Raw genomic sequence first — 114126 nt, forward strand, 5'->3', positions numbered from 1 at the left:
ATGTATTGAGTAACCCTCACGCAGTGAGCGCTCCGGCCACGCTCCGGTTGCCGCCGTTGCGTTCTTGCCATAGGCGGTAGACGTCCACGGCATCAGCGCGGGATTCATGACGCATGGGTAGCCGCCGCTGATCCCAGGGCTTGGCGAACTCAGAGTAGAAGGTGTTGAGCTCGAAGTACTTTCGATCGTCAACATAGTGCGGTTCATAGGCGTCCCGGGTGGTCAGGAAGATGACCTCGTCGGGCGAACAGTAGTAGAGCGCCCCCAGGCACATGGGGCACGGCAGGGCCAGGATGTAGATGGTGGCCCCGGTCAGGTGTTCGGTGCCCAGCGTGGTGCATGCGTCCCGGATGGCCAGGATCTCGGCATGTGCGGTCGGATCGTTGGTCTGGGCGACCTTGTTCGGACTCTCGGCCAGGACGGCACCGTCTCTCACGATGACGGTGGCGAAGGGCCGGCCACCCTCCTCGACATTACGGAGTGCGAGGTCGATGGTTCGTTGCGCGAAGTCCATGAGGATCCTTAGGCGTGCTTGGCGATGGGGGATTCGGTCAGAACGGAACGGTGGGCAGATACTTGCCGTCCAGGGTGATCACCGCGCGGTGTCCGCCCTCGGGGTCGGGAACCTTCTGCACGTTGAGTCTGAAGTTGATGGCGCTGATGATGCCGTCCCCGAACTGTTCGTGGACCAGCGCCTTCAGTGTGGTGCCATACACCTGGAGCATCTCGTAAAAGCGATAGATCGTCGGATCGGTCGGAATTCCACCGGGGATGGAGCCGCGGGTGGGGATGGTCTGTAACAGTGCGGCCGCCCCGTCGTCGAGGCCGAGGAGGTCGGCGACCGCATCGGCGGCCTGTTTCGGTAGTGGATGCTGACCCAGCACGGCGGCGGTGACGAAGGCCGGCGAGTATCCGGCGGTGTCGGCGATCTGCTGCCAGGTGAGATCCTTGGCAGTCTTGGCCTCGACTGCGGCGATGGCCAGTTCTTCGCGACTGGTGGGATCGAATTGTGCGTGCGCCATGTGCGTCATTCCTCTCCGTTGGTAACTCCAGCCTGCGTCACCTGGCGCTATAGAGTCCAATACTTGTATTCAATGGCAACTATCGACAATGCGAATAGTTGTTGGGGGTCAGTGCTGTTGGGCTGCCGCGTGGACGCACTCAGTGAACGCGCGCGCCGCGGCGGAGTGATAGGCGGTGTTGCGTCGCAACAGCTCGACGGTTCGGGTGGGCAACGGCGGGTCCAGTGACACCAGATGCAGGTCCGAGTGTTCGCGCGCGATCGCATCGGGAAGCACGGTGGCCAGCGACCCACGCCTGACGAATTCCAGTAGCGCGCTAATCGAATTGGCCTCGACCGCGACGTGGGGCGCGACCCCGAGGCCCGCGAAATAGGTGTCGATGTCCTGGCGTGTCGCGAAATCCGCGCTGAGGAGCCCCAGTGCTTCGTGAGCGAGCCGGCCCACCGGCAGCGATTCAGGTTTTGCCGCTAGTCGGTGATCCGAGCCGACCACCAGTCGCAGCGTCTCGGTGAACAGCGCGACGTGATCGATCCCCGCGGGATGGGGCCCCGCGAAGGCGATCCCGAGGTCGAGCCGATCGGCCAGCAGGTCGGCCTCGATACGTTCCTGGGTGGTCTCTCGCACAGTAAGTGTGATGCCGGGGTGTGCGGTGCGGAACCTGTGTACCAGCGGACCGATGAAGTACGTGGTGAAGGTCGGTGTCATGGCGATCCGCAGGTGTCCGCGCGACAGGTCCTGCACGTCGTGGACCGCGCGTTCGCCCGCGTCGAGATCTCGCAGCGCGAGCCGCGCGTGCTGCGCGTACGCCTCACCCGCGTCCGTCAGCCGAACCGTGCGGCCCGACCGATCGAGCAGCACCACCCCGAGTGTGCGCTCGAGTTGCTTGATCTGCTGCGACAGAGTCGGCTGGGAGATGTGCAGCGCCTCGGCCGCACGGGTGAAATTCGCATGATCGGCAACAGCGAGCAGGTACCGGATATGACGCAGCTCCATCGAAGTCACTATAAGTCGCCATTCGAAGCGTCGCGGACGCTCACCGAGCGGCGTTGATGGCCTTGAGAATTCGTTGCTCGCTGACCGCACGTGCGGTGCCGAGCTGCTGGGCCCAGAGGCTCACGCGCAGCTCTTCGATGAACCACGCGATGTCCCTGACGTCGGGATCGTCCGCGCGCCCGGCTGGCAGATCGCGCAGTAGGTCGTCGTAGGTGTCTTCGACGGCATGTACGCGTTGCATGCGCTCCCGGTCGGCTTCCACGCCCTGCGGTAGGCGCTCTAGTCGATTCCCGATCGCGGTGACGTAGCGTGCCAGGTCTGTCAGGCGCGCCGCGCCGGTGGCCGCGACGAACCCGCCCTCGAGCAGCCTGGCAAGTTGGTCGCGCATGTCGGCGATCGCATCGGCTTGCACCGCAGGCGCGTTGGTGGGCAGCGCCACCTGTACCTCGCTCCAGGCCGCGACCACCTTCTCGGCACGGCGCACGATATCGAGCGTGGTCGCCGCCAGATTCTGGGCGGCGCGGTCTCGAAGTGCGCTGAACTCCGCCCGGGTCCATACCGGTGCGGGGGCCAGCAGATCGACTGCTGCGTCGGCGCAATCATCGAGCAGCGCCGCCAGCGAGCCATCCGGATTTGAGGAGAGCATCAGCTTGGATCGCGGGTCTAGGCCTCTTTCAACGGTTTTCATAGGTGACGGAATGGAGAGCCGCAGCAGGCGTCGGGTGCCCACGGCCATGGCTGCCCGCTGCTCGGAGGCGGTGGCGAACACGTGGATGTCCACAGCGGTTCCCGTATCCACCAGGGCCGGGTATCCGCGCACGGTGTGTGCGCCGCTGACTTGTTCCACCGTGCGGGGTAATTCGGCCAGATCCTCGGGCCAGCCGCGTAGGCCGCGGCGTTCGCATTCGCCCGCCACTACGGCCGCCACGGCCTGGCGGGTGGAACCCGCGAGCTGCTGTTGCAATGCTTCGAGATTCTTGTCGCGTGCTACCTCGGAGCCGTCGGCGGACTCGACGATGAACGTCACCCGGAGGTGCGGGGGCACTTTGTCCAGGTCGAACGCATCGGTGGGTACGCGAATGCCGGTAAGCCGATGCAGCTCGCGCCCCAATGCGTATACCAGCGGTTCGGCACCGGGTTCGAGGCTTTCGAGCACCGCGCGGGCGGTGTCGGGTGCGGGGACGAAGTTGCGGCGCAGGTCCTTGGGCAGCGAGCGGATAAGGGCGGTGATCAGCTCTTCGCGCAAAGCCGGTACATGCCAGGCAAATTCATCACCGCCAAGGCGGGCAAGAACTTCCACCGGGATGTGCACGGACACACCGTCGTCGGCCGCACCCGGTTCGAATCGATAGCTGACCGGCAGCGCCACGTCGCCCGCTCGCCAGGTGTCGGGCATGTCGGTGGCCGCGTCCTCGCCGCGCAGCAGATCGTTGCGGGTGAAGGTCAGCAGATCCGGCGTCTTGTGTCGTTGCTTGCGCCACCAGGCGTCAAAGTGCCTGGCGGACACCGCATCCGTGGGAATACGGGCAGCGTAGAGCGCGAAGATCTCGTCATCGCCCACCAGCAGGTCGCGGCGCCGGGCCTTGTCTTCGAGCTCGGATAGCTCTTCCAGCAAGCGCGCGTTGTCTCGTAGGAAATGGTGCTTGCTCTGCCAGTCGCCCTCCACGAGGGCGTGCCTGATGAACAATTCGCGGGCCAGCTCCGGATCGACCTGTGCGTAACCCACGCGGCGGCGGGGCACCAGGGGCAGCCCGTACAACGTGACCCGCTCGAAGGCCATCACCGAGCCGCGCTCGGCGTCCCAGTGCGGCTCGCTGTACGCGCGTTGCACCAGATCGCCGGCGATTCGCTCGACCGATTGCGGCTCGATGCGTGCCGCGACGCGGCCGAACAATCGGCTGGTCTCGACCAGGTCGGCGACGACCACCCACCGTGGAGGCTTCTTGGTGAGCACCGAACCAGGAGCCAACACGAACTTGGTGTTACGTGCGCCGGAGTAGTCGCGGGTGTCGCCCTCGCGTAAACCGATGTGCGACAACAGGCCGGCGATCAGCGCAGCGTGGACAAGAGCCGGGTCGGCTTGCTCCCCCGACTCGCGAATGCCGAGGTCGCGCGCGATGCTGCGCAACTGGCCCACCAAATCCTGCCATTCCCGGATCCGCAGGTAATGTAGAAACTCATCTCGGCACATACGCCGAAACGCGCTGCCGGAGAGCTGGCTTCGTTGATCCTGAATGTACCGCCAGAGGTTCAGGTAGGCGCTGAAGTCGGAATGATCGTCGGAGAACCGCGCATGTTTTTGCCGTGCGGTGTCCTCGCGGTCGGCCGGACGTTCACGCGGATCGGGAATCGACAGGGCCGCCGCGAGCACCAGGATCTCCTCGACGCAGCCTTCGGCATCGGCTTGCAGAATCATCCGCCCGATACGGGGATCGAGGGGTAGGCGCGCGAGCCGGCGGCCCAGCTCGGTGATGGTGTCCTCGGTGTCGAAGGCGCCCAGTTCTTGCAGCAGTTGCACACCGTCGCGGATGCTGCGTTTGTCGGGCGGATCCAGGAAGGGGAAGTTCTCGATGTCGCCGAGCTGTAGGGCTGCCATCTGCAGAATGACGGCGGCAAGGTTGGTCCGCAAGATCTCCGGATCGGTGTAGCGGGGCCGAGCCTCAAAATCCTGCTCGGAGTACAGCCGGATGCACACGCCGGGCGCGGTCCGTCCGGACCGGCCGGACCGTTGCGCGGCCGACGCCTGCGAGATGGGTTCGATGGGTAGGCGCTGCACCTTGGTGCGCCGGCTGTAGCGGGAGATGCGTGCGGTGCCGGGGTCGATGACATACCGGATGCCGGGAACGGTCAGCGAGGTTTCGGCGACATTGGTGGCCAGTACCACGCGCCGACCGGTGTGAGGCTGAAAGACCTTGTGTTGCTCGGCTGTTGGCAGCCGCGCGTACAGCGGAAGTACCTCAGTGTTGCGAAAGGCGCCGCGCAGGGTCTCGGCGGTGTCGCGGATCTCACGCTCGCCGGACAGGAACACCAGCACGTCCCCGGGAGGCTCGCTCTCCAGCTCACGGACGGCGTCGGCGATGGCCTCGGTCTGGTCGCGTATCTCGGTGCGGACGATCTCGTGGTCGGGGTCATCGGGTTCGTCGTCAGCCTTGGCACGGGAGTCGCCGGGTACGGGGACTTCCAGTGGCCGGTACCGAATCTCGACAGGGTAGGTCCGTCCGGAGACTTCGAAGATGGGTGCGTCTCCAAAATGTGCCGAAAAGCGCTGGGGCTCAATGGTTGCCGAGGTGACGATGACCTTCAGGTCAGGCCGACTTGGCACCAGTTCGCGCAGATAGCCGAGCAGGAAATCAATGTTGAGGCTGCGCTCGTGTGCCTCATCGAGGATGAGTGTGTCGTAACGGAGCAGTCGCCGGTCGCGCTGGATCTCTGCGAGCAGGATGCCGTCGGTCATCAGCTTGACGAGGGTGCGATCGCTGGCGTGATCGGTGAATCTGACGGTGTAGCCCACAGTCTCACCGAGCGGGGTCCCCAGCTCCTCGGCGATGCGCTCGGCGACGGTGCGCGTCGCCAGCCGGCGCGGCTGGGTGTGGCCGATGGTGCCGCGGATTCCTCGGCCCAGCTCCAGGCAGATCTTGGGAAGCTGCGTGGTCTTCCCCGACCCGGTCGCGCCGGCGACGACGACAACCTGATGCGTGGAGATCGCGCGGGCGAGTTCTTCTCGATGCGCACTTACGGGCAGGTCCGGGTACGTGATGACGGGGATCGCGGCGGTCCGGGTGGCGACCAGGGCCTCTGCGGCCACGAACTGTTCGGCGAGTTTCGCCAAGGCGTCCGGGTGGGCGTCACGCTGATTCTTCAGACGGCGCCCGAGGCGAGACGCGTCGCGAATGGTCAGTCCGTCGAGGCGCGCACGCAACGCGGGACGGGACAATTCGGACACTCGGACAAGGATAGGGCGCGTGACGAAGGGTCCCGCTGGTCGCCTCTAGATTCTGTCGGTGAAACTGCCGTGGAATCCGGGAAAGTGGTGGCCCGGCAGGATCGCGATGGCGAGGGCGGGGTCTTCGATGGCGTGAGCGTCGAGAATATGTAGCTCTGTCCGGTGCTCACCGCTGTTGTAGACGACGGCGAGTATCCAGCCTTCGTCTTCACCGGAGGAGTGCGACCGTGGAACGAAGAGAGGCTCGCCCGCGACGAGGCCGGGCGCGAACGTGTGGTGACGTTGGGTGTCGTTCGCGCGATCGAGCTTGACGATCGCGTTCTCGTCGGCCCGCGTCTGCGCGGACAGATAGGTATAGCGGTGCTCGTGTCCGGTGCGCCGTTCATCGTGGGTAGGGAACTCGGCTGGGGCGGTGGGGTAATCGGTGATGTGCACAGTTCCCGCCGGGGTGATGCGCAGTCGTGTCGGCCAGCCCAGTGTGGGCACCTGGGTGCGGAATTGCTTCAGTCCGGCGGTGAGGAAGTCGAAATCCTGGTGGCGCACGATATCCAGCACGACGTCGCCACGGTCCTCGTAGGCATTGTCGACGTGGACGTAGACCAGAGGGTCACATTCGACGGTGCGGGGCGGGCCCCCGTCACGCGGGACCAAAACGATCCTCATGCCTTGTTCGGGCCGGTAGTCCGCGCTGTCACCCAGGGCTGCGAAGCCCAGGCCCGCGAATGCGGCGCGCACGGGGTCGACGGTGATGGGTGCCAGTGCGAACACCAAATATGTTGGGGTGATGGCAAAGTCGTGCTGAATGTAGATGTGGCCGGTGGGAACCTTGGCGATCTGTGTCAGTGTCCCGTTCGCGTCAATCCGGAAACACCGGAGGCATGCGAGGGCGGGGCCCGTCAGCGAGGGCGAGACATCCAGCCCGAAGTTGAACAGCTCGCCGGTGTCCGGATCGATGCGCGGATGCGGTGAGAACCGGGAGAATCGCGGCAGCCGTCCCTCGAATGTGCAGGGCCCGATCGTACTCAGGTCGCCCGGGTCGATCGCCCAGGGCCGGCCGGCGTCGCTGAGCGCCAGCAGTCGGTCGGCGTGGACGACGGCATGAGTGTTCGCGGCATCGGCCGGCTGTCGTCCCACGTTGTCCCACAGGTGTTTTCCTTGCGTGTACACACCGCGGATATGCGCACCCCGGCCGCGCGCCTCCTTGCGCCGTTTCGGTGTATCGACGAAGCGTGAGCGAAAGCGGACCGCACCGTCGGTGATCGTGAACTTCACGATCAGTCCGTCACCGTCGAACGGGTGGTCGGCGCGGAAACCGCCGTGGTCCCAATCGGCCGGGCCATTGCGATAGAGGGTGCCCCGGAGCTCGTGCGGCACCGAGCCGATCAGTGGTAGCGCCATCTCGCCGGGCGTTTCCTGCGCTGGCAGGTACATCGTGAGGGCGTCGGCCACACGGCTGTTGGCAAGGGTCATCGTGAGCTCCTCGGGCGGAGAACGGGGTCATGCATATCTGCTCACAGTTGTTCGCAGATATTGCTGATTGTTGCTACCCGGGGGAGCAGAAGTCAATAGTGATTCAAATCCGGTGGCGCTGAAGGCGGGATCCGATATGTGCCGCCGGGTAACTTCGCACCGGTGACCGGCTTCTTGTCTGAGACGGCGTTCGCCGAACGCACCGTGGTCCTGATCGGTGGGGGAACCGGCATCGGGCGCCGTGTGGCCGGGTTGGTGACTGCGGCGGGCGGCGAGGTCGTCTTGGGCGGGCGCACCGCCGCGACCCTCGCCGCCGCCGCTCGCGAGCTCGGGCCACGAGCGCGCTGGCATCTGGTCGACACGTCGGAGCAGGCGAGCATCGACGAGTTCTTCACGGATATCGACAGAGCGCACGGGTTGTTCACCACCGCCGCGACCTACGTCACCGGTTCGATCTCCGAGCTGTCCATCGAGGCGGCCGCGACACCGTTCGAGTCGAAGTTTTGGGGACAGTACCGGGTGGTGAAGACGGCTGTGCCGAAGCTTGCCGAGGACGCCTCGGTGGTGTTGATGTCGGGGGCGGCCAGTGTTCGTCCCGCCGGAAACGCACCGGCATATGTCGCGGCCAACGCGGCCATCGAGGGCCTGGCCCGGGGGTTGGCCCAGGAGCTGGCCCCGATCCGGGTCAATGCGCTCTCGCCGGGCACCGTGGACGGGCACCTATGGAACCAGCGCGCGCCCGAGGCGCGCCGTCAGGCGTTTGAACATATCGCGGCAACATCCACGCTGGGCCGGGCCGTCACGGAGGACGAAGTCGCCCAGGCCGCCGTCTACCTGCTGCTGAACACCGGCACTACCGGCTCAGCGCTGTATACCGACGGCGGCTATTCGCTGCGTTAGACGCTCCAGGCACTTGCCAGGCCTGCGGAGACCGACGCCGCGGCCGTCAGCAGCCCATGCCAGGTCTCCGGCTGCAGCTGCTGGATGTCCAGCGGGCCCGCGGTCGCGATGTGCGGGTCATACGGAACGGCGACAATGTGGTTCGGCGAGATCCAGCGGTGGAACCGGGCGACCATGGCCGCCACCAGACGCTCGGAGTTCCTGCGATCTTCGCGACTGTCGTAGCCACGGACATGGTTGATCACCACCACCATGCGGGGGATCAGGTACTCGTAGCCCTCGGAGATGAGCCACTCAATCGCCCGGACCGCACCCTCGGCGCCGACCGGCGTGGCCGCCGCCACGAGCACCACACCATTGGCGCACCGCAGCACGCCCGGCATGACCGGATGCCAGAAGTCCACGCCGGTATCGGTGATGAGCAGGCTGTAGAGCCGTTGCAGCCGATCGTGCACCTGGGTGTAGACCTCGGAGTTGAGTTCTCCCCTGGGACGCACCGAATGTCCGTTGGCGGCAAGCACATCCAGCCCGGTCTCGGAGTTCTGACCGACGAAGAAGCGCAGATCGAAGTTGCGCTCGGGCTCGTTTTGTGCCAACACATCGGCGAAGGTGGACGAAGCGGACGGGTCGATCCACGACGCCAGGTTGGCCGACTGGCCCGGATCGGCATCGGTGGCCAGCACCATGTCCTTGCGGCGCAGCTCGGACAGCACAGAACCGAGGGCGGCGGTCATCATCGTCTTGCCGACGCCGCCGTTGCCGCCCAGAACCGCCAGGGAGTGGATGCCTCGCCACGGGGTGCGCACCACGGCGGTGAGCTCGCGAAGTTCGGCCTCCTCGCGGGACTCGCCGGGATTGATGACGCCAAAGCTTCCGCGGTACACCCACTTACGCCAACCCGCCGATGCGGGCCGCCGTGGCGGGGGCAGCATTTCCGAGCGGAGCTGGGCGCCCAATGCGTCGCCGATCGCCGGGGGGAGATCGACGCGCGGATCGTGAGGCGGCACGGCGTCCACGATGGACAGCGGGCCGCGGGGTGGCAGTTGCACGGGCGGCGGCAGAGGCCGTAATTCGGGCTGCTGTGCCGCAGCCTCCGCGCGCTGTCGTTTGGCGTGTGCACCGAGCTTGATGGGGATGATGGGTCCGGTCCGGTCGAGGATCTCCTCCTCGGAGCCGTCCGCCGGGGAATCGTTGGGCGCACTCACGGAATCTCCTCCTCCACCAGAAGCCGTTTGGCCCCAGCGCTCCGACAGTTTCGTTCTGCATCGCGGGCAGCATGAGACCCGTCGCATTCGCAGTCTCTTATGGCGGCTGTGTGGATGGCGAGGGCCGTTACCCACCCGTGTCTGAATCGGCATCAAATGGGACGAGGTTGGTATGCAGTCGGTACCGGCGCTAAATCAGCAGGTCACATCCACGTACATGGTCTTGGTGGTCGTGGTGGTGGTGAAGACGCCCGGACGCTTGTTGCTCGGCAGGCCGTAATCGGACCGAGTGGTGGTCTGTCCGGGGCGCACGCTGCTGGCGGTGCACTGAGTGAGGGCCTTGGAACCGGTCTTGCTGACAATCACGTTGTATCCCTGTGCCTGAAGCTCGCTGACGGTCTGCTGGGCGTTTGAGCTGTCGGTCTGGGCGGACGCGGTGCCCAGGGCGAAGCCGAGGGGCGCGAGCGCGAGAGCGGCGGCGGCGGTTCCGGTGATGATGTACTTCTTCATGATTTCTCCTGTGCCAGTTGGTCTTTGAGTTGGATCACCGGGTTGCTTGGTGATACTTCAACGATGCGGCGTGACGGCCGGAATGTCTGTCGGGCGATCGCCTGATGCGGGGGAGGATCTTGATGTCCACCAATTGGGGGACACGCGTGGATTTGGCGTGCCAAGCTTGCGTTTGTGCAGGTGAGCGCCGGGCTCGTGCGGGTGGTGGTCGGCGATGACCACCCCCTCTTTCGCGAGGGTGTGGTGCGGGCGCTGACCGGTAGTGGCCAGATAGAGGTGGTGGCGGAGGCCGAGGACGGCGCCGGCGCGCTCGCGCTGATCAGGGAGCACCTGCCCGATGTCGCGCTGGTCGACTACCGCATGCCGGAGCTGGACGGAACACAGGTGGCGGCCGCTGTGCGCCGCGATGAACTGCCCACCCGGGTGCTCTTGCTCTCCGCACATGACGATGCGGCGATCGTCTATCACGCGCTGGAGGAAGGCGCCGCGGGCTTTCTGTCGAAGGAGTCCACTCGCGCAGAACTGGTCAGCGCGGTGCTCGACTGTGCGCGGGGCCGCGACGTGGTGACCGCGAGCCTGACGGCCGGCCTGGCCGGTGAGATCCGCAAACGCGCACAGCCGGCGGGTCCGTCGCTGAGCGCCCGTGAACGTGAGGTGTTGCGGATGATCGCCGCCGGACTCACCGTGCCCACCATCGCCAAGCAGTTGTTCTTGGCCCCGTCCACCGTGAAAACCCACGTGCAGCGGTTGTACGAGAAGTTGGGTGTCGGCGACCGTGCTGCCGCGGTGGCCGAGGCCATGCGGCGCGGATTGCTTGAGTAGCCGTGGTGATCGGACTGGACCGGATAGCCGATTACTTCACCGCCGAACCCATGCGGGTTTCGGCCTGGCTGCGGCTGCCGCTGATCGTGCTGATCGTGCTGCTGGGGTCGAACCCGAACATCGAGATGTGGCACGTCGGGGTGTATTACGCGGTGCTCGCGGTGTACACGGTGTCGGCGATCGCCTGGGTGGTGATCGCGGTTCGCGGACACGTCCCGCTGTGGGTGGCTCCGGCGGCCACGGCGATCGACATCGCCGCCGTGGTGGCGCTGTGCGTGGCCTCCGGTTACGGCACGTCGGAATTGCTTCCGGTGTTCTTTCTGTTACCCGTTTCGGTGGCCTTTCAAGAGCGGCCCGCCGTGACGGCCATCCTCGGAACAGTCACCGCTGCAGGGTATTTGGGTGTTCTGGTGTTCTACACCAGGAGCGGCAACATCGACAGCATTCCCGGCGACGAGTACGTCACGGTGGCCACATTGCTGTGGTTGGCCGCTGCTACCGCGGGAATGTGCTTCGTCCTCAAACGGCGCTCCGAACACGTGGGGCAGCTGTTACACACCCGCGAGCAGCTGGTCCTGGAAGCGATGCGTGCCGATGAGCGGCACAACCGCGAGGTCGCCGAACAACTGCACGACGGGCCGTTGCAGAACCTACTGGCGGCACGCCTGGAGATCGAAGAAGTACTTGAACGCCAACCGGATCCGATACTGCGTGCGGTCCACTCCTCCCTGCGGAAGACGGCGGCGGAGCTTCGCGGGGCGGTGTCCTCGCTGCATCCGCAGGTGCTCGCCGAGCTGGGACTGACGGCGGCGATCCAGGAGCTCGGGCGGCAGTACGCGGCGCGGGGCACCGCCGAGGTCAGCACCGAACTGCAGGAAGTGGGCAGTCTTCCGGTGCAGCCGTTGGTGTACCGGGCGGCCAAGGAGCTGTTGACCAACGCCGTGAAACACGGCCGTGCCAAGAACATTCACGTCGAGCTGACTCGGGACGGGAATCTTCTGACGCTTGTGGTCGCGGACGACGGCAGGGGCTTCGATCCGCGCGGACTCGCCTCGTCGGTCGCCAACGGGCATATCGGGCTGGCCTCGCTGACGGTTCCGATCGCGGCTACCGGCGGCAACGTCGAGATCGTGTCGGCGCCGGGTGCGGGCACCAGGGTGTCCGTCACGGTGCCCGCCGATATGGCAGCGTAAGGGGGACGCTCGGCGCCGAGAGCGGGCCCTCAAGAGATGGAGAACAGGTGTACGACCTCGTCATCATCGGTTCCGGCAGTGGAAACTCCTTGCCCGACGACCGTTTCGCGGACCAGGAGATCGCGATCGTCGATCGCGGTGTGTACGGGGGCGCCTACGGCGGCACCTGCCTGAATGTCGGATGCATACCCACCAAGATGTTCGTCTATCCCGCGGACCTGGCCGATGAGGCGCGCGGCGGTGCCCGGCTCGGTGTGGACAGCTCGGTGAGCGGGACCCGCTGGGCCGATATCCGCGAGCGTGTCTTCGGCCGGATAGACCCGATCGCGGCGGGTGGGCTGCGCTACCGCGTCGAGGACTGCCCGAACATCACCGTCTTTCAGCAGGAGGCGCGATTCATCGCCCCGGTGCCCGATGCCGAGGGCGATCTGGTTCACCGGCTCCAACTGGCCGATGGCACGGTCCTGGAGACCCGGCAGGTGGTGATCGCCGCGGGATCGCGTCCGGTTATCCCGGCCGTGATCGCCGGGAGTGGCGTGGACTTCCACACCAACGACGACATCATGCGTCTGCCCGAACTGCCCGATCGGGTGGTGATTGTCGGCAGCGGCTTTATCGCTGCTGAGTTCGCACATGTATTCAGCGGCCTGGGGTCGGCGGTGACGGTGGTCGCGCGCGGTCCGAGGCTGCTGCGGGCCCAGGATGAGACGATTTCGCAGCGTTTCACCGATGTGGTGTCGGGCCGGTGGGATGTGCGGCTGAACACTGAGGTGCTAGCCGCCCGTGAAACCGGCGGTTGCGGTATCGACGTGGACCTCACCGACGGATCGACGGTGGCGGGCGACGTGCTGCTGGTCGCGACCGGGCGTACCCCCAACGGCGACCAGTTGGACGTGGCGGCAGCGGGATTGGCGCTCGACGACAAGGGCCGCGTTCCGGTCGATCAGTACCAGCGCACGCCGGTGCGCGGCATCTACGCCTTGGGGGATGTGAGTTCGCACTATCTGCTCAAGCATGTGGCCAATCACGAGGCCCGGGTAGTGCAGGCGAATCTGCTGTCTGGGTGGGACTCGCCGACCACGGCCAGCGATCACCGGTTCGTGCCAGGTGCGGTGTTCAGCCGCCCCCAGGTGGCGTCGGTGGGGTTGTCGGAGGACGAGGCGCGGCAGCGCGGGATCGATGTGGCGGTGAAGGTTCAGACGTACGGGGACATCGCGTACGGATGGGCGATGGAGGACACCGAGGGCCTATGCAAGCTGGTCGCGGATCGCGCGACGGGCCTGCTGGTCGGCGCGCACATCGTCGGCTATCAAGCATCGGCGCTGATCCAGTCGCTGATCACCGCGATGAGCTTCTCGATTCCGGTGCGCGAGATGGCGCGGGGGCAGTACTGGATACACCCGGCACTACCCGAGCTGATCGAGAACGCGTTGCTTGGCCTGGAGCTGTAGCTCAGCCGGCCATAAACTCGTCGTAGGCGGAGGCCAGGCCCGCCGGTAGCACGGTGACGTTGCATTCGCGCTGGGCGTTGCTGATCGGGGCCAGTATGCCGCGTAGCTCGTGGTACTCCGTGGGATGAGCGATGAAGTACGTGCGGATACTGGCGGCCGCCTCGGGCCGGGACTGGTTGGGAGCGGCATCGAACACCGCGCGTGCGCCCGGGTGGCTGTCGAGGTAGCTGCGCGTCGCCGACGTGGTGGTGCCGACGGTGTCGGACAGTCTCTCTTGGCTGCAGTCCGGCGCCGCGAATGCGGTGGGAGCCGTCACGGCGGCGGCGAGTCCTGCGAAGACGCTGACCGCGCTGGTCAGGGCTATCTGGCGTATACGTACGTGGGGGAGCTTCATGGCATCTCTCTTTGGGATAGTCGTTCAACGATCCCCGACCCTGTTCCCGGCCCTTGTTTACACAGTACGCTTAACCGCCAGGGGGTCAACTGACGAGCGGGATCTCCGCGGCGATGAGATCCAGCAGTGCGGGGTAGCGCTTGGCTTCCTTGTGGTTACCGGGCTTGCCGCTGCTGACCACGCCGACGGACAGGGCGCGTGCGGGATCCGCCCACACGGCGATGTCTACCAACCCGGTGTGCCCGAACGCGGCCGGAGAGTTGCGCCCGAATGGGCCGAATCGTTTGGAGCCCAACATGTACCCGGTACCCCAGCGCATCGGCATGCCGCCGGTCGCCATATCGGGGCGCAGCCGCCGGGCAGGTGCCGCTGCGGCGCGGATGGTCTCGGGGGACAGGATCCGTACCCCATCGAGTTCCCCTCCGCGGCAAAGCATCTCAGCGAAGCGGGACAGCTCGTTCGCGGTGGATACGGTGTTGGACGACGGCACCACGCCGGTGAGGAAGAACGGCTGGTTCGACATCGGGATGATCTCGTGCATGGTGCCACCGACGACCGCCCGGAAGGCCGCGCGCATGGGCGCGGGCAGCGGCTTGCCGGTGGGATGACTCGGAGCCACCAGCGGCACGTCCTCCGGCGCGACACCGTAGTTGGTCCACCGGAACCCAAGGGGGTCAAGGATTTCCGTGGCAAGTATGTCGCGGATGCTCTTGCCGGTGGCGCCCAGAACGATCTCGCGTACCAACGGTCCCCAGGTCAGCGCGTGGTACATGTGCACCAGGCCGGGACGGTAGAGCGGGCGCAGCTGGCCGAGCTGTTCGCGGGTGTACTCGCTGTCATCCATCCGGGTGATGTCCGGCCGCGGTCCGGTGGGCACCGGAATGCCCGCGCTGTGCGTCATCACGTGACGGAGGGTGATGCGATCCTTGCCCCGGCTGGTGAAGGTGGGCAAGTAGTCGCAGACGCGGTCATCGAGCGATAGCGCCCCGCGCTCGACCAGTAGGTGGACCACCGTTGTGGAGATGGCCTTGGCGGCCGAGTACACGCAGAACGGCGTGTCGGTGGTGACGGGGATCTTCTCGGCGTCGGCCGGATCGGTGGGAGCGTTGCCCCAACCGTGTCCGATGGCACGGTTGAGGATCACCTTTCCCTTGTGTCGCAGACACACCTGAATCGCCGGGTGCATACCGGCCTGGTACCAGTACCGGGCCGCCTGCCAGATTCGTTCGACGGCGGCCGGATCGATGCCGGAGTGGTCCTCGGCCTGATCACCGCTGCCGGTGTTCGTCACCGAGTCCAGGTCTGCCGGAACTCGTATGCGTCCGTCGTCAGTCATAGTGCCCTTTCACCGAGTGGGAATCTCACGAGGAAATTCCAGCCAAACGCCTCGTCAGATTCCCATTCGACGTTAGCGGCCCGGGCGGGGTCGGATCAGAAGCCCAGGTCGCGCCCGATGAGCTCCTTCATGATCTCGTTGGAGCCTGCCCAGATCTTGGTGACACGGGCGTCCATCCAGGCCCGCGCGACCCGATACTCCTTCATGTAGCCGTAGCCGCCGTGCAGCTGTACGCAGGCGTCGATGACCTCGTTCTGCACCTGCGAGGACCACCACTTGGCCTTTGCGGCATCTATTGCCGAGAGCTCGCCCTTGCTGTGCGACAGCACACCTTGATCGACGTACACCTGTGCTGCTTCGAGTTTGGTGACGAGCTCGGCGATGAGGAACTTGTTGTACTGCAGGCTGCCGATCTGCTGACCGAACGCCTTGCGCTCCTTGGCGTACTCGATCGTCTCCTCCAGCACGCCGGCCGCGTGGGCGATGTTGGCGACCGCACAGCCCATCCGCTCCTGGGGCAGGCGCTGCATCATCGAGATGAATCCCTGGTTGACCTCACCGATCACGTTTTCGGCGGGCACCCGGACATCGGTGAAGAACAGTTCGGCGGTATCTGCCTCGGGCTGGCCCACCTTGTCCAGCTTGCGTCCGCGCTCAAAGCCGGGCATGCCCTCTTCGACGGCGAACAAGGTGATGCCCTTGGCCTTCAGCTCGGGTGCCGTGCGCGCGGCGACGACGACGAGGTCGGCGCGGGCGCCGTTGGTGATGAACGTCTTGGAGCCGTTGATGACCCAGTCGTCGCCGTCTTTGACCGCGGTGGTCTTGAGGGCAGCCAGATCGGAGCCACCCGACGGTTCGGTCATACCGATGGCGGTGATCATCTCGCCGCTACAGAACTTGGGCAGCCACCGCTGCTTCTGCTCGTCGGTGGTCAGCTCGACCAGGTACGGGGCGACGATGTCGAAATGGATGGACATCGACGAGGCCAGTGCGGCGCTGGAGCGGGACAGCTCCTCTTGCAGCACCGCGTTGTAGCGGTAGTCCCCGGCGCTGCTGCCCCCGAACTCCTCGGGGACGTCGAGCCCCAGGTAGCCCTGCTTGCCCGCCTCTAACCACAGTTCGCGGTCGATGTAGCGCTGCTCGATGAAGCTCTCGGCGCGCGGCTCGACGTAGCGCTGCACGAATGCCTTTACGGACTCCCGGAACGCGTCGTGGTCCTCGGTGTAGATAGTGCGTTGCATGGTGTTATCGAAGCACGCGTCTAAATCCGCGTGCTCGGGTGTGCTGCGGGGTGGGTAGGGATGGAGACCATGAAGCTGCTCGCCGTCGCCGCTCTCACCGTCCTCGTCGCGGGATGTACCGCCGCTCCGGAGCCGCCTGAACAGCACGAACACGGCAACTCGCTGACTGCTCCGGCGGCGGGAGATCCGGTCTGGACGCAGCCGCGCGCACCCATTCGCGTCCACGGTGACACCTATTACGTCGGGACGGAGGGCATCAGTTCGGTGCTGATTCGGACCGACGACGGTCTGATCCTTCTGGATGTGGGTATGCCGCAGTCGGCACCCCAGGTGGAGGACAACATCCGCACGCTGGGGTTCGCCGTGGACGACGTGAAGTACGTGCTGTCTTCTCACACCCACATCGACCACGCGGGCGGTATCGCAGCGGTGGTCCATGACAGCGGCGCCACGGCGGTATCGAGCCCCGTCGGCGCTCAGTCACTGCGCGCCGGGCACGTGTCTCCCGATGATCCGCAAGCCTCCGATACCGCGAACGCCTCTTTCCCCGCGGTGGAACGAGTTCGGGAGATCGCCGACGGGGAGGTGCTGAAGCTCGGAAATGTATCGGTGACAGCTCATTTCACGCCGGGCCACACACCCGGCGGTGTCAGCTGGACGTGGAAATCGTGCGAGGGCGGCCGGTGCCTGGACATGGTCTACGCCGATAGCCTCAATGCCGTCGCCACCGGCAACTACCGCTTTGTGCCCGGTCACGTGTCCCGGTTCCGGCAGAGCATCCAGACGGTGCGCACGCTGCCCTGCGACATCCTGTTCTCCGTGCACCCCGAACAAGCCGATGACATCACGAAGCTGAACAGGCTCGCCGTGCAACGCGACCCCAACCCGATGATTGACCCGACAGCGTGCGGGACGCTTGCCGACAAGTTCGACGCGAAGCTGGACGCGCGGATCGCCCAGGAGCAGGCCGGCCGCTAGGCCGGCCTGCCGGATACAGCCCGCGCCCGCCACAGCGAGCATTCCGCGTCCGGTGACGCCGGCCGCGCACGCGGCTTCAACGTGACGCTGAACACCCCGCGAAGTGCTCTTTTCGGTTTGCGATAGCTACCGGGATCATCTTAGATACATGTTGTGTTATTATTCGAACGGCAGCCATCTCCGCAAGTGAAGAGGCATATCGCTGTGTGAAGGAGCGCATTCTCAGCGGCGATATACCCGGAGGCGAGCTGCTGAGCGAAGGGGAGATCTCGGCGCGGATGGGATGCAGCCGCACCCCGGTGCGCGAGGCTTTCCTGCGGCTCGAGACCGAAGGCTGGTTGCGGCTCTATCCCAAGCGCGGGGCCCTGGTGGTGCCCATCACCCCCGAGGAACGGCGGCATGTCGTCGACGCGCGCCGCGTGGTGGAGAGTGCGGCGGCAGCGCGCATTGCCGAACGGGGCGCCTCGCAGGCCCTCCTGTCTGACCTGTCCGCACTCATCGACGTGCAATTGGGGCGTGCCGCGCAGGGCGATGCCGCGGGTTTCGCCGCGGCCGATGTGGACTTCCACCGCGCGATCGTTGCCAAGCTGGGCAACCCGCTGCTGGAGAACTTCTACGACAGCCTTCGCGAGCGCCAGCGCCGCATGGCGGCCGCCGCCATCGGGGTAGACCCGGTGCGGGTCGCGCGGTCGGTTGCCGGGCACCGCGCGCTGGTGGACGCGCTCGCGGCGGGCGACGCCGCACTCTTCAGCGTCGAGCTGGTCGAGCACATGAAAGTGGTGACCGAGCGTGACTAGCCGGCTGTTGCCGCGGCTGGCTCCTTGGCACCGGGTGGCCCTCGCGATGTTCGGAATTGCTTGGGGTGGTAATGAATTCACCCCGCTGCTGGTGATGTACCGGCAGGCCGGGCAGTCCGCGGCTTCTGTCGACACACTGCTCCTCGCCTATGTGCTGGGCATCATCCCGGCGCTCTTCCTGGGCGGACCGCTCTCAGATCGCTATGGCCGACGCGCGGTGATGCTGCCCGCGCCGTTCATGTCGATGGCGGGGTCTCTGGTGCTCGCGCTGGGCTCACAGCATTTCGCGCTGCTCTTCACGGGGCGTGTGTTGTCCGGCATCGCGCTGGGCCTGGCCATGGCCGCGGGCAGCTCATGGGTCAAGGAACTGTCGGCTCCCCCGTTTGATCGTGCCGGCGCCGGTGCGCGGCGCGGGGCGATGAGTCTGACCGCGGGATTCGCACTGGGTGCGGCCGTGGCCGGAGCATTGGCGCAGTGGGGGCCCTGGCCGCAGCACCTGGCATTTCTGGTCAACATCGCGATCACGATTCCCGGTGCGGTGCTGGCACTCTCGGTGCCGGAATCGGCCTCCCAGCGTGCACCGGGACGGCTGATCGACGACCTCAAAATTCCCGCCGCGCGCCGCCGGCGCTTCCTTTTCGTCGTGATGCCATTGGCGCCGTGGGTGTTCGGATCGGCTGCGGTGGCGTACGCGGTGCTGCCGACCCTGATCGCACCGACGCTTCCTGGCGAGCGCATCGCATTCTCCGCGCTGTGCTGCCTGGTCTGCTTGGGCTGTGGTTTCGCCGCGCAGATGGTGGCGCCCAGACTCGATCGGGCAGGCACCGCGCGGCTCGGCATCATCGGGCTGGCGCTGATCGCTTCGGGAATGACCCTGGCCGCCTTCGCCGCTTACCGGCTCACTGTCCCGCTGGTCCTGACCGCCGCGCTGGTGCTGGGCGCGGGGTACGGAACAGCGCTGGTCAGTGGGCTGCAGGAGGTTAACCGGATTGCCGGGCCGACGGACCTGGCCGGGCTTACCGCCGTCTTCTACGGGCTGACCTATCTGGGCTTCGGGGTGCCGATGATGCTGACGGTGCTCAGCGGCGCGCTGCCGGTGCTGACGCATCCGGTGCTGCTCGGCGGCGGAGCAGTACTGGCGACGGTCTGCGCGGCGGTCGTGGGGATGAACTCGCGTACCGATATCTGCGAGCAGCCGAGCGTCGAGGCGGCGCAGGCTGAGGGAACGCTTGAGTCGGCACTGCGTTAGCGGAAGGACGGATAGGCTCTCGCAGCATGATCATCGCAGGGTTGGTATTGACGGGAATCGCGGCGCTCATCCACGTCTACATCTTCTATCTGGAATCGATCACGTGGACCACTGAGAAGACTCGGAAGGTGTTCGGTGTCCGCACCGCGGAGGAAGCCGAGATCACCAAACCGCTTGCCTTCAACCAGGGTTTCTACAACCTGTTTCTTGCCATCGCCATCGCGGTGGGGACGGTGCTGTGGGCACGTGGCTGCACACCGGTGGGCGCGACGCTGGTCTTCACGGGCGCGGGGTCGATGGTCGCGGCCGGTCTGGTGCTGTTGATCTCGTCACCGGACAAAGCGTCGGCCGCGTTGAAGCAGCTGGTGCCCCCGCTTCTCGGGATCATTGCTCTGGCCGTGGGATTGACGCTCTGATCGTCTAGAACGGATCGGGTCCGGTCGCGACAGGGCGCTGCGGGTCACTCGACCACTCCGACCACGATCCCGGATAGAGGGCGGCGTCGTATCCCGCGATGGTCAGCGCGGCGATCTGATGTGTCGCGGTGACACCCGACCCGCAGTACACGGTGACGGCGGGGCTGTGTTCGACGCCGAGCTCGCCGAAGCGTTCACGCAGTTCGGCGGCCGATCGGAAGGTGCCGTCGGCATTGAGGTTCTCGGCAGTAGGGGCTGAGATGGCGCGGGGGATGTGCCCGGCTCGCGGATCGAGTGGTTCCTCGTCCCCGCGGTAGCGAGCGGCAGCGCGGGCGTCCAGAATTTGGATATCCCCCCACTTCGATTGAATCGCAACCTCGTCGACATCGACGGCGGCCAGACCGTCTAGCGAAGCGATGGTGACCTTGCCGGGCTCGGGGACAACCTCGCCCGTCTCGACGGGCCCGCCGAAGCGCTGCCAGGCCGCCCAGCCGCCATCGAGAATCCGGACGTCGGCAATTCCGGCGGCGCGCAGCAGCCACCAGGCCCGTGAGGCCGCCTGCCCGTTCCAGTCGTCGTAGACGACCACGGCGTCACCGTCGTTGAGGCCCCAGCGGCGTGCACTGGCCTGAAAGGCCTCGGGCGTCGGTAGTGGATGACGGCCGCGACCCGTCGCCGAGTGGTCGGCGAGGTCGGCGTCGAGATCGACGAATACCGCGCCGGGGAGGTGGCCTTCCAGATAGGCCGGGTGCCCGTCGGGAGCCATGACGGTCCAACGGACGTCGAATAACCGGACTTCGGAGAGGCGGCCAGCGAGTTCGGCCGCCGAGATCAGCACGTCCATACCGAAACGGTACCGCCGATGAGGGTTATCGCTGTGTGCTGCCCGCATCCACCGGCAGGCTCACCGAGGTGATGTAGCGCGCCTCATCGGAGGCCAGGAACAGCGACGCGTTGGCGATATCGAGCGGCTCCACCCATGGCACATCGAGCATGTTCATGGTCTTGGCCGCCACCTCGAAGTCAGCCCGGGTGGGCTCGTCAAGATCGGGCCGGAACATCCGTCGCACGTGTTCGTTCTGGATCATCGGGGTATCTACGTTGGTGGGATGGACGGCGTTGACGCGAATCTTGTGCGGCGCCAACTCCGATGCGAGTGAACGCATGAGCCCCACCACTCCGTGCTTGGCCGCGACGTAATGCGAAACCCCAATGAGGCCGCGCAATCCGGCGATCGAGCTCACCAGCACCATCGAGCCGCCGCCACGGGTGATCAGGTGGGGGATCGCGGCGCGGGTGGTGTGCCACACGCCGGTCAGGTTGACGTCGAGCATTGTCTGCCAGGCGCTTTCGGTCATCTCGGCGAGGGTGCTGCGCGATGTGATACCGGCGGTGGCACACACGACGTCCAGTCCGCCGAATGAGGTAACCGCATCGGTCACAAAGGTTTCTAGGGCCCGGAGGTCGCGCACGTCGACCACGCCCGGAATGACCCGTCGGCCGTGGGACTCCACAAGGTCGGCCGTCTGATCGAGGTCCGCGCGCGTCGCGGGCGGCGTGACGGTGGTGTGCACCGGCGCACAGATGTCGAGGGCGATGACATCGGCGCCCTCCTGAGCGAAGCGCACCGCCTGTGCGCGCCCGATACCGCGAGCGGCACCCGTTACGAGGGCAATCTTGCCCGCCAATCGTCCAGTCACGTTATGCCTTCTGCGTCAATCCGGCGTCGACCACCAGCTGTGTACCGGTGATGTAGCGCGCCTCGTCGGAGGCCAAGAAGACCACCGCATTGCTGATATCCACCGCCTCCACCCACGGCACCGGTAACAGGGTGCGGGCCACCAGGGCTGCTGCGGCGTCCTGTTCGGTGGGGTGTTGCAGGTCTGGACGCAAACGGCCGATGACGTCGGGATTGAGGATCATGCCCGTGTTGACCGCCCCCGGGTGCACCGTGTTGACCCGGATGCCGAGCGGTCCAAGCTCATTGGCCGCCGTGCGGGCCAGACCGACGACGGCGTGCTTGCTCGCGGTGTAGTGCGCCGTGTGCGGGGTGCCCTTGAGTCCGTTGGTGGAACTGATGACCACGATAGATCCGCCGGCCGTCAGGTGCCGCACCCCCGCCTGGATGGTGTGCAGGACACCCGTCAGGTTCACGTCGAGTGACCGCTGCCAGGCGTCCTCGGTGAGTTCCCATGACGGGGCCAGGTCTTCGTAGATCCCGGCGTTCGCCACGATGATGTCCAGGCGGCCCAGTACCTCCACCCCGACGTCAACGGCCTGGGTGAGCGACTCCGGGTCACGGACATCGGGGAAGGCGGGTACACAGCGGCGGCCGCGGTACTCGACCTCCTTGACGGTGCCGGCGAGCTCGGTGGACCCGGGCAGGTCGATCGCGATGACCTCCGCGCCTTCCTCGGCGAGGCGCTCACAGTGCTTGCGCCCCATACCCTTTGCGGCGCCGGTGACCACCGCAACCCTCCCCGATAGCCGTGTCATGTGTTGCCCCCGCTGAGGGCGAAGCCCTTGTACCCGCTGGCGGCAACATCGGCACAGATGGCCCCGTACACTCCGAAGCCGCCGATGAACGGCATGAAAACGCGTGGCTTTCCGGGGATGTTCGCGCCGAGGTACCACGAATTGGCTTGTGGGAACATGGTGGAGGCGGCACGTTCGTTGCACTCGGTCACCCAGTCGCTGACCGCCTGCGGCTCCGCCTCCACGGTCGAGAAACCATGTTCTGTCATGTAGTTCAGTAGCTCACCGATCCAGTCGACATGTTGCTCGGCACCCAGCACCATGTTGGCGAGCACCGAAGGGCTGCCCGGCCCGGTCACGATGAACAGGTTGGGGAATCCGTCGACCCCGAGGCCCAGGTAGGTGCGCGGTCCCGCCCGCCAGGCCTCCGCCAGGGGGCGTCCGCCGCGGCCCTGGATGCCGATCCGATTCAGAGAGCCGGTCATGGCGTCGAACCCGGTGGCGAACACGAGCGTATCCAAGCTGTAATGCCCTGCCGTGGTGTTGATTCCGTGGATATCGATGGACTCGATGGGGCTGGTACGGAGATCCACGATGTGCACGTTGTCGCGGTTGTACGTCTGAAAGTAGTTGGTGTCTGTGCAGATTCGCTTTGTGCCGATGGGATGGTCCGTGGGGATAAGGATGTCCGCAACGGCCGGATCGTCGATGACGGCGCGCACCTTCTCCTCGAAGAAGTTCCTGGCCTCGTCGTTGGCTCGCATGTCTGTCGTCTGATCGGGGAAGGTCTTTCCGAATAGGACGCCGCCGAGATTCCAGCGTCTCTCGAAGACGGAGCGACGTTCCTCGGCGCTGATTTCCAGGGTCTTCTTGGGGTGGGCTTGATGCGGAGAGCCGCCGCCACTTTCCCGGGACTGTCTGCGGCGCTCGTCGTAGTGGGCCTTCACCTCGGCACGACGTTCGGGGGTGATGTCGGTATTGCCTGCGGGAACACTGTAATTGGCGGTGCGCTGGAAGACGAAGAGCTCCTGGGCGGTCTGCGCGGCGATCGGCACCAGTTGGATGCCCGATGACCCTGTTCCGATGACTCCGACCCGCTTGCCGGTGAAGTCCACTGCGGCCGCCGGCCAGTGTCCGGTGTGGTACAGCTCGCCGGCAAATGCGTCACGCCCGGGGATATCGGGCATGTTCGCGGTCGACAACGCGCCGGTGGCCATCACGCAGAACCGCGCGGTCACCTGATCTCCCCGGTCGGTGCGTACCGACCACAGCACCTGTTCCTCGTCGAGGATCGCCGAGGTGACGCGGGTGCCGCATTGGATATCGCGGCGCAAGTCGAATCGGTCGGCGACGTGATTGATGTAGCGCAGGATCTCCGCTTGGGTGGCGTACTTCTCGCCCCAATCCCAATCCTGTTGCAGTTCACTGGAAAACGAATAGGAGTAGTCGATGCTCTCCACATCGCAACGCGCACCCGGATACCGATTGAAGAACCAGGTGCCGCCCACGTCCGGGCCTGCCTCGAAGACGATGACCGATAGACCCTGCGATCGCAGACGCTGCAGGGCGTACAGGCCGGCGAATCCGGCGCCGACCACCACCACATCGAAGTTCTTCACGATTGGCCACGCTAGGGCGTGCGGACCGTGCTCCGGCGCGCCGATCCCAGTGACCGGTCAATCGGATTCAACGGACCGCTGATCGGGAAAACACCCGATAGGGAGGTCGTGGCGGGCGCACTATCAAGCGCATGACCGAACGCGTAATCGATCGCATCAACGATCTCGCCGACCAGCTGCGTGAGCAGGCGTGGGAGGCGGAGAAGCTGGGCACGCTACCCGATGAGACCGCGAAGATGCTCAGGGCCGCCGGGCCTATCCGGCTGCTCCAGCCCAAGAAGTACGGCGGGTACGAGGTACACCCCCGTGAGTTCTCCGAGACCGTCATGGCCACGGCGGCATTGGATCCCGCGTCTGGCTGGATCTGCGGTGTCGTCGGCGTGCATCCGTGGCAGGTCGCCTTTGCCGACCCCAGAGTCGCCGAGGAAATGTGGCGTGACGACCAGGACATCTGGATGGCCTCGCCCTACGCGCCGACGGGTGTGGCCACACCGGCGGACGGCGGCTACATCTTCAACGGACGCTGGCAGTTCAGCTCCGGCACCGATCACTGCGACTGGATCATCTTGGGCGCGCTGCTCGGCGACGCGGAGGGCAAGCCCGTCATGCCGCCGAAGATGCTGCACATGATCTTGCCGCGTACGGATTACCGCATCGTCGAGGACTCCTGGAATGTGGTGGGACTGCGTGGCACCGGGTCCAAGGACATCATCGTCAAGGATGCGTTCGTGCCGACCTATCGCGTGATGGATGGCGACGAGGTGATCGACGGCACTGCGCAGCGCAACGCCGGTATGACGGACACCCTGTACCGGATGCCGTGGTCGACGATGTTCCCGCTGGGTATCAGCTCGGCGGTGATCGGCATCGCCGAGGGCGCGCTAGCCGCGCACCTGGACTATCAGCGCGAGCGCGTCGGGGCACAGGGCACGGCGGTCAAGGACGATCCGTACGTGCTTTTCGCGATCGGCGAGGCGGCCGCGGATATCAACGCAGCCCGCCAGGAGATCCTCGCGAATGTCGACAAGATTTGGGACATAGTCGATTCCGGTCAGGAAGTGAGCTTCGAAGACCGGGCCGCCGGCCGTCGCACCCAGGTGCGCGCCGCGTGGCGCGCCGTGATGGCCGTCGATCAGATCTTCTCCCGATCCGGTGGTAACGCGATGCGTCTGGACAAACCGCTGCAGCGGTACTGGCGTGATGCGCATACTGGGCTTGCCCACGCAATTCATGTGCCCAGCACCGTGTTCCACGCGTCGGCGCTCAGCGCGCTGGGCATCGAGCCGCAGGGCCAGCTGAGGGCGATGATCTGATGCTGAGGAGCTTGGGATACATCACGGTCCAAACCCGGGACATGGCCCGCTGGCGGCATTTCGCCCTGGGAGTGCTCGGATTCGCCGAAGGCAGCGGCCCTGATTCCGACGCGCTGTATCTACGCATGGATGAACGCGCCGCGCGCGTCGTGGTAGTGCCGGGTGAGGCCGATCAGGTCGTCACGATCGGCTGGGAGGTGCGCGATGGCGCCGCGTTGCGTGAGGTCGTGCAGGCGGTCGAGGCGTCCGGCACGGCGGTGAAGCAGCTGTCCGTCGAGGAAGCCGACGCCCGCCGGGTTGAGGAAGTGGTGACCTTCACCGACCCCGTCGGCACCACCGTTGAGGTGTTCCACGGCCCGGTGCTGGACCACAGCCCGGCGGTGACGCCGTTCGGGGCACGATTCGTGACCGGCGCCCAGGGGCTCGGACATGTGGTGTTGCCGGTGACGGATCCGGGCGGCGCCTTTACCTTCTACACCGAGGTGCTGGGATTCCGGCCGCGGGGAGCGTTCCGCATTCCCGCCCCGCAGGAGTTCGGCCCGATGCGGGTGCGATTCCTGGGTATCAACGAGCGTCACCACAGCCTGGCGCTCTGCCCGGCACCGCATGGCGGCGCGCCGGGGTTGGTGCACGTGATGGTCGAGGTGGACAGCCTCGATGCCGTGGGTCAGGCCCTGGATCGGGTGCTCAAGGACGACTACTCGCTCTCCTCCACCCTGGGGCGGCACACCAACGACAAGATGGTGTCCTTCTACGTCCGGGCCCCGGGCGGCTGGGATATCGAGTTTGGCACCGAAGGTATGCGGGTCGACGAAACGTATTACACCGCCGAGGAAATCACGGCGGATAGCTATTGGGGCCACGACTGGTCGGGCAGCGAGCCGCTGGCAGCGATGTAGCCCCCACCTTCCCTTCTGGCGAAACAGACGCTCGGTGCACATGCACCGAGCGTCTGTTCGCGTTTTCGGGGCATGCCGGGTTGTGTCGGCCGACACACTCATGATACAAACAGACATATGACTAATAGTCATATGTGACCGAGACCCCAACGCCGTGGGAGGGCACCATGACAACCACTACCGCCGAGCCGGCCACTCCAAGCGCTGTGATCGATCGGGTATCGCTGCTGTTGGACGCCTTCGACGGCCCGGGCCGCCTCACGCTGGCGCAGCTCGTACGGCGTACGGGTCTTCCCCGCTCATCCGTGCATCGGATGCTGGAGCGCCTGGTGCAGCTGCGCTGGCTGCGTCGCGATGGCCGCGACTATGAGCTGGGCACGCGATTGGTTGAGCTCGGATCCCTCGCGGTGCATCAAGATCGGCTGCACGCGGCGGCGCTGCCGATGCTGCACGAGTTGCATCGCGCCACCGGCCTGGTGGTCCACCTGTCGATCCTCGATGGCACGGACGTCGTGTACTTGGAGAAGATCGGTGCGGGGATGGGCGCCGCGGTCGCCACGCGTATCGGTGGTCGCCAGCCGGCGCACTGTACGGCCTCCGGTAAGGCGATCTTGGCGTATGGGGGCGAGACGCTCGAGGGCTGCACCGCCCTGGCCCGCAAGACGCGCTACTCCATCGGCTCAGCGGCGCAATTGCGCCCGGAGTTGGACAAGGTTCGTGGTCACGGCGTGGCCTTCGACCGTGAGGAACTGCAGCAGGGCCTTGGCTGCGTGGCGGCTCCGATCGGGAGCATCGGCGACGCGGTTGCCGCGGTGTCGGTATCCGGCCCTATGCCGCGTATGACATTCGATCAGCGCCTGGTGGCCCCGGTGCGGATGACGGCCATGGGGATCTGGCGCAATGTCGAGAACGGTCCGACCCGGGTGGCCCCGACGCTGCAGCCGATCCGGCCACTGCGGGGTGGCCCGGCCCCCACGTGCTCGCCCGCGCGTACTGAGATGACCGCGCGCGCACTGCAGTACGCGTGACCCTCGATCCACAGATCGCGGCACTGCTTCCGGCACTGAATAGGGGCTTTCCGCGCGTCGAGAAGATGACGGGTGCACAGGCACGCGCCGCGATACGTGCCCGATACGCCCCGCCTGCCGAGCCCGTGCGGATGCGCTCGGTGACCGACGAATGTGCCGCCGGGCCCGGTGGTGAGATACCGATTCGGGTGTATCGCCCCGATGCGACAGGGCCGCTGCCCACCGTCGTCTTTGCGCATGGTGGTGGGTTTGTGTTCTGCGACATGGACTCTCATGACGGACTGTGTCGGCGGCTGGCCAACCACATGCCCGCGGTGGTGGTGTCGATTGACTACCGGCGGGCCCCGGAACACCGGTGGCCGACGGCCGCGCAGGATATGTTCCTGGCCACGTGTTGGGTGGTGCGCAATGCCCGCACGCTGGGCGGTGATCCCGAGTGTGTGCTCGTCTGCGGCGACAGTGCCGGCGGTAACCTCGCCGCGGTCACGACGCTGATGGCGCGCGATTTGGGCGGGCCAGAACTCGCCGGCCAGATTCTTATCTATCCGGTGCTGGACGCGAATTTCGACACCGCTTCGTATCGGCAGTACGCGCACGGCTACTACAACACTCGCGCCGCGATGCAGTGGTACTGGGACCAATACCTACCCGACCCGGCCCTGCGCACACACCCCTACGCGGCACCGCTGCACGCGGACCTGAACCGGCTACCGCCGGCGGTGGTGATAACCGCCCGCTATGACCCGCCGTGTAGTGAGGGCGAGGCCTATGCGCTGGCGCTCAAGGGGGCCCGGGTTCCGGTACGGTACCGGCGCTATGACAATGCCATTCACGGGTTTATGACCATGCCGGGCCTGAATCTGGCCGGTGCCGCGATCGAGCGCCTATGCCGCGATGTCGACGAGTTGCTTGCTTAGACGCCGTACTCCTCGGCGAGAACGGGCAGCCGTCCGTTGCGTGCGGCGTCAAGAATCGAACCGCGTAGTTCCGAGCAGACCAGGAACAGCCCGGTGCAGTCCCGCCGCTGCGGGCACCGTGCTTCGGCCTCGGCATTCCACTGCACGCTGGTCTGCTGCCAGCTGCTCTTGCGCGCCAAAACCTCTGCACCACAGTGCTGACAGCCCACCGCCACCATCGGTGAGTCCACCAGACGGTTGTCGGTGCGGATCACGATGATGCGCTTCCGGCCATCGCCGCGAGGTTCTCCGCTATCTGTGACTTCCAGGCTTCCCCAGGGCGGGTGGTATCCACCTCGTACTCGAAGCGGTCGGTCATTTCAGGAGCCACCTGCTCGGTGTCCACGTAGAACTGCTGATACCAGCGCCGCAGCTGGTACACGGGACCGTCCTCCTCGCAGAGGAGCGGATTGTCGATGCGCGCCTTGTTCTTCCAGATCTGCACGTCCTGTTCAAAGCCGATTTTCACCCAGTCGCCAAGTGCGACAGCGGCGCCGGTGGCGGCTTCGTCGGGTAGCGCAAGGGACTTCTTGACGATGATTCCATACTGCAGCACAAAGGAATCCGCGTCGATCGGATAGTGGCAGTTGATGAGGATCGATTGTTGATCGCCTCCGACGAAGTGGTAGGTGAGATCGTCGATCATGAACGAGGGCCCGTAGTACGACGCGACGGACGTCTGCCCGATCATCTCCACACCCTCGGGGCTCGGCACATCCGGCCGGGATCCACCGTTCATGTACTGCGTGGCGACGGGACCTTCGAAGATGTTCTTGAAGTATGTGGGCAATGCGCCGTGCACGTAGAAGAAGTGCGCCATATCGACGACGTTGTCGACGATCTCGCGACAATTGGTGTTGACAACCGTTGTGTACCAATGCCAATCGGTCCATTCATCACTGCAGGCGCCTTCGATGCGGGGAATCGTGACATCCTCTGGCGGCGGGTTCCCTTGCGGGTCATTCCAGATGAACAACATGCCGTCCTGCTCCAGAGTGATCCAGGTGGCCGTGCGTGCCAGCTTGGGGGTGCGGCGGCTGTACGGCACCTTTTTGCAGCGGCCATCGCCACCCCAGCGCCAATCATGGAACGGGCAGGCAATCTCGTCACCTTTGACCTCGCCCTGGCTGAGGTCTCCGCCCATGTGCCGACAGTAGGCGTCCAGGACGCTGATCTTGCCCCCGGCGCCCCGGAAGACCACGAGTTTCTGACCGAACGCGTTGATGGAGTGGGGCTTTCCGTCTCCGAAGTCCTTGATGAGGCCGAGGCAATGCCAGCCGCGGGCGAACCGGGTGGGCGCCGCGTCCGCCTCGATGCTTCGCACCTTCACAGAATCAAGATCGGTATCTGACTGGACTGTCGTCATGGACCCGTTCTAACAGCGAATTTCTGCCCGCAGCAGGGGGTTGGTCCGCTCACCGGACATCGGTCGTCGCCGCACAGCTGGTGTCCCACTGGGAGGGAATCGGCGGCCACAGCACGGGTACAGCGGCATAGCGTCGCTGCCGTCCATGCGAATTCGACGGAGGTATGCACAGATGGCGTCAGCACCCCATGGGCTGATCCCGGCCGGAACCGTCGCCGATGACACTGAGGTCGATCTGCTGGTCGTCGGAACCGGGACAGGTATGGCCGCCGCGCTGGCGGCCGCCGAACGTGGATTGTCGGTACTGATCGTCGAGAAATCGCACTATGTGGGTGGGTCTACCGCCCGCTCCGGAGGAGCCCTGTGGCTCCCGGCGAGTCCGGTGCTCCGGGCAGCTGGGACGGGTGACACCCCGGAGCGGGCGCGTGTCTACCTGCGATCGGTGGTCGCCGGAAGCGCGCCGGAGGCCCGCAGCGAGGGGTTCCTTGAGTACGAGTCGGCGACTGTCGAGATGCTGACACGACTGACGCCCCTGCGCTTGACCTGGTGTCGGGACTATGCGGACTATCACCCCGAGGAGCCCGGTGGCAGCCCGGCCGGACGTACGTGTGAATGCCGCCCGTTCGATGCGTCGGTGCTGGGCACGTACCGAAATCGACTGCAACCGGGCGTCATGAAACCACCTGCGGTGCCCATGCCTGTCACCAGCGCCGACTATCGGTGGATGAATCTTATGGCACGACTCCCACGTAAAGCCTTGCCGCTCATCGCGAAACGAGTCGCGCAGGGAGTCGGTGGGGTGATCCTGGGCCGACGTTACCTGGCGGGTGGCCAGGCACTGGCGGCGGGGCTGTTCGCCGGTGTGCTGCGTATGGGCATCCCGATCTGGACCGGCACACCACTCCTGCACCTGGTCACTGAGGGCGCACGCGTCATCGGTGCGGTGGTCACCCATGAGGGCCGCGAGATCACGGTGACCGCCCGCCGCGGTGTGGTGCTCGCGGCCGGCGGCTTTGACCACAACATGGAGATGCGGCACAAGTTCCAGTCGGCGGCGCTGGGAGAGAACATGAGCCTGGGCGCCGTCACCAACACCGGCGACGCGCTAAGAATCGGCCAAGACTGCGGTGCAGCAATCGATTCCATGAGTCAGGCATGGTGGTTTCCGGCCGTGTCGCCACTGCCTGGAGGCGACGCGAAGGTGATGCTGGCGGAGCGATCGCTACCGGGGTCGTTCATCGTCGACCACACCGGAAGACGCTTCATCAACGAGGCCACCGATTACATGTCGTTTGGGCAGCGCGTGCTGGAACGAGAAGGCTCTGGTGACCCGGTGGAATCGATGTGGATCATCTTCGACCAGCAGTATCGCAACAGCTATGTTTTTGCGGGCCAGCTCTATCCGCGCATGCCCATACCGTCAACCTGGTTCGAGGCCGGCATTGCGCATCGCGCCGATAGTTTGGCCGCGCTGGCACCGATGATAGAAGTCCCGAAGGACGAATTCCTGTCCACTGTAAGGCGATTCAATGAATCGGCGACGGCCGGTGACGATATGGACTTCCACCGGGGCCGCAGCGTGTACGACCGGTACTACGGCGACCCGACCGTGACCCCGAATCCGAACCTGCGGCCGCTGCGTGCGGGCCCCTTCTATGCGGTACGCATGGTGCTCAGCGACTTGGGTACCTGTGGCGGCTTACGCGCCGACGAGCGTGCCCGTGTGCTGCGCGAGGACGGTAGCGTCATGGAGGGGCTCTATGCGATTGGCAACACGGCCGCCAACGCCTTCGGTGCCACGTATCCGGGTGCTGGGGCAACGATCGCGCAGGGGCTGGTGTATGGCTACATCGCCGCACAGGATGCGGCGGCGCGGTGACTACGCTGGCGAATCTTGTTGCTTAGAAAGCTTTTCGGCGTCCACCTGTTTTTCGACCTCGCGCCAGTAGCCAGGGACAAGACGAGGCGTTCCGCCATCCGGATCGGCGGTGTCGAATTCCTCGGCGGCCTCGGCAAGATCGTCGATCATCATCAGCGCGAGATCGCGCTCGGCCGCGTAGTAGCGCTCAGCCCACTTGAGCGCCACGCGTGAGTACGCCCAGGCAGGCTGGGCCGCGGCGCCGTCCGCATCCAGTGCCGCACGCCGCTGCATGTTTTCGGAGTACTCGACATGCCGTTCGAGAATCTCCTTGAGCCTCGCCGGATCGGTCAAATGTCCCTGCATGACGCGCAGCACCACACTGTGTTTGAGCACCTGTGGCTCGGCGGGAGTTTCATTGGCCCACTGGCTCATGGCCGCCATGCCCGCCGCGGTGATCTTGTACAGCCGACGGCTGCGGGCGCCATTGTCATGATCCAGCCGGGAGGTGGCGTACCCGATCTTCTCCAATTTCCTTAGCTCCGAATAGATCTGGCTGAAGGAAGGGCTCCAGTAGAAGTAGCTGATACTCCAGTCTGCCCACTTCTTGATGTCATAACCGGAGACCTCTTCCTCGTAGGAGAGCATGCCGAGGATGGTCCAGCTGGTGGCGGCAAGACTCGGTTCGTCGGGCGAACTTGTTGCTGCCATCGGTCAAGGGTAGCAACGCGACGTTCCGGCGAGGGTGCCCCGGGGCCGCTCAGCGGGACGATGGTAACTGTGTCAACATCACTGATATGGATCAGCAGGAGTGGCAACCTCTCGGAGCATTGGTATACCGCGTGTCGGCGGCCTTGCGTTCAGAGATTGCCGCGGCGTTGGCACCCCTGAATCTGCCATTCCCGCAGTACGTCTGCATGAGGGTGCTGTCCAAGAATCCCGGCTGGTCCAATGCGGATCTGGCCCGCGCGACGGATGTCACGCCGCAGTCGATGAACACCGTTCTGCAGGCGCTGCAGGACGCCGGTTTAGTGTCCCGGCCGGACACCGTCGACTCCGGCCGCGCCCGCCCGGCACAGCTGAGCCGGTCCGGTGCCGCCTTGCTCAAGCAGGCAGACGTGCTGGCGCAAGAGGCCGAAGAGCGGTTGCTGTCGGGTATCTCGTCACAGCAGCGCAGCGACTTCTTCCAAACCCTGCGCGATATCGCGGGTGAGGATGCGACGAGCTGCTGAACCGAGCGTCCGGCGGGTAGTTTCGGTGCTATGAAGAGGCTCGCGGCAGGTGTGGTGGTTGGAGTATCGGCAGCGCTCGCGGGGTGCTCTACGGCACCACCGTCAGTGGTCCCCTCCGGCGCGTCGAGCGCACCGTCCCCAGAGCGGCGTACCGCAGAGGGCGCCATCATCGTCACTCCGGACAACTTCGTGCGCGCGGAGACGGACCGGTACTTCGGGAACATCGTGAAGGACGGCGGTTTTGGTTCCTTCCATCACATCCGCGAATTGGCTCCACTCGATAGGCAGCTGGTCATCCGGCAGAACCGCGACACGCTCTATTCGTCGGCGGTGTTCGACCTGGATGCGGGGCCGGTCACCATCTCGACGCCCGATCCGGGACAGCGGTTCATGTCGCTGCAGCTCATCACCGAAGACCACTATGTGCCGGCGGTCTTCTACGGCAAGGGCGAGCACACCATCACCAGGGAGCAGACCGGTACCCGCTACGTTGCCGCGGCGGTGCGGACGTTGGTGAATCCGGCCGATCCAGCGGACCTCGCACAGGTCCACGCCCTGCAGGACGCCGTCACGGCACGGCAAGATCGCACGGGAGAGTTCGTTGTGCCCAAGTGGGACAGCGTAAGTCAGCAGAAGGTGCGCGACGGTCTGCTCCAGCTCGCCGCGACGCTTCCTGATACCAAGGCAACCTTTGGCACCAGAGACGACACGGACCCCGTGCGCCATCTCATCGGCACCGCATCGGCCTGGGGCGGGAACCCCGAGAAGGATGCCCTCTATCTCACGGTGAATCCCACCAAGAACGACGGAGCTACGGTGTACCGGCTCACCGTGGGACAGGTGCCGGTTGACGGATTCTGGTCGGTCACCGTCTACAACGAGGACGGGTACTTCACGCCAAATGCGCGGAATGCCTACTCGTTCAACAACGTCACCGCACAGCGGGATACTGGCGGCAACACCACCGTGCAGTTCGGGGGATGCACGGACGCCACGGTGAACTGCCTGCCGATCACGCCGGGGTGGAACTACGCGGTCAGGCTGTATCGCGCGCAGCCGCAGATTCTCGACGGCCGGTGGGTGTTCCCTGAGGCGCGGCCCGTCGGGTAGCCCGCCCTACTCAGGTATTCGCCCGCCGGTGACAGCGTCGCCGCCGACGAGTGCGCCGTCGATGTGAAGCGAAAGTCATAGTCTCCCCCCACACCTCTGTACGCCTTCTGGCGTATAAATACTGGCTCTTGCCTTGTAGACCCCACTATGCCTATCGTTAAGTGAAGAATAATTAATATATGTCTGACAGGGTCTGGCAGGCCGAGGGGGTCAACCGGCGCCGGCGCGGTCGACACTCTGTACGAGAAAGTGAGTTAGTCGTGGCTGTAGATCCATCGGTAGTCGGAACCGATCTTGCGCCAACCACGTTGACCGTTGACGAAGGACGGCTGCGCTTCTTCGCGAAGGCGATCGGCGACACAGTCGACGCCGAGCTGCGGGTGCCGCCGACGTTCCTGTTCTCGATCGAGCTCGAGAATCCGAACCCGTTTGCATGGGCTGATCAGCTCGGCATCGACCTTCGCTACGTGCTGCACGGCGAGCAGGCCTTCACCTATCACTCGCCCGCCTACGCCGGCGATGTGCTGACGGCCACGCCGAAGATCACCGATGTGTACAGCAAGAAGGGCGGCGCGCTGGACTTCATCGTCAAGGACACCGCCGTGACAAAGGTCGACGGCACGCTTGTCGCCGAGCTGAAGTCAGTGATCGTCGTACGGAACCCAGGAGCCGGAAAATGACAACAACCCATGTCTTCGAGGTCGGCGCCGAGTTGCCCGCTGTGCACCTGAATCCCATCTCGCGCACCACACTTGCCCTCTTCGCGGGGGCATCCGGCGACCACAACCCCATGCACATCGATATCGATGTCGCGAAGTCCGCGGGTCTTGACGACGTATTCGCGCACGGCATGTTGTCGATGGCGTACCTGGGCCGGCTGTTGACCGACAACTTCGATCCGGCGAGCATCCGCTCGTACCGCGTCCGGTTCGCCTCCATCACACCGGTACACGGCAGGCCGACCGCCTCCGGCAGGGTCGTCTCGATGGAAAACGGTCTGGCCACAATCGAACTCACCGTCACGTTGGAAGACGGAACCGTCACACTCACCGGCGACGCTGTCGTCGCGATCTAGCTAGAAGGGCAAGGACGTCATGGGAACTCTTGAAGGCAAAGTAGCGATCGTCTCCGGCTCGGGCCGTGGGATCGGCCGCGAGATCGCGCTGAAGCTCGCACGCGAGGGGGCGAAGGTCGTCGTCAACGACCTGGATGCCGAACCGGCGAAGGAAACCGTCGCCGCGATCGAATCCGCCGGAGGGCAAGCCGTCACGTGCGTCGGCAGCGTTATTGACGCCGATTTCGGTGAGCGCTTCGTCGCCGCCGCTGTCGACAACTTCGGCGGGCTCGACATCATCGTCAACAATGCCGGCTACACCTGGGATTCGGTGATCCAGCAGATGACCGACGAGCAGTGGGACGCGATTCTCGACGTACATCTCAAGGCGCCCTTCCGGATTCTGCGCGCGGCCCAGCCCGTTATCGCCGCCCAGGTCAAGAATGCGAAAGAAGCCGGCGAGTCAATTCCGTGCCGCAAGGTCGTCAACATCTCCTCTCTGGCGGGCACCGGCGGGAACGCGGGCCAGGCTAATTACTCCGCAGCGAAAGCCGGTATCACCGGGCTGACGAAGGCCCTCGCCAAGGAGTGGGGCCGCTATAACGTCACCGTCAACACTGTCGCGTTCGGTCTGATCAAAACCCGCCTCACCTCGGCACCTGCCGGAGGCGACGGCACGATCGACGTCGGCGGTAAAGAGATCAAGGTTGGGGTCAACCCGAACCTGCTTGCCGCGATGGAGCAGATGATCCCGCTCGGACGGGGAGGCGAACCTTCCGAAGCAGCGGGAGCCGTCTACTTGTTCTGCATACCCGAATCCGACTACGTCAGCGCGCAGACACTGGTCTGCGGCGGTGGCTTCAACTTCTGAGGACACAGCGACATGACTACCGTGGCCGAACCGAACTACCGGTCGCCCTGGGCCGACGACGACGTCGTTGCGCTCAAGGAAATGGCGACGAAGTTCTTTATTAGCGAGGCACTCCCGCATCGCGAACGATGGATCGAACAGCAACATGTTGACCGTGAATTCTGGCTCGCTGCAGGCAAGGTCGGCCTGTTGTGCGCGGCGATCCCGGAGGAGTACGGGGGCGGTGGAGGCACCTACGCGCATGACCTCGCGATCTTCCAGGCTGCGCTCGAACTCACCGAGATGGGCTTCGGTGGCGGAGCGTCCGTGCACAGCGGGCTCGTCGCGAACTACATCAACGTCTACGGAACCGAAGAGCAGAAGCGTCGGTGGCTCCCGAAGATGGCACGCGGAGAATTCATCGGCGCCATCGCCATGACGGAGCCCGGTGGCGGGTCTGATCTGAAGGCTGTCCGCACGACGGCAGTCCGCAGCGGCGATCACTATGTGGTCAACGGTTCCAAGACCTTCACCTCGAACGGTGCCAGCGCAGACATTGTCATCCTCGTGCTTAAAACCGATCTGGACGCCGGAGTCCGGGGAGTGTCATTGCTCGTCGTGGAGACGCGAGATCTACCCGGATACCGGGTCGGCCGGGTGCTCAACAAGGTCGGTATGAAGGCACAAGACACCGCCGAGTTGTTCTTCGCGGATATGCGGGTTCCGGTGGCCAACCTCCTTGGCGAGGAGGGGAAGGGATACGCGTATGCGATGACGCAGCTTGCCCACGAGCGGCTCCTCATTGCCGACGCGGCGGCGACGATGGCCGGGGCCGCAGTCGCGGAAACTGTCAGGTATACCAAGGAACGTCATGCGTTCGGCGCACCGTTGATCGAGTTGCAGAACACGCGTTTCGAGCTCGCACAGTGCGCGACGCTCGCCCGGGTAACGCGGGTGTATGTCGACGATTGCATCGAACGCCATCTCCGCGGCGAACTCGACGCCACCAGCGCCTCGATGGCCAAACTGTACGCCACTGATGTGCAATGCGAGGTCATCGATCGGTGCGTGCAGCTCTTCGGAGGCTACGGGTACATGCTCGAATACCCGATCGCTCGGATGTATACGGATTCGCGTGCCCAGAAGATCTACGGCGGAACGAACGAAGTGATGAAGGAACTCATCGCGCGCTCGCTCTAAGAGGTTTCGTATCCGCCGCTACGATCGACCAACATGGTCAGCGCATGGACGGAAGGGGCGGTGTGGGAAAAAGTGGGGTGGCTGATGGCCTAGATGGTCATGCCACCGCCCGTCCCGCGCGGGGAACCCGCCCCGCCAATCGGCGTGAACTGATCGTCGCGGCGTCGGCGGACCTGTTCTACCGCAACGGATACGCGAATGTCAGCATGAGCAACATCGCCGACGCTGTGGCGATGGGACCGTCGGCGCTGTACCGGCATTTTCGGAACAAGGAGTCGCTGCTCGCCACGGTCGTAGGTGATGCTGTCGTCGAGCTGGACAGTGCGCTCGGCGCGGCGTGGGCCGATCCTGCCGGCGTTGCGGGCGGCACCCTGGCCACGGTCAGCCTGCGAAATCGCGCCGTTGGCGTGTTGTGGCAGCGCGAAGGCCGCTATCTTTCTGCCGAGATACGCGATGAGTTACGTTCGCAGACAAGAACAATCGGAGCGACGATCGCCTTGCTGGTGCGTAGGCAGTATCCGGCCCTCGATGAGAATCAGGCAGACTTGTTGTCCTGGTGTGTACTCGCGATCACGCAGAGCATTTCGTATCACCGCCTGCACCTGCCCACGGCCGAGTTCGCAGCGACACTCACCGCGCTGGTCGAGAATGCCCTGGCGGTGTCGATGCCACGGCTGGAGCCGCTGCCGGAGTCCGTCGAGTCCCGGCCCCTTCTCCGCGCGTCCACGCGCCGAGAAGCGATCCTGACCGAAGCCACCAGGCTCTTCGGTGAACGGGGCTTCTCGAACGTGAGTATGGAAGATATCGGTCACGCCGTCGGAGCAAGTGGGCCGAGCCTGTACAACCACTTCGGCGGTAAGTCCGAGATCCTGATCGCGATCATGCTGCGCGGAGCCGAGTGGCTGCAGATGGATATGAATCGGTCGTTGTCCCGCGCCACAGATCCGCGCGATGCGTTGCTCCGGCTGCTCCTGGACTACTGGACCTTCGTATGCGACAACCCTTACCTCACCCAGCTGCTCGTTTCCGAATTACTCGAACTGCCGGAGGACCAGAGCGAGCGCGTCCGAGCTGCCCGTCGCGCATATGCGACGGAATGGGCGAATCTACTCACACAACTGCATCCGGAGTGGGACTCGGTGCGTGCCCGAATCCGGATTCATGCGGTGCACACCATGATGAACCAGATCTCGCTGACGCCCCATCTTCGCAAGATCACGTCCGTTGACACGGCACTGACGAGGATCGGGGCCGCACTGCTCGAACTGGGCTAGCGCCGTTTCTATTGTGGGTTAACGAATTTCGCGATCTGTTGAGCAATCTCGGATCGGATGTCGGCGTCGGACATGTCGTCGAGTCCGAAACCGGCTCGCAGGCTGGGGCCCATCAGGCGCCAGCCAAGCTGTAGCGCAATCGAGTGGGCCCCGGCCAGCCGCGCCTCGCGATCGTCGGCGTGGGCAGGACGGATCTGTTCGAGCAGCCGTTCCATACCGGGTTTACGTTCTTGCAGTTCTTCGATGGGGAAGCCGTCGAGAGTGGAGCGGACCATGACGCGCAGCTGTAGATCGTGTGCCGCCTCCAGCTCTTCGCGGGGCGCCCCCGCCTCCCGCAAGGTCGCTGCGGCATCGGCCAGGTGCTGCAAGGTGTCCGCCAACAGCTGACGCTTGCTTCCGAAGTGGCGGTGCACCAGACCGTGGTTCACACCCGCGCGCGTGGCGACCTCCCGGATGGACGTCGCCGTCGGCCCCTTCTCTGCGAAGAGCTCAGAGGCGGCATTCAGGACGGCCTCCACGACCTCCTCCTTGCCGACGGGTTTGGCATCCGTTGCCTCCGATGTAGTCATGTGTGTACAGTAGCGGATGACCAGGTGTAGTCAATTGACTACACTAACGCGTCGAACAGAAGGAAAGGGCCATGAGCAGCGATTTCAACGTGGTGAAGCTAGGCGAGAACATCGGCGCCCGCATCGAGGGCGTACGTCTCGGAGAGGTGGATGCCGAGACCGCGGCCGCCATCAACCAGGCGATGCTGGAGCACAAGGTGATCTTCTTTCGCCGCCAGCATCACCTCGATGACGAGGCGCAATTCGCGTTCGCCCGGTGCATGGGCGCGCCGACGTCTGCGCATCCCACGCTCAAGTTCGACGGTGAACGCGTCATGCGGCTCGACTCGGAGGAGGGTGGCCGCGCCAACCAGTGGCATACCGATGTCACCTTCGTGGACCGGATTCCCAAGGCGTCGATCCTGCGGGCGGTCGAATTGCCACCGTACGGCGGAACCACCACCTGGACCTCGACGGTCGCGGCCTACCGGCAGCTGCCCAGGGCCTTGCAGGAGCTGGCAGACAATCTGTGGGCCATGCACAACAACCAATTCGATTACGCCCAGGTCGATCCCGCCAAGGTCGCGGAGCTGCTGGCCAAGGCGGGGTCCGGATCCAAGTACGTGCGCGAGTTCGGGGCGACACATTTCGAGGCGCATCATCCGGTGGTCCGGGTGCACCCCGAGACGGGTGAGAAGGCACTGCTGCTGGGCAACTTCGTCAAGCGGATCCTGGACGTGAGCGTCAGCGAGTCGCAGGCGCTCTTCCGAATGTTCCAGGATCGGATTACCTGGTTGGAGAACACGATTCGATGGAACTGGGAGCTAGGTGATGTCGCGATGTGGGACAACCGGGCCACCCAGCATTACGCGGTCTCTGACTACGGCGATCAGCGGCGCCGGATGCATCGCGTGACGCTTGCCGGTGATGTGCCGGTCGGTGTCAATGGTGAAAGCAGCCGGGTAATCGCCGGGGACGCCAGCGACTACTCGGTGATCGACAACCCGAAGCGGTTGGTGGCCTAGGGCTGCTGGGCATCGAGTGGGAATCTCACGAGGAAATCCGGCCGATTCTCCTCGTGAGATTCCCACTCGGTGGCGTGGTTCAGCCGCGCGTCTCCGGAGATTGCGCTTGGCAATCCGATGTTCGCCGGAGTTAGGCCCGGCGCCTGCCCAGGAAGAACGCGGCCGCGGCAGCCACGGCGGCCGCCACCACAGCAATTCCGCCGGCCAGCCACCAGGACGGACCGTTCGAGGCGTCGGGGCTCTTGGATCCGAGCAGTGCCCCGACGATCGTGTTGAAGTTGTCGGTCTGATCGGTGAGGCCGGAGACATTCGCGGCACCCGGGCCGTAAGCCGCGATGCGCACCTGAGTTCCGGTGTGTGTCTGCGATTCACCCTCCGGTGCGGTGGGGTACATGATCCGCATGGTGGCGCCGTCGGCAGTCTTCACCGCGACCGACAGCGCGGTCGGATTGTCGAAGTCCTCGGGAACGATGAGCGAGGAGTGACCATGATCGGCGGTCACGATCACCAGGGTGTTGCCGTCCTTACGGGCGAAGTCCAGGGCGGCGGCGACCGCCTCGTCCAGAGCGATGGTCTCGCCGATCTGACCGCAGATGTTGGCCGCGTGGTCCTGCTTGTCGATCGATGCCGACTCCACCTGCAGGAAGAAGCCCTTGTCCTGGCCCTTCTTCGAGTTCACCAGCAGATCAATGGCTTTAGTCGTCATCGCCGAGAGTTGCGGTTGATCCTTGGGCAGCTCGGGGTTGGCCTGGCAGGTGGTCGCGGGCAGCTTGCCGCCGTTGGGGACCGCCGCGGGCACCTTGTCCCACTGCACCGGCAGGTTGCCCTTGCCGAACACTCCCAGTACCGGGTTGTCGAGGTTGTTGACCTTGTTGAGATCACCTGCGGTGGTGGGTAACTGGTAGCCGGTGGCTTTGGCGACATCCAGCGAGGTCTTACCCCTGTGCTCGCCGGCGGTGATGGTCTCCTCGAAGTACTTGCCGCCACCGCCCAGGCTGATGTCTGCGCGGGTACTCACCAGCTGCTCGGAGATAGAGCCCTTGCCGCCGTTGTCGACGGCGTTACCCGCGCACTTCTCCAAGGTTTCCTTGGGGCCCTTGCAGTCCCGATCGGTGACATGAGCGGTAAGCACCGCCGGGGTGGCGTCCTGCAGCTCCGAGGTGGTGACGTTTCCGGTGGCGAAGCCCTGCTTCTGCACGATCTCCAGGATCGTGTCCAGCGGCTTGCCGTCGAGGTCAACCGAGATGGCGCCGTTGTAGGTCTTGGTACCGGTGGCCCATCCGGTGCCGGAGGCCGCCGAGTCGGTCACGTAGTCCGGCTTGCCCTTCTCGGGACCATCCTTGGTGAGGGCGAACGTGGTGTACTCGCCGGTGATCGGCAGCGCGTCGAGTCCGGGAAGCGTCCCGGCGGCACCATGCTGGTAGTTGCGCGCCGAGGTGATCTCCGAGGTCCCCATGCCGTCACCGATCAGCAGGATGACGTTCTTGGCGTTGCGGCCCAGCACCGAATTCCGCAGATCCGCCGCCTTATCGCCGTCGCGCCCGCCCTTGGTGCGGTTGGCGCCGCCGGTCTTGGCGATATCGCCGACGGGTACCTCAGGGGAATCCGAGGGTGGGGCGGCGGCCGCGGACGGCGCCAGCGCCAGGATCAGTGCGAATGTGAGGGCCGTGGCTGCGTGGGAGATGCGCATCGGCACAGTTTCCTGTGAGCCGATGAACGCCCGGTGAACCGACACGGAGGCGTTCCGCCCAGACCGAGGTTATGGCGTATAGGTCTCGCACACATTCGCCACAACCTCGGTCTCGGTGCAGAGGTGTTACTCGGCGGGCAGGTCCAGCACCAGACGACCCTCACCGCGGGACACGCAGGTCAGGATCTGCCCCTCGTCACGCTGGGATTCGGTCAGGATCTGGTCCCGATGATCGACGGTGCCCGCGAGCACGTTCACCCGGCAGGTGCCGCAGAAACCCTGCTGGCATGAATACGCCACATGCGGCAGCTGTTTCTTGATGACGTCCAACGCCGTGCGATCGGCGGGCACCTCGAGCACCGGCCCGCCGGGGCCCAGCTGCACCTCGAACGGATGACCGTCCACCACAGGTGCGGCGGCAAATCGCTCGAAATGCAGCTCCACCGAGGGCATTTCGAGCAGGCGTCGCTGCAGGACGGCAAGCATCGGAGCGGGACCACAGCAGTACACCGCGTCGTTCTCGCCCACCTCGGGCAGCAGGTCGTCGGCGGTGGGCAGGCCTGACTGATCGTCGGTTCGCACGATCACGCGATCGCCGAATCGCTTGAGCTCGTTGAGGAACGGGAGCGAATCGCGGTTCCGGCCGGTGTACACCATGGTCCATGGCTTACCCAGCTGCTCGGCGAAGGCGATCATCGACAAGATTGGCGTGATGCCGATGCCGCCGGCTACGAAGTGCAGCTTGCGCGGCCCGGGCTGGGTCATGGCCAGCGGGAACGCATTGCGTGGTCCCAAGATGGATACCGTCGACCCGACGTTCAATACGTCGTGCACCTCGATGGAGCCACCGCCGCCTTCGGGGATACGACGCACGGCGATGCGGTAGTGGAAGGGATCCGAGACGTCACCGCACAGCGAGTACTGCCGCATCCTGCCCGAAGGCAGCAGCAGGTCCAGGTGGGCACCGGGATGCCAGGGTGGGAGTCGCTCCCCGTCGGGCGCGGCCAGGACAAGGCTGGCCACGTCCTGGTCCTTGGCCTCGATCCAGCGGTCCTTCACGACCAGCGTCAGCGTCCGGTCGACGTGATTCTCGGGTGGCTTCTTGAGAATCAGCAGGGCGCCGATGGCCCGGACCGCGATCGGGAACAGCGCGGTGCCGAGCGCGATGGTGGGTGAAACCGGCAGAGTGCCGTACAGCGTGGGCGGCAGCGAGGGCCGCTTGCGCTGGGGGGTGGGCTGCGGCGTGCGGCGAAAGCGATCGAACATCAGTAGCCGGCCGCGGCCTTCGCGGCGGGTGACGTACTCAGGTATGCCACCGCCTGTGCCGTGCTGCCCACCTGGTCGGGGGAGAAGCCCGGACGCATGAACTCCATCGCCGACTTGGCCAGCTCACGCCACCGCAGGAACGCTCCCCGCTTCATGGCCTTGTTCATCTGCCGCAGCACACCGAAGACGCCGTAGTTGGGCAGCGACGGGTCCTGCCGCACCAAGAACTTGGTGTAACGCAGCATCACTCCGACGAGCAGCAGGGTGGCCAGCACGAAGGTCAGCATCATGTGCCCGCGACGGATCTGGAAGTACCGGGCGACGTCGTATGCGACGCTGCGGTGCTCGACCTCCTCGGCGCCGTGCCAGCGGAACAGGTCCACCATCTCCGCGTCGGCATTGAACTTCTCGAAGGGGTGGTTCAGCACCCAGTCGCCCAGCACGGCGGTGAAGTGTTCGATACCCGCGATGAGGGCCAGCTTCTCCACCATCACCCGGTAGCGGAGCTTCTCGCTGCGCAGCTCGTTGGTGCGCTCCAGCATGTGGGTGATGTATTCGATCTGGGTGATCGCGGGCGCGACGTTGATGCCGTTCTTCTCCAGGAAGTCGCCCAGCACCTTGCTGTGGGTCTCGGCGTGCACGGCCTCCTGACCCATGAATCCGATCATCGCTTCCCGGATCTTGTCGTCCTTCACGTACGGCAGCGCACGGGTGAAGGTGTCTACGAAGGCCCGTTCCCCTTCCGGCAGAAGCAGATTGAAGGCAGAAATGAAGTGCGAGACGATGGGCTCATTGGGAATCCAGTGCAGCGGGGTGTGGCTCGTGTCGAACTGGACATTGCGCGGCCGCAGTACGACCTCGCCGGGCTCGGTCGGTACGACGTGCAGGCCAGTGGCCTCAGTTGTATTGCGCGCCATGATGTCCTCCTATTTGTTGAGCTTGTTGCCAAGGTTGCCCCAGAAGAACCGGTTCAGCGCTGGGGCCAGGCGGCTGAGGTGGTACTGCACATGTGCTTCCGGGGTTACCGGGACGACCGACTTGCCCTTGGTGACGGCGTTGACGATCTCCCTGGCGACCTTCTCGGGGCCGTATCCGCGCTTGGCGTACAGCCCAGCGCCCTGCCGCTGACGATGCGCTTCGTCTTCGGACGACAGGCCCGAAAACTGCGTGGTACGAATGATGTTCGTGTTGACGATGCCCGGGCAGATGGTGCTCACCTTGACCTTGTCGCGGCCGAGCTCGCCACGCAGCACGTCGGAGAACATGAACACAGCCGCCTTGCTGGTTGCGTAGGCGCCCATCTCGGGGATCGGCGTGTACGCGGCGGCACTGGAGATGTTGACGATATGGCCGCTCTTGCGCTCGGCCATCCGTGGCCCGAAGGCGCGGCAGCCGTAGACGACTCCGCCCAAGTTGATGTTGAGCACTCGCTGGAAGTCCGCGGACGGGGTGTCGAAGAATCGGCCGGCCTGGCCGATGCCGGCATTGTTGATCAGGACATCCGGCACGCCGTGGGCACTGCACACCTCGTCGGCGAAGGCGGTGACGGCGCTCTCGTCGGCGACGTCCAGGGCGTAGGGGTAGGCGGTGCCGCCCAGCTTTTCGACGAGCCCGACCGTCTCATTGGCGGTGTCGAGGTTGATATCGGCGACGACGACGCGGGCGCTCTGGCGGGCAAAGGCCAGTGCCGTTTCGCGGCCGATGCCGCTTCCGCCACCGGTCACCACCACCAGGCTGTTGCGCTGGGCACTGCCGGATGTCATGCATCCTCCGAATCCTGCGCACCACTGCGCTTACGTGATGGAGGAGATTGTAAATCACTGCGGGTGCACAGAAAAAGGCGTGATGTTCAATACGGGGTTCACCAGCGTTTGTCGTGGAAACGGGCGTTGACCTACGCGTTGAGAGAATGACGCTGCGAGGTGTCGCGCCATCTAACCACCCGAGTTGGCGTCTACCGGGGTTCCTGACATATCGTTTTGATTACTTGTCGCGTCGGGGCACGAGATCCGCTGGTCAAAGGTGTCCGGTGGGTGCCTCATCGTCACCGCGAGCACACCCAGCAGACGGCCGAGAAGGACGCTACGGACAAGGGCCAACGGGCCTTCGTCACCACCCCTGGTGAAGGTCTGTGAGGCACCTTCGAGGAGGGCATTGACGGGCGCATCCAAGTGATGCGCTTGGCTAGGCCCTGGAGACGAGACGAGCAGCCATGCCACACCCCGCGACCGGGCTCTATAACCCGGCCTACGAGCACGATGCGTGCGGTGTCGCCATGGTCGTGGATATGCACGGCCGGCGCAGCCGCGACATCGTGGACAAGGCCATCACCGCACTGCTGAACTTGGAGCACCGTGGTGCCGCGGGAGCCGAGCCGAACAGCGGTGACGGCGCCGGAATCATGCTGCAGATCCCGGACAAGTTCTTCCGTGCCGTTGTGGAGTTCGAGTTGCCCGCCGAGGGCAGCTATGCCTCCGGAATCGCCTTTCTGCCCCAGGGGTCCAAGGACGCCGCCGCCGCGTGCGAAGCCGTCGAGAAGATCGTCGAGGCAGAAGGTTTGACCGTTCTGGGTTGGCGTGAGGTTCCTCACGACGACTCATCGCTGGGTGCCCTCGCCCGCGACGCCATGCCGACCTTCCGGCAGCTGTTCATCTCTGGTGCCTCGGGCATCGATCTGGAACGGCGCGTCTACGTGGTGCGCAAGCGCATCGAGCACGAGCTGGGTAACCAGGGTTCCGGCCGGGGCAGCCTCGGTGAGGAAACCGTCTATTTCCCAAGCCTTTCCGGTCGCACCTTTGTGTACAAGGGCATGCTGACCACGCCGCAGCTGCGGGCGTTCTACCTCGATCTACAGGACGAGCGGGTCGAGAGCGCACTGGGCATCGTGCACTCGCGGTTCTCCACCAACACCTTCCCATCCTGGCCGCTCGCCCATCCCTACCGCCGGGTGGCACACAACGGTGAGATCAACACTGTCGCAGGCAACGAGAACTGGATGCGGGCCCGCGAGGCGCTCATCAAGACCGACGTTTTCGGTGATCCCGCTCAGCTCGACAAGATCTTCCCTATCTGTACGCGCGGTGCCTCGGACACGGCGCGGTTCGACGAGGCACTGGAGCTGCTGCACCTGGGTGGCCGCCCCTTGCACCATGCGGTGCTGATGATGATTCCCGAGGCGTGGGAACGGCATGAGTCCATGGACCCGCAGCGGCGCGCCTTCTACGAGTACCACGCCTCTCTCATGGAGCCCTGGGACGGGCCGGCCTCGGTCTGCTTTACCGACGGCACCATCGTGGGCGCCGTGCTCGATCGCAACGGCTTACGGCCGGGCCGTGTTTGGGTGACCACCGACGGACTCGTCGTGATGGCCTCCGAGGCGGGCGTGCTCGATCTGGACCCGTCCACCGTGGTGCAGCGCACCCGCCTGCAGCCCGGCCGCATGTTCCTGGTGGACACCACCCAGGGCCGCATCGTCTCTGATGAAGAGGTCAAGGCGGAGCTCGCCGCGGCAGAGCCGTACCAGCAGTGGATCGATGAAGGTCTGGTGCGCATGGAGCAGCTGCCTGACCGGCCGCACCAGCACATGCCGCACGACCGGATCGTGTTGCGCCAGCAGGTATTTGGATACACCTACGAGGAGATCAACCTCCTGGTCGCGCCGATGGCCCGCACGGGTGCCGAGGCCCTCGGGTCGATGGGCACCGACACCCCGATCGCGGTGCTGTCCAACCGTTCCCGGATGTTGTTCGACTACTTCCAGCAGCTTTTCGCGCAGGTCACCAACCCGCCACTGGATGCCATTCGTGAGGAGGTCGTCACCAGTCTCGGCGGTGTGATCGGCCCCGAGGGCGATCTGCTGCACCCGACCGCTGAGTCGTGCCACCAGATCCTGCTGCCGCAGCCGGTGCTGCACAACGACGAGCTGGACAAGCTCATCCACCTTGATCCGCTGGATCAGGTCAACGGTCGGCCGCATGGATTCTCCAGCCGCGTGATCCGCTGCCTGTACCCCGTCGCCGAAGGGGGCGCCGGGTTGCGGACCGCGCTCGAGTCGGTGCGTGCGGAGGTTTCCGCCGCCATCGCCGACGGCGCACAGGTCATCATCCTGTCCGACCGCGAGTCGGACGACCAGATGGCGCCCATCCCTTCGCTTTTGGCTGTTGCGGCGGTGCACCACCACCTCGTGCGTGAACGGTCCCGCACCAAGGTCGGGCTCGTCGTCGAGGCCGGGGACGCCCGCGAGGTCCACCATGTGGCGGCGCTGGTCGGTTTCGGTGCGGCTGCCGTCAACCCCTACATGGCTTTCGAGTCCATCGAGGACCTGATAGACCGCGGCATGATCTCGGGTGTGGAGCGCGACAAGGCGATCCGCAACTACATCAAGGCCGCGGGCAAGGGCGTGCTCAAGGTCATGTCCAAGATGGGCATCTCCACACTGGCCTCCTACACGGGTGCCCAGCTGTTCCAGGCCATCGGCCTGTCGCAGGAGCTTCTGAACGAATACTTCATCGGACTGTCTTGCCCCACAGGCGGTATTGGCCTGGACGAGATCGCTGCCGATGTCGCCTCGCGCCACCACCTGGCCTTCCTGGAGCGCCCCGAAGAATGGGCGCACCGGGAACTGGAGGTCGGCGGCGAGTATCAGTGGCGCCGCGAGGGTGAGTACCACCTGTTCAACCCCGACACCGTTTTCAAGCTGCAGCACTCCACCCGGACCGGCCAGTACTCGGTGTTCAAGGAGTACACCGCTCTGGTCGACGACCAGAGCGAGCGGATGGCCTCCCTGCGCGGTCTGCTGAAGTTCAAGACCCCCGAAGACAGCGGGCGTCCGTCGATTTCCATCGACGAGGTGGAGCCCGCCAGCGAGATCGTCAAGCGCTTCTCGACTGGTGCGATGAGCTTCGGCTCGATCTCCGCCGAGGCACACGAGACCCTGGCAATCGCCATGAATCGCTTGGGCGGCCGGTCGAACTCCGGCGAGGGCGGCGAGGATCCGCGACGGTTCACCCCCGACGAGAACGGCGACTGGCGGCGCAGTGCGGTCAAGCAGGTGGCCTCCGGCCGGTTCGGTGTCACCTCGCACTACCTGAGCAACTGCACCGATATCCAGATCAAGATGGCGCAGGGCGCCAAGCCAGGTGAGGGCGGTCAGCTGCCCGCGCACAAGGTGTACCCGTGGGTTGCCGAGGTGCGGCACTCGACACCTGGCGTGGGACTCATCTCCCCGCCGCCGCACCACGACATCTACTCGATCGAAGATCTGGCGCAGCTGATCCACGACCTGAAGAACTCCAACCCGCAGGCGCGTATCCACGTGAAGCTGGTGTCGGAGAACGGTGTGGGCACTGTCGCCACGGGCGTTTCGAAGGCCCACGCCGACGTGGTGCTCATCTCCGGACATGACGGCGGAACGGGCGCCACCCCGCTGACCTCCATGAAACATGCCGGTGCGCCATGGGAGCTGGGGCTGGCCGAGACACAGCAGACGCTGTTGCTCAACGGTCTGCGTGATCGCATCGTCGTGCAGGTCGATGGTCAGCTCAAGACCGGCCGCGACGTCATGATCGCGATGCTGCTCGGCGGCGAAGAATTCGGTTTCGCGACGGCTCCCCTGGTGGTCTCGGGCTGCATCATGATGCGTGTCTGCCACCTGGACACCTGCCCGGTGGGTGTGGCCACCCAGAATCCGGTGCTGCGCGAGCGGTTCAACGGCAAGCCGGAGTTCGTGGAGAACTTCTTCCTGTTCATCGCCGAGGAAGTTCGGGAGTTGATGGCAGAGCTCGGTTTCCGCACCGTCAACGAGGCAGTGGGCCAGGTCGCCGCGCTGGACACCGAAAAGGCGATAGCGCACTGGAAGGCCAGCAAGATCGACCTGACTCCGGTGCTGACGGAGCCGGAATCGGCATTCATGAACCAGGACCTGTACTGCAGCGGTTCGCAGGACCACGGCCTGGAGAAGGCGCTGGACCAGCAGCTGATCGTGATGAGCCGGGAGGCGCTCGATCGCGGTACTCCGGTGAAGTTCGAGACGCTGATCACCAACGTCAACCGGACCGTGGGCACCATGCTTGGTCACGAGGTCACCAAGGTCTACGGCGGCGAGGGCCTCCCGGACGACACCATCGACATCACCTTCACCGGCTCGGCGGGTAACAGCTTCGGCGCGTTCGTCCCGCGAGGCATCACGCTGCGGTTGTTCGGCGATGCCAACGACTACGTGGGCAAGGGCCTGTCCGGAGGACACATCGCGGTGCGGCCCTCGCGAGAGGCACCGGCCGACTTCGAGGCCGAGAAGAACATCATCGGCGGAAACGTCATCTTGTTCGGCGCCACCAGCGGCGAGGCCTTCCTCAACGGACTGGTGGGGGAGCGGTTCGCGGTGCGTAACTCGGGTGCGTCCGCTGTCGTCGAGGGTGTAGGCGATCACGGGTGTGAGTACATGACCGGTGGCACCGTGGTGGTGCTCGGCCCGACGGGGCGTAACTTCGCCGCGGGTATGTCGGGTGGTGTGGCGTACGTGTACGACCCGGCCAAGCAGCTGGTGGACAACCTCAACGATGAGATGGTCGATGTGGATGCGTTGGACCCTGACGATGAGCAGGTGCTGCGCAGTCTGATCGAAAAGCATGTGGCGGCGACCGACTCTACTGTCGGACAACGCATTCTGGCCGACTGGAGCGGCCAGAGCGACTCCTTCGTCAAGGTGATGCCCCGCGACTACCGTCGCGTGCTCGAGGCTATCGCCGACGCGGAGCTGACCGGAGGCGATGTGAACGAAGCGATCATGGCGGCAGCTCGTGGGTGACCCAAGCGGCTTTCTGACCCACACCACCCGCGAACTGCCGAAGCGGCGTCCTGTGCCGTTACGGTTGCTCGACTGGAAAGAGGTCTACGAAGACTTCGAGCACAAGGCCCTGCAGACACAGGCGTCGCGCTGCATGGACTGCGGGATCCCGTTCTGCCACAAGGGCTGCCCGCTGGGCAACTTGATTCCCGAGTGGAACGACATGGTGTACCGCGGGAACTGGCGTGAGGCCATCGAGCGGCTGCACGCCACCAACAACTTCCCCGAGTTCACCGGCCGGCTCTGCCCCGCGCCGTGTGAGGCATCGTGCGTGCTGGGCATCAACCAGGATCCGGTGACCATCAAGCAGGTCGAGGTCGAGCTGATTGACAACGCCTTCGAGAACGACTGGGTCAGGCCCATTCCGTCCGAGGTGAAGACCGGCAAGAAGGTTGCCGTCGTCGGCTCGGGTCCGGCCGGACTGGCCGCTGCCCAGCAGCTCACCCGCGCCGGGCACGATGTCACCGTGTACGAGCGGGCCGACCGCATCGGCGGTCTGCTGCGATATGGCATTCCCGAGTTCAAGATGGAAAAGCGTCACATCGACCGGCGCCTGGACCAGATGCGGGCCGAGGGCACGGTTTTCGAGGCCGGCGTGAACGTCGGAGTTGATGTGACAGCGGAGGACCTCCGCTCGAACTTCGATGCGGTAGTCCTCGCGGGCGGGGCGACTGCCTGGCGCGACCTGCCAGTTCCGGGCCGTGAGCTCGAGGGCATCTACCAGGCCATGGAATACCTGCCGTGGGCCAACAAGGTGCAACTGGGCGATGACGTGCTGGACGAGAACGGCCAGCCCCCCATCACCGCAAAGGGTAAGCGCGTCATCATCATTGGCGGCGGCGATACCGGGGCTGACTGCCTGGGCACCGCCCACCGGCAGGGTGCGGCGAGCATCCAGCAGTTCGAGATCATGCCCAGACCGCCGGAGATCCGGTCCGAGCGCGACCCGTGGCCCACCTACCCGACGCTGTTCCGGGTGGCCTCGGCCCACGAAGAGGGCGGCGAGCGAATCTACGCCGTCAACACCGAGCGGTTCCTTGGCGAAGACGGCAAGGTGACCGGTCTGCGTGCCCATGAGGTTGTCTTCAACGCCGGCAAGTTCGAGAAGGTCGAGGGCTCGGACTTCGAGCTCGAGGCGGACATCGTCTTCCTCGCCATGGGATTCGTGGGGCCGGAGAAGCCTGGCCTGCTGGAGAGCCTGGGAGTGGAACTCACCGAGCGTGGCAACGTGGCGCGCGATGGCGCGTACGCGACGTCCGTTGACGGCGTGTTCGTGGCGGGTGACATGGGCCGTGGCCAGTCGCTGATTGTGTGGGCGATTGCCGAAGGGCGCTCCGCGGCCGCCGCGGTGGACACCTACCTGACCGGTGAGACGGCGCTGCCCGCGCCGATCAAGCCGACCGCCGCGCCGCAGCGCTGACACTCGGGGCTGTTGCCAGGCCCGACAGCATCGGTAGCTCCGGAAAGTTTCACTCCGTGTCGGCCGACATGTTTGCCTCACCCCGGTGAGGCACGTGATCTAGGCCCGGATTTGCGTTATGCTACTGACCGGTTCTGAAAGCTTGCCGACGCAGGAGATGTTCTCGTGCCCAACACGCCCGTTACGAAGACATGGGTTGGCCGAATTGCCTGGTCACTGCTCCGTCATCCCATGAAAAGCCACAGTTTCCCCGCGAAGAACGAGCGGCTCATCACTCCCGAAGAGGCCATGCGCTTCAGCCACTGAGCGTTGCTCACGGCGATAGTGCAGCGTGTCGGATCGCGGACACGCCCGTCGTTCCAGATCGTTATAGACCTGTAACCAGTCCGGGTGGGGACGGTAGCGGATGATGCGCCGTAGTCGGTCTCGTCTAGTCCCGTAACGTCAGTACCTGCGGCCCGTCCTCGGTGATAGCGATGGTGTGCTCGGAATGCGCGCCCCGAGAGCCGTCCGCCATGCGGAGAGTCCACCCATCCGGATCTACGGTGAGCCGATGGGTTCCGCGCCCGAACCACGGCTCCAACGCCAGTGTGAGGCCGGGTTCCAGCTTCAACCCCCGTCCCGCCGTCCCCTTGTTCGGGACATGGGGATCTTCGTGCATGGTGCGGCCCAGGCCGTGTCCGCCGAAGTCTGTGTTGATTCGGTACTTGGCGCCCTCGGCCACGGTGGCCACCGCCGCCGAGATGTCGCCCAGCCGGTTGCCCGGTTGAGCAGCCGCGATGGCCGCATCCAGGGCGGCGCGGGTGGTGTCGATGAGCCGCACATCCTCGGGGTCTGCGGTGCCGACGACGACGCTCACCGCGGAGTCGGCCACCCAGCCGTCGATGCTCACCGCAAAGTCCATGCTCAGCAGATCGCCATCAGCCAGCACGTAATCATGCGGAAGCCCGTGCAGCACTGCGTCATTCACCGACAGGCAGATGACATTGCGAAACGGTCCGCGCCCGAAGGAGGGGGAGTAGTCCCAGTAGCAGGACACCGCGCCGCGTGTGGCGACCATGTCGCGGGCGCGGTGCTCCAGGTCGAGCAGATTGACGCCGGGCGCCGCGATCGCCGACAGTTCGGAGAGCACCGAGGCCACGAACCCGCCGGTCACCCGCATGCGCGCGATCTCCGCAGGCGATTTCAACTCGATCACGCGTACCTCCTGGTGGTATTTAAATACCACCTTAGGGCTTTTGGTATTTAAATACCAAGACTAGAGTCGGCGGCATGGTTCGTCAGCCGCTCACCGCAGAGCAACTCGCCGCGGGTAAGCGTCTGGGTGGGTTGCTGCGCGCTGCGCGCGGTGACCGCCCCCTCGACGATGTCGCTCGCGCGTCGGGAATCTCCCCGGAGACCCTGCGCAAGATTGAGACCGGACGGCTCCCGACGCCCGCATTTGGTGCCGTCGTACAGCTGGCCGCAACGCTGCGTCTCGACCTCAACGACGTCGCGGCCTCGTGGCAGGACGAGGCCACGATCGGCGCCGCGTCCTAACCGCCGCGGCCGTAAAATCGGCCGGATGCACAGGTGGGGTGGGGAGATGCGGCTGCCACGTGGTGCCGTTCTGGGTGCGTTGGCGGTGGCTGTCCTGGCCATGGTGGTACACAACCGCCTCGTCCCCTTCGACACGCGATTTTTTGGGCTGACCGAAAACGGCTACGACCTGGATACCTACCGTGCCGCGGTGCGCGGGCTCTGGGATGGCAAGAGGCTGTACCAGGCCCCGGCGCTGAACCAGGCCTGGTTCGTCTACCCGCCCTTCGCAACGCTGGTTCTGGCGCCGCTTGCCTGGGCCTCATTGGACGTCGCGAAGTGGCTGCTGCTTGCGTTGTCCATCTGCGCGTTGGCGGTGATCGCATGGCGCATCCTGCGTCTGGCCGGCGTGCGCGCGGACATCCGGCTCGCCGCGATGAGTGCCGCGCTCGCGGCCATCGTCATCGATGTCGAGCCGGTGCAGGCCACCCTCTGGTGGGGACAGATCAACGTCCTGCTCATGGCGGTGGTGCTGCTGGATCTGGTGCGACCGAATCAGGGGCGGTGGCAGGGGATCGGCCTCGGTCTTGCCGCCGGTATCAAGCTCACCCCGCTGATTTTTCTGCCCTACCTGCTGCTCACCCGGCAATGGCGCGCCTCCGTGACCGCGACGGCCACCTTCGCCGCCACCGTGGCGCTGACCTGGCCACTGTTGCCGCGCGACAGCGCATGGTTTTGGAGTCATGTAGGCGATACCGCGCACATCAGCCGGATTGACCACCTGGCGAACCAGTCGATCAACGGATTCCTGGCCCGGTACTTCTTCCCGCACGCGCGCCCGGAGTGGTTGTGGATTGTGTTGAGCCTCTTGGTACTTGCTGCCGGTATGGCCGTCGCGGTGTGGGCGCACCGCAGGGGAGAACGGCTCTTGGCGGTGGTGTTGGTGGGACTTACCGGTTGCGCGGTGTCACCGTTCAGCTGGGCCGCGCACTGGGTGTGGTTCGCCCCCGCGATCATTTGGCTCGTCGCGAAGGCATGCACCACCGGGCGGCCCTGGTCCAGCGGCTGGGCCTGGCGTGCGGCGGGTCTGTTCGCCATGGTCTTCATGTGGACCCTGCACCGGTCAGGTCGCGGGCACACCACGATCTACTTCAGCGGGGTGTATTGGAACTTCCTTGACCTGCGACCGTTCTGGATAGGCCAGCTGATGAGCGGCTGGTATCCATTGGCGTTCTTGTGCTTCATGATCGGCGCCGTCAGCTGGCTGCGGCTGAGCGCGCCGACAGAGTTTGACGAACTGGACGAGCTGGCCATGCTGTCGGCGGAGATTGAGGACTATCCGCCAGATAATCGTGATGAGGAGCTGGCGATACGCGCCTAGAGTCCTGGACATGGACCCCGTCGCAGCCCTGCGTGAGATCGCCTACTACAAGGAACTCGCTCGCGAGGAGTCGCGCCGCGTCATGGCCTACCGGAAGGCCGCCGACGTTATCGCCGCGCTCAGTCCCGAAGAGCGGGAGAGCCATGGCGCCAGCAAGACCTGGAAGAGCCTGACGGGCCTGGGGCCCAAGACGGCGACCGTCGCCGCCGAGGCCTGGGCCGGCAAGGTGCCCGGCACTCTCGAACAGCTGCGCGCCAACGCTAAGAGCACCGGCGGTGGCAGTATGCGCGCCGCACTCAAGGGGGACCTGCATCTGCATTCGAACTGGTCGGACGGCTCGGTGCCCATCGAAGAAATGATGAGCGCCGCCAAGGCGCTTGGCCACGAATACTGCGCGCTCACTGACCATTCGCCCCGCTTGCGCGTTGCCAATGGTTTGTCAGCTGAGCGGTTGCGCGCCCAGCTGAAGGTCATCGATGGACTGCGGGAGCAGGTGGCGCCCATGCGAATCCTCACCGGTATTGAGGTCGACATCCTGGACGACGGCGCGCTGGATCAGGACCCCGAGCTTCTCGACCAACTCGACATCGTTGTGGCGAGTGTGCATTCCAAGCTTGCGATGGACTCTGCCGCGATGACCCGGCGCATGATCGCCGCCGTCACCAATCCGCGTGTCGACGTGCTGGGCCACTGTACGGGTCGGCTGGTGGAGGGTGAGCGGGGTACCCGAGGCGAATCGAGATTTGATGCGGCAGAGGTCTTCCGGGCGTGCCGCGACTCGGACACCGCCGTCGAGATCAACTCTCGCCCGGAGCGCCGCGATCCGCCGCGACGCCTGCTCGACCTCGCGCTGAACATCGGGTGCGACTTCTCCATCGACACCGACGCGCACGCACCGGGGCAGCTGGAATTCTCCGGATACGGCTGCGAGCGCGCGCTGGAGGCAGGCGTTCCGGAGGAACGAGTGATCAACACGTGGCCCGCTGAGCAGCTGTTGGCCAGGACCACAAAGGGCGGCTGACCGCCTATTGACACTTTGAACACATTCGCGCAAAGTGTTCAAACGTGAAGCTTGTGAAGACAGCGGGCCCGCGCGGTGAGGTACCCGAGCCGATCGTCGCTGCCGTTGCGCAGACCCTGGTCCGCTCCGGAATTCAACGTTTCAGCCTGTCGGCCGCGGCCGACGAGGCTGGCGTCTCCCGCGGAACCATCTACAACTGGTTCGGTGGCAAGAAAGAGGCCATCGACGTCGCCGTCGGCTTCATCGCCGGTGCCTTCATCGAGCTGTTCGCGGGGGCGGTGAGCGCCAAGACCACCCTGACCGACCAGGTTGGGGAGGCGGCGGTACGCATCAGCGACCATCGAGCGTGGTCCGATCGCCTGGACCCGACGCTGCACGTGTCCAACGTGTTGGAGTTGGTGCTCGACGAATGTGGTGATGACCTGATGCGCCGGTCGGTCGAGTTCTGGGCGCCGCAGGTCGAGGCTGCCAAGGAACGCGGCGAGATCGGTGAGGATGTCGACGCCACCGAAGGCGCCGAATGGATCATGCGAACGCTGATGAGCATCGAAGTGCTGCCTGCCATCTCCGTGAATCTGAAGGACCCGGCCGTGGTGCGCGACTACTTCTCTCGATTCGTCCTGCGTGGACTGGCATGAGCGACATCGACTGTCAGGTGGCGATTGTCGGCGCCGGTCCGGGCGGTATCGCCGCCGCGCACTACCTGCGCGAACAGGGTATCGACGACTTCGTGATCCTGGACCGTGCCGAGGATTTCGGTGGCACCTGGCGTGACAACACCTATCCGGGCCTGGGCGTAGACATTCCGGTGCTGTTCTACCAGTTGAGCTTTGCGCGAACCGGTCGGTGGAAAAAGCTATTCGCCGACGGCGCCGAAATCCAGCGTTATCACCTGTCGGTGGCAGAAGAACTCGGGTTGCGCACGCACTTTCGGGGAAGCAGCGCCGTCACCGCGGAACGCTGGAACGAGGACGGCGGACACTGGGAGCTCACCGTAGCCGGGAAGCCGGGCATTCGGGCTCGGTACGTCATCAGTGCGGTAGGCGGATACATCGACACCAAACCCGGGCCCGATATCCCCGGCCTCAGCGACTTCCGCGGCAGAACCATGCGACCCAATGCGTGGGACCATACCTACGATTACACCGGTAAGCGTGTCGCGGTGGTCGGCACCGGTTCCAGCGGCATCCAGATTGCCCCCGCTGTTGCCGGCGCAGCGGCGGCGGTCACGACATTCCAGCGCACCCCCGCATGGATTATTCCTAAACCCAACCCCGACCTCTCGGCCCGCACCCAGCAGATGCTGAGTGCGCCGTTCGTGCTGACAGTCCTCAACGCGCTGATCGTCGGAGCCATGGACGCCGCACAGGCGGTGCTGTTCCATCTGCTGCCGCTGTTGCCGGAACCCTTGTTGCGCCGGATGATTCCCCGCTACGACGATATGGCGCGGCGGTGGTACCGCAAGCTGCTGGCAGGCACCGTCAGAGACCCCGCGTTGCGTGACGCCCTGATGCCCGGCTATGGGATCCTGGCGCGACGCACCGTCTTATCCAGCGACTTCCTGCAGGCCGTCGATGCCGGAAAGGTGCGGCTGGTGACCAACCCCATTGTGCGCGTCACCGCAACCGGCATCGAGACAAGGGACGGCACACATCATGATGTCGACCTCTTGGTGTTGGCGACCGGCTACGAGATCTACACCGACCCGGAGCACTACAAGCCCGGAACTGTTCGGGGCCGTAACGGGTTTGACCTGGGCGAGTATTACCGCGACCACGAGATGCGGACCTATGGCGGCTCGGCGCTACCGGGCTTGCCTAACCGGTGGGTGTTGGTGGGCCCCGAGGGCAATCAAGGTCAGGGATGGCACGCCATGGTGGAGGCCAATGCGCGCCACGCCGCCCGTGTCATCGCGGCGTCCAGTCGCAGCCGCCGCGAGGTCGCGGAAGTGAGGCAACAGGCATTCGACAAGTGGGTGCGCCGGATGGCCCGTCAGGGTAAGGCGATTCGCCTGTACGCCACCGACTGCCAGCCACCGCTGAGCACCTACTTCGTCAACTCCAAGGGCGAGGCCCGCTACTACCGGCCCCAGACGGTGAGTGAAATGAACTGGTTCTCAAAGCATTCACCACTCTCCGACTATTCGTTTCGTCCCGTCCCCCTGAAAGCAAAGGTGCTTCATGAGCAATCAGCCTGACAAGCCGCTCGCCGGGCGCGTCGCCTACATCACCGGGGCGGGCCGCGGCCAGGGCCGCGCGCACGCCATTCGGCTCGCCGCCGACGGAGCGGACATTGTGGCCATCGACACCTGCGACAAGCCTTCGCCCTACAACGAATACCCGGCTACCACTGCCGACGATTTTGACGAGACCGTGACGGCGGTTCGGGAGCTGGGTCGCGAAATCATCGCCGAGCGCGTCGACGTGCGCGACCTCACGGGGCAGCAGAAAGTGATCAATGAGGCGATCACACGATTCGGCCGCCTCGACATCGTGGTCGCCAATGCGGGAATCGCGAGCTGGGCGCGGCTGTGGGAGATCGAGGCCGATCAGTGGCGCGACGTCATCGACGTCAATCTGACCGGTGTGTGGAACACCATCAAGGCGGCGGTCCCCGCGATGATCGAAGCCGGCAACGGCGGGTCCATCATCACGGTGAGCTCCTCTGCGGGGATCAAGGCCATGCCGGGCTGCGGCCATTACGTGGCCGCCAAGTTCGGTGTGGTGGGGCTGACGAATTCGCTGGCGGTCGAGCTGGGGGAGTACGGGATTCGGGTCAACTCCATCCACCCCTACGGAACCAACACGCCGTTGGCGGCCGATGAGTCGGTGCTGCGGATGTTCGAGAAGCACCCGGCATACCTGCAGAGCTTCAGCCAGACGCTGGTGGACAACGACAGGCTTGTCGAACCCGCCGAAATCGCCGAAGTGGTGGCCTGGCTCGCCGGCGATGCGTCCGGCGTCATGACCGGAGCTCAGATTCCCGTCGACAAGGGGTATCTGAAGCGATGACCACATGCCCGTTCGTGCCCGGGTTCGATTTCACCGACCCGGACCTCATCCAGCAGCGCATCCCCGTCGAGGAGTTCGCATACCTGCGTAAGACCCAACCCGTCTGGTGGAACGCCCAGCCCAGGGGAGTGGCCGGATTCGACGACGACGGCTACTGGGTGGTATCCAAACACGTTGACGTCAAGGAGGTATCGCGGCTCAATGACGTGTTCTCCAACAGCGTGAATACGACGGTGGTGCGCTACAACGAGGACATCACCGCCGAGCAGCTCGACATCCAGCGCGAGAACCTGCTCATCGACATGGATGAGCCTAAACATCGAGTCCTGCGGCGCATCGTGTCGCCACTGTTTACGCCCAAAGCCGTCAACGGACTGCACGAACGATTGGTCACGCGCGCCAGGGACATCGTGGAGGCCGCCGCCGAAAAGTCCAGCGGTAATTTCGTGTCCGATATCGCCTCGGTGCTGCCCATGCATGCCATCGCGGACCTGGTGGGCATCCCCGAATCGGATCGTCAGCAGGTGCTGGACTGGACCAACCAGATGTTCGCCTACGACGACCCGGCCATCGGGAAAGATACCGCCACCACCGCCACTGTCTCCATGTTGGGCTACGCCTACGCGATGGCCGAAGAGCGGCAACTGAATCCGCGCGATGACATCCTCACCGGCCTCGTTCAGGGCGCGTACGACGATCGCCCGCTCACCCCACTGGAGTTCGCCTACTTCGTCATCCAGCTCATGGTCGCGGGCAACGAGACCTCACGCAACGCCATCACACACGGCGTGTTGGCCTTCGCCGACAACCCCGCGCAATGGGAGCTGTACCGGGAACGGCGCCCGCAGACCACCGCCGACGAGATCATCCGCTGGGCCAGCCCCATCATCGCCTTCCAGCGCACTGCGCTGCAGGATGTCGATCTCGGAGGTGTGCGGATCCGGAAGAGTCAGCGCGTGGGAATGTTCTACGCGTCGGCCAACTTCGACGAGGAGGTGTTCGACGACCCGTTCACCTTCAACATCGAGCGTGACCCCAACCCGCACCTCGCCTTCGGTGGTCACGGAATTCACTACTGCCTCGGCGCCAACCTCGCCCGGCTGGAGATCGGCATTATGTTCGACGCCGTGGCGGACAGGCTGCCGGATCTGATGCCGACCGGTGAGCCCATCCGGTTCAGGTCGGGGTGGATCAACGGTGTCGTTTCCCTGCCTGCGAGTTACCTCGGGTAGACATCGTGCGCAACCGCTACGCTGGGCAACCCTTTTCCACCTCTAGGCGGGAGATCGCCGCTGCCCTGGAGGATGTGAGCATCCCGACGCTGCTGCTGTCACTGGTGCATATCACCGGCGATCCGCGGTACATCCGGGAGTTCAAGCAGGCGGCCACCTTCCTCAACGAAGTCCAGGGCTTCATGTCCGAGGAGGACAAGGCGAGGGCCCGGCAGGTGGCGCTCGCGGTGCTCGTGGACTATCGCGATCGGGGATGCCCGGAGCCGGAGCCATTGGATGCCGGCATCGTGCGGGAGATGATGAATTGGACGGCCTGTGAAGAGGTTCCCGAACACTACCGGTCGTTGGTTCTGGAGGAGCTCGATCTGGAGGGCGTCGATCCGCGACGCGCCACGCCGCTGGATTCGGAGCAGACGGACAGCTTGCCCGTCGTCGTGATCGGTTGCGGTGAGTCGGGGATCTTGGCCGGAATCAGGCTCGCGCAGGCCAACATCCCATTCACCATTGTCGAAAAGAACGCAGGCCCCGGCGGAACCTGGTGGGAGAACACATACCCGGGTGCTCGTGTGGACGTCGCGAATCACTTCTACTGCTACAGCTTCGAGCCGAGTGACTGTTGGAGTCACTACTTCGCCCAACAGCCCGAGCTGCGCGACTACTTTCAGGAGGTTGTCGACAGGCGCGGTCTCGGTGAGCATGTGCGATGGGAGTCCGAGGTCGAGTCGGCGAGCTGGGATGAGCAACACGGGCACTGGAACATCCGCGTACGTACGAAAGAGGGTGCGATACAGGAGCTTGCGGCTCGAGCGGTCATCAGCGCGGTGGGTCAGCTCAACCGTCCCAGCATCCCGCACTTCGACGGTGCCGGGACCTTCGCGGGCTCTGCCTTTCACTCCGCGCGGTGGGACGGCTCCGTAGATCTGGCCGGGAAGCGTGTGGCTCTCATCGGAGCTGGCGCCAGCGGATTCCAGATCGCGCCCGCCATCGCCGAGACCGTAGAGCACCTGACCGTCTTCCAGCGCACCCCGCAATGGATGTTCCCCAATGCCATGTACCACGACCACGTTGAGGACGGAGTGCGGTGGGCCATGAAGCATCTGCCGTTCTACGGGCGCTGGTACCGGTTCTTGCTCATGTGGCCCGGTGCGGACAAGGGGCTGGATGCTGCCGAGATCGATCCCGACTACCCCGACCAGGATTACGCGGTGAGCGGGATCAACGCCGCCGCACGAATGATGTTCACCGACTGGATAACCCGCCAGGTCGAGGGTGACGAGCAACTGCTTGCTCAGGTGTTGCCCGACTACCCGGCTACGGGTAAGCGCACGCTCCAGGACAACGGCAGCTGGTTACGAACCCTCCGGCGCGGCAATGTCGCGCTGGTACGCACACCGATTGACCGAATCGAGCCGGACGGCGTCGTCACCGGGGACGGTGCGGTCTACCCCGCCGATGTGATCGTGTACGCCACGGGATTTCGGGCCACCGAGGTGTTGTGGCCGATGCGGATCACGGGACGCGGCGGCGTCGAGCTGCGCAGCATGTGGGGGGAACGGCCGTACGCGCATCGCGGCATCACCGTTCCGGGGTTCCCCAATTTTTTCATCCTCTACGGCCCGGGAACGCACCTGGCCCACGGGTGGGAGCCTGATCTTCCAGTCCGAACTGCAGATGCGATACGTCACGCAATGCCTGGAACACCTGGCGACCGACAGCACCCTGGCGATGGAGCCGAAGCCACGGGCGGCGGCCGAGTGGCATCAGCGCACGCAGGACCAGATCAAGAAGATGGTGTGGTCACACCCTGCCGTCGAGCACTCCTACTTCAAGAACGCGGACGGCGAGATACACACTGTCAGCCCCTGGCGATTGCCCGAGTACTGGCACGCCGTCCGGCGTCCGGACTGGTCCGAGTACGTCTTCACCAGTGCCGGAGGGCCCTGACCTGCGGCGTCCTCGGCACAGTGTGAGTGCGACCGCAAGGGTCTAACTTTACTTTTCTCCCCGATCCGTAAGCGGTAGCATCGCGGCATGTCCGAACATTTTGACGTGCTCATCGTCGGCGCCGGTATCTCCGGCATCAGCGCGGCCTGGCACATTCAGAACCGCTGCCCGTCCAAGACCTATGCGGTGCTTGAGGCCCGCGACGATATGGGCGGCACCTGGAATCTCTTCAAGTACCCAGGTATCCGGTCCGATTCGGACATGTACACGCTGGGCTTCCGCTTCTCACCGTGGAACGATAGCCGCACCCTGGCGGATGGTCCCTCCATCCTCGACTACGTGCACAAGACCGCGGCCAATTCCGGCATTGACGGACACGTCCGGTATCGGCACAAGGTCGTCGGGGCGGCGTGGTCCACCGAGACTCAGCAGTGGACCGTTCAGGTGGATCTTGATGGTAAGACCGCCGAGTACACCTGCTCCTTCCTGTTCTGCTGCAGCGGCTACTACGACTACGACCAGGGTTACTCGCCGGAGTTCCCGGGCGTCGCCGACTTCAAGGGCACCGTGATCCACCCGCAGCACTGGCCCGAGGACCTCGACTACAAGGGCAAGAAGGTCGTGGTGATCGGCTCCGGCGCCACCGCGGTGACCCTGGTTCCGGCGATGGCGCCCGATGTCGGACACATCACGATGCTGCAGCGTTCACCCACTTACATCCTGTCGCTGCCGAACGAGAACCCGATCATCAACGGCCTGCGGAAGATATTGCCGCCCAAGGTCGCCTACCCGATCGCGCGGTGGATCAACATCGGCCAGCTGATCTTCAGCTACCAGGCCAGCCGCAAGTTCCCGAAGGCTGCGCGGCGGATCATCATGCAGCAGGCCAAACTTCAGCTGCCCAAGGGCTATGACTACAAGACCCACTTCGGCCCCAAATACAACCCGTGGGACGAGCGTCTCTGCGTGGTGCCCAACGGCGACCTGTACAAGACGATCCGCAAGGGCAAGGCCGACATCGTCACCGATCACATCGAGACGTTCGACGAGACGGGCATCAAGCTCAAGTCGGGCAAGCATCTCGACGCCGACATCATCATCACCGCGACGGGTTTGAACCTGAAGTTCTTCAGCGGCGTCATCCCGACGGTAGATGGTGTGCCCGTGGATCTGCCCGCGCAGACCGTGTACAAGGGTGCGATGCTCACTGGCATCCCGAACATGGCGTTCACCATCGGGTACACCAACGCCTCGTGGACGCTCAAGGCGGATCTCGTGTCCGAGTATGTCGGCCGGCTGCTGAACTACATGGACGAGAACGGTTATGTCACGGCGGTTCCCGAGCTCGCCGACGAGACGCTCGAGAAGCAGCCGTTCATGGACTTCACCCCAGGGTATGTGCTGCGCGCGCTGGAAGAACTGCCCAAGCAGGGCAACAAGCACCCGTGGCGTTTGAAGCAGAACTACGCCTATGACGTCGGGATGATGCGGCGTAGCCGGATCGCCGAGGGCATGCGCTTCGGCAGGAAGAAGGCCGCGGCCGAGACCGCACCGGTGGCCGTTAACGGCTAGACCATTGCTGCGGAACGGCCGGGTGTTGCTTGTCGACGCCCGGCCGTTCCGCGTCGTGGCCGAAGCATCGCGGACACTATTCCTGTTCGGGTGCAGCCTGATTCGCACTCGCGGCGATCAGCATGGGAAGCATCGGCCGCATGGGCAGCAGCCGTTGCACGGCGGCCAGGAGTCGTTCGGTCCAGTCGGTAGTCGACGTGGGGTCTTTGATGCTGTCGATGGCCACTCCCTGCCCGACCGCGACGCACAGGCGGGCGAGGTCCTGCACGCTCGCCTCGGAAAGTTGGAGATCGCCGTCGAGCTGCGCTATTGCGCCGGCAACGTGGTCCAGCATGGTCTTGTCGCGGGCCGCGAGTTCCTCGTTCAGCGTCGAATTATGGCGGGCTACCAGGGCGAGCTCGATCTTCAGCAGTGCCCAGCCGGTGTCACTGAGTGATTGCTCAATCCAGTCCTGAAATTTCTCGAGGCGATTCTCTGAAGAAGCTTCACCAAGCGCTTGCCGGTAGTTTTCCAGAACTTGTTCGGAGTGGCGGTCGATGACCTCCAGCGCCAAGGCTTCTTTACTCGGGAAGTTTGAGTACACGGCGCCACGGCTGTAGCCGGCATCTTCGGCCACCTGTTCGTTCGACGTCACCGCAAAACCCTGCTGCAAGTAAAGCTGAGTCGCGGACTCCACGAGGCGGGCCTTTGTCTGAGCCTGAGCCTCAGAGCGAGTCAATCGTTTGGCCACGACCGTTGAGTCTATGCGCTCGGCTCCGCGCACCAGGAGAATCCGGTCTCGCGACGCCGAGGTACGGTCGGGCCATGACCTGCTGCGGGGTGATGACCTGACCGAGCTCTTGACCGACATCGCCGATGGGGTGGCGACGCTGACCCTGCACGGCCCGGCGACGCGCAACGCATTCACGGCCGAAGTGGGTCGTGCGCTGGGCGCGGCCTATCGGCGGCTCGATGACGACCAGGCCGTGCGTGTCATCGTACTGACGGGCACGGCGCCGGCATTCTGCAGTGGGGCTCAGATCTCGGTGGGTGCGGAGACTTTCGCCGCCCCGGACAATGCTGACTTTTCGGCGTCACCGGTGCGGCCGGCCGCCTTCGAGCTGAGCACTCCCGTGATCGCCGCGGTGAACGGGCATGCCGTCGGTATCGGGATGACACTGGCACTACACGCCGACATCCGCATCCTCGCCGAGGAAGGTCGCTATGCGATACCTCAGGTAAGGTTCGGAGTAGCGCCGGATGCCATGGCGCACTGGACGTTACCGCGGTTGGTGGGTACGGCGGTGGCGGCCGAACTGCTGCTCACCGGTGCGACATTCTCGGCCCGCAGGGCCGTCGAGACGGGTCTGGCCAACAGAAGTCTGCCCGCCGAACGGGTGCTCGCCGCCGCGCTGGAGATGGCTCGCGATATCGCGGCCAATGTCGCGCCGCAGTCCGCGGCGCGGACCAAACGGCTGTTATGGGACGCACAGATGACGGGGATGTCGCCCGCCGAGGTTGCGGCGCGGGAGACGAGCGATCACCTGCGGCTGATGGGCTCGCCGGATGCGGCCGAGGGCCCGCGTGCGTTTACCGAACGTCGAGCCCCACGCTGGAGTGGCCACGGGTAGCACCGCAGCGTGCCAGGGCTTGAATCGCGGGCCTCGCGCGCCTCACCCATATTTGGGTACATTACGTAACCAGATGATCACGGTGGTCATGGGATGGAGTGCATCGTGGGACGACACAACCGGCCCTCCGCCGTTGGGGATGCGCCTGCTCCGGACGAACGGCAGTCCGATGCTGACTGGACCGCCGATTTCGTCTGGGACAGCGACACCCCCGGGACATCTCGCGCGGTAGGTGAGTCTGACGGTGCTCTCGCCCCGACACCGCCGCCCTGGTTCAGGGGCTGACCGGGCCGAGGAGCCTATCCAGGTATTCACCGCTGAACACGCCCTCGGGGTCGAACCGGGCGCGGACCTCTTGGAATGTCTGCCATTCCGGGTAGCGCTCGCTCAGCTGCGCGGCGGTGAGGGTGTGCCGCTTACCCCAGTGTGGGCGGCCACCCAGCCCGATCAGGATGGGTTCGAGATCGTGGAAGTACGACTCCCACGGACCGTGAATCGTCTGATGCACTGCGAGGTAGACGCTTTCGCGGCCATGGGCCGGTGCCAGTAGTGCGTCATCAGCCTGGGTGAAGCGGACCTCCAACGGAAAGGCCACCCGATGACGGTTCTGCTCAATGGTGGACAGGGCAGTCTGGATGGCATCGCGGGCATTCTCCAGGGGAAGCGAGTACTCCATCTCGGTGAACTTCACCTTGCGGGGGCTCGCGAACACCGCAGCACTCTCATCCTGTGACTCATTGGAACCAGCAAGATTGGCAACGAATTTCGATATGTACGGGGCGGCAGCCGGCACACGCCCGGCCATCCACATCAGCGCGCCGAGCGCGCCGTTCTCCACCAGATCGCGCTCCACCCAATGCCGCACTGGATGGCGAGGCCAGGGGTTCTCCTCGGTGCGTGCCGACTGTAGCAACAAGACCTTTCGCGTGTGCGGAAAGAGGTACAGCTCAAGGTGATCGGTATCGGCGAGCAACGTGGGCAGATCGGCCAGCACGGTGTCCAGATCGTGCACGGACTGGCGGCGGTGCAGTCGGAAGGCCGGAACGCATTGCAGGGTGAACTCGGTGACCACGCCCAGCGCACCCAATGAGATCCGTGCGGCGCGCAACTCATCGCCAGCGGCGATCTCGTGAGTAGTGCCGTCGGCAGTCATGATTCGCATCGAAACGATGGTCTGCGAGATGTTGCCGTACCGCAGGCCCGTCCCGTGTGTTCCGGTAGCAGCGGCCCCGGCGAGTGTCTGGGCGTCGATATCGCCGAGGTTCGGCAGGGCCAATCCGTGCCGCAATAACCTGCGATTCAGATCATGCAGGGTGATACCGGCCTGCACCCGCACCCGGTCTTGCTCGTCCACTGATATCAGTTGCCGCAGTTCCGAGATGTCCACCTGCACGCCGTCGGTGACACACAGCTCGGTGAAGGAATGCGACGAGCCGACCGGCCGTACCGTCCGCCCGGCAGAGCGCCTGAGGGCGAACGCCAGCTCCTCCTCGGACCGTGGGCGAACCACTAGTCCTGGTGCACAAGATGTTTGACCACTCCAGTTGTGCCACTCGCTCACAGGAACATCATTCCCTCGCCGCGATAGGTGGACACCGATCCCGCATGCTGAGCGTCCTCGATGAGCTGCAGTTCGGTGAAGTGTTCACAGAGCTCGCCGGCCTTGGCGTGCCGGAACCACACCACATCGCCGATCTTCAGCTCCCGCGCGCCGCGCAACGGCGTCTGAACCTCCCCGGCGCCTTCGGATGGGTCAAAGGACAAACCCCTGGGCCACGAGGGCGCCGGCACGCGACTTGCCCCGGCGGGGCCACTGGCTATGTACCCGCCGCCCAGTACCGTGGCCAGCTCGGGTGCTGGTTTGCGCACCACGGGCAACGCGAACGCGGCGGCTGGATCTAGCCGCAGACTGCGGTAGTTGTCGAAGAGAGCCGGAGCGAAGAAGCCCGACCCGGCTGCCAATTCGGTGGCGAATCCCAGTCCCGCGATGCGCGCCAGGCTGCCGGTACCTCCGGAGTTCACCAGCTCGAGCGGTGGTGCCCCGGCGGCACGCAGCCGCGCGGTGACCGCGTCCAGCACCCGGGGGAGACGCTGGCCGAGATCGCGCAGCGAGGACGCCTGCATGCCGCGAACCGCCAACTGGTACCACGGGTTTCCCGGGACGATGTCGCCCACGCCGGCGATCTGCCCGTCGTAGGCCATCACAGCCGCCAGCCGCAGTCCGGGGGTGGCGCACACCAGATCGGTGAGAGCGGCCGCCTGCTCGGGGGTGTGCACCGGTGATCGCTTGGGCCCCAGGTGCACCGGACCGTTGAGGGGACGCCACCCGGCATCGATATCCAGGCACACCGGGATCGGCGCGTTGGTCTCTTGCGAGATCGCCGCGAGCAGATCCACGTGATCGGCGGAGTCGATTAAGGGGCGGATGACTGAGCGATGCCGGGCCGCCGTGGCCAGGGCCCCCCGGTCGACACTGGGGTAGGCGATCAGTAGATCGTCCACGCCAGCGTCGGCGAGATGCACGGCCTCTGCGGGGGTGAAGGCGAGCACCCCTCGAAAGCCTGGTATCTCCAAAAACTTTCGAATCAGTGCGGTACTGCGTATCGACTTGCTGGCCACCCTGATGGGTAGACCGGAGGCGGCGGCGACCAGCGACGCGGCGTTGGTCCGCACCGCGTCCATGTCGACCGCGGCCAGCGGTACGGGTGCCCCCCGCAGCGCCTCGGCCAGCCTCCGCACCGACATCAGGCCGGAACCACGACTACGCCGTCGTGGTCGGCGTAACAGATCGCCCCCGGCGTGAAGTCGATGCCGCCGAAGCTGACGACGACATCGCGCTCCCCTGCGCCGGTCTTGCTGCCCTTTCGCGGGTTGGTACCGAGGGCCTTGATGCCGATGTCCATGGTGGCCAGCTCGGCGCTGTCCCGAACCACTCCGTTGATCACCAGACCCGACCACCCGCTGTCGACGGCGATCCCCGCGATGATGTCGCCGACCAGCGCGCAATGCGGCGATCCGCCACCGTCGATCACCAGCACGCCACCCGAACTAGGCTCTGAGAGAATGGATTTCAATAGAGCGTTGTCATGGTGGCAGCGCACCGTGGTGATGACCCCGGCGAATACCGGCCGCGCGCCGAACTGCGCGAGCTGAAGATCGCAACTGGCCATGTCGATGCCGAGCTCATCTCCCAGGTCGGCGGTCGGGCGGGGCGTGATCGGTGCTGTCGTCATACCCCAAGCCTATTCGTCGGGCTCCGCTGCCGGGTCTGGTGCATAGGCAATCACGACATCTCGCAGCCATTGCGCCAGACCCGGCTCGGCGCCGTCGTAGTACGCCCGGAATCGATCGTCAGCGACGTACATTTCGGTGAGGCACAGCTGCATCTGTGGAGTGCAGTCGTAGTGCGCCTCGATACTCCGCCGGTGTGCCTTCGCTAGCGCGTTGGCCTGCTCTGATCCGGGTCGCACGCCCTGGCGTTTCGCGGCTGCGAGGTCGGCGAGCAGTTGATCAGCCTCGGCCTTGATCCGGATCCAGTCCGCCTTGGTGTACTGGGCGGCTCTCGCCCGGCTCTGTTTCCAGGCCGTGGTGTCACCCCAGCGCTGCTGCGCCTCGTCGGCGTATTCGTCTCCGAATCCGGTGGTGCCGAAGATTTCGATCTGCTCCTCGACGGACAGCCGAATACCGCTCTGGCGAGCGTTCATCATGTTCTCCACTGCCGCGACCATGTGGTGCAAGCGGTCGATTCGGTCCAGTAGCAGTACACGCTGGCGCTGCAGGTGTGCGTGCATATCGATGTCCGGATCGTCGAGCAGGGACGCTATCTGCTCGAGGCAAAATCCCACCTCGCGATAGAGCAGCACCATATGGAGCCGCTCGATATCGGTATCGGTGTATCCGCGGTAGCCGGCCTGGGTGCGGGCACTGGGCACCACGAGACCGATCTCGTCATAGTGGTGCAGTGCCCGGACCGAGAGGCCGGTCAGATCGGATACCCGACCCACCGTCACCAGGTTGGGTCCACTTGTGTCTTCGTTCACGTTCGACACTGTGCGGCCTCCCGTGACGTGAGGGTCAAGCCCTTATCTCGTGACGGCGGCACCGGATCCGATCAGTCCAGTTCGACGGAGTCCTCGCGGCGACGCCGGCGCCGAAGCAGCAACACGACGAAAATCGCGAACGCGGCACCGAATGCGATTTTCAGGTTCGGTGATTGCCGGCCCACTTCAGGTGCCGGGCCGGGAATCGGTGGCGGCGCCGAATCGACCGCCGATTTCGCCTGTGCGGCGGCCTCCCGGGCAGCTGCCGCGAGGTCGGGCTGGGCAGGTTCTGGCGTGGGCGCCGGTGCGGGCGCCACTGGTTTGGGGGCCTCGACAACGGGCTCAGGGGTCGGCGCGGGTGCCGCCGCTGGCGCAGGTTTCGGTACCGGTGGGGCGGCGGGCTTGGGGGCCTCGGATGCCGGCGCTGCCGATGCTGGTGCCTCGGCGGGCTTCTCCGGTGTGGCGGGCGGCTTCGGGGCTGGGGCTGCGCCGGACCCGGGTTCGGACTTGGGACCCGACTTCGGGGGTGCCGACGAGCCGGCGGGCCGTTTGGCGGGCGCGCGCTTGGCTGCGGGACGTTTCGCGGCCTTCGCGGGGCGAGCCGGTGTCGCGGGCTTTGATGCCTCGCCGCCAGCGGGCTTCTCCGGTGTCTGGTTGGGCTCGTTAGCCGAATTGTCCTGGTCCGCCATGCGCCTGCTCCTTCGCAAGTTTCGGTCGTCCTGGGTGTTCGTGGCGCGCTCGCGGCCACGATGGGCGGCTTACACCCGAATCTCTGCCGCCCCGCCGTTGTCCATCATGCCGTCACACCGGAAAAAGGCCAGTGGCCCCCTCCCTGGTTAGGACTGACGACGCTGAGTCCAGATGAGTGCCGCACCTACGGAGACCACCACAGCCACCACAAATGGCCACATAGGCAGGTCGCCATCGGTCGGATTCGCCGAAGGTGCCGGAGCGGAAGAATTCGTGCCCGACGGCTGCTGCGACATCGCCGGCGCGCCCGCGGAGGCGGGTGCACCGGAGCCGGTGATGGTGAACTGCCAGGATCCGTCGACCGGATGGCCGTCCTCGGAGATCACCCGAAAGTTCACCGCGTACTTGCCGGCCGGTGCTCCCGGTTTCATCCCGACCGAGATCGTCGCACCGGACACCACCGGATCGCCGACCTGCCACTGGTCGGTCTTGGCGTCTGGCCCGATGATCGTCATCGCGGAAAAACGCTTCTGCAGTGGTTCGTTGAAAGTGGCACTGACCTGGGCGGGAGATCCGGATAGCACGGAATTTTCGGCAGGATCGGAGGACACCTTGACGGCGTGTGCCGCCGCCACGCCCGGCACCGCCAGGCCCAGCGCCAACACGATGAAGGCCGACAAGAACACCGACACCGACTTGCGTAGAACCGTCATCACTGTTGCCTCCGCCGATTTGCCACCGCAAGCACGAGCGCGACGGCACCGAGGATCAGACCGATGCCGCCGAACCAGCGGGCCGTCTTGTCCGGATGTGCCGCGCTCTGCGCGGAATCATGAGTTGCCGACACCTGCGGGGCGTGCGCCGAGTGTCCGTCGTGGTCGGCCTTGCTTTGCGTCAGGTCGAGTATGGGTGCGGGGTGCTCCGGCTCGGCGCCGCCGGGCTGGGCCTGCTGATCCCATGTGACGACCTGACCGTCGGCATAGGTCTGTGTCGCGGGGAAGGCCACCGACTCGGTATCGGGGAGCTTGACGCGCACCCGGAACAACGCGAACTGGTCGGGCCCAATCCCGTTGCCCGGGACGGCCTTCCATGTCACCGATCTGACCGTGCCCTTAGCGGCGTCTCGATCCACGGTGCTGGTCCAGCCCGGCAGCAGCTCGGTGCTTGCCGAACCGACATCCGGCAGCTGGACGGTCAATGCCGTGGTCAGCGCCTTGCTCTGGGACTCGTTGGGAACGGAGAACTCCAGCGTCGCGTAGCCACCGCGGGCAGTGTTATCCGTGGTCACGCGCACGTGGGCGGACGCCGGAATAGCGAGCGCCACCAGCGCGGCGGCCGCCGCGGTCGATGCCGCGATCAGTCGGGGGAACATGCGCATGGATTACCTCACTCCGAGTCGGGCAAGCAGATCAGCGTCGATGCCGTCGAGCTCACGGGCGATGGCGGCATGGGCCGCGCGCCTGCGGGTCGGTGGCATGTGCTCGGAGGCCCCTACTGCGGTACCCAACTCTTCCAGCCGCGCACGGACTGCCGAGGTGAACTTCTTGGTCTCCGCATCCTTGGGTGCCCGGTCGAGTACGGCCTGGAGGGATTGCTCAGCGCCGGCGATACGGGCCGACAGCTCCGCTCCGAATCCTGAGTACTGGCCAAGCTCTGCCAGCGGTATGCCAAGGCGATCGGCGCGCCGCTGATCCAGCACCCCGCGGACCGCGATGGCTCCCTTGTACAACACCGGCAAGAGCACCGGAGCTAGCAGCCGCACCACTGTGAGGGTGCGCTTGATCCGGGTCGGCGAGAGCAGCTTGCCCTCGCGTACCGCCTTGAGCTGGTCCTGGGCGATCTGCCGCTGAGCCTTCAACGTCGCGAGCTCCGTCTTGCGCGAATCGCGCCGGGCGGCGGACTCCGAGCGCGCCTGCATGAGCATCCGTCGCCGGTCGTTACGCGCCGCCAATCTGGCTTCGAGCTTGGCCTTCGCCTTCAGAGCCCGAGCCTCGGCGCGTTTCGTCGAGCGGCTCTTGCGGCTGGTGAGAAAACCCATCCCAGCGGCCTCCGTTCATCGCGTTGCGAGTGTGGCGCTAACCCTAGCGCGCCGACCCGCGCTGGCCCCGTGCGGATGGGGCCCCGTATTTACGTGGTCGCGCCGCACGCTGCAAAGGTTCCCGGCAATCCCCAGCGAAGTCCTGTAAGCCGCCATTCCGGCGGTGCAGGGGGAACATGAGGTGAAAGGGCCCACAATTCGCGATAGATATTTGACCTCCGAGCAAATTCCCGGCATTCTGTTCGCCGTGGGGCGACATCGTGCAAAGCAGAGTAGGCGGAGCCAGCAGCTGAAGCGTGCCTCGGCGCGTGCCGCTGTGGTGACGGTGCTCAGCTCGGGGACGCTCATGGGGGGATTCGGAGTTTTTGCCGTATCGACCCCGGCCGCGGACGCCAAGCCCGGCGGCGGTTCGGGTGGCGACAGCGACCACGACCACGGCTTGGGTGGCGCGATCCACAAGATCACCGGTGGCCTGCTCGGTGGCGGCGTCGGCGGAGGCGGTGGACCCGGCAGCGGGGGCACGCGCAACGCGCCCTCGTCCCCGAGCTTCGGTAAGAGCCTGCACGGCGGCGCTGGATCGGAAGGCGCTGCGGGTGGTAGTAGCAGCGATTCCTCCGCCGGCGACAAGGACAAAGGCAAAGACAAGGGCCCCGGGGCGAACGTTCCCAAGCCCGGGTCCGCCGGCGCCAATGGCAAATCGTCCGACAATGCGGCGGGCAGCCATGATTCGAGCACGAACGGTCCTGGTTCGAGCACTAGCACCCCCGGCTCCACGGGCGGTACGTCCAGTGTGGGGATCGGTGGCGGCCCCGAGATAACCCTTCCGCATTCGGGTGGTGCGGCGGGTGTCCATACCCCGAACGCCACGGCACCCACTGCTGAAAGCACTAGCGGCACAACAGCTCACACCGAAACGTCACCGACGTTGAAGGGTGCTTTGGGTTCTGTCGCCGGTGCGATGGCCCCGAAGACGCAGACCGCCACGACGCCTAAGGCCGACACCGCGACCTCGCCGCACACCGCGACCGCACCGGGCGCGACGACCACGGCGGACACCCCCGCCTCGGGCTCTACACCAACAGGACACGAGACGTCGTCCGAGGAAGCCACAGTTCCGGGCGTCACCATCAACGTGGGTGGGCGCACGATTGTCATTTGGAAGAAAAAGCCTGGTACGTCGACGCACACACCAGGTACCGGCGGTGGATCGACGCACGAGGCGGGCGCCGGGGGCGGATCGACGCACGAGCACGAATCCGACGACCACGATCACGTGATCACCCTGCCCGGCCTTCCGGGGATCGGTGGCGTCCCGAATCCGGCCACGCCGTCGTTCGGTGGCGCGGCCGGCACCCGGAACCCGGGAGGAAACCCCGGTATTCACACCGGGCCCATAGCGCCGCCGACGGTGCCCACGCCTAAGGCTCCCGCGGTGGCGATCGCGGCACCACCCGCGCCGCCGGCCATCACGCCGCTAGCGCCGGTCGTGGCGCCGGCACCGCCCGTTGTGACCATCAAGCAGGCCGAGGGTGGCCGGGGTGGCGACGCCGTCGTGACTGCTGGCGGGTCCAAGCAACCCGAGGCCGTCACGAAGCCGATCGAGCAGTTCGTCGCGGCCGAGACCATCGCGCCGCGTACCGGCTACGGCGACTACCTCCGGCTCACGAAGACGTCCGAGATCGCCGCGGTGGCCATTCCGGGTGCCGTGGGTATCGCGATGATGACCTTCGTGGGAGGCGCCATCGGATACCGGCAAGCCAAGGCCGGGCATACCGTGCGTGCCTCCGCTGCCGCCCGCTTCCTGGAGTAGGGGAGAATCGATACAGCACCCCGTCAGGGGTCTGTCCGGGAAGGCACGTGTTGAGGGGAGAGGCACATGGGCGCAGGCCGTCGTGTGACCGATGCCGTCAACGCTGTGCTGGATCTGGCCCCGCGCAAGGGTGAGGTGACGCTGTCCGCACTCGTCGAGGCCGTTGGTCGCGATCGGGACCGGTCCATCGAGATCATCTCGGCTGATTTGCCGCCCGGGGTGTGCGGTCAGTGGCGGCAATACGAGAACGAAGACATCTTCATCATCCAGCGTGGCCTGCCCACCTGGGATCGCACGCTCGCCCATGAACTTGGGCATGTGGTGCTGCGTCACGAGGGCATCTCGGTAGTTGAAATGGCTAGGGATGAAGCGGAATTCGCCAGCGACGACCTCATCGCATACATGCTGTCCCAGCGCTCCGGATGCATGGGTGCGGCCGGGATGGAGGCTGAACAAGAGGCAGAGGACTTCGCGGCTCTGTTGCTCTATCGGCTTGGCCGACTGCCCTCAGACCGCGCTTCGATTGTTCAGGTGAGGCTCGGGGAGGCCTTTGGGTGATCGCCTGGGTGATTGCCGGGCTGCTGGGTATGGCGACGGGTTTGCGCATCGGGTGGGTGCTCGTCCACAAACAATCCCCGGTGAGCACCGGAATGATCGTTGCGCTGGGAAGCCTGGCGCTGGTGTCGGCGCTGAACTGGGAGCCGCTGACAATTCTTGTGGACAGCTCGCTGGGCTGGCCCAATGTTTCGGTGGCGGTAAGCCAGGCCGCGCTGACGGCGTGCGCGGCGGGCAGCTGCGTGATGATCACCAGCATGTCCGCCAGCCGCACCGCGGCAGCCAACAGGCGATGGGCGCGCTGGCAGTACCTGGCCGCGGCCCTGATCGCCGGCGCCAGCCTAGCCGTGTTCTTTTCTCGTGGTCCGCAGCCCGAGATGACGCCCCGCGAGTTTCTCAAGCACGATCTGGGTGGATTCGCCTCTGGCACAGCCTGGCTCATCCCGATGCTGTACATCGCCGTCGCCCTGTCGGTCGTGCTGTGGGCGGGGATGGCCTATTCGAATCGCAGCCGTCGGGGTCGCGCCTTGTTCCTTTTCACCGTCGGGATCAGCCTGCTGGTACTGGCAGTCTTGGTGGTCGCCGGTGTGGCCGTGGCCAATTCGGAGTACGTGACGATCGGGACCGCGGCGACGTTGATCGGTTGTGCGATGGCGATGGTGGCGGTGGGATCGCTATTGCCGACCTTCGAGACTTGGCTGGTGGCTCGACGCGAGATGTTCGTATTGGCTCCGTTGTACACCGACCTCAAGAAGCGTCAGCCGGACGCAGCCATCGGAGTGCGTCCGCGTGGGCCGCTGGCCTTCCAGGTGGCAGACCGTATGGCCTACATCTCCGATGCGCTCTTCCTGGAGGCGATGCACGCCCAGGGGCTAGACCCTGAATCGGAGGGTGAGGGCGATATCGAGCTCGGAGCGGAACCGGTGAGGCTCGACGTACCACCGGACGCGCAGGCCCACGCGGTGGTGAAATGGGTTCTTACCGAGGGTGATCCGAAGGAAAACTTCCCGGGCCCGGAATGGCTACACCAGCCTGACGGATACTCCGATCGCGAATGGATTCTCGCGATCGCCACTGAGTACCGCAGGCTGGTGCGTGCCGAACGTCGTTCTTAAGTTGTACTTCGCCGTCCCTCCGTGCGTACGCCGCCGGCTCGATGAGCGGTGAACGCCAAACTGACCGGTCCTTCCCCGAGTGGACCGGCCAGGCGAGAAGCGGACTAGCTGTCGAGACCCTCTTGGCGACGGTATTCGTCGACGGCCTGCGTGATGCGGTCCTGTGCCTCGACGGACAGCCCCACGGTGCGGGCCGCGATTCGACGGACACCCTCATCACGCATGTTGGCGAGCCAGGTCAGTTCCTGGTCGAGCTTCTCGTAGTACTCATCGTCGGTGAAGTACGCCGGCTTGATCCGGAAGAAGTTCGCGAGCGCCTTCATGGTCGCCGACGAAGGGTTGGTGCGGTTACCTGATCGCAGCTGCGACAGGTACGGCGCGGACATCGTGATGCCCTCGGAACGCAGGGCCGCGATCACCTCGGCGGAGGTGTGGGGGCCGCGCCCGGGTGGGTACACGGTGTCGAACAACCGATTCAAACGTGCGGTGAACGTGGTGCTCATCGAGCCTTACCTCCACAAACAGATAAAGTTGCTAATTCGGGGGACGTATTTGCTGCCCATCGTAACCTTAGTTTTGCCTGCAGCCAAGCGCAACCGTCAAGTTCGCCTCGGGTGGACATGGTGTTCGGTTATCCAAACCTGCTAGCTCAGGCACATTCGTGCAGCGTCCAATATTCGGGACGATCTGGGAATCTTCGTTCTCAGGCAAATGATTGATGAATCCCCAGGGCGATGACACGGAGGCTCCGTTGTGGGCCGTGCGCAGAGGTCGCATTCGTTTCCTAAGTCGGCCGGACGCGGTGCCCGGCGGTATAACCTGCTGAGTTGCTACTCGCACCGGCACCGCGCCTTCTTCGCGCATGCCTCGCTGACCTGGCACGATGTCATGCCCGTGACGATAACGGCAGCTAGTGATTATGGCGGGAATCGCCGCGCATAGGTAACGTTTAAATAGTGGAACGTTGACGGCAAGTGTGCCCCGTCAGCAGGGCATCCCCTCTGACCAGCGGTAAATCCACGGCGGTGGACTGTGAGCAAGATCACAGCAACTACCGGGGGCGTGTGGTCGGTCACTGCCGTCCAATGCCCCCTGCGAGAGCCGCCGAAGACCCTCCGGAACTGAGATCACGACGAGGGTCGCGGTCACGTCCTGGAGTAGATGTGACGGAAGTGACCGATGCGGCCGGGTGCCCGCGGGGGACTCGCCCGGTACAGCGCACACCGTGACCGTCGGCGCGCCCATCAGCGCGTGGTTTCACCGATGGTCGCTGGCGGCGCGGCGGCGGTTGGCATTGTCGTGTCATCGAGCCCGGCGTGAATTTTGAGGAAATGATCGCCAGGGAGATGAAACGAGTCGCGCGGGCGGTCGCTGGTTTAGGGCGGTGGTTTGCGTTGTTCCTGCGCCGAATCCAACTCCCGGAGCCGGGAACGCTAAACCTGCGCGGACGGTGATGCGCCGTTTGGGGAGAATGGCCCCGGAGACGCTTCCGATGGCGACGGAGGGGCCGTGAACTGGGGCAGACATTGGGCGGCGGCCCGCACGCGCGATCGATCAACGGCAGCGCAGCTCAGGCCTCATTGTCATCAGTGTGGGAATGGTTGCCGAGCTTGCCCAGGAATGCCGTGTTGTCACTGGCGGCGGCTGACGGATAGTGCTCGGGGCGGTCGTCGAGGCCGAGCGCACCGAACGTAACCGGTTCGCCGAATGGCTGTTTGGCGCGAGTAGTGGTGACGACGACACGGGTGATGCGACTCTCGGCCAGCATCGCGGGCACGACGATGCCGGATCGAAAACCTAAGCAGAAGAACAGGTATGCGGCGACATGGCCGATAGTGGTGGGAAGTCTAGCCGACGAATTCCTTTACGCGGCAAGCAACATGGCCAATACGGCCGTGTCGGGATCGCTGATGGGATCGATACCCACCCGACTCACCACCGAAGTCACCGTGCCATCTGATTCGGCCTCAACCCATGCTGCCCGATGCTCTAGGCCCAGATGTGGCAATCCGGGAAGGAGTAGGCAACCTGAGGCCGCACCAAGGCATTCCGGCAGTGTGGGGTTGGTCTCGGATGGCGGATGGAGCATAAGCAGCGCCGGTGGTTGATGTTCTGCAAAATGCCCGGGTGCGACCGCCGACTCCCCGAGTACCGTGCCTTCGGCGACGACCAAACCCACCATGCCAGGCGCGGGATCGTCGGGCAGGTCTTCGCGGGCGCCAAAAATCGTTGTGGTGGAAAGTAATCCGGGCAGTGTGGCGATGCGCACTGTCACAATCAACAGCTGCATCCATTCCTTGGTGGAATCGGGCCAGCGGCCGCACACCACGAACCCCCTGAGCGATCCGCCCGCGTGGAAGGGTGCGATCTCGATCGGCTGATCGGAACTAGTTGCCATATCTGCCACGCTCGCAATCACTCTGACACCACATCCACGCTGCGCGACGCTGCTTATTCCAGAATTACCATGCGCGGAGTCGCCCCGCAATTGCTAGCGGACACGCCGGTAACACACTTGGGCCCCGGATTCGTAACAAACCCGGGGCCCAAGCGAAACAGCGAGATCAGCCGAAGATGAGGCCCGACGTCTTCGTGGTGGCCGCGGTGTAGCGGTCCTGCACGTCGGCCCAGTTGACCACATTCCAGAATGCCTTGACGTAGTCCGCCTTGACGTTCTTGTACTGCAGGTAGAAGGCGTGCTCCCACATATCGACCTGGAGCAGCGGGATGATGCCCAGCGGGACGTTGGCCTGCTGGTCGTACAGCTGGAAGGTCAGCAGCTTCTGCCCCAGGCTGTCGTAGCCGAGCACTGCCCAACCCGAACCCTGCAGACCGTTGGCTGCCGCGGTGAACTGCGCCTGGAACTTGTCGAACGAGCCGAACTGGTCGTCGATAGCCGCGGCCAGATCGCCGGTGGGCTTGTCGCCACCGTTGGGCGACAGGTTCTTCCACCAGATCGAGTGGTTCACGTGACCACCGAGGTGGAAGGCCAGGTTCTTCTCATTGAGGAAGATCGCGGCGTGGTCCCCCTTCTCGCGGGCCTCCTCCAACTTGGCGACAGCGGAATTGACGCCCGCCACGTAGGCCGCGTGGTGCTTACTGTGGTGCAGCTCGTTGATCTGTCCTGAGATGTGGGGCTCCAGAGCTCCGTAGTCGTAGTCCAAATCGGGCAGTGTGTACTCAGCCACGAGATTCCTTTCGGCTTGCTTCGTATCCGCGTGTGTGCAGATCCATTCCATGAGAAGACACGGCCAAACCGGATGCACCGGATGCGCCGGCCTACCGATTCAACCCTGCTCTATTGCGCAACGCGTCGCAAGGACGCACGCATCCTCAATTGGTCACCCAATGTTGGCCGGTGGAAACGGATCGCCGAGACTCCCGGCTAGATCAGGATGAGAAACGCGAGGCCGGCGGCGAGAATGAGGGCGATGACAAGCGCTCGGAAGGCTGCGACGCGGTAGGAGGTGTTGTAGCAGCGTGGGGTCAACTGCCAGCCGGAAGTGGACATCGACTCGTGCCCTGCCGACTGTGCCGTCATCGCCGCCCTCCTGTCACGCTGTGCAACTACCGTCACGGTGAGATGAGTCACAGCATCTCGCGTGTGACGGTCATCATAGCTCCAAATCGCGATGCGCGAAAATTCACCCTGCGTGTACCTGGAAACCCCAGCTAGACCAGCAAATTGGCGGGGTGCCGCGGCGTACCATCAGGGGCATGGCTTCTTGGGTAAATAACGTTCGCGATCAGATCTTGGGGCGACTCGAAGGCGGGCTCGCACCGGGAAAGTCGGCAATCGTGGAGGAGGGTGCGGCCCTGCCCGGGCGTGCCACCCCGATTCGGATATCCGGCACTCATTTCGTCAACGGTCATGCCACCGTGCCGCCCTTCCCGGAGGGGCTGGAAACCGCGGTGTTTGGCGAGGGGTGCTTCTGGGGTGCCGAACGGGGCTTCTGGACGGTTCCCGGCGTCTATTCCACCGCGGTTGGATACGCCGGGGGCTACACGCCCAATCCGACCTATGACGAGGTGTGCTCTGGGCAGACCGGGCACGCGGAGGTCGTGCTGGTGGTGTTCGATCCCCGTGAGGTGACCTACGAGCAGCTTCTGGTGCAGTTCTGGGAGAGTCACGATCCCACTCAGGGCATGCGGCAGGGCAACGATCGCGGCAGCCAATACCGCTCGGCCATCTATGGGACGAGTGAGAGCCAGGTGTCGCAGGCCGCCGAGAGTGCTACGCGGTACGGGTTCGCACTTGCTGACGCCGGATATGGAGCGGTCACCACCGAGATAGCTCCGTTGGACGGGCCGATCGGACATGCGTCGCGGCGCTTCTACTACGCCGAGGAGTATCACCAGCAGTACCTGGCCAAGAACCCAAACGGGTACTGCGGACTCGGCGGGACGTCGGTTTCCTGCCCTGTCGGACTGGATGTGCCACCCGGCGATCCAGCACAGCCGTGAGCTATCCCACGGCGGTGACTATGAATTCGCTAACTATGCACAGGCAGTGCTACGGTTCCCCGTCGCCAGCCCAGCTGAGCGCCTCCACGAAGTCCTGGCCAGCGCAAATACAAATGAGCAGCCTGTGGTTTGTGGATCAACCTGTGGATACTGTGGATAAGCCGACATTGCTGTGGCGTACGTCACACCGCGAAAAGTTGCAGGCACAGCAGCCGTCACCCCAATTGAGCGACAGGAATGGACGATGACTTTCCCCTCGGGCGATGAGGTCCCTCAGGTCGGCATCGATGAGATCTCGGCCGCGTTTGATCTTGGTGTCAAGTTGCTTGACGTCCGTGAGGACGACGAGTGGGCGGCCGGGCATATCGATGGCGCGCAACATATACCGCTCGGTGATGTGCCCTCCCGGATGGACGAGCTCGATCCGGACGTTCCGCTGTGGGTCATCTGCCATGCGGGCGGACGATCTCAGCGCGCCGCCGCTTACCTGAACCGCAATGGATTCGATGTCAGCAACGTCTCAGGTGGCATGCTGGCCTGGGTACAGGCAGGTAAACCGACGATCAGCTGAGTTTCCGGCGACCTCCCTCCCGGGTTGGCACCAGTGCGCTACTCGCTGCAGGTTGCGCCCTCAGGCCGTTACGCTGGACGAATGATCCAGGTGTGCTCCCGCTGCGGTACCCAGTGGAACGTGCGTGAGCAGCGTCGATACTGGTGCCCGCGGTGTCGGGGCACGCTGCTTGAGCCGGGGATGACTGCCTCGCCGCGTCCTTCCGCGCCGATACCACGTCCGCCCGCCGGGGCGCAGCCGCCGACTGGCAAGTACTGGGTTCCACCCACTGCGCAGGGTCCCGTGGCAACGCCCGCCGGGCGTCCTCCGGCCCGTCCCACGCGGCTTCCCGCGGGATATCGATGGATTGCCGTGCGTCCCGGCTCGCCCCCGGCGCCGGCCCGCCGTCGGCGTCCGCTGGGGCCGACACCGCGGTACGGATACATCCCGCGCTGGGGTCTGGTCGATCACATCGAACCGGCCGGGTCCTCACGCCAAGGGATAGCCGGGGGTCATATCCCCAGCCGGGTGCTCGAGAGGCTCCTGCTGGCCACAATCATCACCCTGGCAATCGTTTCGTGTGCGCATTTTCTTCGATATGCGCTGATGGTTTACAACCGCGGAGCGCTGATTCCGCGGTTCGTCGCCAGCACCTCGAACGGGCTAGTGCTCTTCAGCGTGGCGGTTGCCTTCGCGGTGATGGCCGCCACCGCGTGGTTCCTCACCGACTGGATGATCGGGCGGCGTGCTGAAACATACCGCGACCTGGGATTTGACGATCCGCGGGCGCGGTGGGAGATCCGCGTGGGCTGTCTGGTGCCGATCGTGAACATTGTTGGCATACCCCTGCTGCTTCTCGAGCTCGCCAAGGTCGAAAACCGGTGGTACCGGCAGTACCGAAACATCGTGTGGTGGTCGATTTTGTGGGGCGTGACGTGGCTGCTGGTGCTCGTGACGTGGGTCGTCCGCGATCCGCTCACCGTGCAGGGCGTCGCCGACAACGCGCTGTTCACCACCCTCGATTACGCCGTCGCTGCGGTTGCGGCCTGGTCACTCCGGCGCGTGTACAACGGCTTCACCGCGCCGGAGGGGCAGCACCGCTCGGTGCGCTGGCTAGCGGTGGAATCCCCGCAGGGGCCGGTGCCCATTGATGCTGATCGTCCGGATGTGCCGACGACACGCGGGGACAATTCCGGCGCTGCGGTTGAACCGATGGGGCAAGAACCGGCAGCATTGGAGCGTGACCGAGTCGCCGGAGCCTGGTGATGGGGCGGAGCCCCAGCTTGTGCAAGGAGCCGACGAGATAGACGGCAGGGCTAAACGACATCCGTTCGTCGTCGCGCATCGGGGTGCGTCGGCGGACCGGCCCGAGCACACCCTTGCCGCCTACGAGCTCGCTCTCGAAGAAGGAGCGGACGGGGTGGAATGCGATGTCCGCCTTACTCGGGACGGACAGCTCGTCTGCGTGCACGATCGCAGGGTGGATCGCACGTCGAACGGGACCGGGTTGGTCAGCGAGATGACACTGAGTCAGTTGCGCGCGTTGGACTTCGGCGGTTGGCATTCGGGCGGCGCAGAGGCCGGATCAGGGACCGGCCTGCTCACGTTGGAGGAGCTGGTCTCGCTCGTGCTCGACTGGAACCGCCCGGTGAAGCTGTTCATCGAAACCAAGCACCCGGTCCGCTACGGGTCGCTGGTGGAAAACAAGGTGCTGGCTCTGCTGCACCGGTTCGGGATCGCCGCACCGGCATCGGCGGACATGTCGCGGGCGGTCGTCATGTCCTTCTCGGCTGCGGCGGTGTGGCGCATTCGTCGCGCGGCCCCCATGTTGCCGACAGTGCTGCTGGGCGAGACGTCCCGGTATCTAGGGGGCAGCGCGGCGACCACGGTGGGAGCCACCGCGGTGGGACCGTCCATCGCGACCCTGCGTGAGCATCCGGAGTTGGTCGACAGGGCAGCGGCTCAAGGACGGGCGACGTACTGCTGGACGGTCGACCACTACGAGGACGTCGAATTCTGCCGAAGCATTGGCGTCGCCTGGATCGCGACCAACCATCCCGGCCGCACCAAATCATGGTTACAGCGGGGCCTCACCGGTACTGCGCTGTAGCCGAAACCACGCGTGCGCCGCGGAATCCCACCATGGGGCCGAGTTCTCCGCTTATGACAAATACGTCGCCGGTAGCGTCGCGGTAAGGAACCGGCGTTCCGCGAATTCCTGGGGGTATGGCGCCGGCTCGCCGTCCAACGGACGGTCATAGCGTTCCGCGAGTTCGTGACCGGTGGTTGTTCGTATCAGCCAGCCATGTCCCGACAGCCACTCCCCGGACAGGGTGCGTCCGTCGTTCACCGGGGAGAGCCCGTCTGCATGCAATGCGTTCGGGCCCAACGCATCACGGACGTCAGCCCACGGTTGACCAGAGGGCGCGATGCCATCGGTGTCGGTGGCGATGCTGCTGCCGAGCGCCGACATCTCGATGACTCGCTCAAAGAGCGCGTCATGGCTCGGGCCGGGTAGGTGTGAGACAAGTGCCTCTGCGAGCCACGCGGTGGGCAGGTCTGGATCGAAGTCCGCGGCGGTGAGGTCTGACTGCCATGGGCCGCTGAGGAATGTTCCGACCTGTCGGCGCTCGGCACGTGACTCCACGCCGCTATCGGCGAGTACCTCTTGTTTGAAGCTGAGCAGTTCGGGGTAGTCGACTTCGAAGACCGTGGTGTCCTCGGGCCAGTCCAGCCGATAGGCGCGAGTATCTAGTCCGCCTGCCAACAGCACCACCTGGCGGGCGCCGGAACGCGTCGCCGCGAGGAGGGAATCGTCGTAATGCTTCGTCATGAGCGACCGACAATGCGCGATGAAGGATTTGTGGTCGCTAGTCGAGTCCGCAGCAACGGGCGAATCCACTGGTTGATGGTTCAGCAGCGCCAGCGCGTAGGGCTCACCCGATGCCTGTACCAGATGTTCGGCCAATGCATCGACAAACAAAGGATTAGCGCGAAGTGACTCGATGGCACGAGAAGCGGTGAGCGTCAACTGAATGTGTCGGCCGCGGAACATCCGGTCCACCGCCCCCTTCCCGGCGCGTCGTCGTCAGAGATGGCAAATCAGTATCTGCCATTCAAGATTAGCCGACGGGGGTTACCCGAATGGGTGTGATGGGGCCGAAAACAAACTCTCCCCCGTCCTCGATCACGGTCGAGAGCAGGGGAGAGCAGTCAGCGAGACGTCAGGACGACTACAGCGAGCCGCCCGCTGCCGGGGGCGCGGTGGGATCGCTTGATTCGACCGAGATCTCGCGCGCCACGAACTCCTCGAGGTCGAAGTAGTTGTCTCCGGCACGCTCGGCGACCGTGAGCAGCGTGTCCATGAGGGCAACCTCTTCCACTTGCTCCTTGAGGAACCACTGCATGAACTGCTCACCGATGTAGTCGCCCTCATCCCGGGCCGTGCGGGCCAGCTCGGTGACCTGCTCGGTGACGGTCTGCTCCTGAGCCAGCGCCAAGGCCAGCGGCTCGCGCGGTGCGGTGAAGCCGTTGGTCACCGCACCCACGGCGGGGATCTCCACGTGGACGCGTCGATCGATGAGGTAACGCACGATCATCATGGCGTGATTACGTTCTTCGACCGCCTGCTTGTAGAAATGCGCGGCGAGCTGTGGAAGGTCGGCATCATCGAAATACGCGGCAATTGCAATGTATTGCTGCGACGCGGTGAACTCGTGGCCGATCTGGTCATGGAGGAGCGCGTTGAATTTAGTCTTGGGGGTGTCGGTCGCGGACATGAATTCGACAATAGACCAGGTCAGGGGCATTGTCAGCCAAGGTCAACCTTAATGAGGTTATCGTCACCTAAGTAATGGTTGAATATTGCGCAAGCTAATTGGCTTATTCTTAACTTAGCCAAGGTTAATGCACGCGCACCTTCAATTGGGAATCGCTGTGCGCAAAATTGTTTTAGAGCGCGCCGCCGGCTGCGGGGGGTGCCGTCGCATCCTGGCCGACGGGGCGGCTGAGTTCGCGCTCCACAAAGTTCTCCAGATCGAACAGGTCGTGATCAGCCCGGTCGACGACCGTCAGCAGCGTGTCCATGAGGGCGACCTCCTCGACTTGCTCCTTGAGGAACCACTGCATGAACTGCTCGCCGTAGTAATCGCCCGAAGACCGGGCTGAGCGGGCGAGTTCGGTGACCTGATCGGTCACGCGCTTTTCCTGCTCGAGGGCCAGGGCGATGGGTGCGCGCGCGTCCGCGAATTCGTTGATGACGGGGTCGACGCCGGGGATGGAGATGGCGACGTTCTTATCGATCAGGTAGCGGATGATCATCATCGCGTGGTTGCGCTCCTCGACCGCCTGCGCATAGAAGCGCTTGGCCAGCTGCGGCAGATCGGCGTCGTCGTAGTAGACAGCGATGGCGACGTACTGCTGCGAGGCCGTGAACTCATTGCGGATCTGATCACGCAACAGTTCGAGGAATGGCGAGGGTGCGCGCGCATGGAGATCAGTGGTAGCCACACCGAAAAGCCTAGTGCGTCAAGGGGTCGCTGTGGCCGGGTCGGGCAAGAGGTCTGCGGGAACTTGTTGACCGGTGCGCAGTGCCTCGAAGAGCCGTGCCGAGGCGTCCTCGTCCCAGGTGACGATGTCTCCCGCCCAGTTCGAGGAGAACGAGCCGATAGGCATGGTGAGGGTCTGTACGGAACCCGCGAGGGCCAGACCCAATTGGGCCAGATTCCAGCTGTGATCGCCGTGCGCGATGGTGATGGCATCGGCCGTGGATGTGGCGAGGGGATACCAGCGGAACGGGTTGGCCCACACCGCCGGGCTGCTCACGCGGTGAAGCAGTGCGGACATGAATGCCCGCTGGTGTGTCATGCGGTCCAGGTCGGCGCGAGGCGTAGCCCGGCTGCGCACGTATCCCAGTGCATTGGGTCCGTTGAGTGTCTGGCACTCGGGCGCCAGGCTGATTCCGGCCAAGGGATCGTCGATCGGCTCGTCGAGACAGATCGCGACGCCGCCAATGGCATCGACCACCGAGGCGAATCCACCGAATCCGATTTCCGCGTAGTGGTCGATGCGCAGCCCGGTGGCCTGTTCGACGGTTTGGGTGAGCAACGATGGCCCGCCGAGCGTGAACGCGGCGTTGATCTTGTCACTTCCGTAGCCGGGGATGGGGACATACGAATCACGCGGAAGGGACACCATGGTGGCGGGCCCGCCGTCGTAGAACGCGGGTATGTGCACCAGCAGGATTGTGTCGGTGCGGCCGTCTCCGGTGTCTCCGCCGGTGGCGAGCTCTGCTTCCTGTTCCGGGCTGAGGGCCTGACGGCTATCTGAGCCGACCAGAAGCCAATTGGTGCCACTACCGGGCGAGGGGCGTTCCGGATAGTCGGTGAGCGCGTCCACGCGATGTAGCCGTCCGTCGATCCAGAATGCCGTCCCGACGATAGTGCAGAACCCAAGGAGCACAAGGGTCGTCGCGAGAACGAAGGTGCGCCGTATCCAGGCGCCCCATCGTCGTGTGCGTCGTGGACGCGAGGGTGGCGGCGGCGGTGGCGGTTTGGCTGGTGGTGCCGGACGACGCGGTCGTGGATCACGGGAAGACGGCCTCGGTGGCGGCGGGAGATTCGGGCGACGCGGCGGGTTGTCGCGCATCGCAGGAGGTGGCTGGTGCGGATGCCGACGGATGACCTCGCTGTCCTCCCGGCTCTCCCGCCGGCGGGGAGGCCGTCCGCGGAAGGGGATGGTGGGCTCGGTCATCCTGCGCGTCCCATGAGATCAGGCTAATGGAGCCAGACCAGGTGATCACGGAGCAACGCGTACCCGGCGAAGGCGACGGTGTCGATCACGCCATGGGCGACGACCAGGGGCCATAGCCGTCCGGTGCGGTGCCAGACGTATCCGAAGACCAGACCCATCGCCAGGTTTCCGATACCGGCCGAGACACCTTGATAGAGGTGGTAGCAACCGCGTAGCAGCGCCGAGGACGCAATGGCGGTGGTCGTTCCGTAGCCCAGTTGCCGCAGTCGTGTCTGTAGGTAGGCGACGACAACGACTTCCTCGGCCCAGCCATTCGCGAATGCGGACAGCACCAGCACCGGCAGCCGCCACCAGGTGTCGTCGAGGGAAGCGGGGATGACTTGGACGCTCAAGCCCATCCAGCGCGCGCCGACGTACAGCGCCAGGCCCGGCAGCCCGATGAGTGCCGCCAATCCGAGTGCACCCAAGCCGTCAGGCCGCCAGCGCCAGCGGCCGAGCCCGATCGAGGACAGACTGAAACCACTGCGCCACAACAGATATACCGCGAGTGCGCCCCAGGCCACCAGCCGGGTGATCGATACCAGGTTCAATCCCAGGTCAATCAGGCTGAACTCGGCGCGGCGGGGATTGAGCGCTACGGTCTGGCCGGCAAGCCCGGCCAGGACGGCAGACGTGAACTGCAGGATGGCGCTGATCGCGCTCATCCCGAAGCTGATGGCGAGCACGATCCAGATCTCAATGCGGATGGTGCGCGGTGTCATGTCCGATGAGCCGCATACGCGAAGAGGTGAAGACTCCGATTCGGCCACGGCGCCCATTGTGGCTGGTATTGGTGGAAGAGTGTCCGATGTGGTGAGCACTCTGCGCTATGTGGCGTCGCCCGATGGGGTTCGGTTGAGCCTGACCGTGTCCGGTGAGGGGCGGCCGCTCGTGATGGTGCACGGCGCGATGGATTCGGGGGCGGCCTGGTCAGATGTCGCTACAGAGCTGCGACGGGACTTCACGTGCTTTCTTGTCGACCGGCGTGGTCATGGTGCGAGTACGGACGCCGAGGAACACAGCCTGGCGCGTGAGGCGGACGATGTCATCGCGGTGGCCGCGGAAGCGGGACCCGATGCGGTGATACTCGGCCATTCGTTCGGCGCGGTTGTCGTGCTGGAGGCCTTGCGTCGCGGACTCGATGTGGCTGCCGTCGTCTTATACGAGCCACCGCTTCCGGTGTCGGACGGTGTGGCTACGGCGAATAGGGAAGGAAGCGCGGCGGTTCGGGCGCGCTCGGCGACCGTGTCACGGGAGTTCCAGGCGCTGGATCATTGCGTGGAGGTGCTCGGTGAGTACACCCGTGTGGTCATCCCGATGCTGCTACTCGAAGGGGCGAACTCGCCGCTGCAGTTCCGCGAGCCGGTGGGATATTTGGCACGGCGGGTAGCCGGCGTGCGAGTCAAAGAGCTTGTTGGGCAAGGTCATTTCGCGCATCGTGAGGCACCGGCGATGTTCGCCGGGGTATTGCGCGAACTGTTGCTGGGCTAGATCTTTCGGGCACGCAGTCCGTTGAGAAACGGGCAGCCGGCCAGAATGCGCAGTGCCTGGCTCAGGCCTGCGGTGTCGTTGACGGGTTCGTTGAACGGCAGTCTCACGTCGTGGTCGCCCGCTGCGCCTTCTACGCGCAGCTGGATGCCGTAGCGGTCGATGCCGAGCAGCCGAACCTCGCCGTGCTGCAGGTTCAGGGGAAGACGCCGCGCCAGTCGTTCGACGAGATCGCGGTGGTCGTGGTCGATATGCGACAGCCAGCCGGCCTCGAGTGCGCAGAACGGATCGGGACGCGCACCGAGCAGTGCGGAGACGTCAACCGATTCGGCTCCCGTCGAGTCGGCGACGACGACGGACTCCACGTTCAGGCACAGCAGTACCGAGCCGGGCTCTGTGCGCAGCCGCATATCGGTGCGGATGTCCAGGAGTGCCGGATTGGGTATCCGGCTGGCGATCACGTCGACGATGCCGCGGGCCTCCCGGTCGGAGGCGGCCACCACGTTGCCGCGCACCCAAACCAGGGAGCGCACCGGCTCGCGCAGGGGAAGCGGTGCTTGGTCGGTCAGCTCAAGGAGGGCGGGCATCCCGGATTGGCCGGCCGCGACGACGGTGGCGGCGATGGCGCTATCCGAGGGGACCGCGACGGCGAAGGTGCCGTCGTCGAACAGATGATGCAGCGAGGTCCCGACCACATCGGCTCCGGCGATGGCGAGAGTTGAGCTCGCGGCCCGTGCGCAAGCCGAACGAACACGCTCGGCGGTGGTGGGCGGTGCTGCGGTCATGGTGACCCTTCCTGTTCAAACCCTGGAGAACCCGACGAACTGAGGTAAGCCTAAGTTAACAACGGACGGTGGAGAGTGCAAGGGACACCTGTGCTGTCGCCTGTGTCGAGGGTTCGCCGGGCGGTGGAACGCCTAAGGTTTGAAGTGTGCAGCGCATCACGTATTTGGGGCCGGAAGGCACGTTCTCCGAGGCCGCGCTGACCACGCTGCGCACGACGGGGCGGATTCCCGGCTCTCCCGAGGTGGAGCCGGTCTCGGTTGCCAGTGCGCGCGAGGCGTTGGTGCAGGTACAGAAGGGTGACGCGGCCTACGCCTGCGTTCCAATAGAAAGCTCGCTCGAGGGCCCGGTGGTGCCGACGCTCGATACCTTGGCGGTAGGCACTCCGTTGCAGATCTTCGCGGAGACGGTGTTGCCGGTGTCCTTCACCATCGCGGTGCGACCGGGGACGTCCGCGGAGGATGTGAAGACTGTCGCCGGTTTCCCGATCGCCGCCGCGCAGGTGCGTGAGTGGCTGGCGGCCAACCTGCCGAACGCTGAGCTGATCGCTGCCAACTCAAATGCTGCGGCGGCCGAGGATGTGAAGGCGCTGCGGGCCGACGCGGGCGTATGCACGGAATGGGCCGCGCAACGACTGGGGCTGGATGCCCTGGCGAGCGGCGTCGTCGATGAGGCTCATGCGCACACGCGCTTCGTGCTGGTGGGGCAACCGGGGCCGCCGCCGTCGGCCACCGGCTCGGATCGCACCTCCGTGGTTCTCGGATTGGGGAACGTACCCGGCGCTCTCGCCGCCGCCATGAACGAGTTCGCGATCCGGGATATCGATCTCACCCGCATCGAGTCCCGGCCTACTCGTACCGGCCTGGGTACTTATCGGTTCTTCCTGGATTGCGCCGGACATATCGACGACGTCGCCGTCGGCGAGGCACTCAAGGGCCTGCATCGTCGTTGTGCGGATGTGCGGTATTTGGGATCGTGGCCGAGAGGAATCGCAGCGCCCGCCGGCGCCAACCCGCCGGTATTGGACGAAGCGTCCGGATGGCTCGCCGAGACGCGGGAAGGGAAGCTGCGATGAGCGGGCGCCTTGTCCTGGTCCGGCACGGGCAGTCGTATGGAAACGTTGAACGCAGGCTGGACACCAAACCACCGGGTGCGGCGCTGACCGAGCTCGGACTGCAACAGGCCCGGCTGTTCGCCAAACAGTACGAGGAGCACGCGCCTGCCGTGCTGGTGCATTCGGTGGCGTTGCGCGCCGTCCAGACCGCCACGGAGATCGCGGGACATCTTGGCGTGGAGGCGCTTCAGCTCGACGGTTTGCATGAGGTGCAGGCAGGGGAGTTGGAGGACCACACCGGCCTGGAGTCCTTCGAGATTTTCGACCGCACATATGAGCGTTGGCATTTCGGTGAATTTGGAACCCGTTTACCTGGTGGTGAATCCGCGCAAGACGTGTTCGACAGGTACCTGCCCGTGGTTGCCGAGCTCCGGTTGCGACACCTGGAAAACGACGCGTCGACCGGTGATGTGGTGGTAGTGAGCCACGGGGCGGCGATCCGCTTGGTGGCGGCCACGCTCGCCGGAGTGGACCCTGGCTTTGCGGTGAACCATCACCTGCGCAATGCGGAAGCGGTTGTGCTGGCGCCGATTACCGACGGACGGTGGAGCTGTGTGCACTGGGGAGATGCGGCCGCGCCCTTCCCGCATCAGGAGGCCGCCAGCGCCGAGGAACTGGCGCAGTCGGCCGACCCGATGGGCTAGACCGCCAGCGGGATCTCGCCCTCGCAATCGCATTGTGCGGCAATGCAATCAATGACCAGGCTGTGCCGTAGCAGATACTGCCCATCGCAGTCACGTTCCGTGCACTCGGCATGCCGAGAGGAGTGCACGATCAATGTTCCGTGGCAGTGGTCGATATCTCGGATGCAATCACGGCAGGCCACACCGCAGCTGATGGCGTGCCGCCACTCCGGTGATTTCTTCATACCCGTGTTCTAGCACCGTATACCGACGAGTCGCCGTAACCGAGCGGCGAGGGAGCCTTCTTTTACATTGATATTGCAATACAATCTGAATATCAATACAATCTGTATGGCTTGGATATGCACGTCATAACGCGATTCAGAGGAGTTCGACCATGGGCAGCCTGCGCGACGACCCGAGATATGCCGGAACGGTTGAACAACGCCGCAGGCGTGACCGACGGTATGACTTCCTGCTCAAGCTGCATGGCAAGAACGGCAAGAGGGCACTGCAGATCGCGGAGGCCCCGCGTAAGAACGACGGCTACTTCGGACTCGACTCGCTCAGTTTCAAGGTCTACGAGAACGTGATGGTCGCCGGGATGGGAGCGCTCTCGGGGCTGTTTATTTCCGTCCTCGACCCGGACGGGGCCTATGGCGTTGGGCAGCACACGACGTACTACTACGACACGGTGGGCCGGGTCCGCCGAAGTCTGCTGTTCTTCGCGGGCGCTGTCGCGGGTGACAGCGAGGCGGCAGTCAAGGTCGGTCGCGACCTGTTCCGTAAGCACGCGCACATCAACGGTGATGTACCGTCCACCGGGGAGTCATTCCGTGCCAATCACGTTGAAACACTGAAGTTCACGTACGTAGTCGGGTGGCCACACCTGTGGCGTGCGTACAAGAAGTTCGGTGATCCGAATGCGACGTATGAGGATGAGTGCCAGTTCTACAAAGAGCAGGTGCGCGTGTGCGAGTTGATGGGCATGCCGGCTGGGGAGCTACCCACCACGCCGGAGGACGTCGAGGCCTGGGTTCGCAATGCGGAGAAGAACCTGATGGCATTCACGCGGCCGGCGCAGGAACTCACTGATTTCCTGACGCATAACCCCTGGACGCCGTTGTACCCCAACGTGATTATGGGCGCGGGAATCAAGCTGGCGATCTGGGCCGCGATCCCCTTGCTCACGCCGTATGTCCGCGAGATCTGTGGACTGACCACCATGCGGATCAGGCCGGCCATCGGCACCGTTGCGATCAAGGGCGCGGTGCGCGCGCTACGCAATCCGGTGGTCGAGAAATTGATCTTGCCCTGGTTCGGATACGAGATGTGGGGATACATGCACAACGCGATTCGGCATGCGCCAGATGCAGGGCCGGTGCCATTCGATCACAACGTGGGCTTGACACTGCAACAGGGCAAGGGCGGAACGCTGGGGGAGAGCGCGTGCCCGATGCATGCTCTGGTCACGGCGCAGCCGGCAGAGGTGTCGGTATGACACGTATCGACATCATGGCGAACGAGCGGCTCCTCGATGATCGCCATCATCTGCATGAGTTTCAGGAGCTGTGGGCCGACGGTCCGGTGGCGTTCGTCTTCCTGCGGCAGTTCGGCAGTGCGTTCGCGGTTCGGCAGGCGCAGTCGCTCAACAGGTACTACGACGAGATCGCCGCTGCCGGAGCAAAAGTCGTCTTCATCGGGTTGGGCACCTCCATTCAGGGCTTCACCTTCCGTAAGCGCACCCAGACACGGTTCCTGGTGCTGACAACCCAGGACCAGACGCTCTATCGGACGATGGGACTCTGGCGCTATCGCGGGGGAACGATCGGACCCTCCAATTTCGGACCGTGGGTGAGGCTCATACGCGAGGGCATATATCCATATCAACGGACCGGGGACCCCTATCAGTTGGGTGGTGTCTTCGTCGTGACGGCTGGAGGCCGCGAAGTCACCTGGGACTTTCGGGCTCACAAGGCCTCCGACATCGCCGCGGCCGGCGACATCGCCAAGGCGCTCGTTCAGGCCCCGCTGCCTAGCTCTGTCGGCACAGCGCCTTAGCGCCGAGGTCCGTTCGTGTCCCGGGTAACGATCGTCGAGTCGGCTGCGGCAGATCGATATACTGCGAACCGACCGGCCGGTGCCGGGAGACGGAAAGCGCGCGACAGGGCGCGGGGACTAGCGATCGGGGTGTCGATGCCGAGGGCGCTGACCCGCGAGGAACTGCAGGCGCAGACGCGGGAAATCGTGCTCGCAGCCGCCGAGAAAGTCTTCCTGCAAAAGGGTTTTCACGCGACGACGGTTGCGCAAATTGCCGCCGAGGCCGGCCGTACCCAGGGCTCGATCTATAGCAACTTCGAGAGTAAAGACGCTTTGTGTCAACAACTTCTGCGCATCCATTACGAAGGGTGGCTGACTCAGGTCGCGTTGGCGATGATGGCCAAGGAGAGCGCAGCGGACAAACTTGCCATCGTCGAGACCAAGTGGCGCGTACTCAGTGGTGAGACCGACTGGATCGGTCTGACCGCGGAGTATCTACTCGCGGTCCGCCATGATCCGGAACAGGCTCAGCTGATTCGTGAGAATGTGGCCGGTTTGCAGGCGGGCGCGAAGGCAGTGTTCGCGGGCCAACTTGAAGCCGAGGGCGTGGCAGCCCTGGACCATCCTATTCTTGACGACGCCGTGGCCGCAATTGTTGCCACGGGGATGGGGTTGGTGGTCAACCACACGCTGGGTCTTGTCGAGCCCGATCAGTCAACCAGCGTGTTCATGCAGACCCTCGAGACGTGGCGAGATCGACTGAGTGCTGCCGGCTAGCGCTGGTGAATTGATAGTCAGTGAACGGAAAATACCGGTTCTGCAAGCGCATCTCGGTGTTGGTTGATGGACGATACGCGGCCGCATCGCCTTGGTAGTTGATGTAGTAGGTGTTCGAGCCCGCGCACAGCGGTGTGGGAAGGTGGCTCTTGGCGGCGCGCGAAAGCATTTGCTGCCAGTACTTATCGTGAGGCTCCTGACGCACCTCGCAACGGGTGGCTCCACGTCGGCGAGTTTCCTTGATGGCCCGAACGGCGTGCGTAACCGTCGATTCCAACAGAACCAGGTACGAGCCGGGTGAGTACGCCCAGGGCCCGATCAGCATGTATGCGTTGGGCCAACCGGGGATGGTCACTCCTTGGTAGGCCTGGTAGCGGTTCTCGTCCCACCACGTGTTCAGGTCGACGCCGTCGCGACCCAGGCACGGGAACGGTGGCGTGGCACCCTTTTCCATGACCTTGAATCCTGTGGCGCACACCAGAACATCGATCTCGTGCTCTGCCCCATCGGCGGTGATGACGGAGTTCTCGGTGATGCGTTCGATGGGCTCGGTCACCAGATCGACGTTGGGTTTGGTGAACGTCGTAAACCACGCGTTGTGCATGGATGGCCGCTTGCAGCCGAACGCGTAAGTGGGCGTGAGCTTCTTGCGTAGTTCGGGTTCTCCGGGGAGCTGTGTCCACATCCATCCCCGCAGCGCCAGACCCACACTCTGCAGCACCGCCTTGTACAGGCGTTCCCCCAGCAGCTGCCCGCCCAGCAGCGCACCGCCGAGCCCTAGCTCGACGAGCATCATGCCGGCACCGCGCAACGGCGCACGCAGCACACGATTGCCGAAGATGAATCGGGTGAGGGGGCCGGTCTTGAAGTCGAGCTTGGGTGCGACCCAGATTGCGGTGCGCTGAAACACCGTCAGGTGACCGACCTGATCAGCGATCGCTGGCACCAACTGCAGCGCGGTGGCACCGGTGCCGATCACGGCCATCCGCTTGCCGGTCAGGTCGTAGTCGTGGTCCCACGACGTGGTGTGCTGGAGCTTGCCGGCGAAGGTGTCGATGCCGGGGATGGTGGGCAGATTGGGCACCTCCAGCCCACCGATCCCGACGATTACGTGGCGAGCGGTGATCTCACCTTTATCGGTCTCCATGTGCCAGATATCGGTGGTCTCATCGAATCTTCCGCCGAGCACCGTGGTGCTGAGCCGCAGCTTGTCGCGCAGGCCGTGCCTATCGACCACGTCCTCGGCGTACTGCTGGAGGTCGTCGCCGGGCGCGAAGAGCCGGCTCCAGTTCCCGGTCTGGGCAAAGGAATAGCTGTATATGAATGACGGAATATCAACCGCGACACCGGGATACTTGTTGATGAACCACGTTCCGCCCACGGATGGGTGCTTATCGACGATCACGAAATCGTCGATACCCGCTTTGCGTAACTTGACACCTGCGGCGATGCCGCCGAATCCGGCGCCGACGACAAGAACCTCATGCTGGGGAGTGGGCGTGCTCACGATGTGCCTGCCTTGGAGTTGGTCGGATTGGTGATCTGGCTGATGAAGTACGCGATGTCGGCTACCGCGGCGCGGGCGTCGGGCAGGATATCGGCGGCGATCTGAAAGTCGTGCACGGCGTGATCCCAGATCTGGACCGTGCACGGCACGGTGGCTTCGGCACAGCGGCGGGCCAACTGCTCGACATCGACCAGCAGCACTTCGAGCGATCCCACCTGGATGAAAACCGGTGGCATGCCTGTGAAATCGCGGTTTACCGATGACCAGGACGGGTCCAACTCACCGTCGGGGGCCATGCCCAATTCGCCCGGAACCGAGAGAATGAGGCCAGATAGCATCGCATCACGGGCCTCGTTCGGATGGGCCTTCTTCGCCGAACAATCGAGATCCGCCCACGGGGAGATAGCGGCGATGCCACCGGGCACCGGTAACCCAAGGTCTCGGGCGGCGAGAGCCGCGCTGAAGGCCAGTCCGCCTCCGGCTGAATCGCCGGCGAACACAATTTTGTCGGCGGAGTATCCCTGGTCGAGTAGATATCGGTAGGTGGTCATGGCATCGGCGACGGACTCGGTGATATGCGCCAGCGGGAGCTGGCGATAGTCGACCGCGAGTAGCCGCGTCGCTGCCGTGCGCGCGAGACGTGCGGTCATGCGCCGGTGACTGTGTAGACCGCCCAGGATGAAGGCGCCGCCGTGGAAGTACAGGATCGCACCCTCCTCCGCATTCTCCGGATCGGGAAGGTCCCTATGCCACAACCATTCAGCACGGAAGTGTGGAAACGTCACGATGCGCCGCCGGGTACCGCGACTCGGGCGCAACGGGTAAGCCGCCACCTCGACGAAGTTGGCGGCGCGGAATCCGGGCGTCCGCCATGACGGAAAACGCGCGGCGAGTCTGGCTAGACCCTCCAACGGTGCTCGCAGCAGAACCCGGGCCACCGCGTGGGTAAACCTTTGCAGCGCTGAGCCACTCCCCAGCATCGAGATCTTGACGGTATCGCCCGGTACGGCGATGGGTAGCGGAGCATTCATGTGAGCACCTCTGCGGGCTGCTTCCCGTAGGCGTATTCGTAGTCGTCGAGCGGGAACTTGCGTGTACTGCGCCGCGCCTCGAAGAACCCCGCGGGCCGCAGATACGTACTGTCGCCCTGCGAGTTCCGGTAATACGTGGGGATGTGTCCGTTCAGCTCGGCAAGGTAGTAGCGCATGGCTTCCGATCGCTGGCGGACGATGCGATGGTACGCATCGGCAACCTCCTTGCGTACCTCGCAGGAGCCAGCTCCACGCCTGTTGGCTTCGACGATGGCGCGTACCGCGTGATCGGAGGTCATTTCCATAAACGCGTGCCAGCCCGATCCGGTCCACGAGTACGGTCCGCAGAGTGTCCACCGATTCGGCAGGCCGTGTACAGCGACGCTCTCGTAGGCCTGCAGTCCGTGTTCGGCGTAGTATGCGGCTAGGTCAAACCCGTTGCGGCCCCGAATGGCTCCGGGCCGGTAGGTCTCCGGGTCCGAGAACACCTCATATCCGGTGGCCAGGATCAGCACATCGAACCGGTGCTCGACGCCATCGCGCGTCCGGACGCCATCGGTGGTGATTCTCTCGATCGGCTCGGTGATCAGTGAGACGTTGTCTCGGTTGTATGCCCGCAGATAACCATTGGAAATGGTGGGGCGTTTCGCGAGGGAGCCAAAATCCGGTGTCAGCTTCTCGCCGGTGGACGGGTCGTCGACTATCCAGCGGATATAGCGGCGGTATGCGGCAATGCACGTCGCATCGAACCTGTCCATCACGGGGCGTGAATATCGGAACGGTGCCTTGCTCAGCGTGCGGAGCAATATGTCGGCCAGCACCAGCACGGCGCCGTTGAGCGCGGGTTGCACTCCGGGTGCCGCGTACACACGACGCAGGATCGGGCCCAATGTGAGGTCCGGCTTGGGTAGGGACCAGACCGGTGTGCGCTGGAAGACGGTTAGGCGCGATACCTGCGGTGCGATGGTGGGAATGATCTGCACCGCGCTGGCTCCGGTGCCGATGATGCCGACACTTTTGGCCGTCATGTCGTACGCGTGGTCCCAGTCGGTGGGTCGCTGCACCTTGCCGCTGAAGGAGTCTGCCCCCGCGATGCCGACATCGGCTTTGGGGCGGACGAAGGCACCGACGGCGCTGATCACGAAGCGTGCGGTGATGACCGAACCGTCGCTGGTGACTAAGTTCCAGAATCCGGTGTCGTCCCACTCTTCTCGTTCGACGTTGGTGTCAAAGCGGACCCGTTCGTAGACGCCGAAGCGCTGCGCGACGTCGACGTGATACTGCTTGACCTCGTCCCCTTTGGGAAAGAGCCTGCTCCACTGAGAGTTTCGCGCGAAGGAGTACTGGTAGGCAAAGGACGGAACGTCCACTCCCAGGCCCGGATAGTGGTTTTCGTGCCAGCTTCCCCCGACGTCGTCGGCGCGTTCCAACAGCACGATGTTGTCGATTCCGGCTTGTAACAACTTGACCCCCGCCGCGATACCGCCGGGCCCCGCGCCAATGACAGCGACATCGAATTCCGGTTGCGGTGTGCTCACTGTCCGACTCGATTCAGGAGGGGCTGCAACCGGGACATCAGGCTGTCGGCCAATTCGAATGAGCCGATGCCCGTGAGGACGCGGCTAAGGCTCGGCGACAACCGATAAAGGCCGTAGATGAACCATGATTCGGGATTGACAGGAACGACGGCCCAGTTGTGGTGTACCGATCTCTCGATGGCGCGTGCCACCTTCTCCGGGCCCGCATAGCTGATCGATTGAATCTTGCCGGCCTGTGCGTACCACTGCGTTTGATCGTCGTCGCTGATTCCGGCGCGATGGCCATTGGCGATCAGATTGGTGTTGATAACACCGGGGCATATTGCGGTGACCCCGATTTCGTGTCGGCGCAGCTCGACCCGCAGCGCCTGCGATGCCATCAGAACGGCCGCCTTGGCCGTGCCGTACGCGGGAATCATTTTGTGCGGCAGGAAGGCCGCCCCCGAAGCGATGTTGACGATATGCCCACGAACCCCTGCATCGATCATCTGTTGGCCAAAGATCCGGGATCCGTAAATGACACTCATCAAGTCGACGTCCATGGTGCGCTGCCACTGTTGCGCGGTCGTGTCGACAAACCCGCCCCAGTCCATGATTCCGGCGTTGTTGACGAGCAGGTTGGGCGCGCCGAACTCGGAGCCGACCCACGTGCCGAGCGTCTCCCACTGCTGTTCATCCGCGACGTCCAGCTGATACGCGATCGCCGTGCCGCCGCCGGTGGCGATGTCACCCGCCGCGGCCTCCGCCGCGTCGAGATCAATATCCGCGAGGATCACCCGGTCGCCCCGAGAAGCGAAGAGGCGAGCGGTTTCTCGTCCGATACCGGAGCCGGCACCGGTCACTATTGCGGTCTTCATCGATTTCCTCCGATACCCAGGGTGGTCAGCGCACGCGCGCCCAGATCCACGACACGATCGGCCAAGGACATCCGGGCCAGACCCAGCAGCCCACGCGTCAGGCCAGGAGACAGCCGGTACAGGTACCAGCCGAACCACGCCTCTAGACCGACGGGCACGGTGGACAGGTTCCATCGCATGGAGCGTTCGACGGCCGCGGCGACGTGATCGGGGGATCGGCCGAGGAAGTGTTGCCCGCGGCTCAGCTTGTCGGTCCACGTTGTGCCCGTGGGACTGTCGACGCCGCTGCGCGTGCCGTTCGCGGAGAGGTTCGTATCGATCAGGCCGGGGCAGATCGCGCTGACACCGATACCGCGGCGGCCGAATTCGGCGCGTAATGCCTGCGTTCCGAACCAAGCCCCTTGTTTCGCGACAACGTACGACGGCGCCAAGGGTGTCGGCATGAACGCCCCGACCGAGCAGATGTTGGCAATATGGCCCGTCGCACCCGCGTCGATCATGCGCTGTACGAATAGCCGCGACCCGACGAGCGGACTCATCATGTTGATCGAGATCATTCGTCGCCAGTCCGCACCCGTCTGCTCCAGAAATCCGCCGGCGATGAGGATGCCCGCGTTGTTCACCAGCAGGTCCGGGGGCCCGTATTGCTCACATACCCAGTCGGTGAACTGCTCCCAGTCGGCTAGATCTGCGACATCCAGGCGGAGGAAGACGGCCTTCCCGCCGTCCCCCGCGATGCGATCGACCGTCTCGGCTCCCGTCGTCTCATCGATATCGGAAACTACGACCGTCCAGCCCTTACGGCCGAATCGCTCGGCGGTCGCCCGGCCTATGCCGCTGCCCGCCCCGGTGACAACGGCTACCGGCATAACGAACACCCCCGGGGAGCCGTAAATCGGAACGATGCTTCAACCATGGGCGGACCTCTCCTCGTCGAGAATTTCATTCAGATAATAGAATTATCTGAATGAAGGCGCAATGCCTGCCGGTGCGAGGGTCTGGAAACGTTCCGCGAAAGCAGGATTGCCCGAGTGCTGGCTGGCGGGCTGTCCTGGAAGATTAGCTGGAGGTGTTCGGAAACTGCCGCAGATCGGCGATCCACAGCCGCAGGGTGCGCGTCAACAGATCGACGTACTGGGTGTCGTCGATGGTCCCGAGCGTGCGGCCCAAGGCCAATCCTGCGGCGGTTGCGAGGACCGCGGTTAGCGCGGTGTCACGCTCGTCCTCCGGGGTGGTGTCGGGGAGGGTGTTGGCCAGCACCGCGCCGAGAAGAGTGCGCCCCATCGCGATGTGGCCCTGTGAGACAGCCAGCTGCGCCTGATCCTTGTGGATGGCGAGCGCGTACTCTGCCGCCAGCGCTACCAGGCCCTCATCCCCACTTAACGCCGCGGACCAGTGCGCTAGTTGAGTGATCTGGTCGTCGATGGAGGACGCTGACTGGATGAGCTTTCCGGCAACCTCGGAGAAGGTTCGCATGTAGCAGCGCAGCAGCACCTCTGCGCAAAGGTTCTCCTTGCTGGAGAAGTTCGAGTAGATCGCTCCGACGGTCCGGCCGGCGGCATCGGCGATCTTGGTGACGGTTGTCCCGCCTAGTCCGTTGGCGAGGAACAATTCCTCGGCCGCATTCAGAAGTTCCTCCCGAGTACGTTGCTGAGACTCTGCGCGGCTGATCCGCTGTCGCTGGCCGGACACCGCCACCTCCTCGAGTCTTGCGCCGGAACCGACTGGTCACTCACTCGGATCGGTCTGGTTCATATATTGCCATTATGCCAATCTCGGCGTCCAGCTGCCGGGCCGGAGACGTCCATCCCACGTACGCTGCCGCGTGCGCATGGAACGGATGCTCAACAGACAAGCCCCGTTCCCGATCCGTTCACGCGCCGTAAATGAGGTCATCTTAAAAATCATCCATACCCCAAAGGGGTACCAGGTATCGCCCCCCGGGCTTCCCGGGGATGGACCGTGTTGGACAACTGAGAGGCACCGCCGCCACCATGCTGAAAAGTCTTGCCGTCCTGACCACCGCGTGTGCGCTCGGTGCGATCGCGCCCGTGGCCCTGGCGGATCCGCCGGGCGGCGAGCCACTTCCGGATGCAGCGGCCGCCGATTCGGTACCGGTCCCGCCTGCGGCAGACGGTGCCGTCGCGTCGGGGGAGCCGGGCACCCTACGGACGCGAGAGGGCTGGATTCTGGCTGTCGCGGCCAAGGACGAGGTGCAGCTGCCTGTCGCGCCGTTGACCACGGCCCTGTCCTCGCGCGAGTATCTGGTCGGTGGCACCTTCCTCGGAGCCATCAAGGGGGCCGGTACCACCAAACTGACCGACGGCATCCTGGAGGCCGGATACCAAATCGGTTGTGGCATAAGCGCTGCCGAGGTCGACCTGAGATTTGGTGGCGGCATCACGCCACAGATCAGCCCCGCAGGCGTGCCCAGCGTCGGCGGCAACGTCTTTGCGCAGGTCCGCCCGACCCTCAAGCCGGGGACCGCGACCATCATCCCGGTCACCAAGATGGCATTCGAGGGGGACACCGCCCGCGTCTCTATTACCGCGTTTCGTATCAAGATCGACAGCTGCGTGGGTCAGTCCTTCATCCGCTCCTATGCGATTTTGACCAGTTCCACCGAGGACACGCAGGACGTGATCACCTACATGGGCGTCACCAAGGCCGTCTGACTTCTGGACCAGCCAAACCCATACTTGCTCAACCACATCCAGTTTTGAGAGGCGTCGATGACCATGTACAGAACTCTTGCCACGGTGACTGCCGCGTGCGTACTCACGGGAGCGGCCCCGCTGGCATCGGCCGAACCCATTCCTTCTCCACTTCCCTTGCCCGCCGCAGCCGAGAACCCGCCGCCCCCGGTGGAGGGCGAACCAGGCCCAGCGTTGGACACCGGCGTCGTCGCCTCAGAACCACCGGCGACCGTCACCACACCGGACGGCTGGGTGTTGACGCTTGCGGCCGAGGAAGAGACCCAGCTGCCAATCCCGCCACTCACCACGGCGACCTCATCCCGTGAGTATCTGGCCGGAGGCACATTCATCGCCACCGTGAAGGGAGGCGGTAGCACCAAGTTGAAAGGCGGCACCGTCGAGGCGGGCTATCAGATCGGCTGCGGTATCGCGCTGAGTGGTGTTCGTCTGACCGGAAGCGTCGGCCTCTCCTCGTCGATCGGCCAGTCCGGACTCGGCAATATCAGCATGCCCCTCGTGGGAAACATTGAGGTGAGACCAAAGCCCGGTGAGGTCATCAACGTCTCTGTCACCAAGAAGAAGTTCAAGGGCACGCAATCACGCGTCACGCTCAAGGATGTCCACATCAAGATCGATGGGTGCATCGGGCAGTCGTTCCTGCGGTCCTATGCGGTGCTCACCAGCACGACCTCAGGAACTGAAGACATCATCGGCTACTACGGCGTCACCAAGACGGTGTGAACAGGGCCGTTGCCCTACTCCAGGCCGAGGCTCTTGAGCGCGTGCGTCATCCGCTGCGGTGTCGCTGGAGTGAGCGTGGCCCACAACGCACCGTCGGCGGATGTGCTGGGAGTCGCCATGATTCGGCCAAACGCGGTGTCGTACACCGCAACTCCGCCAGGTGCGCGGTCGGTGATGCCGTCGACTCGGCGAATCGCGGTGATCTCGGTCATCGCGCCGCGGCGAGCCATCGCCTTCGCGACCGTTACGGCGTCGGCCTTGGTGGCACCGAGCGCCATGAGATGGCGGGCCATATCGGCGGGCTCGGCATTGAGGGCCAGGGCCAGCTGCTCGGCGGGCGCGTTGATCGACCCGAACTTCAGCGGGGTGGCATCGCCCAGGTAGCGCCACAGTTCGGCGCCGAGTGAACCGGACACCGATCGCATGGCCACACCCTCGCCATCGTTGACCAGCAGCACATACGCCTCGCCGTGCTCGACCAGGCACAGGCGCAGCATCTGCGATCCCGCCCAACGGCGTACCGCCACCTGACCGGTGGCCTTGCTGGCCGAGGTCAGCATGTCGCGCAGCGTCGGGTGAAGGTCCTCGCCCTTCAGCAGGTTGCGCTCCTTGAGCCTGGCGCGGGCGCTGTCCAGGGCGTCTCGATGTTCGACTTCGTCTTCGTGGCGCGGACCCGCGGCCAACACAACCGGCAAGAGGTCGTTACCGGTGATCTCGCGGGTCAGCTCCAGTTCGTCGAAGTCCAGGCGGACGGTCACAGCTCCGCGCTCGCACCGAGGACCGGCGGCGCCACTGCTCCCTTGGAGCCGCCGCGCTCGAACAGCGTTGAGGCATCTATGTTTTCAAAGTCGGCGACCTTGTCGGTACCCGACTTGGTGGTCAGAATGTCCGGCAGTTCGACGGGCTTGCTCTCGTCGCCCATGAAGACGCCGGTGGCGCCGATGGCGGTGAGCTTCTCGTCGTCTTCGTCCTCATCCTTCTTGCTGTTGACGTTTCCGGCCTTGATGCCCTTGCCTGCGCTCGCGGCCAGCGCGCCGCCGGCCATCATGCCGGCCATCGGCGCACCCATTCCGCCCATGCCCATACCGGAGCCGCCGGCGGCGGCCGCGTTGGCGGTCATCGAGATGGCCGCCGCGCGGGCGCTCTGCACTCCGGGCACCGAGTCGGGGCTCAGCGGGCTCGGGCCCATCTCGGACAGGCCAACGCCCGCAGCGCTGACACCGGTGTTGCCGCTGTTGGCTTCCGACTTCTCTTCGGGGTACTTGATGATCTCCGGAGCCGCCGGGAACTCCACGACCTTGGCCGCGGGCACGCTGGCTGACTCGTAGGTCTCCATGGCCTTAGCGGCCTGCAGGTCGAGACCCTGCTCCATGCCCTCGGTGGTGGCGTGGAGTCCGAATAGCGCTCCGCCAGCCGACAAAGCTTCGGCCTTGGCCTTCTCCAGCTGGGCCAGGTCGTTGATGTGCGGCATGTCAAGAACCGCGGTGCCATAGGACTCGGCGTAGGTGTTGGCGGTGTCGCTGACTTCCTGAGTCAGTCCGGCCATCTTGTCCAGCCACTCGGTGAAAGGGGTCAGCTTGGACAGCGCCTCCTCGGCACGAGGTCCGCGGTACCCCTCCACGAGCTTCTCGCTGACGCCCAGGCTGTTCTCGTGCACCTCGGCGAACGCGGCGCTGATCTCTTGCCAGGCCAGGGCGCTGTCGACAACATGCGTCGGGCCCGCACCGGTGGTCAGGTCCAGGGCCAGCTTCTTCGCCTTACGGGCCACCCAGTTGACGCCAGTGAATCCGGTCATGATCTATTCCCCCACACCATTGATACGGGCGGCGTTGTGCCGTTCGAGATCCACGAACGCCTGCGAGTTGCGTCGGAACGCCTCGGCAATGCGCTTGAGCTGCTCGATGCCGTCCTTGGCGACCTTCTCGAAGTTCTCGTTGGTCTTCGCGGACGCGTTGGCCACCGCGGTGGACACCTCGTCGCGGCCCGCGGAGCCGAACTTCGTGGCCTCGAGCTGCTTGTCGAGAGCCTCCTGCAGTCGCTGCGCCATCGCGTCGTACTCGACAGCGGCATCCTTCATCACATCCGGATCGACCTGTAGAACAGTCCCCGGCTGGTTAGCCAGGTCCCAACGGATCTCCTCACGCTGGGCGGGCGCCGGTACGTCAGCCATCTTCTGTCCCCTTTCCCCCGCTCGTCTCGCGTCGTCCTACGGGCAGATTTGCCCTTTCACTAGAGATGGACGGCGGATCCCTCTGTTCGGTTCCATCATTCTCCGAGATTTTTGGATATTTTTCCCGCAAACCTCAGCCGCCTCTTTAGTCCCAGCCCAGCTGGTGTAGTCGCTCATCGTCGATACCAAAATGGTGAGCGATCTCGTGGATGACGGTGATCGTCACCTCGTCGATCACCTCGTGTTCGCTGGAACACATCTCGAGCAACGGCTCGCGATAGATCGTGATGGTGTCCGGCAGCGCGCCCGCGTAGAAGCTGTCACGCTCGGTCAGCGCGATCCCCTCGTATAGCCCGAGTAGTTCGGGATCCTCCGGATGCTGGTCCTGGACCAGCACCACCACGTTGTCGATGGCGGCGGCAAGCTTGGGCGGCACGGCGTCGAGGGCATCGGCGACGAGTTCTTCGAACCGTTGCTCGCTCATCGGGACGGCCATCAGGGGCCGGAGTCGGGTGCGGGCACCGCTAGGCCGGCCCGGGTGGCGGGGCTCCGGGCGGTGCCTGTCCCGGCACCTGCCCCTCCATCGGCGGTCCCTCCATGGGTGGGCCATCCATCGGCGGGCCCGCGGGAGGCGGTGGTGGACCCGCGCCCGGCGGCAGCGTCGTCACGATCGTGTTACCAGGAGGATTGCTCGGGTTAGGCGCGACCGAAGACGTCGGCGGCGCAGAGGTCCGCGTCGGCTGCTGGGTCGGTTGCTGTGTTGGTTGTTGAGTGCGGGTTGGCTGCTGCGTGTATGTCGGCTGCTGGGTGTAGCTGGGTTGCTGAGTCGGCTGCTGGGTCGGCGCCGGGGTGGTGGACAACGGGATCGGCGGCAGGTTCAGCCGGTCCGCGGGAATGTCCGGCGGCGGTACCGGCGGTTGCCCATTGATCAGTAATTGCCCGCTTTTGGCGCTGTTGACCAAGGTCGACCACGCGCCGTTGCCGAGGGTGGAACCGATGTTGCAGCTGACCTGACGGCTCCCCGCGGTCCAGCTCGGCAAGGTGATCGTGTTGTACGACAGCGTCAGCGTGGTGGCGCGGAACCCGTCGGGATTGCCCATGTACTCGTTGGTCAGGCGGTTGCAGTTGTCCTTGATGAACGCATCCTGGTCGGGTTCGGGTGGTACCGAACCCGGGAACTGCTCCGCGAGGCTCACGGTTCCGGTGATCTCCATGGCGTGAGCCCTGTCGCAGTCCACCGGGAGCTCGGTGGGCAGGTTCGTCGTCGAGTCGATGCCGACACACGTGCCTACCGGCCAGACCTTGGACTGGTCCTGCTCGGCCACCTTGCCGCGGAAGAGCTGTTGCTGGTTATCGGAGCCGGGGAGCTGTAGCCCACACAGCACGCGTCGTTCGCCCGCCTCAGACCAGCCCTTCTTATCCGGGTACAGCATGCCCATGGTGAATCGGCTGTTCGGGTCGTAGCGATCGCCCAGATAGCGATTGATGGCGACCTGGCACTGCTCCTGGCTGATCTCCTGGATGCGCACCATGCTGGGCGGCTGCGAATCCGGCCCGTACTCCGTGCCGGGGAAGGTCCGCAGGTCAATCGACTCGGCGACCTCGAAACGATGGTCGGTCGCACAATCGACGGTCCGGACGTCGGCCATGGACGTGGGCGCGGACCAACTGAGGCAGTCGCCACCCTTTGCCGAATTGAAGGTGCTGTTGCCCGGGGCGCCGGTGCTCGGTACCGGATTGGAATCGATCTTGTTGACCAAACGATCTGCCGAGGTCCAGCCGTCCGGCAGCGCCTGAGTGAGACCCGCGATGAACAACCCGCCAAAAGTGACGAGCAGCAGCGCACGGTGGGTGGAGCGCTCTTTAAGGCCCTCTTTCAGGCCCTCCCACCAGTGGTTCTTTGCCGGCTGAGCGGCCTCGTCGACGCCATCGGCGGAAGCGTCGGGATCCTCGTTTTCGGGGTAGTCCAAGACTTCCGTCTGCGGAGAGTCGGCAGCGGCCGATTCGGTATCAGAGTCCGAGGCGACGGGGGTCTCCGGGGTTTCCTGGGCCTCCGCGGGGGGCACGGCAGCATCCGCGGACTCAGCAGCGGAGTCCGCGGACGTATCGGTGTCCACCTCGTCGTTGGTGGATTGGTCCGGGGAGGACTCGTCCCGCTCGACCTTCGGCGTGGGTTCGGCTTCGTCACTCATACTGCAGTCATTGTTACAGGTGGCGGTGCGGGTTAGCCCAGCGATGCTGTCCGCGAGCGCAGCTAGATTGAACTCTGTGACAACGATGGAACCTGACCGTGATGACGGCGACGAGATCGGCGACTCTTCAGCGGGGGAAGCCGAGCATCAGGCCCGCGTTGCCGAGCAGGTCGCCGCGCTCGCCCACGAGCTTTTCGATATGGCCAGAGAGGGCAACGCGTCCACCCTGGCCGCGTACCTGGACTCCGGTGCACCGGTGGATCTGACGAACGAGGCGGGCGACACCCTTGTCATGCTGGCCGCCTACCACGGGAACGCGTCGACGGTGCGGTCGCTGATAGCGCGCGGCGCCGACGTCAATCGCGCCAACGACAAGGGGCAGACCCCGTTGGCCGGCGCGGTGTTCAAGGGCTCCGATGACATCGTCGAAATCCTGGTCAATGCGGGCGCCGATCCCACCGCCGGGACCCCGTCCGCGCTCGATGCGGCGCGGATGTTCGGCAAGGACGAGTATCTGAGCCTGTTCGGCCGTTAGGCCGCCTGCGGATTCACGGTGAGTGCAACCCTCGCTGCTGTCGCCGCGGTGGGAGAGCGTTGCTGCGTGGCATCTGCCGAGACCAATCCGCAGCTCGCTGAGCTGGCGCCGCGGCTTGACGAGGTCGCGCGCCTACTAGGTGTCCGATCGGTGCTGGTCATGCGTTCGGAGCCTGGTGCGATGGCTGTCGCTGCCACGGCTGGAGAGGCGGCCGAGCACTACACGGTTGGCTCTGTCGGAAAGAAGGCGGGAGACGACCAGGGCAGGGTCCCTCTGTACTGCGAGCGCGTCGTGGACACCGGTGAGGAGGTCTTCGTGAGGGACTCGCGCGTCGACACGCGTTTCGCGGGCAACGAGGATGAAATCGAGTTCGGCCTCACCAACTATCTGGGGCTTCCCGTTCACAACTCGGCCGGTGAGGTCGTCGGCACGGTGTGTGTGCTCGACGAGGTGGCGCGCGAGTACTCGCCGACCGAGCACGAGGAGCTGGCGGCGTTGCGTGCCCAGGTCGAGACGATTGTTCGAGCCGATGGATCAGCACTGGGCTGAATCGCAGGTGCGGAAACTAGCCCCAGTAGTGTTCAGCGAGTGATCGACCTCAAATTTCTGCGTGAAAATCCCGACGCGGTGCGTGCCTCGCAGCGTCTGCGAGGCGAGGACCCGGCACTCGTGGATGTGCTCCTCGACGCCGATACGTCACGGCGTGCGGCGGTGTCGACCGGCGATACTCTGCGCGCGGAGCAGAAGACGGCAAGTAAGAAGGTAGGTCAGGCGACGCCCGAGGAGCGCCCCGCGTTGCTGGCTGCCGCCTCTGAACTCGCGGCGCGAGTCAAGGCGGCCGAAGCCGAGCAGGTGGTGGCGGAAGCCTCGTTCACCGAGGCACACAAGGCGATCAGCAATGTGGTGATCGACGGCGTCCCGGCCGGTGGCGAGCAGGACTTTGTGGTCCGCGAGCTGGTGGGCGAGCCGACTGCCATCGAAAACCCCAAGGACCATGTGGAATTGGGCGAGTCGCTGCGCCTGTTCGACATGGAGCGCGGCGCGAAGGTCTCCGGTGCCCGGTTCTACTTCCTCACCGGATATGGAGCGCTGCTGCAACTCGGTCTGCTGCAGCTGGCCGTGCAGACCGCGGTGGCCAACGGTTTCACCCTGCTGATTCCCCCGGTATTGGTCAAGCCCGAAATCATGGGTGGCACAGGATTTTTGGGTGCCCACGCCGACGAGGTGTACCACCTCGAGGAAGACGACCTGTATCTGGTGGGCACCTCGGAGGTGCCGATCGCCGGGTACCACTCCGGCGAGATCCTCGACTTGAATGAGGGCCCGTTGCGGTACGCCGGATGGTCCAGCTGCTTCCGCCGCGAGGCCGGCAGCTACGGCAAGGACACCCGCGGCATCATCCGGGTGCACCAGTTCGACAAGGTGGAGGCCTTCGTCTACTGCAAGCCCGAGGACGCCGAGGCCGAGCACAACAAGATCCTGGGCTGGGAGCGTCAGATGCTGGCCCACATCGATGTGCCGTACCGCGTGATCGACGTTGCGGCAGGAGATTTGGGATCGTCGGCGGCACGCAAGTTTGACTGCGAGGCGTGGGTGCCGACGCAGCAGGCCTACCGCGAACTCACCTCTACCTCCAATTGCACCACCTTCCAGGCGCGGCGGCTGGCTGTGCGTTACCGCGACGAGAACGGTAAGCCGCAGACGGCCGCGACACTCAATGGCACGCTGGCGACCACAAGGTGGTTGGTGGCGATCCTGGAGAACCACCAGTTACCCGATGGCAGCGTTCGGGTACCCGCGGCCCTGGTGCCCTTCGTCGGAACCGAAGTGCTGGAGCCCAAATGAGCAAGATGCTCGACGTCGAGCTGGACGAACTGCGTAGCTGGTTCGGCCTCGGGGTGGCCGGGAACTTCGCCGGGCATCTCGAACAGGCCGGGGAGTCTGCGGATTTCGTGAACGTGGCGTCTAACGGCATCGCGCCCAAGGGGATCTTCCCCTGGTACGTGCCCGGTGACGATGGATTCCTGGGGCAGTTCCCGCTCTCGCACGATGAGACGGTGCTGCCCGAGAGTGATACCCCGCTGAACCTGCAGATCGAACCCGAGGTGGGGTTGGCATGCCGGGTGCATTGGCGTGGTGACGTCGTCGCATCGCTGGAGCCGTTTGCGCTGGGCGCTTTCAACGACTGCTCGATCCGGCGGCCCAATGCCCCCAAGATCAGTTATAAGAAGAATTGGGGTGCGGCATCCAAAGGCGTTGCGCGACAGTTCTTTGAAGTCAGCGATCTCACCCCCGACGGACCAACCGCCACCCTGCGGCTGAACTGTCATCTGCACACCGCGGACGGACAAGAGCACGAGTACGGCGTGGACAGCCCGCTACTTGGTTACTCCTACTACGGCGAAGTGCTCTTGGACTGGATCACCGAAAGATTGGACAACCAAAAGGGTTCGCCAGACACTCCCTTGGAGGATGTGGGCACGCTGATGGTGGCCGCCGGGCACCCCGCGCATGTGCTGATCGGTATCGGGGCAACCAAGTACACGCCCCTGGGCGAATCCACGTACCTACAGGCAGGTGACGAGGCGGTGGTGCGCGTGTACAGCACCGAGTCCGTCGAGGCGTCCGAGCTGCGGCAGCGGGTGCGTAACGTCCGCTAGGCGGGACGGTGGGGTTCGGACTTCTGAGTTCGCGCTAACGTCGAGATATGACCGAAGGTGTGACATCGGATACGTATCGGGAGCTTTCTGAAAACGGGGTGCAGAAACACAATAGCCGGATGATCAGGCTGCTCCGCGAGAACGGCGGCAAGCTGCCCGGGGTGGCCGACGATGAGATGCCGGTGCTCATCCTGACAATCACCGGCGCCAAGTCAGGAATCGAACGGCTGACCCCGCTGGGGTACTTCGAGCACGACGGGCGCAGGTTCATTGTGGGGTCCAACGGCGGACAGCAGAGGCCCCCATCATGGATCTTCAATGTGCGCGCCCATCCCGAGGTGACCGTTGAGATAGTTCCGGATACCTACAACGCCGTTGTGCGCGAGCTGGATTCGAGCGAGCGTAACGACATGTTCCCGGCGCTGGTGGCCGCGTACGCGTTCTTCGGCGATTACCAGGCGCGGATCGACCGGGTGATTCCGATGTTCGAGTTGGTTCCGGCCTAGCCGAGCTTCTTGGACCGCAGCTCGTGGCCCTTGGAGGTCAGGCAGCGGCCGGTCTCCAGGTTCCAGTCCCATCCGTGCAGATTACAGGTGAGCGTCTTTCCTTCCACCACACCAAATTTCGACAGGTCAGCCTTCAGGTGCGGGCAGCGGCGCTGTATCTCCCAGCCGTCCATGGTGATCGAGGCACTGTCGTCGTGAGCTTCGGCGAACCAGCCATCGGCGTAGGCGATGCGCTCGTTGGTGAGACATTTGAAGAAGGTGTACAGGTACTCGTTGTAGCCGCCCACTCGCCAGGCCTTGAAGCGGGTGGATAGGAAGATGGTGTTCACCCAGTCGGGCTCGTCATCGCGGAGCACGGTACGCGCCAGCTCGGGTGCGATCCCGAAACCGTACCGGAACTTTTCATTGGGAATGGGTTCGCGGACAATGCGTTTAGGGAAGTCGAGCACCACAGTCTCGGCGCCGAGGCGCAGTTCTACCGGGTAGCCGATGCCATCGCAGATCTGATCGGTTTGCGCCATGATCGGCTCGAATTTGGCACGCAGCGGCTCCAGTAGCGGTTCCCCCTCGGCGGGCGCCCACCCCGCCTTCTCGGCGGCCAGTACGGGAGCCATTCGCTGCGCGTATGCCTCGATGTATGCGGCCTTCCCGGCGCCGAAGATATGTTCGGCCTCCTCGTCGGACACCGGATGTGTCAATGAATTGAGTTCGGAGCCAGTGAAATCCGCGACGGTGCCGGGAATCATCAGCAGACCCCTGTCGTGGCCGTGCTGGCGCATCTGGTCCAGGAACACCAGCTGGTCTGGGAAGATGTTCGCAGGATCGCCGTGGTCGTCGTTGAGGTCACGCAGCTCTGCGTCCAGGAAGCACGGTGGCCCGGCGGATGGGATCACCCAGGTGGCGCCCACCTGTGCGATGTACTGGCGGCACCGGTCCATTCCGCGCTGCCGCTTCTGGGTGCCGAAGGACTCCTTGGCGCGGGCGGGCATGTCGTAGACCATTGGGTACCAGATAGCCCCCGAGTACTGCAGCATGTGCACGTCGACATGCCCAAACTCCTGGGCCAGCACATCCAGATCGACGGGGCGGGCGTCGTTCATGTTGAAAGCCGTGGTGGTGCCGTCGTACACCACGAGGCCGGAGTCGCCGATGGGTCCATCGGCAGGGGCCCGCAGCGCGATGATCATGATGTCCAGATCACCCTTGGGGCCACTCACGTGATGCTTCACCGAGTCCTCGGTCTCCACGAACGTGTGGAAACCCAGCCCTTCGAGCTCGCGCCTCAAGTCCGGCACCGGATAGTCGGGCAGCAGCACCACGGCGTCCTTGTTGACGTGCTCGGTCAGATTCTTCGGGTCGTAATGGTCCTTGTGCAGATGCGAGACGTAGAGGTAGTCGCAGTTCCCGAGCCGGTCCCAGTCCAGGGTGCCGTTATCTGGGAATGGGAACCAGGAGGCGAAGTACGCGGGGTTGACCCAGGGGTCGCAGAGGATGCTGCCCGCAGCCGTCTCGATGAAGAATCCGGCGTGGCCGACACTGGTGACTCGCATGGCCCCCAGCCTATCGAGCTGCGATTACGGTGCAAAAAGGTGCGTAAGACGCTGGAAAATGCATCAAAATCCCCTTGCATAGGGATGCTACGTAAAATCGGCCTGTGTCCACCACCGATGGCCTCACCGCCGACGTACTGACCGTGATCGCGCGGCTCAACCGCTGGGTGTCCAGCCAGGCTGAGCTGCCTGTACCTACCGGGCAGGCGCGACTACTGGCACTCGTCGGGGAGATGGAGGACGCGCGGATCTCGGACCTGGCGCAGGCTGACCACTGCAGCCAGCCCACTATGACCGTGCAATTAAAGCGGCTCCAGGATGTCGGGTATGTCGAGCGGTGGGTCGATCCCGCCGACAAGCGAGCGCAGCGCATCAAGCTGACCATGGTGGGACGTGAGGCCCTTGTTGCGATGCGTGCCGAGCGGCAGAGCGTTCTAGATCCGTGGCTGAGTACGTTGCCGCCCGAGGAGCAGCGCACTCTTGCCGAGGCCGCCAAGATCCTCGAAGGCCTCACCCGCCGGATGGCAGCGCTGGTCGATCGGTCACCAGACCCCGACGACGTGTTCCAACAGGGCAAGGGATAGCGCGCCCAATAGCGCGACGACGAACGAGGCGCCGACCGTGTAGGGCACTGCGTGGTGTGGTCGTAGCCGTTCCGCCAACAGCCCGGCTCCGGCTCCGAAGCCGCCGATGACGGCGAAACCGCCCAGCACCAAGTAGAAAACGGCGCCGAACATCGCTGCCCAGATATTGGCTGGACCGCTGACGTAACCCGTCATCGGCACCGGAAACCGGTATGCGACCACAGTCAGCGCCGCCGCAACAGGACTGAATCCGATCGCGCAGGCGGCGCCCAGTACCGCACAGCGCATGTCCCGTTGCATCATTCGGTCTCGAACAAGTGCCGCAGATAGACGCGTGGATCGGCAAGAAAGCGTCGCCAGTGCCCCACCATCGCCAGATCCTCCCAGTCTCGTTGCTGTACACCGTCTTCCCCGAACTCCAGAATGGTGGCGCCGGGGAAGGCCGCCAGTACAGGTGAGTGGGTAGCCATGATGACCTGAGATCCGGCGGAGATCTCGCCGTCGAGCATCGCCATCAACTGCAGGGATGAGGTGAAGGACAGCGCGGCCTCGGGCTCGTCGAGGATGAACAGCCCGCGTTCCATGTCCCGTTCGGCAAGGTACGCCAGGAAGGACTCCCCATGGGAGCGCTCGTTGAGTCTGCCGTCGAAGATCTGTTCCGGGGTGCGTTGGTCTACCGCCGTGAACAGCTGGTGCATCGCCTCGGCCCGCAGGAAGCAACCCCCGCCGGGGCGCGGGTGCTCGGCGTCGAAGGAGACGGCCCGGTGCAGGTCGGTGTCCTCGGTTCCGCCGGGAGCGCCCCAATGAGTGACGGCGTAGGGCAGTCGCGACCGCCACGAGGAGGCCACCGCCTCCAGGAAGGTGGACTTGCCCGACCCGTTCTCTCCGACGATCACGGTGACGCCGGTGGTCAGCTGTAGGGGCTTCGCCGCGATCTGCGCAATCGACGGAATGTCCAAATACCAAGCATCGGGCTGCTTTTCACGATTGATCGCGATCTGGCGCAGGATCACTCCTCGATGGTATCGGGACGCAGCCTTCTCAAGGCAAGGGATGTAATCTCTAGATCGTTCTGAAAAACAGAACACTCCTATCGTGAGAAACCGTTGGACCTGGGGTTTCTCACGAATCTACGGTTGAGACATGACCTTGAAAACTCGGTTGACCCACCACTTCGGCATCGAGCATCCGGTGGTCCTGGCGCCGATGGATGGTGTCGCCGATGCGCGCCTCGCGAGCGCCGTCGGCGCGGCGGGTGGGTTGGGCCTACTCGGCGGCGGCTACGCGAACGAGACGTGGATTCGCCAACAGTTCGAACGGGCGCGCGGCGCCGTGGGATGCGGGTTCATCACCTGGACCCTGAACGGCAACGAGCATGTCCTTGATTTAGTGTTGGCACAGAATCCCGCGGCGATCTTCCTGTCGTTCGGCGACCCCGCGCCCTATGCGCCCCGGATCCGGGCCGCCGGGGTGCCTCTGATCTGCCAGGTCCACAACATCGAGCAGGCTTCCCGGGCCATCGCGGTGGGCGCCGACGTCATCGCGGCTCAAGGGGGAGAAGCGGGCGGACACGGGGCCGGACAACGATCAACATTCACCCTGGTGCCCGAGATTGTGGACGTCGTCGCAAAAAATGCGTCTCAGGTGCTGGTTTTGGCCGCCGGCGGGGTGGCCGATGGTCGCGGCCTGGCTGCCGCGCTGGCCCTGGGTGCCGACGGAGCATTGGTCGGGACGCGCTTTCTGGCCGCGCAGGAAGCGGCGATCTCTGCAGCCGCCCAGCGATATGCCCTTCAGGCCGGTGGCGATGACACCATCCGCCAACATGTCTACGACATTGTGCGCGGCAAGAGTTGGCCGCCTGCGTACAGCGGCAGGGTGTTGCGCAATGACTTCGTCAACACGTGGCATGACCACGAGGCCGAGCTCATCAGACATCTTGACCGGGCCCGTATCGATTACCAGAAAGGTTTGGCCGGTGAGGATTACACCGTTGCGAATCTGATTGTCGGTGAGGGCATTGGTCAGATACGGAGTGTCGAGAGTGCCGCCGACATCATCCATTCCATGGTGGCCCAGGCCGCCGCTATCAACCCGATACACCAAGGAGTCAACCCATGCCATTAGTGCGTATCGACGTGACCTCGGATCGGACGCGAGAACAGCAGCGCGCCATCGCCGGCGCGGTGCACGAGGCCCTAGTAGAGGTCTTGAAAATCCCTGTGCGAGACCGATTCCAGATCATTACCGCGCACGCCTCGACGGATATCATCGCCGAGGATGCGGGGCTGGGATTTCGCCGATCGGCCCAGCTGGTGATCGTGCATATCTTCACCCAAGCGGGCCGGACGACGGAGACCAAACAGAAGGTCTTCGCCTCACTGGCCGCCAAGCTGGCCGCCGTGGGCGTGGCAGGCGCGGATCTATTCGCGGCGATCAGCGAAAACGGACCCCAGGATTGGTCTTTCGGCTTCGGCCAGGCGCAATACGTCACCGGCGAACTGGCGGTTCCGGCCGTTGCGAACGCGTGATTGACTCCGGGTATGGAGCTCAGTGACATCACGCATTTCCTCGCGGTCGCCGAGGCCGGTGGTATCTCCCATGCGTCGAAGCAGCTCCACACCGTGCAGTCGAACGTCAGCACCCACATCAAGGCGCTGGAAGACGAACTCGGTGTCGAGCTGTTTCGTCGGCATGCGCGTGGAGTGACCCTGACCAACGCGGGGGAAGCCTTTCTGCCGTATGCCGAACGAATCACGGCACTGCTGAGGGAAGCCGCTCAGGTAGTCGGCGATGAGGCCGAACCCACCGGGACGCTGGCGATCGGAGCCATGGAGACCACGGCGGGCCTGCGCCTGCCCGGCATCCTGGCCGCGTATGCCGCTGACTGCCCGCGGGTCGACTTCACGCTTACCACGGGCACCACGGCCGAGTTGACCGCCATGGTGAACGACCATCGACTGGATGGCGGATTTGTCTGCGGACCCATCGAGAATAGTTCTCTTGTAACGGATTTGGCCTTTGTGGAAGAGCTGGTGCTGGTCACCGCCCAACGTCATGCCGACAGCCGGGAAGTCTTCGACACGTCGACGCGAATACTCGTCTTCCGCAACGGCTGCGCCTACCGCGACCGGCTGCACGAGATCTTCGCCGACCACGATGTCGCGGACCCGCAGGTTCTTGAGTTCGGCAGTCTGGAAGGAATTCTCGGATGCGTCGCGGCCGATATGGGTGTGACACTGCTTCCCGTCGGGGTCGTTTCCGCTTCGCAGCGGGCCTCGCTGTTGCGGATGCACCAGTTGACGCCGACACGGGCCCGAGTCGAGACGCTGTTCATCCGACGTGCGGACTCGGCCGTCTCACCCGCGATGTCGCAGTTCCTGCGCCACCTGCAGCGCGCCGATAACCCCACGATGTTGCGATCGGTGGCGCGGTGATCATTCGTAACG

Annotated in this window: 116 protein-coding genes and 1 pseudogene (1 of these 117 only partly in view); 58 read left to right on the plus strand and 59 right to left on the minus strand. The window is 64.7% G+C overall.

The genetic code is table 11. The features are described 5' to 3' along the window. Positions 1 to 16 precede the first annotated feature (16 nt). The 5 genes from B4394_RS13290 to B4394_RS13310 all read right to left on the minus strand — a co-directional run bounded on the left by B4394_RS13290 (position 17) and on the right by B4394_RS13310 (position 7428). A complete protein-coding gene (locus tag B4394_RS13290) occupies positions 17 to 514 on the minus strand; it encodes a nucleoside deaminase (RefSeq protein ID WP_078315280.1) in 498 nt (165 codons plus the stop codon). 37 nt (positions 515 to 551) lie between these two features. Beyond that, complete coding sequence (gene cynS / locus B4394_RS13295) at positions 552 to 1022, minus strand: cyanase (RefSeq protein WP_078315497.1); 471 nt, start codon at positions 1020 to 1022, stop codon at positions 552 to 554. A gap of 108 nt (positions 1023 to 1130) precedes the next feature. Further along, positions 1131 to 2015 carry a transcriptional regulator CynR gene (cynR, locus tag B4394_RS13300; RefSeq protein WP_078311446.1) on the minus strand — a complete coding sequence of 295 codons (885 nt, stop codon included), beginning with the start codon at positions 2013 to 2015 and terminating at the stop codon, positions 1131 to 1133. A 40-nt stretch (positions 2016 to 2055) separates the two neighbouring features. Then, positions 2056 to 5958, minus strand: a complete 3903-nt coding sequence (gene hrpA / locus B4394_RS13305; protein WP_078315281.1) for an ATP-dependent RNA helicase HrpA — start codon at positions 5956 to 5958, stop codon at positions 2056 to 2058. Positions 5959 to 6003: 45 nt separating this feature from the next. Further along, complete coding sequence (locus B4394_RS13310; protein ID WP_078315282.1) at positions 6004 to 7428, minus strand: carotenoid oxygenase family protein; 1425 nt, start codon at positions 7426 to 7428, stop codon at positions 6004 to 6006. Positions 7429 to 7590: 162 nt separating this feature from the next. Here B4394_RS13310 and B4394_RS13315 point away from each other — a divergent pair, with 162 nt between their 5' ends. After that, positions 7591 to 8328, plus strand: a complete 738-nt coding sequence (locus B4394_RS13315) for an SDR family oxidoreductase (RefSeq protein WP_078315499.1) — start codon at positions 7591 to 7593, stop codon at positions 8326 to 8328. Here B4394_RS13315 and B4394_RS13320 read toward each other — a convergent pair. Beyond that, entirely contained in the window at positions 8325 to 9533 is a 1209-nt protein-coding gene (locus B4394_RS13320) for a MinD/ParA family ATP-binding protein (RefSeq protein ID WP_078315283.1), read from the minus strand. The two genes, B4394_RS13315 and B4394_RS13320, sit on opposite strands and share 4 nt — an antisense overlap. A gap of 195 nt (positions 9534 to 9728) precedes the next feature. Beyond that, positions 9729 to 10043 (minus strand): hypothetical protein, encoded by a 315-nt coding sequence (locus B4394_RS13325; RefSeq protein ID WP_078311442.1) that lies wholly within the window; start codon positions 10041 to 10043, stop codon positions 9729 to 9731. A gap of 195 nt (positions 10044 to 10238) precedes the next feature. On the opposite strand from B4394_RS13325, the gene B4394_RS13330 reads away from it, so the two are divergent. From B4394_RS13330 to B4394_RS13340, 3 genes are read left to right on the plus strand one after another with little or no spacing between them, the layout of a single operon-like run. Further along, the gene (locus B4394_RS13330) at positions 10239 to 10865 is read left to right on the plus strand and encodes a response regulator (protein WP_078315500.1); all 627 of its coding nucleotides are present in this window, start codon (positions 10239 to 10241) and stop codon (positions 10863 to 10865) included. Positions 10866 to 10915: 50 nt separating this feature from the next. After that, positions 10916 to 12058: an ATP-binding protein gene (locus tag B4394_RS13335; RefSeq protein WP_078315502.1), complete on the plus strand. Its 1143-nt coding sequence runs from the start codon at positions 10916 to 10918 to the stop codon at positions 12056 to 12058. Positions 12059 to 12105: 47 nt separating this feature from the next. Further along, on the plus strand, positions 12106 to 13509 hold the full coding sequence (locus tag B4394_RS13340) for a mycothione reductase (protein ID WP_078315284.1): 1404 nt from the start codon (positions 12106 to 12108) through the stop codon (positions 13507 to 13509). 1 nt (position 13510) lies between these two features. On the opposite strand, the gene B4394_RS13345 is transcribed toward B4394_RS13340, so the two are convergent. The 3 genes from B4394_RS13345 to B4394_RS13355 form a co-directional block, all read right to left on the minus strand. Continuing rightward, a complete protein-coding gene (locus B4394_RS13345; RefSeq protein ID WP_078315285.1) occupies positions 13511 to 13903 on the minus strand; it encodes a hemophore-related protein in 393 nt (130 codons plus the stop codon). Between the two features lie 85 nt (positions 13904 to 13988). Then, positions 13989 to 15239 carry a lipase LipE gene (lipE, locus tag B4394_RS13350; RefSeq protein ID WP_078315286.1) on the minus strand — a complete coding sequence of 417 codons (1251 nt, stop codon included), beginning with the start codon at positions 15237 to 15239 and terminating at the stop codon, positions 13989 to 13991. A 95-nt stretch (positions 15240 to 15334) separates the two neighbouring features. After that, positions 15335 to 16480 (minus strand): acyl-CoA dehydrogenase family protein, encoded by a 1146-nt coding sequence (locus B4394_RS13355; protein WP_078311438.1) that lies wholly within the window; start codon positions 16478 to 16480, stop codon positions 15335 to 15337. Positions 16481 to 16540: 60 nt separating this feature from the next. On the opposite strand from B4394_RS13355, the gene bla reads away from it, so the two are divergent. The 4 genes from bla to B4394_RS13375 all read left to right on the plus strand — a co-directional run bounded on the left by bla (position 16541) and on the right by B4394_RS13375 (position 19920). After that, the gene (gene bla / locus B4394_RS13360) at positions 16541 to 17458 is read left to right on the plus strand and encodes a subclass B3 metallo-beta-lactamase (RefSeq protein WP_078315287.1); all 918 of its coding nucleotides are present in this window, start codon (positions 16541 to 16543) and stop codon (positions 17456 to 17458) included. A gap of 158 nt (positions 17459 to 17616) precedes the next feature. Further along, positions 17617 to 18255: a GntR family transcriptional regulator gene (locus B4394_RS13365; protein ID WP_078311465.1), complete on the plus strand. Its 639-nt coding sequence runs from the start codon at positions 17617 to 17619 to the stop codon at positions 18253 to 18255. Then, complete coding sequence (locus B4394_RS13370) at positions 18248 to 19504, plus strand: MFS transporter (protein ID WP_502688525.1); 1257 nt, start codon at positions 18248 to 18250, stop codon at positions 19502 to 19504. Before B4394_RS13365 ends, B4394_RS13370 begins: the two co-directional genes overlap by 8 nt. A gap of 26 nt (positions 19505 to 19530) precedes the next feature. Further along, a complete protein-coding gene (locus B4394_RS13375; RefSeq protein WP_078311436.1) occupies positions 19531 to 19920 on the plus strand; it encodes a DUF1304 domain-containing protein in 390 nt (129 codons plus the stop codon). A 4-nt stretch (positions 19921 to 19924) separates the two neighbouring features. Here the strand turns inward: B4394_RS13375 and B4394_RS13380 are convergent, their stop codons facing one another. Genes B4394_RS13380 through B4394_RS13395 form a run of 4 tightly spaced genes read right to left on the minus strand, consistent with a single transcriptional unit; the run spans position 19925 to position 24014 of the window. Further along, positions 19925 to 20764 (minus strand): sulfurtransferase, encoded by an 840-nt coding sequence (locus B4394_RS13380; protein WP_078315288.1) that lies wholly within the window; start codon positions 20762 to 20764, stop codon positions 19925 to 19927. Positions 20765 to 20789: 25 nt separating this feature from the next. After that, positions 20790 to 21620, minus strand: a complete 831-nt coding sequence (locus B4394_RS13385; RefSeq protein ID WP_078315289.1) for a mycofactocin-coupled SDR family oxidoreductase — start codon at positions 21618 to 21620, stop codon at positions 20790 to 20792. Position 21621: 1 nt separating this feature from the next. Then, positions 21622 to 22416, minus strand: a complete 795-nt coding sequence (locus B4394_RS13390) for a mycofactocin-coupled SDR family oxidoreductase (protein WP_078315290.1) — start codon at positions 22414 to 22416, stop codon at positions 21622 to 21624. Next, positions 22413 to 24014: a flavin-containing monooxygenase gene (locus B4394_RS13395; protein ID WP_078315291.1), complete on the minus strand. Its 1602-nt coding sequence runs from the start codon at positions 24012 to 24014 to the stop codon at positions 22413 to 22415. Before B4394_RS13395 ends, B4394_RS13390 begins: the two co-directional genes overlap by 4 nt. 131 nt (positions 24015 to 24145) lie before the next feature. Between B4394_RS13395 and B4394_RS13400 the strand changes: the two genes are divergently transcribed. The 4 genes from B4394_RS13400 to lipP1 all read left to right on the plus strand — a co-directional run bounded on the left by B4394_RS13400 (position 24146) and on the right by lipP1 (position 28171). Beyond that, a complete protein-coding gene (locus B4394_RS13400; protein WP_078315292.1) occupies positions 24146 to 25327 on the plus strand; it encodes an acyl-CoA dehydrogenase family protein in 1182 nt (393 codons plus the stop codon). Beyond that, the gene (gene bphC / locus B4394_RS13405; protein ID WP_078315293.1) at positions 25327 to 26226 is read left to right on the plus strand and encodes a biphenyl-2,3-diol 1,2-dioxygenase; all 900 of its coding nucleotides are present in this window, start codon (positions 25327 to 25329) and stop codon (positions 26224 to 26226) included. Before B4394_RS13400 ends, bphC begins: the two co-directional genes overlap by 1 nt. Positions 26227 to 26393: 167 nt before the next feature. Continuing rightward, positions 26394 to 27254 (plus strand): IclR family transcriptional regulator, encoded by an 861-nt coding sequence (locus tag B4394_RS13410; RefSeq protein WP_078315505.1) that lies wholly within the window; start codon positions 26394 to 26396, stop codon positions 27252 to 27254. Further along, positions 27251 to 28171, plus strand: coding sequence for a LipP1 family hormone-sensitive lipase (lipP1, locus tag B4394_RS13415; RefSeq protein ID WP_078315294.1), 921 nt, complete (start codon positions 27251 to 27253; stop codon positions 28169 to 28171). Before B4394_RS13410 ends, lipP1 begins: the two co-directional genes overlap by 4 nt. Here the strand turns inward: lipP1 and B4394_RS13420 are convergent. Together B4394_RS13420 and B4394_RS13425 are read right to left on the minus strand one after the other, a co-directional pair. Next, positions 28168 to 28425 carry a ferredoxin gene (locus B4394_RS13420; RefSeq protein ID WP_078315295.1) on the minus strand — a complete coding sequence of 86 codons (258 nt, stop codon included), beginning with the start codon at positions 28423 to 28425 and terminating at the stop codon, positions 28168 to 28170. The two genes, lipP1 and B4394_RS13420, sit on opposite strands and share 4 nt — an antisense overlap. Then, positions 28422 to 29576 (minus strand): 3-ketosteroid-9-alpha-monooxygenase, oxygenase component, encoded by a 1155-nt coding sequence (locus B4394_RS13425; RefSeq protein ID WP_078315296.1) that lies wholly within the window; start codon positions 29574 to 29576, stop codon positions 28422 to 28424. The genes B4394_RS13420 and B4394_RS13425 overlap by 4 nt, the downstream gene beginning before the upstream one ends. A 172-nt stretch (positions 29577 to 29748) precedes the next feature. Here B4394_RS13425 and B4394_RS13430 point away from each other — a divergent pair, with 172 nt between their 5' ends. After that, positions 29749 to 31455 (plus strand): 3-ketosteroid-delta-1-dehydrogenase, encoded by a 1707-nt coding sequence (locus B4394_RS13430; protein ID WP_078315297.1) that lies wholly within the window; start codon positions 29749 to 29751, stop codon positions 31453 to 31455. Here B4394_RS13430 and B4394_RS13435 read toward each other — a convergent pair whose 3' ends face one another. Further along, positions 31456 to 32145, minus strand: coding sequence for a PadR family transcriptional regulator (locus B4394_RS13435; protein ID WP_078315298.1), 690 nt, complete (start codon positions 32143 to 32145; stop codon positions 31456 to 31458). It abuts the gene before it with no gap. 86 nt (positions 32146 to 32231) lie between these two features. On the opposite strand from B4394_RS13435, the gene B4394_RS13440 reads away from it, so the two are divergent. The 7 genes from B4394_RS13440 (at position 32232) to B4394_RS13470 (ending at position 38154) form a co-directional block, all read left to right on the plus strand. After that, positions 32232 to 32666, plus strand: coding sequence for a MarR family winged helix-turn-helix transcriptional regulator (locus B4394_RS13440; protein ID WP_078315299.1), 435 nt, complete (start codon positions 32232 to 32234; stop codon positions 32664 to 32666). A 30-nt stretch (positions 32667 to 32696) separates the two neighbouring features. Beyond that, positions 32697 to 33776 carry a DUF1254 domain-containing protein gene (locus B4394_RS13445; protein ID WP_078315300.1) on the plus strand — a complete coding sequence of 360 codons (1080 nt, stop codon included), beginning with the start codon at positions 32697 to 32699 and terminating at the stop codon, positions 33774 to 33776. Positions 33777 to 34036: 260 nt separating this feature from the next. Next, on the plus strand, positions 34037 to 34456 hold the full coding sequence (locus tag B4394_RS13450; protein WP_078315301.1) for a MaoC family dehydratase N-terminal domain-containing protein: 420 nt from the start codon (positions 34037 to 34039) through the stop codon (positions 34454 to 34456). Further along, positions 34453 to 34851, plus strand: coding sequence for a MaoC/PaaZ C-terminal domain-containing protein (locus tag B4394_RS13455; RefSeq protein WP_078315302.1), 399 nt, complete (start codon positions 34453 to 34455; stop codon positions 34849 to 34851). The genes B4394_RS13450 and B4394_RS13455 overlap by 4 nt, the downstream gene beginning before the upstream one ends. 19 nt (positions 34852 to 34870) lie before the next feature. Further along, a complete protein-coding gene (locus B4394_RS13460; RefSeq protein WP_078315303.1) occupies positions 34871 to 35701 on the plus strand; it encodes an SDR family NAD(P)-dependent oxidoreductase in 831 nt (276 codons plus the stop codon). Positions 35702 to 35713: 12 nt separating this feature from the next. Next, positions 35714 to 36880, plus strand: coding sequence for an acyl-CoA dehydrogenase family protein (locus tag B4394_RS13465; RefSeq protein WP_078315304.1), 1167 nt, complete (start codon positions 35714 to 35716; stop codon positions 36878 to 36880). 77 nt (positions 36881 to 36957) lie between these two features. Further along, on the plus strand, positions 36958 to 38154 hold the full coding sequence (locus B4394_RS13470; protein WP_286142062.1) for a TetR/AcrR family transcriptional regulator: 1197 nt from the start codon (positions 36958 to 36960) through the stop codon (positions 38152 to 38154). 8 nt (positions 38155 to 38162) lie between these two features. Here the strand turns inward: B4394_RS13470 and B4394_RS13475 are convergent, their stop codons facing one another. Continuing rightward, positions 38163 to 38723, minus strand: coding sequence for a TetR/AcrR family transcriptional regulator (locus B4394_RS13475; RefSeq protein ID WP_078315306.1), 561 nt, complete (start codon positions 38721 to 38723; stop codon positions 38163 to 38165). 71 nt (positions 38724 to 38794) lie between these two features. On the opposite strand from B4394_RS13475, the gene B4394_RS13480 reads away from it, so the two are divergent. Further along, positions 38795 to 39727 carry a TauD/TfdA dioxygenase family protein gene (locus tag B4394_RS13480; protein ID WP_078311421.1) on the plus strand — a complete coding sequence of 311 codons (933 nt, stop codon included), beginning with the start codon at positions 38795 to 38797 and terminating at the stop codon, positions 39725 to 39727. Positions 39728 to 39857: 130 nt separating this feature from the next. On the opposite strand, the gene phoA is transcribed toward B4394_RS13480, so the two are convergent. The 4 genes from phoA to B4394_RS13500 all read right to left on the minus strand — a co-directional run bounded on the left by phoA (position 39858) and on the right by B4394_RS13500 (position 44446). After that, positions 39858 to 41417, minus strand: coding sequence for an alkaline phosphatase (gene phoA / locus B4394_RS13485; protein ID WP_078315507.1), 1560 nt, complete (start codon positions 41415 to 41417; stop codon positions 39858 to 39860). A 126-nt stretch (positions 41418 to 41543) separates the two neighbouring features. Further along, the gene (locus B4394_RS13490; RefSeq protein WP_078315307.1) at positions 41544 to 42683 is read right to left on the minus strand and encodes a PDR/VanB family oxidoreductase; all 1140 of its coding nucleotides are present in this window, start codon (positions 42681 to 42683) and stop codon (positions 41544 to 41546) included. Then, positions 42683 to 43600, minus strand: coding sequence for a metal-dependent hydrolase (locus B4394_RS13495; protein WP_078311419.1), 918 nt, complete (start codon positions 43598 to 43600; stop codon positions 42683 to 42685). The genes B4394_RS13490 and B4394_RS13495 overlap by 1 nt, the downstream gene beginning before the upstream one ends. Before the next feature lie 9 nt (positions 43601 to 43609). After that, a complete protein-coding gene (locus B4394_RS13500; protein WP_078311418.1) occupies positions 43610 to 44446 on the minus strand; it encodes an SDR family NAD(P)-dependent oxidoreductase in 837 nt (278 codons plus the stop codon). A gap of 449 nt (positions 44447 to 44895) precedes the next feature. Between B4394_RS13500 and gltB the strand changes: the two genes are divergently transcribed. Both gltB and B4394_RS13515 read left to right on the plus strand, forming a co-directional pair. Continuing rightward, positions 44896 to 49488, plus strand: coding sequence for a glutamate synthase large subunit (gltB, locus tag B4394_RS13510; RefSeq protein WP_078315308.1), 4593 nt, complete (start codon positions 44896 to 44898; stop codon positions 49486 to 49488). Next, positions 49481 to 50947, plus strand: a complete 1467-nt coding sequence (locus B4394_RS13515; protein ID WP_078311415.1) for a glutamate synthase subunit beta — start codon at positions 49481 to 49483, stop codon at positions 50945 to 50947. The genes gltB and B4394_RS13515 overlap by 8 nt, the downstream gene beginning before the upstream one ends. Before the next feature lie 430 nt (positions 50948 to 51377). Here B4394_RS13515 and map read toward each other — a convergent pair whose 3' ends face one another. Further along, positions 51378 to 52145, minus strand: a complete 768-nt coding sequence (gene map / locus B4394_RS13520; RefSeq protein WP_078315309.1) for a type I methionyl aminopeptidase — start codon at positions 52143 to 52145, stop codon at positions 51378 to 51380. 74 nt (positions 52146 to 52219) lie between these two features. Between map and B4394_RS13525 the strand changes: the two genes are divergently transcribed. The 9 genes and pseudogenes from B4394_RS13525 to B4394_RS13565 all read left to right on the plus strand — a co-directional run bounded on the left by B4394_RS13525 (position 52220) and on the right by B4394_RS13565 (position 62626). Further along, positions 52220 to 52486, plus strand: coding sequence for a helix-turn-helix domain-containing protein (locus tag B4394_RS13525; protein WP_078311413.1), 267 nt, complete (start codon positions 52220 to 52222; stop codon positions 52484 to 52486). Between the two features lie 25 nt (positions 52487 to 52511). Beyond that, positions 52512 to 53846, plus strand: a complete 1335-nt coding sequence (locus B4394_RS13530; protein ID WP_078315310.1) for a glycosyltransferase 87 family protein — start codon at positions 52512 to 52514, stop codon at positions 53844 to 53846. Between the two features lie 10 nt (positions 53847 to 53856). Then, positions 53857 to 54867 carry a PHP domain-containing protein gene (locus B4394_RS13535; protein WP_078315311.1) on the plus strand — a complete coding sequence of 337 codons (1011 nt, stop codon included), beginning with the start codon at positions 53857 to 53859 and terminating at the stop codon, positions 54865 to 54867. 44 nt (positions 54868 to 54911) lie between these two features. Then, entirely contained in the window at positions 54912 to 55505 is a 594-nt protein-coding gene (locus tag B4394_RS13540) for a TetR/AcrR family transcriptional regulator (protein ID WP_078315312.1), read from the plus strand. Beyond that, positions 55502 to 57064, plus strand: coding sequence for a flavin-containing monooxygenase (locus B4394_RS13545; protein WP_078315313.1), 1563 nt, complete (start codon positions 55502 to 55504; stop codon positions 57062 to 57064). The genes B4394_RS13540 and B4394_RS13545 overlap by 4 nt, the downstream gene beginning before the upstream one ends. Next, on the plus strand, positions 57048 to 57878 hold the full coding sequence (locus B4394_RS13550) for a mycofactocin-coupled SDR family oxidoreductase (RefSeq protein ID WP_078315314.1): 831 nt from the start codon (positions 57048 to 57050) through the stop codon (positions 57876 to 57878). Before B4394_RS13545 ends, B4394_RS13550 begins: the two co-directional genes overlap by 17 nt. After that, positions 57875 to 59110: a cytochrome P450 gene (locus tag B4394_RS13555; RefSeq protein ID WP_078311408.1), complete on the plus strand. Its 1236-nt coding sequence runs from the start codon at positions 57875 to 57877 to the stop codon at positions 59108 to 59110. The genes B4394_RS13550 and B4394_RS13555 overlap by 4 nt, the downstream gene beginning before the upstream one ends. 5 nt (positions 59111 to 59115) lie before the next feature. Continuing rightward, positions 59116 to 61054: pseudogene (locus tag B4394_RS13560) on the plus strand (flavin-containing monooxygenase). 87 nt (positions 61055 to 61141) lie between these two features. Continuing rightward, on the plus strand, positions 61142 to 62626 hold the full coding sequence (locus B4394_RS13565; protein WP_078311406.1) for a flavin-containing monooxygenase: 1485 nt from the start codon (positions 61142 to 61144) through the stop codon (positions 62624 to 62626). Positions 62627 to 62702: 76 nt separating this feature from the next. Here B4394_RS13565 and B4394_RS13570 read toward each other — a convergent pair whose 3' ends face one another. Further along, complete coding sequence (locus B4394_RS13570; RefSeq protein ID WP_170914989.1) at positions 62703 to 63356, minus strand: TetR/AcrR family transcriptional regulator; 654 nt, start codon at positions 63354 to 63356, stop codon at positions 62703 to 62705. A gap of 97 nt (positions 63357 to 63453) precedes the next feature. Between B4394_RS13570 and B4394_RS13575 the strand changes: the two genes are divergently transcribed. Beyond that, positions 63454 to 64236, plus strand: coding sequence for an enoyl-CoA hydratase/isomerase family protein (locus B4394_RS13575; RefSeq protein WP_078311461.1), 783 nt, complete (start codon positions 63454 to 63456; stop codon positions 64234 to 64236). A 274-nt stretch (positions 64237 to 64510) separates the two neighbouring features. Here B4394_RS13575 and B4394_RS13585 read toward each other — a convergent pair whose 3' ends face one another. The 8 genes from B4394_RS13585 to B4394_RS13620 form a co-directional block, all read right to left on the minus strand. Beyond that, positions 64511 to 65797 (minus strand): D-arabinono-1,4-lactone oxidase, encoded by a 1287-nt coding sequence (locus tag B4394_RS13585; RefSeq protein WP_078311404.1) that lies wholly within the window; start codon positions 65795 to 65797, stop codon positions 64511 to 64513. After that, positions 65794 to 66981: an amino acid deaminase/aldolase gene (locus B4394_RS13590; RefSeq protein ID WP_078315315.1), complete on the minus strand. Its 1188-nt coding sequence runs from the start codon at positions 66979 to 66981 to the stop codon at positions 65794 to 65796. The genes B4394_RS13585 and B4394_RS13590 overlap by 4 nt, the downstream gene beginning before the upstream one ends. Then, on the minus strand, positions 66981 to 67469 hold the full coding sequence (gene rraA, locus B4394_RS13595; RefSeq protein WP_078315316.1) for a ribonuclease E activity regulator RraA: 489 nt from the start codon (positions 67467 to 67469) through the stop codon (positions 66981 to 66983). The genes B4394_RS13590 and rraA overlap by 1 nt, the downstream gene beginning before the upstream one ends. A 9-nt stretch (positions 67470 to 67478) precedes the next feature. Beyond that, positions 67479 to 68276 carry a MerR family transcriptional regulator gene (locus B4394_RS13600; RefSeq protein WP_286142063.1) on the minus strand — a complete coding sequence of 266 codons (798 nt, stop codon included), beginning with the start codon at positions 68274 to 68276 and terminating at the stop codon, positions 67479 to 67481. A gap of 71 nt (positions 68277 to 68347) precedes the next feature. Next, complete coding sequence (locus B4394_RS13605) at positions 68348 to 68965, minus strand: hypothetical protein (protein ID WP_078315317.1); 618 nt, start codon at positions 68963 to 68965, stop codon at positions 68348 to 68350. A gap of 147 nt (positions 68966 to 69112) precedes the next feature. After that, positions 69113 to 69679, minus strand: a complete 567-nt coding sequence (locus B4394_RS13610; protein WP_078311401.1) for a copper resistance CopC family protein — start codon at positions 69677 to 69679, stop codon at positions 69113 to 69115. Further along, positions 69679 to 70344, minus strand: a complete 666-nt coding sequence (locus B4394_RS13615) for a YcnI family copper-binding membrane protein (RefSeq protein WP_078315318.1) — start codon at positions 70342 to 70344, stop codon at positions 69679 to 69681. The genes B4394_RS13610 and B4394_RS13615 overlap by 1 nt, the downstream gene beginning before the upstream one ends. Before the next feature lie 3 nt (positions 70345 to 70347). Then, complete coding sequence (locus B4394_RS13620; RefSeq protein WP_078315319.1) at positions 70348 to 71004, minus strand: DUF6474 family protein; 657 nt, start codon at positions 71002 to 71004, stop codon at positions 70348 to 70350. Between the two features lie 316 nt (positions 71005 to 71320). On the opposite strand from B4394_RS13620, the gene B4394_RS13625 reads away from it, so the two are divergent. From B4394_RS13625 to B4394_RS13635, 3 genes are all read left to right on the plus strand, one after another. Beyond that, positions 71321 to 72814, plus strand: a complete 1494-nt coding sequence (locus B4394_RS13625) for a hypothetical protein (protein WP_078315511.1) — start codon at positions 71321 to 71323, stop codon at positions 72812 to 72814. 66 nt (positions 72815 to 72880) lie between these two features. Then, positions 72881 to 73372: a M48 family metalloprotease gene (locus tag B4394_RS13630; protein ID WP_078311398.1), complete on the plus strand. Its 492-nt coding sequence runs from the start codon at positions 72881 to 72883 to the stop codon at positions 73370 to 73372. Next, positions 73369 to 74484, plus strand: a complete 1116-nt coding sequence (locus B4394_RS13635; protein WP_078315320.1) for a hypothetical protein — start codon at positions 73369 to 73371, stop codon at positions 74482 to 74484. Before B4394_RS13630 ends, B4394_RS13635 begins: the two co-directional genes overlap by 4 nt. A 104-nt stretch (positions 74485 to 74588) precedes the next feature. Here B4394_RS13635 and B4394_RS13640 read toward each other — a convergent pair whose 3' ends face one another. The 5 genes from B4394_RS13640 to B4394_RS13660 form a co-directional block, all read right to left on the minus strand. Then, a complete protein-coding gene (locus B4394_RS13640) occupies positions 74589 to 74987 on the minus strand; it encodes a secretion protein EspR (protein WP_046252093.1) in 399 nt (132 codons plus the stop codon). A 1067-nt stretch (positions 74988 to 76054) separates the two neighbouring features. Further along, positions 76055 to 76252 carry a hypothetical protein gene (locus B4394_RS13645; RefSeq protein WP_139360175.1) on the minus strand — a complete coding sequence of 66 codons (198 nt, stop codon included), beginning with the start codon at positions 76250 to 76252 and terminating at the stop codon, positions 76055 to 76057. Between the two features lie 96 nt (positions 76253 to 76348). Then, complete coding sequence (locus B4394_RS13650) at positions 76349 to 76882, minus strand: peptidase (protein WP_078311396.1); 534 nt, start codon at positions 76880 to 76882, stop codon at positions 76349 to 76351. Positions 76883 to 77048: 166 nt separating this feature from the next. Beyond that, on the minus strand, positions 77049 to 77672 hold the full coding sequence (locus B4394_RS13655; protein WP_030096167.1) for a superoxide dismutase: 624 nt from the start codon (positions 77670 to 77672) through the stop codon (positions 77049 to 77051). 197 nt (positions 77673 to 77869) lie between these two features. Next, positions 77870 to 78025: a hypothetical protein gene (locus tag B4394_RS13660; protein ID WP_109556173.1), complete on the minus strand. Its 156-nt coding sequence runs from the start codon at positions 78023 to 78025 to the stop codon at positions 77870 to 77872. Positions 78026 to 78201: 176 nt separating this feature from the next. Here B4394_RS13660 and msrA point away from each other — a divergent pair, with 176 nt between their 5' ends. The 4 genes from msrA (at position 78202) to B4394_RS13680 (ending at position 81608) form a co-directional block, all read left to right on the plus strand. Next, on the plus strand, positions 78202 to 78948 hold the full coding sequence (gene msrA, locus B4394_RS13665; RefSeq protein ID WP_078315322.1) for a peptide-methionine (S)-S-oxide reductase MsrA: 747 nt from the start codon (positions 78202 to 78204) through the stop codon (positions 78946 to 78948). A gap of 244 nt (positions 78949 to 79192) precedes the next feature. Then, the gene (locus B4394_RS13670) at positions 79193 to 79519 is read left to right on the plus strand and encodes a rhodanese-like domain-containing protein (protein WP_078315323.1); all 327 of its coding nucleotides are present in this window, start codon (positions 79193 to 79195) and stop codon (positions 79517 to 79519) included. A gap of 282 nt (positions 79520 to 79801) precedes the next feature. Then, complete coding sequence (locus tag B4394_RS25540; protein WP_286142064.1) at positions 79802 to 80764, plus strand: DUF4328 domain-containing protein; 963 nt, start codon at positions 79802 to 79804, stop codon at positions 80762 to 80764. Positions 80765 to 80783: 19 nt separating this feature from the next. After that, the gene (locus tag B4394_RS13680) at positions 80784 to 81608 is read left to right on the plus strand and encodes a glycerophosphodiester phosphodiesterase (RefSeq protein WP_078311455.1); all 825 of its coding nucleotides are present in this window, start codon (positions 80784 to 80786) and stop codon (positions 81606 to 81608) included. 51 nt (positions 81609 to 81659) lie between these two features. On the opposite strand, the gene B4394_RS13685 is transcribed toward B4394_RS13680, so the two are convergent. From B4394_RS13685 to B4394_RS13700, 4 genes are all read right to left on the minus strand, one after another. Beyond that, the gene (locus tag B4394_RS13685; RefSeq protein WP_078315324.1) at positions 81660 to 82553 is read right to left on the minus strand and encodes an SAM-dependent methyltransferase; all 894 of its coding nucleotides are present in this window, start codon (positions 82551 to 82553) and stop codon (positions 81660 to 81662) included. A gap of 178 nt (positions 82554 to 82731) precedes the next feature. Further along, positions 82732 to 83277 carry a ferritin gene (locus B4394_RS13690; RefSeq protein ID WP_078311454.1) on the minus strand — a complete coding sequence of 182 codons (546 nt, stop codon included), beginning with the start codon at positions 83275 to 83277 and terminating at the stop codon, positions 82732 to 82734. A 172-nt stretch (positions 83278 to 83449) separates the two neighbouring features. Beyond that, positions 83450 to 84007, minus strand: coding sequence for a ferritin (locus tag B4394_RS13695; RefSeq protein ID WP_078315325.1), 558 nt, complete (start codon positions 84005 to 84007; stop codon positions 83450 to 83452). An 18-nt stretch (positions 84008 to 84025) separates the two neighbouring features. Continuing rightward, the gene (locus tag B4394_RS13700) at positions 84026 to 84958 is read right to left on the minus strand and encodes an LCP family protein (protein ID WP_078311391.1); all 933 of its coding nucleotides are present in this window, start codon (positions 84956 to 84958) and stop codon (positions 84026 to 84028) included. Between the two features lie 59 nt (positions 84959 to 85017). Here B4394_RS13700 and B4394_RS25740 point away from each other — a divergent pair, with 59 nt between their 5' ends. Further along, positions 85018 to 85179, plus strand: coding sequence for a hypothetical protein (locus tag B4394_RS25740; RefSeq protein ID WP_286142065.1), 162 nt, complete (start codon positions 85018 to 85020; stop codon positions 85177 to 85179). Between the two features lie 93 nt (positions 85180 to 85272). Here the strand turns inward: B4394_RS25740 and B4394_RS13705 are convergent, their stop codons facing one another. Further along, positions 85273 to 86010, minus strand: coding sequence for a CPBP family intramembrane glutamic endopeptidase (locus B4394_RS13705; protein WP_176138318.1), 738 nt, complete (start codon positions 86008 to 86010; stop codon positions 85273 to 85275). A gap of 79 nt (positions 86011 to 86089) precedes the next feature. Between B4394_RS13705 and B4394_RS13710 the strand changes: the two genes are divergently transcribed. After that, on the plus strand, positions 86090 to 86779 hold the full coding sequence (locus B4394_RS13710) for an alpha/beta fold hydrolase (RefSeq protein ID WP_078315328.1): 690 nt from the start codon (positions 86090 to 86092) through the stop codon (positions 86777 to 86779). Here the strand turns inward: B4394_RS13710 and B4394_RS13715 are convergent. After that, positions 86776 to 87561 (minus strand): DUF2470 domain-containing protein, encoded by a 786-nt coding sequence (locus B4394_RS13715; RefSeq protein ID WP_078311387.1) that lies wholly within the window; start codon positions 87559 to 87561, stop codon positions 86776 to 86778. The two genes, B4394_RS13710 and B4394_RS13715, sit on opposite strands and share 4 nt — an antisense overlap. A 146-nt stretch (positions 87562 to 87707) precedes the next feature. Here B4394_RS13715 and pheA point away from each other — a divergent pair, with 146 nt between their 5' ends. Both pheA and B4394_RS13725 read left to right on the plus strand, forming a co-directional pair. Continuing rightward, complete coding sequence (gene pheA, locus B4394_RS13720) at positions 87708 to 88634, plus strand: prephenate dehydratase (protein ID WP_078311386.1); 927 nt, start codon at positions 87708 to 87710, stop codon at positions 88632 to 88634. Beyond that, positions 88631 to 89317, plus strand: a complete 687-nt coding sequence (locus B4394_RS13725; RefSeq protein ID WP_078311385.1) for a histidine phosphatase family protein — start codon at positions 88631 to 88633, stop codon at positions 89315 to 89317. The genes pheA and B4394_RS13725 overlap by 4 nt, the downstream gene beginning before the upstream one ends. Here B4394_RS13725 and B4394_RS13730 read toward each other — a convergent pair. Beyond that, on the minus strand, positions 89314 to 89541 hold the full coding sequence (locus B4394_RS13730) for a hypothetical protein (RefSeq protein ID WP_078311384.1): 228 nt from the start codon (positions 89539 to 89541) through the stop codon (positions 89314 to 89316). The two genes, B4394_RS13725 and B4394_RS13730, sit on opposite strands and share 4 nt — an antisense overlap. A gap of 152 nt (positions 89542 to 89693) precedes the next feature. On the opposite strand from B4394_RS13730, the gene B4394_RS13735 reads away from it, so the two are divergent. The 3 genes from B4394_RS13735 to B4394_RS13745 all read left to right on the plus strand — a co-directional run bounded on the left by B4394_RS13735 (position 89694) and on the right by B4394_RS13745 (position 92113). Beyond that, entirely contained in the window at positions 89694 to 90797 is a 1104-nt protein-coding gene (locus tag B4394_RS13735) for an oxygenase MpaB family protein (RefSeq protein WP_078311383.1), read from the plus strand. Continuing rightward, the gene (locus B4394_RS13740; protein WP_078311382.1) at positions 90794 to 91357 is read left to right on the plus strand and encodes a peroxiredoxin-like family protein; all 564 of its coding nucleotides are present in this window, start codon (positions 90794 to 90796) and stop codon (positions 91355 to 91357) included. Before B4394_RS13735 ends, B4394_RS13740 begins: the two co-directional genes overlap by 4 nt. 129 nt (positions 91358 to 91486) lie before the next feature. Next, entirely contained in the window at positions 91487 to 92113 is a 627-nt protein-coding gene (locus B4394_RS13745; RefSeq protein WP_078315329.1) for a TetR/AcrR family transcriptional regulator, read from the plus strand. On the opposite strand, the gene B4394_RS13750 is transcribed toward B4394_RS13745, so the two are convergent. The 6 genes from B4394_RS13750 to B4394_RS13775 all read right to left on the minus strand — a co-directional run bounded on the left by B4394_RS13750 (position 92064) and on the right by B4394_RS13775 (position 98738). Then, positions 92064 to 93620, minus strand: a complete 1557-nt coding sequence (locus tag B4394_RS13750) for a flavin-containing monooxygenase (protein WP_078315330.1) — start codon at positions 93618 to 93620, stop codon at positions 92064 to 92066. The genes B4394_RS13745 and B4394_RS13750 overlap by 50 nt on opposite strands. Continuing rightward, a complete protein-coding gene (locus tag B4394_RS13755; RefSeq protein ID WP_139360181.1) occupies positions 93617 to 94651 on the minus strand; it encodes an alpha/beta hydrolase in 1035 nt (344 codons plus the stop codon). The genes B4394_RS13750 and B4394_RS13755 overlap by 4 nt, the downstream gene beginning before the upstream one ends. After that, positions 94648 to 96189 carry a flavin-containing monooxygenase gene (locus B4394_RS13760; RefSeq protein WP_078315331.1) on the minus strand — a complete coding sequence of 514 codons (1542 nt, stop codon included), beginning with the start codon at positions 96187 to 96189 and terminating at the stop codon, positions 94648 to 94650. Before B4394_RS13760 ends, B4394_RS13755 begins: the two co-directional genes overlap by 4 nt. Continuing rightward, on the minus strand, positions 96186 to 97046 hold the full coding sequence (locus tag B4394_RS13765; RefSeq protein ID WP_078315332.1) for an SDR family NAD(P)-dependent oxidoreductase: 861 nt from the start codon (positions 97044 to 97046) through the stop codon (positions 96186 to 96188). Before B4394_RS13765 ends, B4394_RS13760 begins: the two co-directional genes overlap by 4 nt. Continuing rightward, positions 97043 to 97915 carry an SDR family NAD(P)-dependent oxidoreductase gene (locus tag B4394_RS13770; RefSeq protein WP_078315333.1) on the minus strand — a complete coding sequence of 291 codons (873 nt, stop codon included), beginning with the start codon at positions 97913 to 97915 and terminating at the stop codon, positions 97043 to 97045. Before B4394_RS13770 ends, B4394_RS13765 begins: the two co-directional genes overlap by 4 nt. A 190-nt stretch (positions 97916 to 98105) precedes the next feature. Beyond that, on the minus strand, positions 98106 to 98738 hold the full coding sequence (locus tag B4394_RS13775) for a TetR/AcrR family transcriptional regulator (RefSeq protein ID WP_078311451.1): 633 nt from the start codon (positions 98736 to 98738) through the stop codon (positions 98106 to 98108). A gap of 302 nt (positions 98739 to 99040) precedes the next feature. On the opposite strand from B4394_RS13775, the gene B4394_RS13780 reads away from it, so the two are divergent. Further along, positions 99041 to 99721 (plus strand): MspA family porin, encoded by a 681-nt coding sequence (locus tag B4394_RS13780; RefSeq protein WP_078311450.1) that lies wholly within the window; start codon positions 99041 to 99043, stop codon positions 99719 to 99721. A 63-nt stretch (positions 99722 to 99784) separates the two neighbouring features. Beyond that, positions 99785 to 100483 carry an MspA family porin gene (locus tag B4394_RS13785; protein WP_078311377.1) on the plus strand — a complete coding sequence of 233 codons (699 nt, stop codon included), beginning with the start codon at positions 99785 to 99787 and terminating at the stop codon, positions 100481 to 100483. A 14-nt stretch (positions 100484 to 100497) separates the two neighbouring features. Here the strand turns inward: B4394_RS13785 and B4394_RS13790 are convergent, their stop codons facing one another. From B4394_RS13790 to B4394_RS13810, 5 genes are all read right to left on the minus strand, one after another. Next, on the minus strand, positions 100498 to 101241 hold the full coding sequence (locus B4394_RS13790) for an ESX secretion-associated protein EspG (protein ID WP_078315334.1): 744 nt from the start codon (positions 101239 to 101241) through the stop codon (positions 100498 to 100500). Next, positions 101238 to 102278 carry a PPE domain-containing protein gene (locus B4394_RS13795; protein WP_078315335.1) on the minus strand — a complete coding sequence of 347 codons (1041 nt, stop codon included), beginning with the start codon at positions 102276 to 102278 and terminating at the stop codon, positions 101238 to 101240. The genes B4394_RS13790 and B4394_RS13795 overlap by 4 nt, the downstream gene beginning before the upstream one ends. Before the next feature lie 3 nt (positions 102279 to 102281). Then, entirely contained in the window at positions 102282 to 102653 is a 372-nt protein-coding gene (locus tag B4394_RS13800) for a PE family protein (RefSeq protein ID WP_030096139.1), read from the minus strand. 145 nt (positions 102654 to 102798) lie between these two features. Further along, positions 102799 to 103149: a metallopeptidase family protein gene (locus tag B4394_RS13805; RefSeq protein ID WP_078311373.1), complete on the minus strand. Its 351-nt coding sequence runs from the start codon at positions 103147 to 103149 to the stop codon at positions 102799 to 102801. A gap of 28 nt (positions 103150 to 103177) precedes the next feature. Continuing rightward, positions 103178 to 104845 (minus strand): septum formation family protein, encoded by a 1668-nt coding sequence (locus tag B4394_RS13810; RefSeq protein ID WP_078311372.1) that lies wholly within the window; start codon positions 104843 to 104845, stop codon positions 103178 to 103180. 85 nt (positions 104846 to 104930) lie between these two features. On the opposite strand from B4394_RS13810, the gene B4394_RS13815 reads away from it, so the two are divergent. From B4394_RS13815 to B4394_RS13835, 5 genes are read left to right on the plus strand one after another with little or no spacing between them, the layout of a single operon-like run. Further along, positions 104931 to 105380 carry an ankyrin repeat domain-containing protein gene (locus B4394_RS13815; protein WP_078311371.1) on the plus strand — a complete coding sequence of 150 codons (450 nt, stop codon included), beginning with the start codon at positions 104931 to 104933 and terminating at the stop codon, positions 105378 to 105380. Positions 105381 to 105398: 18 nt separating this feature from the next. Continuing rightward, positions 105399 to 105929 (plus strand): GAF domain-containing protein, encoded by a 531-nt coding sequence (locus B4394_RS13820; protein ID WP_286142066.1) that lies wholly within the window; start codon positions 105399 to 105401, stop codon positions 105927 to 105929. A gap of 39 nt (positions 105930 to 105968) precedes the next feature. Then, on the plus strand, positions 105969 to 107225 hold the full coding sequence (gene serS / locus B4394_RS13825; RefSeq protein WP_078311369.1) for a serine--tRNA ligase: 1257 nt from the start codon (positions 105969 to 105971) through the stop codon (positions 107223 to 107225). A gap of 5 nt (positions 107226 to 107230) precedes the next feature. Beyond that, positions 107231 to 108040, plus strand: a complete 810-nt coding sequence (locus B4394_RS13830) for a DUF5718 family protein (RefSeq protein WP_078315514.1) — start codon at positions 107231 to 107233, stop codon at positions 108038 to 108040. A 47-nt stretch (positions 108041 to 108087) separates the two neighbouring features. Continuing rightward, positions 108088 to 108546, plus strand: a complete 459-nt coding sequence (locus B4394_RS13835) for a nitroreductase/quinone reductase family protein (protein ID WP_078315336.1) — start codon at positions 108088 to 108090, stop codon at positions 108544 to 108546. Here B4394_RS13835 and B4394_RS13840 read toward each other — a convergent pair. Beyond that, positions 108543 to 110096 carry an MBL fold metallo-hydrolase gene (locus tag B4394_RS13840; RefSeq protein ID WP_078315337.1) on the minus strand — a complete coding sequence of 518 codons (1554 nt, stop codon included), beginning with the start codon at positions 110094 to 110096 and terminating at the stop codon, positions 108543 to 108545. The two genes, B4394_RS13835 and B4394_RS13840, sit on opposite strands and share 4 nt — an antisense overlap. A 104-nt stretch (positions 110097 to 110200) precedes the next feature. Between B4394_RS13840 and B4394_RS13845 the strand changes: the two genes are divergently transcribed. Beyond that, positions 110201 to 110680: a MarR family winged helix-turn-helix transcriptional regulator gene (locus B4394_RS13845; RefSeq protein ID WP_078315338.1), complete on the plus strand. Its 480-nt coding sequence runs from the start codon at positions 110201 to 110203 to the stop codon at positions 110678 to 110680. Here the strand turns inward: B4394_RS13845 and B4394_RS13850 are convergent. After that, positions 110639 to 110983 (minus strand): hypothetical protein, encoded by a 345-nt coding sequence (locus B4394_RS13850; protein ID WP_139360184.1) that lies wholly within the window; start codon positions 110981 to 110983, stop codon positions 110639 to 110641. The two genes, B4394_RS13845 and B4394_RS13850, sit on opposite strands and share 42 nt — an antisense overlap. Then, positions 110980 to 111693: an AAA family ATPase gene (locus B4394_RS13855; protein ID WP_078311364.1), complete on the minus strand. Its 714-nt coding sequence runs from the start codon at positions 111691 to 111693 to the stop codon at positions 110980 to 110982. The genes B4394_RS13850 and B4394_RS13855 overlap by 4 nt, the downstream gene beginning before the upstream one ends. Before the next feature lie 130 nt (positions 111694 to 111823). On the opposite strand from B4394_RS13855, the gene B4394_RS13860 reads away from it, so the two are divergent. The 3 genes from B4394_RS13860 to B4394_RS13870 are packed head-to-tail and all read left to right on the plus strand — an operon-like array spanning position 111824 to position 114114. Beyond that, positions 111824 to 112804 carry an NAD(P)H-dependent flavin oxidoreductase gene (locus B4394_RS13860; protein WP_078315340.1) on the plus strand — a complete coding sequence of 327 codons (981 nt, stop codon included), beginning with the start codon at positions 111824 to 111826 and terminating at the stop codon, positions 112802 to 112804. Beyond that, on the plus strand, positions 112795 to 113208 hold the full coding sequence (locus tag B4394_RS13865; protein WP_078315341.1) for a tautomerase family protein: 414 nt from the start codon (positions 112795 to 112797) through the stop codon (positions 113206 to 113208). Before B4394_RS13860 ends, B4394_RS13865 begins: the two co-directional genes overlap by 10 nt. A 12-nt stretch (positions 113209 to 113220) precedes the next feature. Then, complete coding sequence (locus B4394_RS13870) at positions 113221 to 114114, plus strand: LysR substrate-binding domain-containing protein (protein ID WP_078311361.1); 894 nt, start codon at positions 113221 to 113223, stop codon at positions 114112 to 114114. Here the strand turns inward: B4394_RS13870 and B4394_RS13875 are convergent, their stop codons facing one another. Next, positions 114115 to 114126, minus strand: partial view of a CHAP domain-containing protein gene (locus B4394_RS13875; protein ID WP_078315342.1) — the 3' end only. Its footprint extends 552 nt past the window's final position; 12 of the gene's 564 nt are visible here — the last part of the coding sequence; its start codon lies off the right edge, out of view; the stop codon is at positions 114115 to 114117. It abuts the gene before it with no gap.

It is taken from the genome of Mycobacterium sp. D16Q16, assembly GCF_002013745.1.
In the GTDB taxonomy this organism is placed as follows: domain Bacteria; phylum Actinomycetota; class Actinomycetes; order Mycobacteriales; family Mycobacteriaceae; genus Mycobacterium.

Coding starts and splice junctions, on each gene's coding strand:
- B4394_RS13290 (WP_078315280.1), bottom strand. CDS start 514: ATGGACTTCGCGCAACGAACCATCGACCTCGCACTCCGTAATGTCGAG.
- cynS (WP_078315497.1), bottom strand. CDS start 1,022: ATGGCGCACGCACAATTCGATCCCACCAGTCGCGAAGAACTGGCCATC.
- cynR (WP_078311446.1), bottom strand. CDS start 2,015: ATGGAGCTGCGTCATATCCGGTACCTGCTCGCTGTTGCCGATCATGCG.
- B4394_RS13310 (WP_078315282.1), bottom strand. CDS start 7,428: ATGACCCTTGCCAACAGCCGTGTGGCCGACGCCCTCACGATGTACCTG.
- B4394_RS13325 (WP_078311442.1), bottom strand. CDS start 10,043: ATGAAGAAGTACATCATCACCGGAACCGCCGCCGCCGCTCTCGCGCTC.
- B4394_RS13335 (WP_078315502.1), top strand. CDS start 10,916: ATGCGGGTTTCGGCCTGGCTGCGGCTGCCGCTGATCGTGCTGATCGTG.
- B4394_RS13345 (WP_078315285.1), bottom strand. CDS start 13,903: ATGAAGCTCCCCCACGTACGTATACGCCAGATAGCCCTGACCAGCGCG.
- lipE (WP_078315286.1), bottom strand. CDS start 15,239: ATGACTGACGACGGACGCATACGAGTTCCGGCAGACCTGGACTCGGTG.
- B4394_RS13355 (WP_078311438.1), bottom strand. CDS start 16,480: ATGCAACGCACTATCTACACCGAGGACCACGACGCGTTCCGGGAGTCC.
- bla (WP_078315287.1), top strand. CDS start 16,541: ATGGAGACCATGAAGCTGCTCGCCGTCGCCGCTCTCACCGTCCTCGTC.
- B4394_RS13375 (WP_078311436.1), top strand. CDS start 19,531: ATGATCATCGCAGGGTTGGTATTGACGGGAATCGCGGCGCTCATCCAC.
- B4394_RS13380 (WP_078315288.1), bottom strand. CDS start 20,764: ATGGACGTGCTGATCTCGGCGGCCGAACTCGCTGGCCGCCTCTCCGAA.
- B4394_RS13390 (WP_078315290.1), bottom strand. CDS start 22,416: ATGACACGGCTATCGGGGAGGGTTGCGGTGGTCACCGGCGCCGCAAAG.
- B4394_RS13400 (WP_078315292.1), top strand. CDS start 24,146: ATGACCGAACGCGTAATCGATCGCATCAACGATCTCGCCGACCAGCTG.
- bphC (WP_078315293.1), top strand. CDS start 25,327: ATGCTGAGGAGCTTGGGATACATCACGGTCCAAACCCGGGACATGGCC.
- B4394_RS13410 (WP_078315505.1), top strand. CDS start 26,394: ATGACAACCACTACCGCCGAGCCGGCCACTCCAAGCGCTGTGATCGAT.
- B4394_RS13425 (WP_078315296.1), bottom strand. CDS start 29,576: ATGACGACAGTCCAGTCAGATACCGATCTTGATTCTGTGAAGGTGCGA.
- B4394_RS13430 (WP_078315297.1), top strand. CDS start 29,749: ATGGCGTCAGCACCCCATGGGCTGATCCCGGCCGGAACCGTCGCCGAT.
- B4394_RS13435 (WP_078315298.1), bottom strand. CDS start 32,145: ATGGCAGCAACAAGTTCGCCCGACGAACCGAGTCTTGCCGCCACCAGC.
- B4394_RS13440 (WP_078315299.1), top strand. CDS start 32,232: ATGGATCAGCAGGAGTGGCAACCTCTCGGAGCATTGGTATACCGCGTG.
- B4394_RS13445 (WP_078315300.1), top strand. CDS start 32,697: ATGAAGAGGCTCGCGGCAGGTGTGGTGGTTGGAGTATCGGCAGCGCTC.
- B4394_RS13455 (WP_078315302.1), top strand. CDS start 34,453: ATGACAACAACCCATGTCTTCGAGGTCGGCGCCGAGTTGCCCGCTGTG.
- B4394_RS13460 (WP_078315303.1), top strand. CDS start 34,871: ATGGGAACTCTTGAAGGCAAAGTAGCGATCGTCTCCGGCTCGGGCCGT.
- B4394_RS13465 (WP_078315304.1), top strand. CDS start 35,714: ATGACTACCGTGGCCGAACCGAACTACCGGTCGCCCTGGGCCGACGAC.
- B4394_RS13475 (WP_078315306.1), bottom strand. CDS start 38,723: ATGACTACATCGGAGGCAACGGATGCCAAACCCGTCGGCAAGGAGGAG.
- B4394_RS13480 (WP_078311421.1), top strand. CDS start 38,795: ATGAGCAGCGATTTCAACGTGGTGAAGCTAGGCGAGAACATCGGCGCC.
- phoA (WP_078315507.1), bottom strand. CDS start 41,417: ATGCGCATCTCCCACGCAGCCACGGCCCTCACATTCGCACTGATCCTG.
- B4394_RS13490 (WP_078315307.1), bottom strand. CDS start 42,683: ATGTTCGATCGCTTTCGCCGCACGCCGCAGCCCACCCCCCAGCGCAAG.
- B4394_RS13495 (WP_078311419.1), bottom strand. CDS start 43,600: ATGGCGCGCAATACAACTGAGGCCACTGGCCTGCACGTCGTACCGACC.
- B4394_RS13500 (WP_078311418.1), bottom strand. CDS start 44,446: ATGACATCCGGCAGTGCCCAGCGCAACAGCCTGGTGGTGGTGACCGGT.
- gltB (WP_078315308.1), top strand. CDS start 44,896: ATGCCACACCCCGCGACCGGGCTCTATAACCCGGCCTACGAGCACGAT.
- B4394_RS13525 (WP_078311413.1), top strand. CDS start 52,220: ATGGTTCGTCAGCCGCTCACCGCAGAGCAACTCGCCGCGGGTAAGCGT.
- B4394_RS13530 (WP_078315310.1), top strand. CDS start 52,512: ATGCACAGGTGGGGTGGGGAGATGCGGCTGCCACGTGGTGCCGTTCTG.
- B4394_RS13535 (WP_078315311.1), top strand. CDS start 53,857: ATGGACCCCGTCGCAGCCCTGCGTGAGATCGCCTACTACAAGGAACTC.
- B4394_RS13545 (WP_078315313.1), top strand. CDS start 55,502: ATGAGCGACATCGACTGTCAGGTGGCGATTGTCGGCGCCGGTCCGGGC.
- B4394_RS13550 (WP_078315314.1), top strand. CDS start 57,048: ATGAGCAATCAGCCTGACAAGCCGCTCGCCGGGCGCGTCGCCTACATC.
- B4394_RS13555 (WP_078311408.1), top strand. CDS start 57,875: ATGACCACATGCCCGTTCGTGCCCGGGTTCGATTTCACCGACCCGGAC.
- B4394_RS13565 (WP_078311406.1), top strand. CDS start 61,142: ATGTCCGAACATTTTGACGTGCTCATCGTCGGCGCCGGTATCTCCGGC.
- B4394_RS13590 (WP_078315315.1), bottom strand. CDS start 66,981: ATGTCGGTGCGGAGGCTGGCCGAGGCGCTGCGGGGGGCACCCGTACCG.
- rraA (WP_078315316.1), bottom strand. CDS start 67,469: ATGACGACAGCACCGATCACGCCCCGCCCGACCGCCGACCTGGGAGAT.
- B4394_RS13605 (WP_078315317.1), bottom strand. CDS start 68,965: ATGGCGGACCAGGACAATTCGGCTAACGAGCCCAACCAGACACCGGAG.
- B4394_RS13610 (WP_078311401.1), bottom strand. CDS start 69,679: ATGACGGTTCTACGCAAGTCGGTGTCGGTGTTCTTGTCGGCCTTCATC.
- B4394_RS13615 (WP_078315318.1), bottom strand. CDS start 70,344: ATGCGCATGTTCCCCCGACTGATCGCGGCATCGACCGCGGCGGCCGCC.
- B4394_RS13620 (WP_078315319.1), bottom strand. CDS start 71,004: ATGGGTTTTCTCACCAGCCGCAAGAGCCGCTCGACGAAACGCGCCGAG.
- B4394_RS13630 (WP_078311398.1), top strand. CDS start 72,881: ATGGGCGCAGGCCGTCGTGTGACCGATGCCGTCAACGCTGTGCTGGAT.
- B4394_RS13640 (WP_046252093.1), bottom strand. CDS start 74,987: ATGAGCACCACGTTCACCGCACGTTTGAATCGGTTGTTCGACACCGTG.
- B4394_RS13645 (WP_139360175.1), bottom strand. CDS start 76,252: ATGCTGGCCGAGAGTCGCATCACCCGTGTCGTCGTCACCACTACTCGC.
- B4394_RS13650 (WP_078311396.1), bottom strand. CDS start 76,882: ATGGCAACTAGTTCCGATCAGCCGATCGAGATCGCACCCTTCCACGCG.
- B4394_RS13660 (WP_109556173.1), bottom strand. CDS start 78,025: ATGACGGCACAGTCGGCAGGGCACGAGTCGATGTCCACTTCCGGCTGG.
- msrA (WP_078315322.1), top strand. CDS start 78,202: ATGGCTTCTTGGGTAAATAACGTTCGCGATCAGATCTTGGGGCGACTC.
- B4394_RS13670 (WP_078315323.1), top strand. CDS start 79,193: ATGACTTTCCCCTCGGGCGATGAGGTCCCTCAGGTCGGCATCGATGAG.
- B4394_RS13685 (WP_078315324.1), bottom strand. CDS start 82,553: ATGTTCCGCGGCCGACACATTCAGTTGACGCTCACCGCTTCTCGTGCC.
- B4394_RS13690 (WP_078311454.1), bottom strand. CDS start 83,277: ATGTCCGCGACCGACACCCCCAAGACTAAATTCAACGCGCTCCTCCAT.
- B4394_RS13705 (WP_176138318.1), bottom strand. CDS start 86,010: ATGACACCGCGCACCATCCGCATTGAGATCTGGATCGTGCTCGCCATC.
- B4394_RS13715 (WP_078311387.1), bottom strand. CDS start 87,561: ATGACCGCAGCACCGCCCACCACCGCCGAGCGTGTTCGTTCGGCTTGC.
- B4394_RS13725 (WP_078311385.1), top strand. CDS start 88,631: ATGAGCGGGCGCCTTGTCCTGGTCCGGCACGGGCAGTCGTATGGAAAC.
- B4394_RS13730 (WP_078311384.1), bottom strand. CDS start 89,541: ATGAAGAAATCACCGGAGTGGCGGCACGCCATCAGCTGCGGTGTGGCC.
- B4394_RS13735 (WP_078311383.1), top strand. CDS start 89,694: ATGGGCAGCCTGCGCGACGACCCGAGATATGCCGGAACGGTTGAACAA.
- B4394_RS13740 (WP_078311382.1), top strand. CDS start 90,794: ATGACACGTATCGACATCATGGCGAACGAGCGGCTCCTCGATGATCGC.
- B4394_RS13755 (WP_139360181.1), bottom strand. CDS start 94,651: ATGAATGCTCCGCTACCCATCGCCGTACCGGGCGATACCGTCAAGATC.
- B4394_RS13765 (WP_078315332.1), bottom strand. CDS start 97,046: ATGAAGACCGCAATAGTGACCGGTGCCGGCTCCGGTATCGGACGAGAA.
- B4394_RS13770 (WP_078315333.1), bottom strand. CDS start 97,915: ATGCCGGTAGCCGTTGTCACCGGGGCGGGCAGCGGCATAGGCCGGGCG.
- B4394_RS13780 (WP_078311450.1), top strand. CDS start 99,041: ATGCTGAAAAGTCTTGCCGTCCTGACCACCGCGTGTGCGCTCGGTGCG.
- B4394_RS13785 (WP_078311377.1), top strand. CDS start 99,785: ATGTACAGAACTCTTGCCACGGTGACTGCCGCGTGCGTACTCACGGGA.
- B4394_RS13795 (WP_078315335.1), bottom strand. CDS start 102,278: ATGACCGGATTCACTGGCGTCAACTGGGTGGCCCGTAAGGCGAAGAAG.
- B4394_RS13800 (WP_030096139.1), bottom strand. CDS start 102,653: ATGGCTGACGTACCGGCGCCCGCCCAGCGTGAGGAGATCCGTTGGGAC.
- B4394_RS13805 (WP_078311373.1), bottom strand. CDS start 103,149: ATGGCCGTCCCGATGAGCGAGCAACGGTTCGAAGAACTCGTCGCCGAT.
- B4394_RS13810 (WP_078311372.1), bottom strand. CDS start 104,845: ATGAGTGACGAAGCCGAACCCACGCCGAAGGTCGAGCGGGACGAGTCC.
- B4394_RS13815 (WP_078311371.1), top strand. CDS start 104,931: ATGGAACCTGACCGTGATGACGGCGACGAGATCGGCGACTCTTCAGCG.
- B4394_RS13830 (WP_078315514.1), top strand. CDS start 107,231: ATGCTCGACGTCGAGCTGGACGAACTGCGTAGCTGGTTCGGCCTCGGG.
- B4394_RS13835 (WP_078315336.1), top strand. CDS start 108,088: ATGACCGAAGGTGTGACATCGGATACGTATCGGGAGCTTTCTGAAAAC.
- B4394_RS13840 (WP_078315337.1), bottom strand. CDS start 110,096: ATGCGAGTCACCAGTGTCGGCCACGCCGGATTCTTCATCGAGACGGCT.
- B4394_RS13850 (WP_139360184.1), bottom strand. CDS start 110,983: ATGATGCAACGGGACATGCGCTGTGCGGTACTGGGCGCCGCCTGCGCG.
- B4394_RS13860 (WP_078315340.1), top strand. CDS start 111,824: ATGACCTTGAAAACTCGGTTGACCCACCACTTCGGCATCGAGCATCCG.
- B4394_RS13865 (WP_078315341.1), top strand. CDS start 112,795: ATGCCATTAGTGCGTATCGACGTGACCTCGGATCGGACGCGAGAACAG.
- B4394_RS13870 (WP_078311361.1), top strand. CDS start 113,221: ATGGAGCTCAGTGACATCACGCATTTCCTCGCGGTCGCCGAGGCCGGT.